Consider the following 114,552-nt stretch of genomic DNA (forward strand, 5'->3'; position numbering starts at 1 on the left):
TGCTCACGGTGCTGATGGCAGTAGAATTTCTCGCGGGCGTCTCCCTGAGTCTCCGGAACCGGCATCGTCCGGCGCCTGCTATAGCGCCCGTGGCTCCGCCTGTGGACGTCACAGACGATGCGGTGTCGGCCCCGGCCAGCCGCGCGCCGTCCGAGCCATCCTTCGATCCGGTGCCTCAGGCCCCCAAGCCGGTTGAGCCAGCGTTCGGGCCAACGGAGCATGCAGCCGAGCCTCGGCTTGAGCCGCAGCCAGAGGCAGCACCGAAGCCGGTGCCGTCACTGGCGGTGATCCGGAATTCCGAAAGCCCTGCGCCTGCTCCGGTTGTGCCCCCTGCACCGGAGCGCAAGATCGCGGACTGGAGCGTTGCCGATCTGGTGTCCGATCACGAGCCAGAGCGCGGACCGCACCCTCAGCCCAAGGCGTGATCGTTTCAAGCGATCTGCGATAACACCCTGCCGTAACCGCGTGCGCCCTTCACCGTTGTGCGGTCATACAGCGCATGGGCGGTGGCCGGGGTCTCTCGGCGCATTGCTCGTGTCTGGGGCGCATGTTCAGCCATCGCGATCAGGTGGGCCACGAACGATGCATCTGGCCGCGCGGCGCGCGATCCCGGAATCCGTTCCGTGCGCCCGACCGGAATCAACGCCCGGGAGGGAACGGCCTCTTGTGCAGGGACGCCATCGGCGGCTTCCACTTTGGTCGTATTCGGCCCGATCGCCAACGTGATCCTTGAAACGGTCATTGCCTGCCATCGCCTGTTTCATTTCGAGACGCAATGCGTCTTCCACATGCAACATCGCAAGGGACGTGCCGGTTGTGGTTGGCAGCCGGTTACCCGTTTCCGGACATTCGGAAACAAGCCGTTTGTCGGATTATTCAGGAAGTTGACCTAGGCTCGCGCCCGCCGGACACTTCATTTCAGCAATCGAATCACCCTCCGCACGTCCCGGAACGAGGCACCTTTGACAATCAGCCGGATTCAAACCTCGATTCCTTCCGAGCCAATGCCTGCGTCCGCGGATAACCATACTCTCCGCCGCGCGACGCCGGCCGGCGGGGACCTTCTCGCGACCCTCGGTCAGGCCAGCCTGACCTGGACCATCGCGAACGATACCTTGCAGTGGAGCGACAATGTCGCAGCGGTTCTGACCGACATTCCGCAGGCGGCATTGTCGAAAGCGACCGAATTTTCAAAACTGATCGAGCCGAGGCGCGGCATCCGCAACGACGCCGTGCTGAATTCCACGGCGGTCGATACCGGGAACGGCGTGCCCTATCAGGTTGAATATGGTTTGCGTGTCGGCATATCGGCGCCGGTGCTGTGGATCGATGAGTGCGGCCGCTGGTTCGCCGGCCCCGATGGCAAGCCATCCCGTGCCCACGCCGTTATTCGCATCAACAACGAGCGTCACGCCCGCGATGAGCAGCTTCTGAAATTGTCGCAGGACGATCCGCTGACCGGCGAATTCAATCGCACGCGTTTGACGGCAGCGCTGGCCGAAGCGATCGAAGAGGCCGGTCGATTCCGCACCTCCTTCGCCTTCATGCTGGTGGGCATCGATCATCTGGCCGCGATCAACGATGCCTTCGGCTACGAGGTTGCAGACGAGGTCATCCGTGAGGTGGCGAAGCGTATCCGCGCGCGGCTACGCGGCGGCGATGTGCTCGGGCGTTTTTCCGGTAACAAGTTCGGGCTGATCCTGAAGAACTGCTCCGTCGATGATATGAATATCGCCGCGGAGCGTTTCCTGTCCGGAATTCGCGATGAAGTGGTGCCGACGCGGTCAGGCCCCGTGGCTGTGACGGCATCGATCGGCGCCATCAACGCGCTCCGGCATGCGCGCACGCTTGAGGAGGCGATGAGCCGGACCCAGGAAGCGCTCGATCTCACCAAGGCGCGCCGCCGTGGGTCGCTGATGGTGTGGCAGCCGAACGTCGAGCGTGATGCGCAGCGCCGCGTCAACATCCGCGTCACCGATGAGATCGTCACGGCATTGAACGAACGCCGCATCGTGATGGCCTATGAGCCGGTGGTCACGGCGGACATGCGAGAACCTGCGTTTCATGAATGTCTGGTGCGGATGCGCCAGGAGGACGGCGAGTATTCGCTGTCGCCGGACATCGTTCCGGTCGCCGAGAAACTTGGACTGATCCGGCTGGTCGATCACCGTGTACTGGAGCTGGTGGTGGCGGAACTGGCGGCGGCGCCCGACGTGCAGCTCAGCCTGAATATCTCGCCCGGCACGACAATGGATCCCGACTGGTGGACCAGCATCGAATCGCTAATGCAGACCCATCCGGGCGCCGCCGAACGGCTGATCGTGGAGATCACCGAAACGGTGGCGATCCAGAATCTGGACGATGTCCGTGGCTTCGTCACGCGGCTGAAAAAACTCGGCAGCCGTATTGCGATCGACGATTTCGGCGCCGGCTACACATCATTCCGCAATCTGCGAAAACTTGGCGTCGACATCGTGAAAATCGACGGCGCTTTCGTGCAGAACATCGCGCGGTCGGCCGATGACCGGGCATTCGTACAAACCCTGATCGATCTTGCGCATCGTCTCGGCATCAAGACGGTTGCCGAATGGGTGCAGGATGAAGAATCCGCCCAACTGCTGCGCGGCTGGGGCTGTGACTACATTCAGGGCCGGCTTACCGGACTGGCGTCGCTGACGAAGCCGTGGGCTTCAGATGCCATGATGCAGCAACCCGAGGTCGCACGCGCATCCAGCTGACGCTGTCTTCTATGGGAAACGGCGTCGTCGCGCAGGCGCGGCGACGCCGATAACTCAGCTCTTGTTTTCGGATTCTTTCGACATCCGCTCGAGACGCTCCTGCATCTCCTTCATCTGACGCTTGAGATCGTCGATGCCTCCCTCGGCAGGTTCGCTGGCTGTCGGCGGCGATTCCGCCGATGGAGTTTCCTTCCGCAAGGGCGCGCCGAATGGCTTGAACATCGCAAATGTACGCTCGAACATTTCCATGTTGCGGCGAACATGCTCTTCAAGCGGCGCGAATGGCGTGTTGCTGAACGTGTTCGTCATCTGCTTGCGGAACTTTTCCTGCTCGCGCGTCAGCGTGTCGATCGACTGCTCCAGATACTTCGGCACCACCATCTGCATGCTGTCGCCGTAGAAGCGGATCAACTGACGCAGGAACGTGGTCGGCAGCAGGTTCTGGCCGGCCTTGTTTTCCTGTTCGAAGATGATCTGCGCCAGCACCGAGCGGGTGATGTCATCGCCGGTCTTCGCGTCGTAGACGAGGAAATCCTCGCCTTCCTTCACCATGGCCGCGAGGTCTTCGAGCGTCACATAGGTGCTGGTGCCCGTGTTGTAGAGGCGCCGATTGGCGTACTTTTTAATGGTAATTGGCTGATCGGATTTTGCCATGGACTCACACATACCTACCTAGCGAGGAATGGAACCGGCGAACGTTGCCGAGGGCAGTGCAAACAATGCATCGCAATAAACTAAGCACTTTCAGAATGGTACGGCTACCGTTTTGTGCAGGACGGTTAATGTCGCGGCATGCTAAGAACGCAATTGCAGCAAACGACCAGAATGCCTTTGGCCGATTGACGCAAAACGGATAGGTTAATGGGAATTCAGGCCAGCCAAGCTACTGGCGGGCCCCCCTCGCGATCTCAAGTCATTTCGGCTTCAAAATCAGGAGATGTCCATGTCCGACGATGTCGTCATCGTCAGCGCTGCCCGTACCCCGGTCGGCACATTCAACGGCGCATTCGCCAATACCCCGGCCCACGAGCTGGGAGCGGTTGCAATCAAGGCCGCGCTGGAGCGGGCTGGCGTCGAACCTGCCCGCGTTTCCGAAGTCATCATGGGCCAGATCCTGACCGCGGCGCAGGGCCAGAACCCGGCGCGACAAGCGGCCATGAAAGCCGGCATTCCTGTGGAAAGCCCGGCCTGGGGCGTCAACATGCTGTGCGGCTCCGGATTGCGCACCGTGGCGCTGGGCTATCAGGCGCTCATGAATGGCGATTCCGAAATCGTCGTCGCCGGCGGTCAGGAATCCATGAGCATGTCACCGCATGCCCAGCATTTGCGCGCTGGCGTGAAAATGGGCGGGCTTGAATTCGTCGATACCATGATCAAGGACGGCCTGTGGGATGCCTTCAACGGCTATCACATGGGTAACACCGCCGAGAATGTCGCACGGCAATTCCAGATCACGCGTCAGCAGCAGGATGAGTTCGCGGTCGGTTCGCAAAACAAGGCCGAGGCGGCGCAGAAGGCCGGCAAGTTCAAGGACGAGATCGTTCCCTTTATCGTGAAGACCCGCAAGGGCGACATCGTGGTCGAGGCCGACGAAGGCCCGCGCCACGGTGCGTCGATGGATGGCATGACCAAGCTCAAACCTGCCTTCGAGAAAGACGGCACCGTGACTGCGGGCAATGCGTCGGGCATCAATGACGGCGCCGCGGCGCTGGTGCTGATGACCGCCAAGCAGGCCGCCAAGGAAGGCAAGACGCCACTGGCGCGGATTGTGTCGTGGGCGCAAGCGGGCGTTGATCCCTCGATCATGGGCACGGGACCGATCCCGGCCTCGCGTGCGGCCCTCAAGAAGGCCGGCTGGAAGCCCGGCGATCTCGATCTGATCGAGGCCAACGAAGCCTTCGCGGCGCAAGCTTCCGCCGTGAACAAGGAAATCGGCTGGGACCCCGCAAAGGTCAACGTCAACGGCGGCGCGATCGCCATCGGTCATCCGATCGGCGCATCGGGTGCGCGCGTACTGGTGACCTTGCTGCACGAAATGCAGAAGCGGGATGCCAAGAAAGGCCTCGCCACGCTGTGCATCGGCGGCGGCATGGGCATCGCCTTGTGCGTCGAGCGATAAAAATCTTTCGAGCGCACTGCACAATATAAAATCCAAATGCCCGGCACATTGCCGGGCATTTTTTCTTGCTGTTATCGCAATTGGCCTGAATAGTTATCCTCCAAAAACACTTCAGTGGACTGCGGAGGGGATACTCAATATGGCACGCGTGGCATTGGTAACAGGCGGTACGCGCGGCATCGGCGCGGCGATCAGCAAGGCGTTGAAAGCTGCGGGCTACAAGGTTGCGGCAAGTTATGCCGGCAACGACGATGCTGCCGCGAAATTCAAGGCCGAGACGGGAATCCCGGTTTACAAGTGGGATGTCGGCGCGTTCGATGCCTGCACGGACGGCGTAAAGAAGGTCGAGGCCGATCTTGGGCCGATCGATGTGCTGGTCAACAATGCCGGCATCACCCGCGACGTGCCGTTCCACAAGATGACACTCGATCAGTGGAACGCCGTGATGAACACCAATCTCGGGTCGCTGTTCAATATGACACGGCAGGTCATTGAAGGGATGCGCGCGCGCAAGTTCGGACGCATCATCAACATATCTTCCATCAACGGCCAGAAAGGCCAGTTCGGACAGGTCAACTATTCGGCGGCGAAAGCCGGCGACATCGGGTTTACCAAGGCCCTCGCGCTCGAGAACGCGCGCGGCGGAGTGACCGTGAATGCCATCTGCCCCGGCTACATCAACACCGAAATGGTTCAGGCGGTGCCGAAAGACGTGCTGGAGAAGAACGTGATCCCGCAGATTCCGGTGAACCGGCTCGGTGAGCCCGAGGAAATCGCGCGTGGCGTCGTCTTCCTCGCCTCCGACGAGTCCGGCTTCATCACCGGTTCGACGATGACCATCAACGGCGGGCAGTATCTGGTGTGATGTATGGCGTCCCCGCGGATTGAGTGCCATTGATCCGCGATGACCACATCGTCCGCCACCCTTATCGGCCTGACCGCCATCATCATGTGGTCGCTGCTTGCAGCGCTCACGGTGGCAACGGGCCGTGTGCCGCCATTTCAGCTGCTGGCGATGACATTCACCGTCGGCGCCTGCATGGGGCCGGTCACGTGGCCGTGGCGGCCGGGGGCGATCCGCGCCTTGCGCCAGCCGCTCGCGGTCTGGCTGGTCGGCATCGGTGGGCTGTTCGGTTATCACGCGCTTTATTTTCTGGCGTTGCGGCTTGCGCCGCCGGCTGAAGCCGGCCTGTTGAATTATCTGTGGCCGCTGCTGATCGTGCTGCTCTCTTCGCTGCTGCCGGGCGAGCGCCTTGCGCCACACCACATCATCGGTGCAGTTCTCGGCTTTGCCGGAACGGTCATGCTGTTCGCAGGCAACGGCGGATCGCAGTTCAATCCGGCCCACATTCCCGGCTTTGTCGCGGCCTTCGTCGCCGCGTTCGTCTGGGCCGGTTACTCGGTCATGTCGCGTAGGTTCGCCGCAGTACCCACCGACGCGGTCGCCGGGTTCTGTCTGGCCACGGCGGTTCTGGCCGCGATGTGTCACTTCGCACTCGAGGTCACGATCTGGCCCGAGACGATGACGCAATGGCTGGCCATTGTGGCGCTCGGCATCGGCCCGGTCGGCATCGCGTTCTTTGCGTGGGACATCGGCATGAAGCGCGGTGATATTCGCGTCCTCGGTGCGGCCTCCTATGCCACGCCGCTGTTGTCGACGGCGTTTCTGATTCTCGCAGGATTCGCCAAGCCGACTGCGGCGCTCGCCGTTGCGGCGGCGCTGATCGCGGTTGGCGGATTGATCGCTGCGAAGAACATGGTGTTCGGCAAGGCGTGATCCCGAAAAGCATACCCTCGGGCTTGGCCCGTGGGATGAAACCGGGGTTCGGATCAGATCATGCCCGAGTAACTAAGCTCAGGCCGGACTCCAGCCCGGCGGAGCCAGTTCGAATTTTGCAAAGTCGAAACCAGGCGCGACGGTGCAGCCGACCAGCGTCCAGTCGCCGTTACTCTCCGCGGCCTGCCAGGCGTGGGCGGGGACAATGGCTTGCGGTTGCTCACCACTCGTCACATTGGGGCCGAGTGCAATGGCATGTTCGCCATTATCATCGGCGATTCTGAGCGTTAATGCGCTGCCGGCATGATAGTGCCAGATTTCCACCGCGTCGACGCGGTGCCAGTGCGACCTCTCGCCCCGCGCCAGCAGGAAATAGATTGCGGTCGACGCCGCGCGCGCGCCATCGACAGTGCGATCGTCGCGAAATGTCTCGCGATAGTGGCCGCCCTCGGGATGCGGCTTCAACGCGAGACGCGCGATGATCTCTTCGGCGGTCAGTCCAGCCGTTGCTCGATCCGTCATGCCTTGTTCTTGCGTTCGCGTATCTCGCCGAACACCTCGGCCGGGCTCTTGCCGGGGAGTCCGACGGCGGCCGCCACGGCAGGAACGTCGGCACGCAGGAAAGTGTTGGCTTCTTTCTCATCGCGGATCAGCGTCGGAATCGTTGGCTGGTTCGCGGCGCGCAGCTTCGCCACTTCCTCGGCGCGGGCCTTCAGCGCGGGATTATTGGGCTCGATGCCGAGCGCGAACTTGACGTTGGACGCGGTATATTCGTGGCCGCAGTAAACCCGCATGTCGTTGGGCAGCGCGCGCAGCTTCAACAGCGAGTCCCACATCATCGGATAAGTGCCTTCGAACACGCGGCCGCAGCCGATCGAGAACAGTGTATCGGCGCAGAACAGCGCGCGGTCGGCATCGAACACATAGCTGATGTGATCGAGGGTATGGCCCGGGGTTTCCAGCACGCGGGCAGCGAGATTGCCGACCTTGACGGTGTCGCCTTCCTTGACCCGCTCGTCCACTTGCGCGATCGCCGTTCCCTTGTCGAAAGGCGCGACAACGCGGCAGTTATATTTTGTTTTGAGTTCGGCAATGCCGCCGACATGGTCGGCATGATGGTGCGTGACGAGAATGTCGGTCAGGGTCCAGCCCTCGCGCTGCAGCGCCTTGATGATCGGTCCGGCCTCCGGGGCGTCGATCGAGGCGGTGGCTTTGGTGACCGGATCATGAATCAGATAGCCGAAATTGTCGGACAGGCAGGGAAACAGGCGAATCTCGGCAGTCATGACGTCTCCATTCGTCGGGGCGCGGCTAAGTTAACACGGCCGTCTTGTCGAGTGAAAGACGTTAACGCCGTTCCATGGATCGCTGGCGGTGCGCTGCATTCAGGAGCGTGCCATGTTACATTGGCGCCATGACAATCGACGTGATCGATCTGCGTAATTTCTATTCGCAACGCCTCGGCACCGTGGCCCGGCGGCTGATCAATCGTGGTATCCAGCGGCACTGGCCGCATGCGGACGGCCTGCGCGTCGCGGGGCTCGGTTATCCGACGCCCTATCTCGGTCTGTTCCGCGAGGACGCCGAGCGCTGTATCGCATTGATGCCTGCGGCGCAGGGCGTGCTCAAATGGCCCACCGCGCGTCCGACGCTCTCCACGCTGGTGGATGAATTTGCGTTGCCGCTGGCCGATGCTGCGATCGACCGCATTCTGATCGTTCACGCGCTGGAGATCTGCGACGATCCGGAAGGACTGCTGCGCGAGGTATGGCGCGTGCTGGCGCCATCAGGGCGAATGATGGTGGTCGTTCCCAATCGCGGCGGCGTCTGGACCCGGACCGACAGCACTCCATTCGGCCACGGCCGTCCTTACTCGCGTTCGCAGATCACCCAATTGCTGCGGCAGACATGGTTCACCCCGACGGCGTGGGGCGAAGCGCTGTTCGTGCCCCCGTTCGAAAGCGGTTGGGTTTTGCGGTCTGCGATGGCGTGGGAGCGGATGAGCGCAGCGGTATCGTCGCCGTTTGCGGGCGTCCATATCGTCGAGGCGTCAAAGCAGGTTTATCGCGCGATCCCGGCGCATCGCGAGCGCACGCGCCTCATTCCGTCGATGCCGCCGGTGCTTGTGCCGACGCCGACGCGCTACAACGACGAGTCGTCAGCCGGCTGAAAACAAAACTGCCCGCCGAGTTTTGCTCAGACGGGCAGTTCAATCCGCGCTATCAGACCGGACTTATTCGCCGGCCGAGAAATCTTCCGCCGGAGGCTGTGCACTCTGACCTTCAGGACGCGGACCGGGCGGACGCCGGCGGCGGCGATGACCGAAGCGCTCGCCGTTCTGATTGCCGTTCGGCTCCGCGCTGTTTCCGTTCGGTTGCGGCTGCGCGCCTCCGGTAATGAATGACGGAAGCCGATCGACAGCCGCCTCGCTTTCGGCCGGTTGCACGGAAGGTTGCGGCTGCGGCTGCGAACGATCACGGAAATGCTCGCGCGGCTGTTGCTGTTCGCGCTGGAACGGCTGCTGCTCGCGCGGCTGGAACTGCGGTTGTGGCTGCTGGTGACCTGGCGCAAAGCCTGGCTCCGCGCCGAAGTTGGAATAGCTATCACCATCGTCGCCGTTGTCGTCGAGCGCATCGCTATCGTTGCGCGGCATCATCGGCTGCTGCTGTTGCGGCTGGTTCTGCCGAAACTGTTCCTGCGCCGCCGCGATCAACCGGAAATAATGTTCGGCGTGCTGATAGTAGTTCTCGGCTGCAACCGGATCGCCGGACGAGCGCGCGTCACGTGCGAGTTGAACGTATTTCTCTGCGACGTGAGAGGCGGTGCCGCGAATCTTGATGTCCGGTCCGTTGGACTCGAAAACCCGGGTCATCGGGTTCTGGCCGCGCCGGTTGTTGTTATTGTTATTATTATTGTTGTTGTTCCGGCTGCGCATGCGCTTGTTGTTATTCGGGCCGTTTCTCATGTGGTGCCTTTTACCGATTCTGGATCGTGATGGTTGGTGTGCAGGACACGGCGCAATGCATTCGCGCAAGCGGCGATGCCGTCAGGTTTAGACCGTAGTTGCCGTCGTTCGCGTTCAACAAGGACGCGTTCTCCAAATGCCCGAAGGCAATGAGCCATCTGGGCCGATCAGCCTGAGCCAGCAGGCGTGACGTTTTGCAGATGAGTGTTCAAGCGCAATATCAGGCTTTCGTTCGCTTTGCGGTCCCGAGCAGCGCAGCTCTTTCAGCCTTCGCGCTCGTCATGACCAGCCTTTTAGGAACCTTTCATCCGGCGGGCGTCCCTTGCGAGACATCTGGCTCCGACCCGTCATTCCTTAACGGGGCCACGACCCTGAACCGATGGTGTGATCGGAACGTAGTCGCTCCGGGGCGATATTCCAAGAGGTTTTTTCTGGTCCAAACGCCCTTTAAAACGCCGTCTTTCGTCCCATGACGGCGCGATGAATGCCGCCCAGATCGGCTCTGGGCGGGTGTGGGAGGGTTAGTCCCGCAGCACGCATGATTTCGCCCACGGGAGCGCTCTGGTCGTATCCGACCTCGAAAATCAGGATTCCGTGAGGGGCGAGCAAACTCGCCGCCTGCGGGACGATTGCACGGTAGGCATTGAGCCCATCCGTTCCGCCGTCCAGCGCGAGATGCGGGTCGTGGTCGCGCACGTCGGGATCGAGCGCCGCAAAGTCGGCTGAGCGAATATAGGGTGGGTTCGAAACAATCAGATCGAACGGCCCGGACAGCGCAGCGGCGTAATCACATCGGATGAACGAGGCGCGGCTGGCGAGACCGAGCCGCTGAGCGTTCATCTCCGCCGTCGCCAGCGCACCCGCGCTGATGTCGGTGCCGACACCCGTCGCTGCGGGAAGTTCGGATAACAGCGCGAGCAGAATAGCGCCGGAGCCGGTGCCGATGTCGGCGATGCGGAGCGCATGGCCGACGCGGGACTCGCTGCGCAGAATATCCAGCGCAGCCTCGACCGCTGTCTCGGTATCGGGGCGGGGGACCAGCGTGTCTCTGGAAAGGTGAAGATCGAGACCCCAGAATTCCTTCCGGCCAAGGATGCGGGCAACTGGCTCGTGCGCAATCCGGCGCTGCGCGTAGGTTTCGATGATTGCCGCTTCGTCCTCGGCGATCTTCCGCGCCGCCTGGGTGGCCAGGCCGGTATGATCGAGGTCGAGCGCGGCGCCAATCAGTAGCCGTGCATCGAGGTCGGGGGATTCGATGCTGTTATCCTTGAGATTCGCTGCCAGCGCGCGGCGGGCGGCTTCGACCGTCAATCCTGCGAACGGGATGTTCGCGCTCACGCGGCGTTGCCCTGTTCCGCCAGTTGCGCGGCCTGATGCTCCGTGGTCAGCGCGTCGACCAGTTCGCCGAGCGCGTCGCCCGCGATCACCTGCGGCAGCTTGTAGAGCGTGAGATTAATGCGATGGTCGGTGACGCGGCCTTGCGGAAAGTTGTAGGTCCGGATGCGCTCGGAGCGGTCGCCGGAGCCGACCTGTCCCTTGCGCTCGGCGGAACGTGTTGCGTCGATGCGTTGCCGTTCGGCGTCGTAGATGCGCGAGCGCAGGATGTTCATGGCGCTGGCGCGGTTTTTATGCTGCGAGCGGCTGTCCTGCATCATGACGACGATGCCGGTCGGGATATGCGTGATGCGGATGGCGGATTCGGTCTTGTTGACGTGCTGTCCGCCGGCACCCTGCGCGCGCATGGTTTCGATCCGCAGGTCATCATTCTTAATGACCACATCGACCTCCTCGGGCTCCGGCAGCACGGCCACCGTCGCGGCGGAGGTGTGGATGCGGCCCTGCGTTTCGGTGTCTGGCACGCGCTGCACGCGATGCACGCCGGACTCGAACTTCAGCTTGGCAAATGCCCCGCGGCCCTGCACCTCGGCGATGATTTCCTTGTAGCCGCCCATGGTGCCTTCGGAGGCCGAGATCACTTCGACCTTCCAGCCCTGCAAGGATGCGAAGCGCTCATACATGCGGAACAGGTCGCCTGCAAACAGTGAGGCTTCGTCGCCGCCGGTGCCGGCGCGGATTTCCAGCACCACGTTGCGCTCGTCCATGGCGTCTTTCGGCAACAGCGCGACGCGAATATTCTGGGCCAGTTCGTCGCGTTGTGCCTCAAGCTGCGGCCGTTCGCCTTCCGCCATGGCGCGCATGTCGGGCTCGATGGCGGGATCGGCAATCAACGCATCGATGCCGGCGATTTCGCCGACCGCCGTGCGATAGGCCTTTACGGCGTCGACCACCGGCGCGAGCTCGCTCAGTTCGCGGGTGATGCGGACATAGGTTTCGGAATTCACCTGGCCGAGCAGTTCGGCTTCCAGCGAGGCATGGCGCGCCAGCAATGTATCGAGTTTGGCTTCGGGCAGCGTGGTCATCGGTTTCGATCGATCAGGAGTGAATTCAAAGGCGGGCTTCGCAGGTGTCCGGAAGCGTCGCTACAACGAAAGCCCTTCGGCTTCGGCGAATTCCATCAGCTTGTTGCGGATCGATACGCTTCCGGCCGGGGCATCCAGCAGGGGCGTGACCATCGCTTCGGCTTTTTTGGCGTCGAGATCGAGAATCAGGGCTTTCACCGGGCCGTGCGCGGTGGCCGACAACGACAGCGAGCGATAGCCGAGTGCGATCAGCGCCAGCGCGCCGAGCGGCTGTGAGGCCATTTCGCCGCACAGCGAAACTGACTTGCCGGCGGCTTGGGCTTTCTTCGCGATGTCGCGCAGCGCACGCAGGATCGGCGCCGACAGCGTATCGAAGCGGTCGGTGACGCGCGAGTTGCCGCGATCCACCGCGAACAGGAACTGGAACAGGTCGTTTGATCCCACCGAAATGAAATCGACGCGCTTGAGCAACTCGTCCATCTGGTAGAGCAGCGCTGGGACTTCGACCATGGTGCCGACATCGACACGCTCCGGCAGCGTGTGGCCATGCTGGCGCAGATAGGTCAGTTCGCGCTCGATCACCAGCTTGGCCTGATCGAATTCGTCGACCTGCGAGATCATCGGAAACATCACGCGCAGATAACGTCCCGATGCGGCGCGCAGCAGCGCGCGAATCTGTCCGCGCAACAAGCCCGGTCGGTCGAGACCGAGGCGGATTGCGCGCCAGCCCAGCGCCGGATTTTCCTCGACGATCGTGTCCATGTAAGGCAGCGCCTTGTCGCCGCCAATGTCGAGGGTGCGGAAGGTCACCGGCTTGTCGCCGGCGGCATCGAGCACTGCGCGATAGAGCGCAAGCTGCTCGCTGCTGCGTGGCAGGCTTTGCCCGACCATGAATTGCAATTCGGTGCGGAACAATCCGATGCCGGATGAGCCGGTGTCGTCGATGTGCGGCAGGTCAATCACGAGACCGGCGTTGATCATCAGATCGATCGGCTGACCGTCCCTGGTGACGCAGGGCTTGTCGCGCAGTTCGCGGTATTGCTCCTGCCGCCGCGCCCGGAAGCGCACGCGTTCGGCATAGGCCGACTGGATTTCCTGCGACGGGCGGATGTAGATAGAACCCGAGGTGCCGTCGACAATGATGGCGTCGCCGGGATCGGCGATGCCGGCGGCGTTCGCCACTTCGCCGACCGCAGGAATGCCGAGGGCGCGCGCGACGATCGAGACATGAGAATTGGCGGTGCCTTCTTCCAGCACCAGACCGCGCAGCCGCTTGCGGTCGTAATCGAGCAGCGCCGCCGGACCCATCGAGCGGGCGATCAGGATGGCGTTGTCAGGCAATTGCTCGCGCGACGGCGCGTGATCCTGCCCGACGAGCTGGCGCATCAGACGGTGGCCGAGATCTTCGAGATCGTGCAGGCGGTCGCGCAAGTACGGATCGGTCGAGCGCAGCATGCGGGCGCGGGTGTCGGACTGCACGCGTTCCACTGCCGCTTCCGCCGTGAGGCCGGTGGCAACCGCCTCGTGCAGCTTGTGCTGCCAGCCCTGGTCGTTGGCGAACATGCGATAGGCTTCGAGAACGTCGCGATGCTCGCCGCCGTCCGCTACGTCGCCGCGTTCCAGCATCCGGTCGAGATCGGCGCGCAGCTTCAGGATCGCGCTGTCGAGCCGTTTGACTTCTTTCGGCAGGTCTTCGGCAATATAATTGGTGATGACGACGCGCGGTTCGTGCAGCACCACATGGCCGAGCGCGATGCCGTCCGACAGGATGGCGCCGGTCTTGTGCAGCGAGTGGCGCGCGGCGGGTTCGGCGCCCGGCTTTGCGATGGACGACAGTTCGCCCGACGCGATCATTTCCGCGAGCACCATCGCGGTGGTTTGCAGCGCCTCGACCTCTTCCTCGACATAGGTGCGGTGGGCGCGGTTTTGCACCACCAGCACGCCGAGTGTGTTGCCCGAGCGAAGAATCGGCACGCCGAGGAACGAATGATAGATTTCTTCGCCGGTTTCCGGGCGATACGAGAAGGCCGGATGCGACTGGGCGTTCGACAGGTTCAGCGGCGTGGCCTCGGAGGCCACCAGACCGACGAGACCCTCATGCGCTGTCAGCACCGTCTGGTGGACGGCGTCGCGGTTCAGACCTTCGGTGGCGTAGAGTTCAAGGGTGTTGTCGACGCGCAGCACATAGGTCGAGCAGACCTCCGCCACCATGTTGGCGGCGATCAGCACCACGATCTTGTCGAGCCGTTCCTGAGCGCTGACCTGTTCGGCCATCACTTCGCGGAGCCGTCTCAACAAGACGCGGGGGCCTCCCAGCGCGCTCCGCATCCGTTGACATCCCTAAACCTGCAACTCCAGCGCGGCCAGACAGCCGCGATAGCGTTAACCAGAAGTAAAATAACGACTTTTCAAGGCCGTGCCAGCACCTCCCATTTATCCCGGACGTATCCGACGGTCCGGAATCAGAGGCGCGGGGGCGCGTGCCTTGTCCTGAGGCTATATCGAATTGAGGCGCGTTTTGCCAAGCAAAACACCTGCCAAATATCAGACCCGCTCTAGCAGAACGCCTTCGTCACGATGTCGCAACTGTTCCCCGGGAGTGGCCGCTTATGCCTGATCCAGCCCGTAAAGCGTATGCAGCGTGCGGACGGCCAATTCGGTATAGGCGGCATCGATCAGCAGCGAGAACTTGATCTCGGATGTGGTTATGGCGCGGATGTTGATGTTGCGTTCCGACAGCGCCTTGAAGGCTTGCGCTGCGACGCCGGCGTGGCTGCGCATGCCGATGCCGATCACCGAGACCTTGGCGACATCGGTGGCGGAGTCCATCGCCTTGTAGCCGATCTTGTCCTTGGCCTTGGTGATGGTGTCCTTGGCGCGGGTGTATTCGGAGGCCGGCACGGTGAAGGTAAGGTCGGTGGTCTTGCCGTCCTCGGAGACGTTCTGCACGATCATGTCGACGTTGATGCTGGCATCGGCCAGCGGCACGAAGATCGAGGCTGCGACGCCCGGCTTGTCCTCGATCTGGCGCACGGAGATCTGGGCTTCGTCCCTTGAAAAGGCGATGCCGGTGACGACTTGGCTCTCCATGATTTCCTCCTCGCTGCAAATCAGCGTGCCCGGCGGCGTGCCGTGGGGATCGATATCTTCCGGCTTGTCGAAGCTCGAGCGCACGAATACCGGCACGTTGTGAACCATGCCCAGCTCCACAGAGCGGACCTGTAGCACCTTGGCGCCCTGCGACGCCATCTCCAGCATTTCCTCGAACGCCACCTTCTCGAGTCGCCGTGCCTTAGGCACCACGCGCGGATCGGTGGTGTAGACGCCATCGACGTCGGTGTAGATGTCACAGCGGTCGGCGTGGATGGCAGCCGCGATCGCGACCGCCGATGTGTCCGAGCCGCCGCGGCCGAGCGTGGTAATGCGACCGGTCGGCTGGTGAATGCCCTGGAAGCCGGCGATCACCGCGACCTCCTTGCGCTCCTTGAAGCGCTTCAGGAGTTCGGCGCCGTCGATCCCGGTGATGCGCGCGGAGGCGTGAGCATCGTCGGTCAGGATCGGAATTTGCCAGCCCTGCCAGGACCGCGCCTGGATGCCGAGCGATTGCAGCACGATGGCGAGCAGGCCGGCGGTGATCAGTTCGCCGGAAGCCACGATGGCGTCGTATTCGCGCGCGTCATGCAGCGGCGATGCCTCGGTGGCCCAGCCGACCAGTTCGTTGGTCTTGCCGGACATCGCCGACACCACCACGGCCACGTCATGGCCGGCATCGACCTCGCGCTTCACATGCTGCGCGACGTTGCGGATGCGCTCGATATTGGCGACGGACGTGCCGCCGAATTTCATCACAAGGCGGCCCATAGCGAATGGCGCTGTCCCGGTTAGACTGATTGTTCAGTAAGGAGCCAGTTCCGGTCAAAACGGAAGCACGGCCCCGAAAAGGCGGCTATACATACCCATCGGGTCGGGGGCAAGCAACACGATTGCCTCCTGACAATCACGGCTGGGGACGGAAATGGGCCGCTATATCGACGATATTTTGCAGCCGGGGGAGAAGATTCTGTATTCCACCACGATTCACGGCATCGTCTATGTGCCCGGACTGTTATGCCTTGCCGTCGCGGCCCTCTGCCTGGCCGGTTCGGGCGGTGGAGTTATTTTTCCGCTTCTGGCCGCCAGCGCGCTGTTTACGCTTGTCGGGGGCTTTCTTCTGTTCCGGGCCTGGTTTCAGCGCTGGACCACCGAGACCGATGTGACCACCCTGCGCGTGGTTCACAAGGAAGGGTTTATCAAGCGTCAGACCTTTGAGATGAGTTTGGATAAAATCGAAAGCGTCGACGTCACCCAGAGCATCGCCGGCCGGATTTTTGGGTGGGGAGATGTCAGAGTGAATGGTGTCGGTGAAGGCACGAAGACGATAAAAATGATCGGCGCGCCGATCGAATTCCGCAACCACATCACGGCACGCTAACCGGATATAGTTCTCGGCATGATTCAGACTCCTTCATCAGCGTCCACGGTCGATCCCGGCGAAGTTGCGCGGTTCTCGCAGCTGTCCGAGGAATGGTGGGATCCCAAAGGCAAGATGGCGCCGCTGCACAAGATCAATCCGCTGCGGCTGGCCTATATCCGCGACGCGGCGTGCCGCAAGTTCGACCGCAGTCCGAAGAGTCTGAACTGCCTTTCGGGTCTGCGCATTCTCGACATTGGCTGTGGTGCCGGACTTCTGTGCGAACCGCTGACGCGGCTGGGCGCGCAGGTGATCGGCGTCGATCCCTCGGCGACCAACATTGCAGTGGCCAAGCTGCATGCCGACCGCTCGCATCTGCTGATCGACTATCGCTGCACCACCATCGAGGAGATGGACCCGCGGGAGCGCTTCGACATCGTGCTGGCGATGGAAGTGGTCGAGCATGTCACCAATGTCGGGGTGTTTCTCGACCGCTGCGCGGCGCTGCTCAAGCCGTCGAGCATGATGGTGGCGTCGACCATCAACCGGAACTGGAAGAGCTTCGCGCTCGCCATCGTCGGTGCGGAATATGTGCTGCGTTGGCTGCCGCGCGGTACCCATCAGTGGGACAAGTTCGTCACGCCAGCCGAACTGACGCATCACCTCGAGCGCAACAAGCTCGCCATCAGCGATCAGGCGGGCGTGGTATATAACCCGCTGGCCGACAAGTGGAGTCTCTCGTCCGACATGGACGTGAACTACATGGTGGTCGCGGAAGCGGCGACGTGACCGGCGTGCGGGACTGACATGGGGCTTCGCCGGTTGACCGCGTGCGTCGGATATAGGCCTCTCTGAATCCGGCGCTCCTGCCGTTCTGGCTTTCATTTTTCACCATGTCCCAACTCATCTGGCTCTGGATTCCTTTCACGCTGCTGGCGGCAGCGGGACAGGTCGTGCGCAACGCGATGCAGCGCGGTCTCACGGCGCAGCTCGGCACGCTGGGCGCGACCCATATCCGCTTTCTGTTCGGCTTTCCGTTCTCGCTGATCTTTCTCGGACTGATCCTCATCGCCAACGGCGATCGGCTGTCGTGGCCGGAGGCCGGATTCTGGGCGTGGCTTGTGGTCGGCGGCATGGCGCAGATTCTCGCCACCGCCTTGATGCTGATGGCCATGAACGAGCGGTCGTTCGTGGTGACGACGGCGTATCTCAAGACGGAGGCGATCCAGGCGGCGATTTTCGGCTTCGTGTTCCTGTCGGATCACCTGACCGGGCTGAAGGTCGCGGCCATTCTGATCGCCACCATCGGCGTGGTGATCACGGCTTTGCGCCCCGGCGGCATGAAAGGCTTCGGCAATCTGAAGCCCACGGTGCTCGGCCTCGTGGCGGCGTCGTTCTTCGCGCTGTCGGCGGTCGGCTATCGCGGCGCGATTCTCAATGTCACCGGCGTCAGCTTCGTCACCGCGGCGAGCCTGACGTTGACCGCGACCTTGCTGATGCAGACCATCGTGCTGTCCGGCTGGCTGATCGCGCGCTCGCCGGGAACGATGACGGCAATCTTCCGGCTGTGGAAGCCGTCGATGTTCGCCGGCTTCATGGGATCGTTCGCGTCGCTGTTCTGGTTTCTCGCCTTCGCGCTCACCGCTGCGGCCAATGTGCGGACGCTGGCGCTGGTCGAGGTGCTGTTCGCGCAGGTCGCGGCGTATTATTCAATGAAGCAACCGTTGTCGCTGAGAGAACTCAGTGGGATTGCGCTCATTCTTATCGGGGTCGCGATGCTGGTGGCGGGGTGACCTCATCCTGAGGAGCGGCCTCTTTTGGCCGCGTCTCGAAGGATGAGGGAGAACATATGGTCTCATGGTTCGAGACGCACGCAAAAATGCGCGCTCCTCGCCATGAGGAACTTTATCTAGTTCCGGTCGCCGGGCAGCACCGGCAGCGGCGCCACCTCAACGCCTTCGTCGATCAACTCCTTGGCCTCTTCGGCGGTCGCCTCGCCGTAGATCGCGCGATGTTCGATGTCGCCGTAATGCATCTTGCGGGCTTCGTCGGGAAATTTCTTGCCGACATTATCCGCGTTCTTGAGAACGTGATCGCGCAGCTCCCGCAGCTTGGCGACAAGCTCGCGTTCCTGCGGCGCCATCACCAGCGATGCCGGCGCCGCGTCCTCGGCGGGTGCGGCCACAGGTTCAGGCGCAGATTTTGACTTTGCCTTGCCTGCGATGCGCGGCGCCATGATGGCCTTGTCCACTTTGGTGGACTCGCATACCGGACACGTGATGAGTCCGCGCTTGTGCTGACTGTCGTAGGCGCCTGAACTCTGGAACCAGCTCTCGAACTCGTGGCCGCGCTCACAGCGCAGCGCGTAGCGGATCATGCCGATCCCCGTACGAGATGCAGATGCTCCGGTCCGGCTTTCGGATCGGCGAGGCCGAAGCGGCGTCCATGCTGCAGGGATGGAATGTTCTTGCGGACCGACTGCACTTTGGCGGGATCGACCTTCGCTAAAATGACGCCAGTCTCGGTGCCGCCCTCGGCGAGGATTTCGCCCCACGGATCGATGATCAGCGAATGACCATAGGTCTCGCGTCCGCTCTCGTGCTTTCCAGCCTGCGCGGCGGCAAAGACGAAGCAGCCGTTCTCGATGGCGCGAGCGCGCAGCAGCGTGTGCCAGTGCGCTTCGCCGGTCCTGACCGTGAATGCGGACGGCACCGCGATGAACGATGCGCCGGCTTCCGCCAGCGCGCGGTAAAGCGCGGGAAAGCGCACGTCGTAGCAAATGGTGAGGCCGATACGCCCCCAAGGCAGGTCTGAAATCACGGCGGTCTCGCCGGGCTGGTAGTTGGCGGACTCGCGATAGCTTTCACCACCGTCGAGTTCGATGTCGAACATGTGGATCTTGTCGTAACTGGCGAGAATGCTGCCATCGGGCGCAATCAGGAACGAGCGATTGGCGGCGCGCTCGGGTGTCGCGCGGACCGCGAGCGATCCAATGTGCAGATAGATTTTCAGTTCGCGCGCCAGTTCGCGATAGGCCTTGAGCGAAAGATCGTCTTCCTCGCTGGCAAGGATTTCGAACAGCGCCTTGCGGTTCTGCTGGATGATGTTGCTGACTTCGGGGGTCTGGACGTAGTCCGCGCCCTTGTCCTTCGCTTCGCGGATCAGCCGGATGCCTTCGGCCAGACTGGCTTCCGGATGCATCGCGGTGCGCATCTGCACCATCGCTGCGGTGAAGGGGGTGGCGGGGCCCTCCGTCATGAAGGTACTTTCTGGCCGGCCAGCAGCGTGTCGAGCTTGTGTTCCCGGTCGAGTGCGTAGAGATCGTCGCAGCCGCCGACATGAACCTTGTCGATGAAGATCTGCGGGAAGGTCGCGCCGCCCTTGGAGCGCTCGACCATTTCGGCGCGCCAGTTCGGATCGACCGCGACATCGTATTCTGTGAACGCGGCGCTCTTGCGCGTCAGCAGCGATTTGGCCGCGCTGCAATAGCCGCATCCGGGCCGCGTATAGATCTCGATGAGTGCCGCCATGGCTTGCCTTTACGGAACGGGAAACAACCCAAATTATATGGGGGTCTAGAGCGTGTCCACAACCCGCGCAAACACCAGCACGTCGACGGATGCAGCCCTGGCCCGCAGCAGGGCATGTGCGCAGGCGTTTGCTGTCGCGCCGGAGGTCAAAACATCGTCAATCAGCACGATCCGGCGGCCCTGCACGGCAGATTTCTTCTCCAGCGGCACCTTGAACGCGCCCTGAACGTTCAGCGCGCGATCCGCCCGGGAAAGTCCGACCTGCTGGAGGGTTGGCCGCACCCGGCGCAGGACGTCGCCGATCACGGGGAGACCGGCCGACTGTCCGATTACGCCGGCCAGCGCGCCGGACTGGTTGTAGCGGCGGCTCCATCCGCGCCGCCAGTGCAACGGAACGGGGATCAGCGCATCCGCCCCGGCGAGAAGTTCCTGACCGGCCCGCGCCATCCAGCGGCCCATGGTGGGCGCAAGATCGGTGCGGTCCTGATATTTCAGCGCGTGGACCATGGTGCGCGCCACGTCGTCGTAGCGGACGGCGGCGCGGGCGCGCTGATAGGCCGGCGGATCGGCGATGGCCTGCATCGACAGCAGGCCCGGTCCGGGATCGTAGACAAATGGGATGCCGAGCCGCGCGCAGAATGGCGGCGCGATGAACGAGAGTTTCGACCAGCACATCGCGCAGACGCCTTCGCCGGCGACCGGCTCGCGGCACGAAACACAAAGCGTCGGCAGGGCGATGTCGAGGGCCGCGCGCGGCAGCGAGGTGAGGGCAGTCCGGCACGCCGTCAGCGCGCCGGCAAACCGGCTGCGCAGCCGGTTTGAAGAATACGACGATGCCTGTCCGAAACCCGACATGATCTTCCCCGCAGTCTGAGGCTAGTTCCGGCGTTCGGCCGTGACAAGCGAACCTGCGGGGAATTGCCAGAATAGTCTCCATGGGCGTACCAACGGCTTATGACCTCGCCTCCGAACAATATTCCGCCGCGCCTGTTCGATCGCGCGTTGCTGCGTGTGCGGCAGCATCGCGCGGCGCGTCTCGGACCGGCCGCGTTCCTGCTCGACCGTGTCGCGGAGGATCTGGCGGAACGGCAGCACGCGGTGCTGCGGGAATTCTCCAACGGTGTCGATGTGGGCACGCCCGGCGATCAGGTTCATGCGGCGCTGGGTGAGCGCGTCGGCCGATTGCGCGCCGTGGCGTTGCCGGTCTCTGATGCCGAACCGCTGGCGCTGGAGCCCGGCTCCGTCGATCTCGCGGTGTCGGCGCTGGCCTTGCAAGCCGTGAACGATCTGCCCGGCGCGATGGCGCAAATCCGCCGCGCGCTGAAGCCGGATGGATTGTTTCTGGCCGCGATGATCGGCGGCGAGACGTTGACCGAACTGCGGCAATCTTTCGCCGCTGCCGAATCCGAGATCGAGGGCGGCGTGTCGCCGCGCGTGGCGCCGTTCGCCGATCTGCGCGACATTGGCGCGCTGTTGCAGCGTGCGGGCTTCGCGCTGCCGGTGACGGACGTGGACCGCATCGTGGTGCGCTACGACAACGCGTTCGCGTTGATGCAGGATCTGCGGCGCATGGGCGCGACCAACATTCTTGTCGAGCGCCGCCGCACGCCGTCGCGCCGCGCGACGTTTGTCAGGATGGCGCAGGTTTATGCCGAGCGTTTCTCCGATCCGGACGGACGCATACGCGCCACGTTCGATATCGTCTGGCTGTCAGGCTGGGCGCCGCATCAAAGCCAGCAGAAGCCGCTGAAGCCTGGATCGGCGAAAATGTCGCTGGCGGAGGCGGTGAACAAGGCGCGCGATCCGAAGACGTGATGCGGGTTGGGGCGCAATATGGAGTTGACGCGTCGTGTGATCTCTCTCCCCGGTCGTCCCCGCGCAGGCTTGGCCGGTGAAACCGGACCCGTTGGCGGGGACGACATCGTGCATACAACTCGCCCAACCATAGTTCGTCATGGCCGGGCTTGACCCGGCCATCCATCTTTTTGAGAAATGCTTTTTGCGAAGATGATGGATCACCGGGTCAAGCCCGGTGATGACGATCGCGGGTGTTGAAGCGTCTCGCGTCACCTCTCGTTCCAGATGCGATTTTCAAACAGCTACTCACGCACGCGCATTCGTTCCCGCGCCGCGCGCGAGTTTTGCTTTCAGTCTCGCCCCTCAACAACGAGGGGCATGGAGCGCCGCAAGGCGCAAATGTCTTGTTTCGCTTCCTCTGCGAAAAGGAAGCGCGTCGCCTCACGGCGCTCCACAGACAAGTTTACGCAGTCTGCGCAAGCCTGACTGCTATTTGGCGGCGACTTTTTACCGAGGGACCGTGCTTCCGGGACAGGACGAGCGCGTATCGCGCCTCCGATCCGGCAGGCTTTCGCCCGCCTTCATCCTGTCCTCGTCCAGCCATTGAAGGCAGAGCCACGTAGTTGGCCCGGACGGTGACCCCCGGCCTCCCGGACGTGTGGGTGCGAATCCACATCGCGCAGGCGCCGCATCCTGCTCCGCTTCAAAAGCGCCCTCGAGAAGCGCCCCTCACGAACAGGACGCTTCGAACTTAAGAGAGGTTTGAAGGGCGGGGATTCGTATCCCCATCACAAAATGTTTCGGCGCCTCGTCATTCCGGGGCGCGAGCATCTTTGCGAGCGAACCCGGAATCCATCACGACGGGAAGAGTGGATTCCGGGTCCGCGCCCAAGAGGGCGCGTCCCGGAATGACGCGTATCGCGGGTGTCCCGGGCGCGCCGCGCTGTCTCGCAGAACCGGGACCGTCACGGATCGGAACGCGCAACAGCCCCGGCTCGGCAGCGCACCACTGGCGCGATGCGCTACATCCGGGGCAAGGTCCGTGGCGTTTATCCGGATTGCGCTTCGCTCGCCGCAAGAGCGATGCGCCTACAGCAGCAAATCCGTCAGATGCGCGATGAGCGGAATGTCGGCGGGCGGCATCGGATAGTCGCGCAGCTTGTTGGCGCGCACCCAGGCGAGCTGCTGGCCCTCGCGCGGCGTCACCATGCCTTCCCATTTCCTGCAGATGTAGAGCGGCATCAGCAGATGAAAGCTGTCATAGCCGTGACTGGCGAATGTCAGCGGCGCGAGGCATGGTTCTTCCACCTTGATGCCGAGTTCTTCGGCGAGTTCGCGGATCAGCGCGGGCTCGGGCCGTTCGCCGGGCTCAAGCTTGCCGCCGGGAAATTCCCACAGGCCCGCAAGCGCCTTGCCCTCGGGACGCTGCGCGATCAGGACGCGGTTGTCCGTATCGATCAGCGCGCAGGCGACAACGAGGGTGAGCTTGATCACGAGCGGTAGTCGCCGTTGATCGCGACATATTCCTTGGTGAGATCGCAGGTCAGCACGCGGTCGCGGCCCTTGCCGAGGCCGAGCCCGACCTTGATCTGGATTTTCGGCTGCTTCATCAGCGCGGAGACTTCCGCCTCGTCGTAAGACGGATCGCGCGCGCCCTTGGTGGCGACGCGGATGCCGTTGAAGGAGATCGAGAGCTTGTCGCGGTTGGCCGGTTCGCCGGCCTTGCCGACCGCCATCACCACGCGGCCCCAGTTGGCGTCCTCGCCTGCGATAGCTGTCTTCACCAGCGGCGAATTGGCGATCGACATGGCGATCTTGCGCGCGGACGGCTTAGAGGTCGCGCCTTCGACCACGACCTCGACCAATTTGCGCGCGCCTTCGCCGTCGCGTGCGACCTGTTCGGCGAGATCGGCCAGCACCGCGTGGAATGCCTTGGTGAAGGCCTTCAGGCGCGGATCGGACGCGCGGCTGATTTTCGGTGCACCGTCGGCCGCCGCCGCGCCGGTGGCAAACGCCAGCAGCGTGTCGGACGTGGATGTGTCGCCGTCGATGGTCACCGCGTTGAACGTATCGTCGACGCCGGTCTTGAGCAGCGATTGCAGCACGGCGGCGGACAGCGGCGCGTCGGTAAAGACGAAGGCCAGCATGGTCGCCATGTCGGGTGCGATCATGCCGGCACCCTTGGCCATGCCGTTGATGTTGACCCTGGCCTTGCCGAGTTTCACCGTGGCGGTCGCGACCTTCGGAAACGTGTCCGTGGTCATGATGGCGCGGGCGGCGTTCATCCATCCGTCGGGCCCGGCGGTCTGCGCGAGATCGTCGAGCACGCCGTTGAATTTGGTGGCGTCGAGCGGTTCGCCGATCACGCCGGTGGATGCGAGAAAAATCTTGTTCGCGCTGGTCTCGGCGGCCTTCGCGGCGATCGCCGCCGTCAGCGTCGCCGCCTGCTTGCCCGTTTTGCCGGTGAAAGCGTTGGCGTTGCCGGAATTGACCACCAGCGCGCGCGCTTCGCCGCCCTTCAGTTGGGCGCGGCACCAGTCCACCGCGGCGCTCGGGCACTTCGATTTGGTGAACACGCCCGCCACCGTGGTGCCCTTGTCGAACAGCGCCAGCAGGACGTCGGTGCGGTTCTTGTAGCGGATGCCCGCGGCCGCCGTGGCGAGGCGCACGCCGGCGATGCGCGGCATGTCGGGAACGTCGGTGGGGGCGAGCGGTGAGACGGCGGTGGACATGGAGAGCTCAATTCCTTGATGAGGAGGAGCGCTCTGTATCACCTCTTCCTGCCTGCGGGGAGAGGCCGGTTTTCCAGCGAAGCGAGAAAGTCGGGTGAGGGGCAAGTCGGTAACATCCGGCCCCTCATCCGGCTCGCAAAAGCTCGCCACCTTCTCCCCGCAAGCGGGGAGAAGGAAACGGGTCGATTTACTTCTTCGCGGGAGCCTTGGCGGCCGGCGCAGCCTTCGCATCCGGCGTTGCAGCCGGAGCCGCGGCAGGATCCGCCGGCTTATCCAGACGCTCGATCTTGGCTTCGGCGCGCAGCTTGGTGACGTAATCGGCCTGCGCCTTGCGCACCACGAAGGTTTCGATCTGGCCCTTGACCTGCTCGAAGGCCGGCGGCTTGCGGTCGCGGGCTTCCTCGACCTTGATGACGTGCCAGCCGAACTGCGACTTCACGGGGTCGGAGATTTTTCCGGGTGCGAGCGCGAAGGCGACGGCGGAGAATTCCGGCACCATCTGTTCCTTGGTGAAGAAGCCGAGGTCGCCGCCGTCCGCGGCGCCCGGATCCTTCGACTTCTCCTTGGCGAGCTTGGCGAAGTCCGCGCCCTTGTCGAGCTCGGCCTTGATCGCCTTGGCTTCTTCCTCGGTCGGAACCAGGATGTGCCGGGCGTGGACTTCCTTCTCGCCGGCCACCTGCTTGGTGGCGTCTTCATAAACCTTCTTCATGGCGTCGTCGGTGACGGCGGCCTTGCCTTCGGTGCCGAGCAGGCTGTCCATCAGCAGGCGATCGCGGGCGAAGGCGAGCTTCTGCTTGAAGTCCGCCGCATCGCCGACCTTCTTGGCTTCGGCAGCCTTGGCGACGATCTTCATGTCGATCAGGAACGCGATCAGATTTTCCCGGCGGCTCGCCGGGTCCATCTGTTGCAGGCTCGGTCCGAGCTCTTCTTCGGCCACCGTCAGATCGCTCTGGCGGATCTCCGTGCCGTTAACTTTCGCGATCACGGCATTGGCGTCCTGCGCGTAAGCCGGCTGGCCAGCTCCGAAAGCGACCGTGAGACAAATTGCAGCGGCCGATGCGAGCAGTCCGAGTTTCGATTCAAGTCTCAATCCAGGTCGCGCGGCCAGTCCGCTGTGGGTGGCAGTGCGGTTCGGAGAAACGGTCATGGAAAATCCTTATAGGTCAAACGCGGGGCGCGGTTCGGGGTGCGGGACACTCGCCCAACCCTTGCCCGGAAGCAACGCGAAAAAGCCGCCAAAATCATGAAATCCCTGACAGGTTGGCGCGTTGACAAGGCTTTGGACGGCCCATATCTCTGCCCGCAGGCGCTCCTGCCTGCCGCGGGGCTTTGCCGCGGTCGAGCGGGTGAACCTCGGAATTGGCTTCCCGCACTCATTCTCAAGAATTCGTGCAAGGGTTTGTCCCCGCAAGCAATTCCGGGATACGCCTGACACTGGTACTTAAAAGCTGCGCCGGCCGCGGCCGCAATGCCAAACTGTAGACAGGAATTTTTCATGCTCGGCGCGCTCGCCCGCAAGTTTTTCGGCTCCGCCAACGACCGGCGGATCAAGGGGTATCAAGCCCGCGTCGACGCCATCAACGCGCTGGAGCCTGAAATCGCGGCGCTGTCCGACGAAGCCCTGAAGGCGCGGACGGATGAGTTCCGCAAACAGCTCGCGGAAGGCAAGACCCTCGACGATCTGCTGGTGCCTGCCTTCGCGACCGTGCGCGAGGCCGCCAAGCGAACCCTCGGCCAGCGTCATTTCGACGTGCAGCTGATCGGCGGCATGGTGCTGCACGAGGGCGACATCGCCGAGATGAAAACCGGCGAAGGCAAGACGCTGGTCGCCACGCTCGCGGTCTATCTCAATGCGCTCGCCGGCAAGGGCGTGCATGTCGTCACCGTCAACGACTACCTCGCCAAGCGCGACGCCGGCTGGATGGGCCAGATCTACGGCTTCCTCGGCATGACCACGGGGGTCATCGTCCACGGCCTCGACGATGCCGAGCGTCAGACCGCCTATGCCTGCGACATCACCTATGGCACCAACAACGAGTACGGCTTCGACTATCTGCGCGACAACATGAAGTACCGGCTCGAGGACATGGTCCAGCGCGGCCATGCCTACGCCATCGTCGACGAAGTCGACTCCATCCTGATCGACGAGGCGCGCACGCCGCTGATCATTTCCGGTCCGCTCGACGACCGCTCGGAATTCTACAACACCATCGACACCTATATTCCGAAACTGGAAAAGACGGCCGACTTCGAGGTCGACGAGAAGCAGCGCACCGTGACGCTGACCGAAGCGGGCATGGAGAAGATCGAAAATCTTCTGCAGGAAGCCGGCCAGCTCAAGGGCGACTCGCTTTACGACGTCGAGAACGTATCCGTCGTTCATCACATCAATCAGGCGCTGCGCGCCCATTCGCTGTTCCAGCGCGACAAGGACTACATCGTCCGCGACGGCGAAGTGGTCATCATCGACGAATTCACCGGCCGCATGATGCCGGGCCGCCGCTATTCCGAAGGCCTGCATCAGGCGCTGGAAGCCAAGGAACATCAGCCGGTCCAGCCGGAAAACCAGACGCTGGCCTCGATCACGTTCCAGAACTATTTCCGCATGTACGACAAGCTCGCGGGCATGACCGGCACCGCGCTGACCGAAGCGGACGAACTGTTCGACATCTACAAGCTCGACGTCGTTGAAGTGCCGACCAACGTGCCGATCGCGCGTCTCGACGAGGACGACGAGGTTTACCGCACGGCTGACGAAAAGCACCGCGCGATCCTCGATGAGATCGAGCGCGCCAACAAACGCATGCAGCCGGTGCTGGTGGGCACGGCGTCCATCGAGAAGTCCGAAGTGCTCGGCGAGTATCTCGCCAAGAACGGCTACAAGCAGATCGACTTCGCCAATCCGAAGGCGATGACGAAACTTTACGACGCGGCGCGCGCGGGCAAGCCGGCCAAGCTGTTCGCGGTGCTGAACGCGCGCTTCCACGAACAGGAAGCCTATATCGTCGCCGAGGCCGGCGTGCCGGGCGCGATCACGATTGCGACCAACATGGCGGGCCGCGGCACCGACATCAAACTCGGCGGCTCGCTGGAAATGCGCGCAGCGGCTGCCACCGCCGGCATCGAGGACGAGGCCGAGAAGCAAAAGATCATCGACGGCATCAAGGCCGACATCGAGCGCTTCCGCGAGGTGGTGCTGAAGGCTGAAGAGGTCATCGAGATCGAGCCCGCCAAGGGCAGTAAGCCGGCCAAGACCGTCACCAAGCCGGGCGGCCTCTACATCATCGGTTCGGAACGCCACGAGTCGCGGCGCATCGACAACCAGTTGCGCGGTCGCGCCGGTCGCCAGGGCGACCCCGGCCGCACCAAGTTCTACCTGTCGCTGGAAGACGACCTGATGCGCATCTTCGGGTCGGACCGGCTCGACACCATGCTGACCCGCCTCGGCCTCAAGGAAGGCGAGGCGATCATCCATCCGTGGATCAACAAGGCGCTGGAGAAGGCGCAGCAGAAGGTCGAAGCCCGCAACTTCGATATCCGCAAGAACCTGCTCAAGTTCGACGACGTCCAGAACGACCAGCGCAAGGCGATCTTCGATCAGCGCATCGACCTGATGCGCGACCAGAACGTCGCCGAGACCGTGGCCGACATGCGTCACGCGCTGGTCGATGAACTGGTCGCCAAGCACGTGCCCGCCCATGCCTATGCGGAGCAGTGGGACGTTGCCGGTCTTAAGGAAGAACTCCTGCGCGTTCTCGACATGGATCTGCCGGTCGAGGATTGGGCCAAGGAAGAAGGCATCGCCGACGAGGAAATGCTGGCGCGCATCGAGCAGCGCGTCGACGAGCGAATGGCGGCGAAGTCGGCCCAGTTCGGTCCCGACGTGATGCGCTATGTCGAGAAGTCGATCCTGCTGCAGACGCTGGATCATCTGTGGCGCGAGCATCTGGTGATGCTGGATCACCTGCGTCAGGTGATCGGCCTGCGCGGCTATGGCCAGCGCGATCCTCTGCAGGAATACAAGTCCGAGGCCTACAACCTGTTCGAGGGCCTGATCGCGCACCTGCGCGAGGCAGTGACCGCGCAACTGGTGCGGGTCGAAATCGTGCCGCCGGACGAGCAGCCGCAACTGCCGCAGATGGAAGCGCACAAGCTCGACCCGAATACCGGTGAGGACGAGATGGCCTTCGCGCAGGCTGCCCTCGCTCCTGTGCCGTCGGCGCAACGCGATCCGCAGAATCCGGCAACGTGGGGCAAGGTCGGCCGCAACGAGGATTGCCCGTGCGGGTCCGGCAAGAAATACAAGCACTGCCACGGCAAGTACGCCTGAGCGCATCGCTCGGCGAAGCCGGTTCAAAGAAAAACGCCGCTCGGATGAGCGGCGTTTTTTATGGCGTGATGGAAGTCAGCGGATTGTCGACCAGCGGCTGTCGAAGGAGTTCGCCGGTACGGCCGGCTGGGCTCCGGCCAGCGACTGCTGTGGCGCCGGGGCAGGGGCAGTTGCAGGCGTCTGGCTTTGAGCCTGTTGCGGACGCTCGAGCGGGATCACCCGCGGCGGTGCGCTCTTGGCGGCTTCCCTGGAAGGTCCGGCGGACTTTGCCTTCGGCGCGGCGGTGACGGCGGCTGGCTTCGCTGGAGCGGCAACAGGCTCGGGGTCCGAACCGCGCAGGCCGACGCTGCGCGACAGCTTGGTCAGGAAGCCTTCCGATGGACCGGCGCTGGCATTGGCGTTGGAGGGTGCGCTGCGCGATGCTGCAGCGGGCATGGCGGCAACCATCGGTTCGCTGTTGGACGAGGTGAAGCTGAACGACGGCGCCGTCTCGGGCGCCTTCGGAATGGTTGCATGCGAGGGCACTGTGCCGGGAGCGGGCAGGTACGACGCGACGGCGTAATCGGTGACGTCCTTGTCGATCGCGGCTTCACCTTCGGGCAGCTTGGAGGCGAACACCGGATGCATGCCGCCGTCGATGCCGGCGCGGGATCGCGCGGAAGGCGTGCCGCGTGAAACCAGTTGAGCGGTTTTCAGTTCATCCGTGCGCTGCTTGTCCTGCACGGCTTCGGCAATCTCGGGCGAAACCTGATAGGCGGGGCATGGCGCGGACGCGTTGAATGCCAGCGGGCGCGTCGCGTTTGCCGGCTTCTCGGCATCGAAGACGTATTTCCTTTCACAGAAATCGACCTTCGGCTCCTGCCTGGTGACCTCGAAGTGATCGTTGCCTTCCTTGATCATCTTCCAGAACGGCATGTTCGGATTGTTCCGATGGCGCGCCATGTTCTGCGGCGTCATGCGGAACGGATAGGCCTGGACCTGAAACGCATTCTGGCCGCCGAAGAAGGACTCGCGGCCGAGCGCATAGATTTCCGAAATCTGTTCGTCGGTCATCGCGTAGCAGCCGCGCGACGAGCAGTCGCCGTGGACCATCAGTTGCGAACCGGTGCGTCCCCACGCTTTGTCGTAGGCGTTGGGATAACCCATGTTGAACGAGAGGTAGTACGCCGACGTCGGATTCATCTGCGCGGGCGTAATCGAGTAGAAACCTTCGGGAGCCTGCCGGTCGCCTTCCTTGACCTTCGGTCCGAGATCGCCCGACCAGCGGCAGATCGGATAGGTCTTGAGCAGCGCAAACTTGCCGTTGCGATCCTGCTTCCAGACCTCGAGCTCGGCCTCCTGCTTGAACAGGCGGACCAGCATCGGCGATGCCTTGTCCATGTTCTTGGATTCGATCTCGGCCAGCAGTTTTTCGGGGATCGGGCGGTTGGCCTTGGCGCCGGTCGACAGGCTGTCGCCGTTACAGGCCGACAGCAAAAGGCCGGCCGCGAGCGCAGCCGACGTCACCAGCGCGCGAAGGTGCGTGCGGTCGATCAATGCAAGGCTCCGCGGCAGATCGGCAATCCCCATACTCCGGCTGGACCAGTGACCGGTGGCAGCAGCGTTTCCCGGCAAAGTGGCGCGCAGTGGGCAGCCGGAAAGCTCTGCTCGTCTCAACAGGTCGCACGTGTTTTCGTCGTAAAAGCGGCGTTCGCCTTTTGGCTAAAAACGTGCGTGAGCAATTGAGCGATTATTATCCTTAAATACCCCCCGGTCGCAAGCTGAAGGGCCGTTCGGGGGATCCCCGGCCGGCTTTATGGTCAACGCTAAGTAAATCAAAAGATTGGCGAAAAACCCGTCCCGCCGGAAGCGGCTGTCCCGAAAAAGCCACGATGTGACACCGTCGCCCTGTCGCAGCCAGCGAGGGCTAGCCGAGGCGGCGGCCGATATCGAGGAACTTCTGCCGGCGCTGGTCGCGGACGGCCTTGGAATCCAGGCTCCGCATGTCGTTGAAGGCCTGGGCGATGGCGTCGCCGGTCCGGGCGATCATGGCGTCCGGATCGCGATGCGCGCCGCCGGCCGGCTCCTTCAGGATGGTGTCGATCACACCGAAGCGGGCGAGATCCTGCGCGGTGATCTTGAGATTGGTGGCGGCTTCCTGGGCCTTCGCCGGGTCGCGCCACAGGATCGATGCCGCGCCTTCCGGAGAGATCACGCTGTAGACGGCGTGTTCGAGCATCAGCACCCGGTTCGCGGTGGCGATTGCAATCGCGCCGCCCGAGCCGCCTTCGCCGATGATGACCGCCACATTCGGCACACAGAGGCTGAGGCAGGCGTCGGTGGATCGCGCGATCGCTTCCGCCTGTCCGCGCTCTTCGGCGCCGATGCCCGGATAGGCGCCTGCGGTATCCACCAGCGAGAGGACCGGAATGCCGAAGCGATCCGCCATTTCCATCAGCCGCACGGCTTTGCGATAGCCTTCGGGCTTGGCCATGCCGAAATTATGCTTGAGGCGGGTTTCGGTGGTGGAGCCTTTTTCCTGGCCGATCACGCAGATGCTCTCGCCGCGGAAGCGGCCGAAGCCGCCGATCAGCGCTTCGTCGTCGCCGAACTTGCGGTCGCCCGCCAGCGGCGTGAATTCGGTGATGAGAGTCTTGATATAGTCCACGCAATGCGGACGCATCGGATGGCGCGCGACCTGGGTCTTCTGCCACGGCGTCAGATTGGCATAGAGTTCGTTGAGCGCCTGCGACGCCTTGTCTTCAATGCGCGAGACTTCTTCGCTGATGTCGCTGCCGCTCGCGGCAAGCGCGCGCAACTCGTCCACTTTCGAGTCGAGTTCGGCAACGGGCTTTTCAAAATCGAGATAGCTGCGCATTGGGTCCGGCATGTCGCAAATATAGGGATTGGGGCGCTCAGGCGAAGGGCGTCCAAAACGGATATTTGAGGGTGGGATAGTTTCTGGTGCGTCTTTCAAGTCAAGAAGCGGTCCCAAGTCAAGCGCCGTGGGGAAAAGCGCTGATATTGTTGGGTTTTGGCGAGGCTATTTGTCGGCCAGCGGATGCAGGTCGCGCACCAGGCTCTTCAATCGCTCCTCGACGATGTGGGTGTAGATCTGGGTCGTGGAAATGTCGGTGTGGCCGAGCAGCGTCTGGACGATTCGCAGATCGGCTCCGTTATGCAGCAGGTGAGATGCAAAGGCGTGGCGCAGCACATGCGGGCTGACGAGACGCGGCGCGATGCCGGCGGCCTGCGCAAGTTCCTTGAGGTCGCGCGCGAAATGCTGCCGCGTCAGGTGGCCGCTCTCTCCCGATGACGGAAACAGCCACTTGGATGCTGCCGCGTTTTTCTTCTGGTCCTGATGAACGGCCTCGCGCGCGGCGAGATAATCCGTCATCGCCTGCTTCGAGGTTTCGTTGAGCGGCACCAGCCGCTCCTTGTTGCCCTTGCCGCGCACCACGATCATGCGGGCATCGCGCCGCGCCGCCGACAGCGGCAGTGCCACCAGTTCCGAGACGCGCAGTCCGGTCGCGTAGAGAACCTCCAGCAGGCAGGACAGCCGCAACGCGCGCAGCCTTTGCAGCGGCGATTGCTCCGGCGTGTCCGCCATGCTCTTCGCCTGCGTGAGAAGGCGATCGACATCGGCGATGGACAGCACCTTCGGCAGCGCGCGCCCGCGTTTCGGGCCGGACAGGATCGCGGCGGGATCGTCGCTGCGCACGCGCTCGCTCAGGAGAAAGCGGAACAGATGCCGCGTCGATGACAGCTTGCGCGCCACGCTGGATGATTTGAAGCCGCGGGTGTCGAGGTCGGCGAGATAATCCCGCAGGATCTGGGTGTCGGCGTCGCGCAACGTCGATTTGCGGCGCGCGAGAAATTCCGAAAGGTCTTCGAGATCGCCGCGATAGGCATCGAGCGTGTTGTCGCCTGCGCCCTGTTCGGCCGCGAGCATGTCGAGAAACAGGCTGGTCAACCGGGCATCGGAGGATGTGTCGCGCGGCATGATCCTCCCGCCGTCTATTTCTTGAGGAATTTGTCGGGCGGAACGCTGACCGTGATTTCGCGCGGCTTCGGATTGACGAAATTGGCAAGCGCGAAGATGCCGCCATAGATCAGCCCGCCGATTACCGCGACGACAGTCAGGAAGCGAAACAGGCTGGGCATCGTGAATAGCCTCGACGTTAACCTTTGCGTACGGCCTGGACGCCGCATTAACCGGCGGAACACGGTGGTTCGTCCGCCTGACTACCAACATGTTCGCGCCGTTTCGGCAAGAGTCTCCGCGGTTGCGGACTGCCGCACTAGCGGCGGCCTCGGCAGGAGTAGTATAGGTGGCGTATCAGCCGCATCTGCGGCCAACCGAGCCACGAGATGACCGAGACCGCGGCCAGACATCAGGACGGAATGACCCGTGAGGCCGAAATTGTCGCGGCGCTGGGCCATCGTTCCGTCGTGCTTGTCGGCATGATGGGATCGGGTAAATCGACCATCGGACGCCGGCTCGGCGGGCGGCTGCATATTCCGTTTCTCGACGCCGACCATGAAATCGAAACCGCCCATGCGGGTCTGACGATTTCCGAGATCTTCGCCCAGCATGGCGAACCCTATTTTCGCGATGGCGAGGCGCGGGTGATCGCGCGCCTGCTGGAGGGCGGTCCCAGCGTGATCGCGACCGGCGGCGGCGCGTATATGCGCGAGGAAACACGCAACCGGATTCGCGACAAGGCCGTGTCGGTCTGGCTTCAGGCGGACGGCGACGTGATCCTGAAGCGGGTCAAGCGCCGCGCCGACCGGCCGTTGCTGCAAACCGCCGATCCGGCTGCCACCATCGAGCGCCTGATCGTCGAGCGCAGCCCGTTCTATCAGCTCGCCGATCTCGCGATCGCATCGCGGGACGTGCCGCACGAAAAGATCGTCGATGAATGCATCGACGCGCTCCATGCGCGTCTGGTGTCCGGCACAGCCTCACCTTCTGCAAGCGAAATGAAATGACTGCTCCTCTCAAGACGACCAACCCGGTGACCGTCGGTGTCGCCCTCGGCGACCGCGCCTATGAGATTGTGATCGGCCGCGATGTCCTGCCGTCGCTCGGCCATCGCATCGCCAAGCTGCGTCCCGGCGCGCGTACCGCCATCGTGACCGATCACACCGTGGCCAAGCACTGGCTCGGCAGAACCGAAGCCGCTCTGGCGGATGCGGGGATCGCATCGTCGCGCATCGTGGTGGGCGAGGGCGAGGCGTCCAAGAGCTACGCGGTGTTGCAGGATGTTTGCGAAGCGCTGATCGCCGCGAAGATCGAGCGCAACGATCTGGTCATCGCGCTCGGCGGCGGCGTGATCGGCGATCTTGCCGGGTTCGCAGCATCGATTGTCCGGCGTGGCATCGATTTCGTGCAGGTGCCGACGTCGCTGCTGGCGCAGGTCGATTCGTCGGTGGGCGGCAAGACCGGAATTAATTCGCCGCATGGCAAGAATCTGGTCGGCGCGTTTCATCAGCCGGTGCTGGTGGTGGCCGATACGGCGGTGCTCGATACGCTGTCGCCGCGGCAGTTTCGCGCGGGCTATGCGGAAGTCGCCAAGTATGGCGTGCTGGGGGATGTGAAATTCTTCGACTGGCTGGAAGCCAATCACGGAGACATCTTTTCAGGAGGCGCCGCGCGCGAGCACGCCATCGCGGAGAGTTGCCGCGCCAAGGCGGCGATCGTGGCGCGCGACGAGCGCGAAACCGGCGACCGCGCCCTGCTCAACCTCGGGCACACATTCGGCCATGCGCTCGAGGCTGTGACCGGCTTCTCCGACCGGCTGTTTCATGGCGAAGGCGTGTCCGTCGGCATGGTGCTGGCCGCCGAATTCTCGGCGCATCTCAACATGATCCCGGCGCCTGATGCGGCACGCGTGCAGCAGCATCTTGCGTCGGTTGGCCTGCCCACCCGGTTGCAGGACATTGCGGGCTTCCGGCAGGAAGGCCTCGCGGATGCCGACACGCTGATGGCGCTGATGGCGCAGGACAAGAAAGTGAAGCGGGGACGTCTCACCTTCATTTTGCTGGAAAAGATCGGCAAGGCGGTGATCGCCAATGACGTCGATCCATCGGCGGTCCGCGATTTCCTTCAGGCAAAGTTATCGGGATGAAGCCGATGTTGCCGGGACGTCTCATCGGAAAGGCGCCGCATCAAGACGGTGCGTTCGCGGGAAAGACATGAATTCAGCCGCTGTCAATCTGCTCATCGCCTTTCTGCTGCTCGCCGCCAACGCATTCTATGTGGCGGCCGAATTCGCGCTGGTGAAGAGCCGCGGGTTCCGCGTCAAGGCGATGGCCGAGCAGAACCGCTTCGGCGCGCGCCTGCTGATGAAGATGATGGGCGACATCGAGGCCTATCTGGCCTGCTGTCAGCTCGGCATCACCATGGCCTCGCTTGGCCTCGGCTGGGTCGGCGAACCCACCGTCGCGGCGTTGCTCAAGCCTGTGCTCGAGCCGCTCGGCATGCCGGAGTCCGCGCTGCATTTTACGTCGTTCCTGACCGGCTTTCTGGTGTTCTCCTCGCTGCACATCGTCATCGGCGAGCAGGTGCCGAAAACCCTCGCGATCCGGCAGCCGATGCCGGTCTCGCAATGGATCGCGTACCCGCTCTACGTGTCCTATCTGGTTTTCTATCCGCTCAACTGGCTGCTCAATACCGCATCGCGTGCGATCTTGCGGATGCTCGGCGTGCAGGAATCGTCGCAGAACGAGATCCTCACCGATTCCGAAATCGAAGGGCTGGTGGGTGAATCGGCCGAGCATGGCAAGATGGAAAGCGGCGAAGCCGAGTACATCCAGAATGTTTTCCGGTTCGGCGATCTGTCGGTGTCCGATGTGATGGTCCATCGCACCAAGATGGTCAGCGTCAACGCTGACGGGCCGCGCGACGCGGTGGTCCAGGGCATCCTTGAGGCGGAATACACCCGTATTCCGCTGTGGCGCGAGAAGCCCGAGAACATCATCGGCGTTCTGCACGCGAAGGATCTGCTGCGCGCGATCCGGGCGGCCGACGGCGACATTTCCAAGGTCGATGTCAGCGCGATCGCGTTGCCGCCGTGGTTCGTGCCGGAGATGCGTTCGTTGTCCGAACAGCTCAAGGCATTCCGCCGCCGCAAGACTCACTTCGCTCTCGTGGTCGACGAATATGGCGAAGTCGAAGGCCTGGTGACGCTGGAAGACATTCTGGAGGAAATCGTCGGCGATATTTCCGACGAGCACGACGTGACTGTCGCAGGCGTGCGCGCGCAGCCGGACGGCTCCGTGGTGGTCGACGGTTCAGTGCCGATCCGCGATCTCAATCGCGCAATGGATTGGCATCTGCCGGATGAGGAGGCGACCACGATCGCCGGTCTCGTGATTCATGAAGCACGCTCGATTCCGGATCGCGGCCAGAGTTTCACGTTCCACGGCTTCCGCTTCAGGGTGCTCCGGCGCGAACGGAACCGCATCACGGCCCTGCGGATCGTGCCGCTGCCGCGCGAGAGCGATTCGCCACAGAAGAAGCCAAGGGCGGGAACAGCGTTCTGACGCCAGCTTGCCGTTGTCCGCTAGTGCTTGCAGGCTTTCGCGGGCGCGGGACGGCGAGCGTCTTCGCCGGGCGCGTAGGCATGGATCGCGAGGGCATGAATCGAACCGGCGAGTTCCGCAGCCAGCGACGAATTTATCATGCGATGGCGGTCGACCCGGCTCTTCCCATCGAATGCTTTCGATACAATATAGACCCTGAAATGCGTCTCGCCTTCCGGCCGGTGCCCGCCGTGTCCTTCGTGCAGATGCGATTCATCCATCACGTCGAGGCTTTCCGGAGTGAAAGCATCGCTCAACTTCTTTGTGATACGATCTTTTGCGGTCATGATCTGCGCAATATCGCGTGTTATTCGCCAAGGTCAATGGCCGCGTCAATTGCGGTTCACCCGTGCGGCGGTGTATAGTCCGCGGTCGCGAAAAATTCGTGTCAAGTGTCTCGAATCCGACGTTCGCTTCATTCTGCGCATTCCATCTGCGAACGCCGGATTCGAAAGGACACTTGAAAATATAAATTCTGGTGTGGTTTTGGTTCGCAGGTCCGTATATTGCGCGCGCCGCAGAAGGCGTACGGACCTGCGAACCACCACACTAGACTTGAAGCTTTCAGCAAGGCATCGTCATAGTCAGCCATGGCCATCGACTCATCCAAATTCTTCGACAGCATCCGTGTCAAACCCAACAAGCTGAGCGCGAAGCAGCAGGCTGCGGCGCGCGAGGAAGCGTTGATGTGCGAGGCGCCCGGCTGCAAAAATCGCGGCGCGCATCGCGCGCCCAAGGGCCGTGGTCAGGAGCGGGAATACTGGCACTTCTGCCTCAACCACGTCCGCGAGTACAATCAGGGTTACAACTTCTTTCAGGGCATGGCGCCTGATGCGGTCGCGAGCTACCAGAAAGATGCGCTGACCGGCCATCGTCCGACATGGAAGATGGGTGCGAATGGCGGCCCCAAAGGCAAGAAGGGCAAAGCCGATCTCGACATGGACAGTGCGTCCGATCCGTTCAAGATGTTCGACGAGATGAACGGGCGCGCGAAATGGCGTCCGGGTCCTGGTTCAGGCGCGGACTCCGAGCCGAAAGTGGAAACGCGGAAGATTTTCAACGCCGAGAAGAAGGCGTTGCTGGTGATGGGCCTCGGTCCCGACGCCACGCTTGAAACCGTGAAGGCAAAATACAAGCTGCTGGTGAAGCAGCATCATCCGGATGCCAATGGCGGCGATCGCTCCACCGAGGATCGCCTGATCGAGATCATCAAGGCCTACAACTATCTCAAGACGGTCGTGCGCGGCGCGCCCTGACCACGGCGGCCCGGTTCACGCGAGGCTGCGATTGCGCCAGTGATAAACGGCCCAGCCGATGCACCCGACGGCGATAATGCCTCCGGCCAGCGGCAGTCCGTAGTGCTCGATCTTCATTCCCCATTGTTCGGCGGCGGACCCTGCCAGTACACCCGGCAGCACATGCGCCGGCGCCCAGAACAGGATGGCGATGACGTTCAGGGGAAAGAAACGCCACGGCGGCATTCCAAGCACGCCGGCGATCATGGGAACGATCGCGCGGACCGGGGCGATGAATCGCGCAAAGATCACGGCGAAAGCGCCATAGCGATCGAACAGCGCTTCGCTCTGGGCGATCAGGACGGGATATCCGGACATCGGCCAGGCCGATAATACCGCGCGCTGCTTTGTATGGCCGATCCAGTAACCCAGCCCGTCCCCGAGAATGGCGCCGATCACGGCGGCGGCGAGCACCGGTGTGAGCTGGAGCCCGCCGCCGGGCACCAGTGCGGCAAGGGCTACAATGATGGTCGATCCCGGGATCAGCGAGCCGAGCAGGGGGATGGCTTCGAGAAACGCCGCCAGGAAAACCGCGGCGTAGGCCCATTCGGCGTGACGCAAGACGAGGCCGATCAATTCATGAAGCTGGGAATTCACCCGATGTCCGATGCTGACGCTATTACAAGGGTGGTCAACATATACCGCGAAACAGCGCCGCAAAGCGCGAGAAGGCACTGCCGGCGGACGTTTTGCGGATGGCCAAATTGCGCCCGTTCCCCAACAATCGCAGGGCAGACCTACCAAACCCGCGGAAATTGACTATCTTGATGATAAGACAGCAGAACTTTCATCATGCGGCGGGCTTCTTCCCTTCGCATCTGTCTGCTAGGTTGCGAAACGCACCCCACCCGCAGCAAGTACGTCTGGTTTCGGGAGCATCCGGGACCACGGAGGATTGATGAGCGCCGCCACGACTCTATCGCAGGAACCCGCGAACCTCCCAGACATGAAAGTGTCAGTTCGCCAGGTCTTCGGCATCGACAGCGATCTCGAAGTTCCTGCTTATTCCAACAGCGATCCGCATGTGCCGGATGTCGATTCGGATTACCGTTTCGACCGCGCCACCACGCTCGCCATCCTCGCCGGTTTTTCCAGAAATCGCCGCGTGATGGTCACCGGCTATCACGGCACTGGCAAATCGACTCATATCGAACAGGTGGCCGCGCGGCTGAACTGGCCCTGCGTGCGTGTCAACCTCGACAGCCACATCAGCCGTATCGATCTGGTCGGCAAGGATTCGATTGTGGTCCGCGATGGCAAGCAGGTCACGGAATTCCGTGACGGTATCCTGCCATGGGCGCTTCAGCATAATGTCGCGCTGGTGTTCGACGAATACGACGCCGGCCGACCGGACGTGATGTTCGTGATCCAGCGCGTGCTCGAAGTCTCGGGTCGGCTGACGCTGCTCGACCAGAACAAGGTGATCAAGCCGCATCCGGCGTTCCGCCTGTTCGCCACCGCCAATACGATCGGCTTGGGCGATACCTCGGGCCTCTATCACGGCACCCAGCAGATCAATCAGGGCCAGATGGATCGCTGGTCGATCGTGACCACGCTGAACTATCTGCCGCATGACGAGGAAGTCGAAATCGTGCTGGCGAAAGCCAAGCATTATCGCACCGACGCCGGGCGCGACATCGTCAACAAGATGGTCCGCCTCGCCGATCTGACGCGCAACGCCTTCGCCAACGGCGATCTCTCCACGGTGATGAGCCCGCGCACGGTTATCACCTGGGCGGAAAACGCCGACATCTTCGGCGACATCGGCTTTGCCTTCCGCGTCACCTTCCTGAACAAGTGCGACGAGCTCGAGCGTCCGCTGGTGGCGGAGTTCTATCAGCGTTGCTTCAATGCGGAGTTGCCGGAGAGCGCCGTCAACGTGGCGTTGAGCTAGGATCTGCCCTCTCCCCGCCGTGCGGGGAGGAAAGGTGTCATGAGCACGTCGAACATCAAGTTCAAGACCGGGTCCAAGGAATCTCCGACGGAGCCCTTCAAGCGCGCGGTGACGTCCGCGTTGCGCGCGATCGCCAAGCAGCCTGAACTTGAGGTGACATTCGCAGCCGAGCGTCCGGGCCTGTCGCCCGGCAAGGCGCGGTTGCCGGAGCCGGCGCGCAAGCTGACCCGCAAGGATGCCGCGATTGTGCGCGGCCACGCGGATTCCATTGCGCTCCGGATTGCCTGTCACGATCCGAAAATCCATCGCAAGCTGGCCCCCGGCAATCCGCAGGCGCGCGGTGTGTTCGACGCGGTCGAGCAGGCCCGCGTCGAGGCTATTGGCTCAAAGCGCATGAGCGGCGTCGCCAGGAATCTCACCGCGATGCTCGACGATCATTTTCATCGCGGCAAGTTCGACGAGATCACCGATCGCGCCGACGCGCCGCTGGCCGACGCGCTGGCGATGATGGTGCGCGAGCGCCTGACTGGCCTCGCGCCGCCCACCGCCGCGCGCAAGATGGTCGATCTCTGGCGGCCGGTGCTCGAGGACAAGATCGGTTCGCGTCTCGATCTGTTGAAGAATTTCACCGAGGATCAGTCCCGCTTCGGGGACGCGATCCACGATCTGCTGCAGGCACTCGAACTCAGCGACGACAGAAACGCCGATCAGGACGAGGACGACAATCAGGACGACAACCGCGACGGGGAAAAAGACCAGTCCGGCGCGGATGGATCTCCCGATACCGAGTCCGCCGAGGAGATGAGCGCCGACCAGTCGCAATCCTCCACCGAGGAAATGTCGGAAAACTCCATGGAGAGCGCGCAGGCGTCCGCCAGCGATGCGTTCGACGACAGCGACATGGGCGAGGACGAGACGCCCGGCGAAGCGCAGCGGCCGCCCAATCGCGGCGGCAACGAGCCGCGCGGGCCGGAATATCACGCCTTCGCGCCGAAGTTCGACGAGGTGGTGTCTGCGGAAGATCTCTGCGAGCACGACGAACTGGAGCGGCTGCGCAGCTATCTCGACAAGCAGCTGGCGCATTTGCAGCACATCGTGGCGCGGCTGGCCAACCGGCTGCAACGCAAATTGATGGCGCAGCAGAACCGCGCCTGGGAATTCGATCTCGAGGAAGGGATTCTCGATCCGGCGCGGCTGTCGCGCGTGGTCACCGATCCGTATCATCCGCTGTCCTTCATGCACGAGAAGGAAGCCACCTTTCGCGATACGGTGGTGACGCTGCTGCTCGATAATTCCGGCTCGATGCGCGGTCGCCCCATCACGGTTGCCGCGACCTGCGCCGACATTCTGGCGCGGACGCTGGAGCGTTGCGGCGTCAAGGTCGAGATTCTCGGCTTCACCACGCGGGCATGGAAGGGCGGGCAGTCGCGCGAGGCATGGCTGGCGGCCGGCAAACCCGCCAATCCGGGACGCCTCAACGATCTGCGGCACATCATCTACAAGTCGGCTGATGCGCCGTGGCGGCGCGCGCGCAAGAATCTCGGCCTGATGATGCGCGAAGGCCTGCTCAAGGAAAACATCGATGGCGAGGCGCTCGACTGGGCGCACAAGCGCCTGCTTGGCCGCTCCGAGCAGCGCAAGATTCTGATGATGATCTCTGACGGCGCGCCGGTGGACGACTCCACACTATCCGTCAATCCCGGCAACTATCTTGAGCGGCATCTGCGCCATATCATCGAAGAGATCGAGACCCGCTCGCCGGTCGAGCTGATCGCGATCGGCATCGGCCATGACGTCACGCGCTACTATCGCCGCGCCGTGACCATCGTGGATGCGGAGGAACTCGGCGGCGCGATTACCGAGAAGCTGGCCGAACTGTTCAGCGAGACCCATGTCGAGACGCCATCGCCGTCGCGTCGGCGCAGACTCCACTCCTGACATATGACGATTGACCTGAGCCGGCGGCGATTTCTGCAGAACGCCGCGGCGGCGCTTTCGGCGAGTTCGATCGCTTACAGACCGGAGCGTGGCTTCGCGCAGGCGGCACCCGCGTCGCTTGAGGTCAATGCGCGTCAGATCGAGTCTTTCGACCCGCGCGATCCGACCCATCTTCGTTACGGCTCGCTGGAATTTCGCAGCGGCCTCGTTCTGACCTCCTCGTTTCGCGGCTTTGGCGGGTTGTCGGGATTGCGGCTCGACAAGAAGGGCGAGCAGTTCGTCGCCATCAGCGACAAGGGCAACTGGTTCACCGGCCGGATCGTCTACAAGGGCAGACGTCTTGCCGGTCTTGCAGATGTGAAGTCCGCGCCGATGCTGGACTCTGGCGGCAGGAAGATCACGTCACGCGGATGGTTCGACAGCGAGTCGCTCGCCTTCGACGGCACGACCGCCTATGTGGGGCTTGAACGCGTCAACCAGATCCTGCGCTTCGATTTCAGCAAGGGCGGTGTTTTCTCGCGTGGCCAGGTTGTGCCCGTGCCGCCCGGCATCGGCGATCTGCCTTTCAACAGGGGACTCGAGGCGCTGGTGTTCGTGCCGAAAGGCCAGCCGCTCGGCGGAACGCTGATCGCGCTCTCCGAGGCGGGGCTTGACGCGGCGGGCAACATTCAGGCCTTCCTGATCGGCGGACCGTCGCCGGGGCAGTTCACGGTGGCGCGGACAAAAAAATACGACATCAGCGATGCTGTCTTGCTGCCGTCGGGCGATCTCCTGCTGCTGGAGCGAAAGTTCTCGCTGCTGGAGGGCGTCGGCATCCGCATCCGCCGCGTGCCGGTCAAATCCGTTGTGCCGGATGCCATCGTCGACGGGCCGGCCATCTTCGAAGCCGACCTCGGATACGAGATCGACAACATGGAAGGCATCGACACCCACGTCACGGACGGCGGCGAGACCGTCGTGACCATGGTGTCCGACGATAATTTCTCGATGATCCAGCGCACGTTGCTGCTTCAGTTCACGCTGGTGGGGGATTGAACGCCGTCATCCTGAGGTGCGAACTCTTGTGAGCCTCGAAGGATGAGGGCGGCTAGCAGATGATTTTTGCTGCGCATCCTTCGAAGCTCGCCGCAAGCGCGGCTCGCACCTCAGGATGACGCCGACGAAGGCGCAACAAAAAAGCCGGGCAAAGCCCGGCTTTTTAAAATCTGATTACAGGATCGAACGATCAGCTCGCGGCGGCGAGCTTCTTCTTTTCGATCTGGCGCTTCAGCTCAACCGCCTTCGGCGACAGGTCGTCGGCATTGGCCTTGAGCAGGAATGCGTCGAGGCCGCCGCGATGATCGACCGACTTCAGCGCGTTGGTCGAGACGCGCAGGCGCACCGAGCGGCCGAGCGCGTCAGAGATCAGCGTGACGTTGCACAGGTTCGGCAGGAACCGGCGCTTGGTCTTGTGGTTCGAGTGGCTGACCTTGTGGCCAACCTGAGGGCCCTTGGCCGTCAATTCGCAGCGCCGAGACATGGCGAAATCCTTGTATCTCCCCGGGACCACCTCATCGAAAGGGGCTCCGCGCGGGGCGGGTTGAGACCGTCCATTTCAGGAACGCCGGACCTATAAGGGGCCAGCCGCCCAGCGTCAAGGTTGAGAGGCGATTTCAGAGGCTTAACGTCCCTGTGCCGCGGGCGGCCGCCATCGGGCAGAAACGGGGATTTTCCCCGTTAAACCAGTGGTTTCCTAACATATAATCGACGTAATCGGCCACCAGACAGAGTGATGACAGGCTTTCCATAGGGCATTTTTCCGCCCATCAGGATTTCGTCGTTGGACATGTTCCGGTTTCCAAAGATCGTACGGACTGGGGGACCGGGGCTCCGTCTGCTGGGCATGATGGCGGCCTGCGCCTCCCTTCTCGCGATGTCGGCCGTCACTATGGCGGTGCCTGCGAATGCCCAGGGACGGCTCGACGCCAAATACGAAGCCTCGCTCGCCGGACTTCCCATCGGGAAGGGCGCCTGGATTGTGGACATTGCCGAAGACCAATATTCGGCCGCCGTCAGCGGCGCTACCACGGGACTGATGAAATCCATCGGCGGCGGCAACGGCACGGGCACATCGCAGGGGCGCATCGTTGCCGGACAGTTCGCGCCACTGAACTACATCTCGACCGTTCACTATGGCAAGAAAGCCGAGACCATTCGCATCGCGCTCGCGGGCGGCAATGTGAAGGATTCGGCCATCGAGCCGTCGCCGCCGGAGAATCCCGACCGGATTCCGGTGACCGATGCGCACCGCCGCAGCGTGCTCGATCCGATGACGGGCTCATTGCTGCGCGCGGCGGGGACCGGCGACCTGCTCAGCCCGGAGTCCTGCCGCAAGACCATGCCGGTCTTCGACGGCAGAATGCGCTACGACTTGCGCTTCGAGTTCAAGCGCATGGATACGGTGAAGGCGGAGAAGGGCTATCGGGGCCCCGCGCTCGTTTGTGCTGTTTATTTCACGCCGATCGCGGGCTACGTACCTGATCGCGTCTCGATCAAGTACGTCGCCGCGCAGCGCGATATGGAAATCTGGTTTGCGCCGATCGCCGGAACGCGGGTGCTGGCTCCCTTCAGGATCACGATTCCGACCCCGCTCGGCACCGGCATGATCGAGGCGACGGAATTCATCTCGGTGCAGAAGACCGCCAAGACGAACTGAATCCGCTGAAGGTTTGGCGATGACCGGCCAGGACAGTTTGGCGGCAGAATCTCACCCTGAATCGTGTTGACTCTTCGGCCAATCCGATTCGACTCCGGTCTTAACGAATTCAACGCAATCCCGGCGGGTAAGGAGCGCGCCTGAACCTCATCTAGTATCGCCAGCGGAGTGTTTGTGCGACATGTTGCGGTGAACATTGCAGCCGCACCGCGAGTCAGCGATTCGGGCTTCTTTCGTTCCGTGCCCGTTCCAAACCTTAAGCCATGACGCGAAAAGCGTCGCATTGTGAGACACTTCTCTAGAATCCTGCTGCGGCGTCCGCGTCGTGTGCGTCATGCGGACCCTTTGAAAATGCCCCTGTCGTCTTCCGCGCCGCTGTTCTCGAACGACCGTGCCCCTGGTGCCGGCGTCACCGCGGTGCTCGGTCCCACCAACACCGGCAAGACCCATCTCGCCATTGAGCGGATGCTCGCGCACTCGTCGGGAATCATCGGCCTGCCGCTGCGCTTGCTGGCGCGCGAGGTTTACAACAAGATTGCCGCGCGGGCCGGTGCGGACGCCGTCGCGCTGATTACCGGCGAAGAGAAGATCAAGCCGCCGCGGGCGCGATATTGGGTCTCCACCGTGGAGGCGATGCCGCGCGATCTCGATGTCTCGTTTCTGGCGGTGGACGAAATCCAGATCGCGGCCGATCTCGAGCGCGGTCACGTGTTCACCGATAAGATCCTGAACCGGCGCGGGCGCGACGAGACGCTGCTGTTGGGCGCCGCGACCATGCGGCCGATCATCGAACGGCTGCTGCCCGGCGCCAATATCGTGACCCGGCCGAGGCTGTCGCAGCTCGAATTCGCCGGTGACCGCAAGATTACGCGGCAGCCGAGGCGTACCGCGATCGTCGCGTTTTCCGCCGACGAGGTCTACGCCATCGCCGAACTGATCCGGCGTCAGCATGGCGGTGCTGCGGTCGTGCTTGGATCGCTTTCGCCGCGCACCCGCAACGCGCAGGTGGAAATGTTCCAGTCCGGCGACGTCGATTATCTCGTCGCCACTGACGCCGTCGGCATGGGGCTCAATCTCGATGTCGATCATGTGGCCTTCGCCTCCGATCGAAAATACGACGGCTATCAGTTCCGCCGGCTGACGCCTTCGGAGTTTGCACAAATCGCAGGCCGTGCCGGCCGCGCCACGCGAGACGGCACCTTCGGCACCACGGGACGCTGTGCGCCGTTCGAGCCGGAACTGGTCAATGCGTTGCAAAACCACACCTTCGACAGCGTGAAGGTGCTGCAATGGCGCAATACGCGGCTGGATTTCTCGTCGCTGGCGGCACTTCAGGTCTCGCTGGCGTTGACGCCGAACCACGAGGCCCTGACCCGTGCACCGGTCGCCGAGGACATCCGTGTGCTCGACCACGCGGCACGCGACGAGGAGGTCCGCGACATGGCCAAAGGCTCCGGCGCCGTGGAGCGGCTCTGGGAGGCCTGCCAGATCCCCGATTATCGCAAGCTGTCACCCGCCGCCCATGCCGAACTCGTCACCACGCTGTTCGGCTTCCTGATGCGAAAGGGGCGGATTCCGGATGACTGGTTCGCCGCGCAGATCGCGCAAACCGAGCGCACCGACGGCGATATCGACACATTATCGGCCCGGATTGCCCAGATTCGGACCTGGACATTTGCGGCAAATCGCCCCGATTGGCTCACGAATCCCGAGCACTGGCAGGGAATTGCCCGTGGCGTCGAGGATAAATTGTCGGATGCCCTGCATGAAAGGCTAACTGAGCGTTTCGTTGATCGCCGGACCAGTGTATTGATGCGCCGCTTACGGGAAAACACGATGCTGAATACCGAGATTGGGAAGACGGGCGAAGTGATCGTAGAGGGCCATATGATTGGCCGTCTCGACGGATTCATGTTCGCGCCGGAATCTGCGGAAGCGGGCTCCGATGCGAAGGCCCTGCAGGCTGCTGCTCTGAAAGCGCTGGCCGGCGAGATCGATGCGCGCGCGGAAAAGCTGTCGAATGCACCGGACGATCAGTTCGTGCTGGCGTCCGACGGCACGCTGCGCTGGACCGGTGATGCGGTCGCTAAACTCGTCGCAGCCGACAGCGTCCTGCATCCGCGTATCCGCATCATCGCCGACGAACGACTGACCGGCGCGCCGCGCGATGCGGTGCAGACGCGGCTCGACCTGTGGCTGAAGACGCATATCGAAAAGGTTCTCGGGCCGCTGTTCGATCTGTCGAAGGCCGAGGACGTCACCGGCATCGCGCGCGGCATCGCCTTCCAGTTGATCGAGGCCATGGGCGTGCTGGAGCGCGCGAAGATCGCAGCCGAGATGAAGGATCTCGATCAGCCGTCGCGTGCATCGCTGCGCAAATACGGCGTGCGCTTCGGCGCCTATCATATTTTCCTGCCCGCGCTGCTGAAGCCGGCCGCGCGCGGCCTCGCGTCGCTGCTGATGGCGTTGAAGAACGACAATACCGACTGGGCGGCGTTGACAGGCGCGCAGCATCTGGCGGCGAGCGGACGCACCTCGTTTCCCGCGGACAAGGCGCTCAATCAGGATACCTACCGCACCCTCGGCTACAAACTCGCGGGCGACCGCGCAGTGCGCGTCGATATTCTCGAACGTCTTGCGGATCTGATCCGTCCGGCGCTGTCGTGGCGTCCCGGCTCGACGGGAACGAAGCCCGCAGGTGCGTTCGACGGACGCTCGTTCACCGCGACGCAGGCCATGACCTCGCTGACCGGATCGGCCGGCGAGGACTTTGCCTCGATCCTGAAGGCGCTCGGCTATCGCATGGAGAAGCGGCCGCCGCTGCCGGTTGAGGTGGCGCCGTCCGCGGTGGCTGCAGAGATTCCTGCCGCGGATGCTGCGACTGAAGCGGTGACCGAATCCGATCCGGCTGCAACCGGGGCGGCGGTATCGTCTGAAGTCGCTGTTGAACCCGAGGCCGCGGCGGCAACGGACGACATTGCCGACATCACCAACGAGACAGCAGTCCCCGCCGAGACGGTATCTGCCGAATCTTCTGCTGCGCGTTTGCCGGAAGTGAATTTTGCGCCGGCCATCGAAGCTGGTGAGCCAGCGTCTGAGGCTGCTGCCGTCGATGCATCTGCCGAACCGGTCGCTGTTGCCGAGTCCGCTGAAATTGCAACCGACGAAGCTGCGTCTGCGGATCAGGTTGCTGCCGACGCTCCGGTCGCGGCGGTGCCCGAACTGGTCGAAGTCTGGCGGCCGGGCGGCCGTTCCGACGAGCGCCGGCCGCGTCATGACCGCAGCCGCTACAAAGGGCCTGACAAATCCGCAGCCCCAGCAGCGGAAGGCGAAACGCCTGCAACCGAAGGCGACAAGCGCGAGCGCCACGGCCGCAACCGGCGTGATCGCAACAACGACCATCGCCGGCCGCGCAGCGACACGCCTGCGGCCGCGGCAGAAGGCGCCGAGGCTGCGCAGCAGGCACGTCCGCCGCGTCCTGATCGCGATGCCCGCAACGACAAGGGCGGTCGCCCGCCGCGCGACAACAACTTCAAGGGCAAGGACCGAAATCAGGAGCGGGGCAAGTTCGACAAGCGCGGCCGCGATGGACGCAAGGACGATCGCGGCGGTGCCGCACTGCGCACCTATGCCTCCACCGCCGCGCCGCGCGAGCGCGATCGTCCGGCCGATCCGAATTCGCCTTTTGCGAAACTGGCCGCGCTCAAGGAGCAGCTCGCGGGCAATCGCAAGGAATAATCTGGTGCGGCGTTCGCAAGCGCGCCGCAAGTTCTAACGAATTTCGGATTCGGGACACCGGGTTTGGATCGTCAGCGCCTCGACAAGTGGTTGTGGCACGCGCGGGTCGTGAGGACCCGGACCGATGCGGCTGCTCTGGTCGCCAAGGGCCGCGTTCGCATCAATGGGATGCGGCAAGCATCTCCGGGGCATTCCGTGAAGGAAGACGATGTGCTCACCATCGCGCTCGATGCCCGGGTGCGTATCCTGAAGGTGGCGGGATTTTGCGACCGGCGGGGCGATGCCAGCGCCGCGCAGGCGACCTATCTCGATTTGCAATCGCCCCCGGAATGATTATTTGCCAGCAATCCCAAGCACAACTTCCCTTGCGGCGCTCCACATCCTGCGCTACGCCACACTTGAAATTTAGACCCTTCCGGAGCCTTGGATGACCTACGTCGTCACTGAAAACTGCATCAAGTGCAAGTACATGGACTGCGTGGAAGTATGCCCCGTGGATTGCTTCTACGAGGGCGAGAACATGCTGGTGATCCATCCGGACGAGTGCATCGACTGCGGCGTGTGCGAGCCGGAGTGCCCTGCGGACGCGATCAAGCCCGACACCGAACCCAGCCTCGAGAAATGGCTGGAGGTGAATGCTGAATACGCCAAGTCCTGGCCCAACATTACCCAGAAAAAGGATGCGCCCGACGACGCCAAGGAATTCGACGGCGTCGAAGGCAAGTTCGACAAATATTTTTCCGCCAATCCCGGTTCCGGCGACTGATTTTGTCTCCGGCGCGCCGCGCTGTAAATTTCTCTGCGGATAACTTTTAACCCTACCGGCGATGAATGCCCCGGTTGAGGCGGGCGAAGCCTCGCCTTGGGCCATAAATCATTGATTTTTGCGGGAAATGTGCTATTTTGGGCACATTACGCGAGCTGAACCCCTTTTGCCCTCGCTTAGGGCCCTAACGGGTTCCCGACAAACCATTAAACAGGGGCGTGGCGGTTCCCACGCATAGGCGCTGTGTCAGACAAATCGCGTCATAAAAAGAACTCCAAAATAAAAGACAAGGGTTCCAAGGATAAGGGCACCACGAAGGCGTCTGCGGCTGGCCGTAGCGCGCCGAAAAAGGATGCTCGCGCATCCGCCCCAACCTCAAAAAACAAAAGAAGCACAATGCCCAACAAAAAGCCTGCCAAGCCGTCTGCCAAGGCGCCGGCGAAATCCGCCGCGAAGCCTGCGAAGACGGTGTCCAAGACTGCCGCCAAGCCCCCTGTCGCAAAAGCTGCTGTGAAAACCGTTGCCGGCAAGCCTGCCGCGAAGCCGGTGGCTGCCGCCCCGCGCGTGGAGGAGCCTAAGAAGGTTCTGACCCAGCGTCAGGGATTCAAGACCAATGAATTCGTGGTGTATCCGGCGCATGGCGTCGGCCAGATCCTTGCGATCGAAGAGCAGGAAATCGCGGGCGCTCGGCTTGAGCTGTTCGTCATCACCTTCGTCAAGGACAAGATGACGCTGCGGGTGCCGACCGCGAAGGTCGCCAATGTGGGCATGCGCAAGCTGTCGGATCCGTCGCTGGTGAAGCGCGCGCTGGAAACTCTCAAGGGCCGCGCGCGCATCAAGCGCACGATGTGGTCGCGCCGCGCGCAGGAATACGAAGCAAAGATCAATTCCGGCGACATCGTCGCCATCGCGGAAGTGGTGCGCGATCTGTTCCGTTCGGAATCGCAGCCCGAGCAGTCCTACAGCGAGCGTCAGCTTTATGAAGCGGCCCTCGACCGCCTGTCGCGCGAGATCGCCGTGGTTCAGCACGTCACCGAGACCGAAGCGGTCAAGGAAATCGAGTCGAACCTTGCCAAGAGCCCGCGCCGCGGCGCCAAGGCGGAAGTCGAAGCCGGCGCCGATGCGGCGGCTGACGATGCCGACGACAGCGACGATGGCGATGACTCGGTGTCCGCTGACGAGGCCGCGTAATCGGCTTTCGGTATCACCTGATTGAAAAAGCCCGGCTTTGCAGCCGGGCTTTTTGTTTCAGGGTCATCAAACGGGCGAAAGCCGGATCAGTCGACGACGATCTTCACCCGCTCGCGCGGCTTCAGGGTCGAGCGGGAGTCCAGCCCGTTGAGCACGCGGAAGCGGTCCACCGGACGATCGACGCCTTGCATCCGCGACGCCACTGACTCCACCGTATCGCCGGGTTGCACCGTGACGACCTTGATGCGCAGCGGCCGCGCCGCCTGAATCTCGGCCAGCGTCAGGCGACGGAAGGAATTCACCGTATCGCGGAAGCTGCGGTCGGTTTCCGCAGTTTTCGCTTTGGTTGCAAAAATGAAACGGTAGACGTCGCTGCCGAAACGCAGCGCATAGATTCTGAACTGCCATTGATCGCCGCTGGCCGTGGCGGTCGCGGACGGGAAGCCGTTGATGCTCAGATCCTGCGTCGATGTCTTGTCGACGTTCTCCATCCAGCCGGAATTGAGATAATCCCCAAGCGTCTGTTCCGACGGAACGCGCACGACGTCGAAGCGCATGGCCTGCGTGCCGCCTTCGCGAACGCCGACCACGGCCTGCGCGGTGTTTTCAAGCACGAAGCTTTCGGGCACCTGGAACGTGAAGCCCAGCTTCGGATGCAGGAAGCGGCGGCCGCGCACGAACCCTTCGCTCGGGTCTTCGCCGTAGACCAGATTGTCGATCGCCGAGAGGTAGCTGTCGCGGTCGCGTTCGACGGATTCCGGCGATGCATACTGGCGCGCATTGGCTTGCGCATTCTGCACGCGCTCCGGGGTCGCGGGATGCGACGACAGGAAGTCCAGCGAGCGCGGATCGGCCGGGGCGCGGTTGGCTTTCAGGGCGGCGTTGCGTTCCATCGCCGTGAGGAAGCGGGATGCGCCGAACGGATCGAATTTGGCACGCGATGCAATGCCGACGCCGATGCCGTCCGCCTCGAATTCCTGCGCGCGCGAGAAGCTCGCCATCGTCAGCTTGGTTTTGGCCAGCGCCAGCGCCGTCATGTCGGCATCATTGCTCATGTCGGCGACGACGCGGGTGACGACCGCAGCCTGCTTGGCCTGATCCTCGCGGATCGCGGCATGCTTGGCGAGCACATGCGCCATTTCGTGCGCGAGCACCGACGACAGTTCCGAGGTGTCGCTGGCCAGCGCGACCAAACCGCGCGTGACGTAGAGTTGCCCGGTGGGCAGCGCGAAAGCATTCACCGCTCCGGAATTGAGGATTGTCACCTTGTAGGACAGGTCAGGCCGCTCGGATGCCGCGACAAGGCGATCAACCGTCTTGGTGATCAGCGCCTCCAGCCGCGGGTCATCATAGGCTCCGCCATACGATGACAGGATGCGCTCGTGCTCGCGTTCGGTCGCCGGGGTCTGCGCGGCGGGCCTGTTCGGTTTGACCGGCGCCAGACCTGGGTTCGACGCCGTCTGGAAACGGCCGAGGTCGCCGCAGCCGCCGAGCGCCAGCGAAGCGCACAGTGCCGCCGCCGCAAAAATGCGGCTGGAGATCCTGTCTCGCTGGCTTGCGGGTGCTGCCACGTCCTTATCTGCCTTCCGCCTTTGGCCCCATGTCTCTGGCGGCCGCATCGCCCGTCACAACGGGAACGGCCGCCGCAATCAACTCGATCTGCCCCGGATGCGATGCTTCAATCCGCGGACCGCCCCTTTGCTCGACCCAACCCCGAGCCCGAACTCGCTTATCCTTCAGGGACTTAAGGTCGATCCCGGCGGCTTCGAAGGACGGCATCATGCGCTTTGAAATAGTCACGGCAAAGCCCCGTGTCCATCGCCGGCCGAAATTGACGTAAAATGTCGCGCCCGCCAGCTGCGCCGACGAAATCGTCCCCTCCACCACGGCAAACCGTCCCTTTCCGGCCAAAATATCGTCGGGTCTTTCCGCGTTTTTTAAGGCAGCGGAACTGACCCAGATGCCGCGCCTTGCCGAGCGTGCGGCGGCTTCGGCGGCGAGCAGCGCGGCGAAGCAGGGCGCGTCAGTCATGACCGGCGACGCCACGGCCTCGCCGCGGCCGAGCAATTCCGACTGGATCGAAGTCCCGGAGTCTTTTGCAAAGACGAATGCCGGCTGGCGGCCGTAGCGGTCTGGCCTGTCATCCGGACCGCGCAGCGTGACCTCGCGATTGCCGATCAGTGCAGCCAAGATTTCGCTGCCTCGCGTCGCGGTCTCCTGCATCGGCTCGATGCCGGCGAGGCGCACCTCGCGTCCGTCGTCGAGGCGAAACGTTCGCGCATCAAGAACGGTGGCGACGCGGCCTTCACCTTGATGCGCAAACTCGCACGCCGCGTGAAGAGCGCCGCTGGTGCAAGCCGTCAACAGGACAGCGCAGCCAAACGTCATCGAGATGCGGCGATCAATCGTCACGTGGCCGGACCTTGCGAAAGTCAAAAACGGATACGGCGAAATCAATTCCGATCTGCGAAATGTGTTGCCGGTCGATAACATGAGTCAAGTACGCTCACATGGCGAGCGGCGACATTTGCATGACCGCTTGCTTGCTGGTATCGCGCGGTTACGCCATGATGGGCGCAATGAAAGATACCGCCGATCAAGGCGAGCTATCGATTTCGGGAGGCAGTATATAATGAAGACAGTTCTCGCTGGTGTGATTTCATCTGTTCTGGTGCTGGGTTCTGGCGCGGCAACAGCGCAAGGCAATCCACCCCTGAAGCTCGGCGCGATCCTCGACATGTCGGGGCTTTACGCGGATATCACCGGCGTCGGCAGCGAGACCGCGGCGAAAATGGCGGCGGAAGATTTCGGCGGCACGGTGCTGGGCCGAAAGATCGAGATCATCGCAGCGGATCATCTCAACAAGGCGGATCTTGCGTCGAGCATCGCGCGCGACATGTTCGATAATCAGGGCGTCGAGGCGATCATGGACGTCGCGGCTTCCGCCACGGCGCTTGCCGCCAACGAGATCGCCAAGGCGCGCAACAAGATCATCATGTTCAGCGGTCCCGGCTCGGTTCGTCTTACCAATGAGGCGTGCGGGCCTTACAGCGTTCACTATGCCTACGACACGTTCGCGCAGGCGAACTCGACGGGCCTTGCCACGGTGAAGACCGGTCTCGACACCTGGTTCTTCCTTCAGGCCGACTACGCATTCGGTCAGGATCTGGAGAAGGACACCACCAATGTCGTGACCAAGATGGGCGGTAAGGTGCTGGGCACGGTCAAGCATCCGCTCAATACATCGGACTTCTCGTCGTTCCTGTTGCAGGCGCAGAGTTCGAAGGCCAAGGTTGTCGGCCTCGCCAATGCGGGTGGCGACACCATCAATGCGATCAAGCAGGGCGCCGAATTCGGCCTGATGAAGGGCGGTCAGAAAATGTCGCCGCTGCTGGCTTTCATCACCGACATCGACAGCATCGGTCTCGATACCGCGCAGGGAATCGTTCTGGCCGAAGCCTGGTACTGGGATTTGAATGACGATACGCGTGCCTTCACCAAGCGTTTCATGGAGAAGATCAAGCACGCGCCGACGTCCGCGCAGGCCGGCATCTATTCATCCGTTCTGCATTACCTGAAGGCGGTGAAGGCGGCAGGCACGACCGATCCGGCCGCAGTCATGAAGGCGATGAAGTCGGCGCCGATCAACGACATGTTCGCAAAGAACGGGAAGATCCGCGAAGACGGCCGCATGATCCACGACATGTATCTGTTCGAGGTGAAGAAGCCGTCGGAGTCAAAGGGACGGTGGGACGACTACAAGTTGCTGGCGACAATTCCCGGCGATCAGGCGTTCCAGCCGCTGGAGGCTTCGCGCTGCCCGCTGCTCAAGAAGTAGCAGGCGGCGGCTTTTACGCGTCGTCTCGATTTCAGGGAATCGCCATCATGACCGGAACAGTTCTGCAAAGTCTCGACCGCGGCCTTTTGACCATCACCATGAATCGGCCCGATCGGCGCAATGCGATCAACGCCGAGATGTCGGCGGGCCTGATCGAGGCGGCGCGGCGGGCGGCGGAGGACGCCGAGGTGAGGGCCGTCCTGCTGCGCGGCGCCAACGGCACGTTCTGCGTCGGCGGCGACGTCAAGTCGATGGCCGAAAACAAGACCACGCTCTCCTATGAGGCGAAGCGCGAGGCTCTCCGGCGCGGCATGGAAATCTCGAGGCTGCTGCATCTGATGCCGAAGCCGGTAGTGGCGCAGATCGATGGTGCGGCGGCCGGAGCGGGGCTGTCGATTGCGTTGTCCTGTGACCTGCGGGTGGCCGGGGCGTCTGCCAAGATCACCACAGCCTTCGCCAAGGTCGGCTTCTCCGGAGACTACGGCGGGACATACTTTCTGACCCAGATGCTCGGCAGCGCCAAGGCGCGCGAGCTTTATCTGATGTCGCCAGTGCTCACCGCTCAGGACGCGCTGGCGCTCGGCATGGTGACGAAAGTCGTTCCGGATGCGGATGTCGCAAACGTCGCGACCGAACTTGCGATGTCGCTGGCGCAGGGGCCGACGGTGACGCTCGGCTACATCAAGCGCAACATCAACAATGCCGAGACACTGTCGCTCGAAGCCTGCTTCGATGCCGAGGCGGCGCATCACTCCCGATGTTCGGAAACCGACGATCACCGCGAGGCCGCGAAAGCCTTCATGGAAAAGCGCAAGGCCGTGTTCAAGGGGCACTGAAGGAATTGGCGACCCGGAGCGCGCGGCAATGATAGAACCCCCGAGGCTGCGGCAGATCTGTCTTGTCGCGCCGCGCATTGAGCCGGTGGCCAGCGACATCGCCGCCATCATGGGGCTGAACATCTGTTACCGCGATTCCAATGTCGCGCAGTATGGCCTCGAAAATGCACTGCTGCCGGTCGACAGCATGTTGCTGGAGGTGGTGGCGCCGTTCCGCGACGGCACCGCCGCCGGGCGCTTCATCGACAAGACCAAAGGCCGCGGCGGCTACATGGCGATCTTTTCCTGCGCCGATCCGCGCGAGCGGCAGAAAAACGCTGACAGCATCGGTGTGCGCACCACTCATGTGATCGACCGCCCGCCCTATCTCGGCGTCCAGCTTCATCCACGGGATTGCCGGGCGGCTTTCATCGAATTCAATCACACGGCGGGCAGCGACAACATTCGCGGGCCTTATCCGCCGGCGGGCCCCGACTGGCACAAGGCCATCCGCGACGACGTCACCTCCGCCTTGACCGAAGTGGTGCTGACGAGCCCCGATCCGCAAGGGCTGGCGGATCACTGGGGCCGCATCGTCGGCATCCCGCCTGTGAGCATGGGTGCCGGACCGGAGATCGTACTGGTCAATTGCAGAATCCGCTTTGACAAGGGCGAGACCGAGACCATGAGCGCGCTCACATTCAGGGTTCGCGATCGGCCGGCGATTCTCAAGGCTGCGGACTCCCGGGGCTATCCGGTCACCGGTCATTCGTTCTTCCTCGGCGGCGTGGATTTTCATCTGACGTTGTGAGCGATCCTATTCCGCGCAGTCGCGATGCATCGCACATCTGCCATTCGCTCGCGGTCTCCGGCGTAAAAGCGCTGTTCCGGGCCGCGATTGACCATTAGATTTCGCCGCAACAACAATCTCGCAACAGGGACGACAGATGGCCAAGGATGGATTGACAGTTATCGTGACGGGTTCGGCGTCGGGTCTGGGGGCCGCATCCGCCGCCATGCTGGCGAAAGAGGGCGCGCGCCTCGTGATCAATTATTCATCCAGCCAGAAAGAAGCTGAAGCGACTGCGGATGTCTGCCGGAAAGCGGGCGCGGAGGTTGTTGTCGTTCAGGGTGATGTCTCGCGCGACGAGGATTGCAGGAAGATCGTGGCCGCCGCTGCGCCATGGGGCAGGCTCGATGCCTTGATCAACAATGCCGGCACCACCAAACACATGGATCACGGCAATCTTGACGGTCTCTCAGCCGATGACTTCCAGCGCATCTTCGCCGTCAACGCCATCGGGCCCTATCAGATGATCCGCGCCGCGCGCGCGTTGCTCGAAGCCGGCGCAGAAAAGTCCGGGCGCTCTTCTTCCGTGGTGAACGTCTCGTCGGTGGCGGGCGTCGCCGGAATCGGATCGTCGCACGCCTATGTCGCGAGCAAGGGCGCGCTGAACAGCATGACATTTTCATTGGCCCGCGCGCTGGCGCCCGCCATCCGCGTGAATGCGGTTTGTCCGGGCTATATCGATACGCCGTGGTTTACGAAGGGGCGCGGCGCGGAGGCGGCCAAGATGGTCCGCGACATGGTGACGGAGAAATCGCCGCTCAAGATCGCGGCGTCAGCCGACGATATTGCGGAGCTTGTCTGCTTCCTCGCAAGCCCGGCATCGCGCACCCTCACTGGCGAGGTCATGCGTATCGATGCCGGCGCGCATCTTATCTGGTAAAGGCCGGTCCGATTTGATTGAACCGGCTCTGTCGCCGGTTCAGATCTTGTTGCCCGGATCGGACACGACGCCGCGCGCCACCAGCCGGTTCCAGATGAACAGGACGACCAGGGCACCGATGGTTGCGGTGATGAAGCCCGCACCCTGGTTCGCATCATAGTGACCGATGGCCTGGCCGATGAAGGTCGCGAGAAAAGCACCGGCAATTCCGAGGACGATGGTCAGGATGAAACCTGTCGGATTATTCGGGCCGGGGGACAGCAGCCGGGCAACGAAGCCCGCGATCAGTCCGACAAAGAGCACGTAAAGCATTGCCGATATCCTCTATGAATGAAATCTCGAATGGCCGTACGTGGTGCGGAAAATCTAGCCCCCACGTTCGCCCGTCGCGTCGATCAAAGCCAGCGTGAGGCTTCGCGTTCGGTCGGCAGCCGCCCGTCGGGCGTGAGTTGATTGACCACATCGGGCAACTGTTTGGCGAGAGCCGAAAGCAACTCATCGCGCGACAGGCCCGTTTGCGACGTCAGCGCATTGATATCCTCCGCGCCGAGTGCGCCGGCGAGATCGTTCGGTGAAATCGGCTTATTGGGGCCAGTGCCGACCCACGAATTCGCCGTCTCGGTGTGACCGCTTTCCTGAAACTGCTTGAGCAGATCGTTGAGTCCGCCGCTGAGCGCGCCGCCGGCCGCGCCGCCTGCAAGCAATCCGCCGAGCGCGCCACCCAGCGGGCCCTTCATCAGGTCGCCAAGTCCGCCGCCGAGCAAACCACCGAGGCCGCCGCCGTCCGTGCTTGCTGTTGTCGTGCCGGGCAATTGCTGCGGGGGCGGAGCGGAGGGTGAATTACCGGCCGGGCTCGTCTTGCCGCCGCCGAGATGCTTGACCGCCTTGTAGGCAAGAAGGGCGAGGATGGCCATGGTCATCGGCGACATGCCGCCGCTGTCCTTGCTTGGCTCGCTCGGTCCGCGCGGGCCGTTCTGCATACCGTTGAGAATGTCGAGCAAACCCATGGTCGTCTCCTGTCGTCGCTTCAGCCCCGGACGAAGACTAGTTGCTGGCCATGACGGTTACAAGGCAGGATGGGTTCAAGCGGAGCCGCTTGTCCCGCGAGAGCGGGCGGGAACCGCAACAGCGTGCTGCGCTACGCGTATGATGAGATTTCGATCAGGCTTCCGTCCGGATCGCGGCAATAGACAGAGAGAATCGTTCCTCTCGCGCCCTGCCGTTCACAGGGACCTTCTTCTATTGCGACGCCGCAACTCTTGAGGTGATCGACAACCTCTTGCGGTGACGCCTTGGTTAGAAAGCAAAGATCGTCGCTGCCCGCGGCCTCGTGGTCCGCCGTGAACCATTTGTCCTTGCTGGTCGAGACCGGACGCAGGTTGATTTTCTGATCGCCGAACAGCATGGCAATGCGCTTCGGCTCGCCCTGGCCGGGGTCGAAGTCGCTCCGCTTCATGCCGAGTACGCTTGCGTACCAGACGGCGGATTTCTCGGCATCGGTGACGTTCACCACGAGATGATCGAGGGCATTGATTTCAACGGGCATGGGATGTCCTGCGCAACTTTAGAAAATTGAGAACAATCATCCGGTGAATGAAAAAGGAGGGCGATTGCCCTCCCTTGCTATCCTACCAGTGCCGGCCGCGCCAGCCGCCGCCATAGCCCCAGCCGCGTCCGTAGTAACGCGGTCCACCATAGAAACGCGGCCCTCCATAGTAACCATATGCTCTATAATAATTCGGACGCCACCAGCACCGTCCCCAGGGATTGCAGACCCAGCGGGACGTGTTCCACATTCTTCATGGTATCCGCGGTCGCAGGCAAGCCATTCGGCATCGCCGATGCGCCGCCGGCAGAAAGTGCGGCGCTTCCGAACGCAGCCAGACCGATGACCGCAAGTTTGAGTTTCATGTTCTCCTCCCTATGCATGTTCTCCTCCCTATGATTGAATCACGAAACGCAATTGAGAGTAAAAAGTTGCTCTTAAATGTGGCCTCGCGAAATCGGCCGTAGTTTTAATGTCGATGAATGGGTGTTCATCGAACTCTGCGTGCTGTCGATCTTTAACGAAGGTTCAAAGATGAAAATCCTTTCCCTCATCGCTGTCTTCGCCTGGGGTCTGCTGACGCCTGCCATCGCAGCGGACTATGCAAGTCAGATCAGCGCGTATCGGCGCGCCCACGGGCTTTCATCGGTTCAGATCGACAGCCGCCTGAACGCCGTCGCTCTCCGGCAGGCGCAAGCCATGGCATCCAGCGGAACGGTCAGTCATACGGCGGGCGGCAGCTTTACCTCGCGTGTGGCGGGGCTGCGCAAGTCGAAGGCGGCTGAGAATATCGCAGCCGGCTTTACGAGCTTTAAGGAAACTCTCAAGCAATGGGAAAACAGCGCGGGCCATCGCGAAAATCTTTTGATGCCCGGCGCGCGCAAGGTCGGCGTTGCATCCGTCGCCAATCCAGCGTCGCCCTATCGCATGTTCTGGGCGATGGTGATCACGGATTAGCTGCGCGCGCCTGCGCGAGGGCCGCGATCTCACGGAGCCGTAACTCGGGATGCTGCATTAGCGCGGCTGCGATGTCGCCGCACATCTCGACGGGCGTCGTCGCAACTGCAAGACGAAGCAACGGAACAGCTTCGTCCACCAGGCCGCGATCGAGCAGCAATTGGCCGTAACGGTATTGGCCGCGAAAGTCACCTTCGTCGGCGGAACGGCGATACAACCGGACCGCTTCCGCCATATCCTGCTTGCATCCCCAACCGTGTTCGTAGCAACGCCCGAGCATGTTGAGCGATTTCATGTGGCCCTGGGCCACGGCCCTGGTGAAAAGCTCGAACGCTGTATCCGGATCGCGCCCGACGTCTTTGCCGTCGAGCAGCCGGCATCCGAGATTGTACTGAGCCCAGTCGTAGGATTTCTCCGCAGCGGCGCGATAACACTCCACGGCCTTCGCGTAATCGACCGGCGTGCCCCATCCGAGATCATGACAGCGGCCGAGCATGTTGACCGCATCGGGACGCTTGCTCAGCGCGGCGATGCCGAACCACCGGAACGCCGCTTCGGGATCGCGTTTGGTGCCGTAGCCGTCGAGTTGCATCTGCGCCCAGTGAAGCTGAGCGTCGGTGTTGCCGTAAGTGGCCGCCGCTTGCACCCAGCGCGCCGCCTCGGCAGGGCTTTTGGTGAGCGCGGCTTTCCACCCCTCGTCGCTAAGATTCTGAAGCTGACTGAGATAAACCGGTTCGCGGGCTGCTTGCTTCTGCCGTCGTTTGCCGAAAAGACGGAAAGGAATGAAACGCCGCAACGAGAGCCTGGACACAATATAATACCTGCTGGGGACGTCGATTTCGACGATTGTCATAGCAGTATAGCGCGGGCGCCCGCGCTGCGGCAATGAACTGGCACGGGTGGCGCGATTACCGGACTTTATCATAATCTGCTAGGTGACTGGGCAACGACGTGACGAAAGAACCGGCCGATGAATGCGCCTCTCGCCAAATTGCAGCAGATCCCTGCATCCATTGCATCGGTTGCCGATTACGAATCCCTCGCGCGCGACCGTGTGAGCGAGCAGGCCTGGGCCTATGTGGCGGGCGGCGCTGCGGATGAATGGACGCTGCATGAGAACTGCGCGGCGTTTCAACGCCTCTCGCTGCGCGCCAGTGTGTTGTGCGATCTGAGCGGCGGCAACACCCGGCTGTCGCTGTTCGGCCAGACGTTTGCCTCGCCGATCTTTCTCGCACCCATCGCCTACCAGAAACTGGTTCATCCCGATGGTGAACTGGCAACAGCTCTTGCTTCGGCTGCGGCGCAGGCCTGCATGATCGTAAGCACGCTCGCGAGCACGTCGCTTGAGGAGATCGCGCAGCGGGCTGCGGCACCGCTCTGGTTTCAGCTCTACTTCCAGCCCGACCGTGAATTCACCCGCGACCTTGTGCAGCGCGCGGAAGCCGCCGGTTATCGCGCGCTCGTAGTGACGGTGGATGCGCCGGTCAACGGCATCCGCAATCGCGAGCAGCGCGCCGGATTTAGCCTGCCGGCCGGAGTAAAGGCGGTCAATCTGCGCGGCATGCGCCTGCCCTCTCAACACGCTGGCAGGGCCGGCGAAGGAATATTGCTCGGCGGGCCGCTGCTGGCGTCGGCGCCAACTTGGAAAGACATCGCGTGGCTGAGGTCGCTGACCAGCCTTCCGATCCTGATCAAGGGCATCATGACCGCAGAGGATGCACGGCGTGCGGTTGCGGAGATGATGGACGGCATCGTCGTGTCCAACCATGGGGGCCGCACCCTCGATACACAGCCGTCCACAATCGATGTTCTGCCAGAAATCGTCGACGCGGTCGCGGGACATGCCCCCGTCCTGCTGGACAGCGGCATTCGCCGTGGCAGCGATATCTTCAAGGCCCTTGCTTCGGGCGCGGCGGCCGTGCTGGTTGGCAGACCTTATATCCACGGCCTTGCGGCCGCTGGCGCCGTGGGGGTTGCGCACGTTCTGCATATCCTGCGCGCCGAACTCGAAGTCACCATGGCGCTGACAGGATGCCGGGATCTGGCGGCCATCAACTCATCATGCATCCGCCCGACGTTACGCCCTTCCTGATGTGTTTCTTTATTTGTGAGGGCCGCTTACTACGCGGCGGGGTAGCGGCGGCATGCGCTCTCTGGTATGGAAGTGCGGAATCTCTCATCGCCTCGCCGATATTCGCGGCAAGGCATGCGACCGGTCCCGTAGCTCAGCCGGATAGAGCGGCGGTTTCCTAAACCGTAGGTCGGAAGTTCGAGTCTTCCCGGGATCGCCAGCCTTTCAACTCTAGAAACCCCTGCGAATTGGGCGTTTATCGACTTTCTCCATTTGTTCGCGCACCGATTTTGGTGCCAGTTCGTCGATTCCGCCTGGTTCGAGCAGTACGTGTGATTACAAGCAGTTACACAGGGTACCGTCTGCTCCATGCAACACGGATGCAACACGAGGAGGTCGGCTGCCGCCTGACGCGGACGACCGCCGCGAAGTAAAATAACGCGCCTGTAGACGAGGCTTGGTGGCGCTCGGTGAGACTCAAAACTTGCGCATCCGATGGTCCTGAGCGAGCATCTCGCGGGGATATGTCTGGGGGAGTGGAGTGACCGCAAACGCTGGCGACGACGCTGTTGCGTTCCGAGTTGAGTTCGATGCGCGCGTCCACTCGGAGCAGGCCCTGTTGCGGGCTTGTTACTCTCTCGACCATCTCTGTGTTTTCAAAATCGAAAACCAAAATGACCGTCGCTTCGTCTATTGTTCGCCTCGACGCGGGGTCGAAGGCATTGAGCCTTTACTTCGTTCGGCCGTGATCGATTTTTCAGTGCGTGAGAGCGTGGAAGCCAGAACGGGAGATCTACGTAATCTGATTTGGCGAACTGCGTTCGCCGAAGCCCGCGGGAGCGATACGAAATGAGCGAGCTTGCCAATTCGCTCGAGGCTTACCAACTAATGCCTTTTCGATTCCGGCGCCTCGAACGGACTCCGGATACCGTTCTAGTGACATCAGAAGCTGGTGAGCACGCCTTCCTCGAAGAAAGCTCTTTCAATCAGCTTGTGAATTTGAAGCCGTTAAACCTTGGGATAGCCGACGACCTCGACGCCCGACAAATTCTCTGTAGGGATGACCGCTCGCTTGCGGTGAGGCTCCTTGCCACAAAGCTAAGGACGCGCAAATCTTTCTTGCGGCACGGGCCATCCTTGCACATTTTTGTCGTCACACTGTCTTGCGATCATTCGTGCGCTTATTGCCAGGTTTCGCGCCGCATTGGCAGCGCCGAGATGCCTGAAGGTGTCGCAGTTGCCGCTGTGGAGCGGATGTTCGAATCCCCGTCACCTGATCTCACTGTTGAATTTCAGGGCGGTGAGCCGCTGCTTGCATTTGATCGAATATCCCAGATCGTCAGACTCATCGAAGCCCGCAACGTTGATGGAAGGAGGCGTATTCGGTACACACTTACTTCCACGCTACATCACCTCGACGAGCGCGCGCTTCAGTTTCTGCAGCACTACAATTTTCACGTATCGACATCGCTCGACGGCCCGGCCAATCTGCACAATGGAAACCGGCCGTTGCCAACGCGAGATTCGCACACAAGAACTCTCGAAGGTATCGCAAAGGCGAGGGCCGCTCTTGGCATCGATGGCGTTGCGGCGCTGACGACTTTAACGAAGGCATCCCTGGAACAACCTGAAGCGATTGTTGACGAGTATGTTCGTCTAGGATTTCGCTCTGTCTTTCTGCGGCCGCTCAGTCCATTCGGTTTCGTAGCGCGCGCCGCGCGACGAATGGAGTACGGTACATCAGCCTTTCTCACATTCTACGAGCGCGCCTTGGGCCATATTCTCGATCTAAATGCGAGGGGCGTTGAAATCGAGGAGGTATACACGGCCATTCTGCTAAAGAGCATCTTCACCTCATATTCAACTGGCTATGTCGATCTGCGTTCTCCGGTCGGCGCAGGTTTCGGTACGCTTGTCTATAATTATGATGGTGATGTTTACGCCTCCGACGAGGGGCGGATGCTGGCGGAGATGGGTGATAAATCCCTGCGGATGGGTAGCGTTCAAGATTTCTATCGCGACCTGATAGATTCCGATGCGATGCATCTTCTCGCAGCCAGCGGCCTTGCAGAGTCGCTTCCCGGTTGCGCGGATTGTGCTTTCGTCCACTACTGCGGCCCCGATCCGGCAAGGTCGCTTTCGTCGGCGGGAGAGCCTGCGGGACACCGTGCCTGGAGCGATCATTGCGGACGTCACACCGGCATTTTTGAGCTCCTCTTTGGCATTGTGCGCAAAGCAAATCCCGCCACCATGCGAACCTTCGACCGTTGGGTGCACGGAAGTCCGGGTGTGGACCGCGCGGAGTGCGCCTAATGTCGCTGGCGCTACATCTACGGGGCAAAATTTGTGGTCCGTTGCAACCAGGCCTCTACAAAGTGCTTAATGCCCGCGAGGCGATCGAATTGCGGGTGCCGTTGGAACGCGTCCTTATCGATTTTCGCTCAGGCTGCGATGTTGAAGCTGAGGCACTGAGGTCCATAGGCGTCGGCGGCGCGCTTCGCGAGTCGGAAGTTACGGGATTTCCGCTACCGTTTCTTCAATCACTTTCTATCGCCGCCGCAGTGAATGTCGGTGACGTAATCAGGCTTCAGCCGAGTGGGAAGATCAATGTCCTCTTCCGCAGGGGCGCAAACGCCAATACTCTTTTCCTAACGGAGAACTGCAATAGCCTCTGTGTGATGTGCAGCCAGCCGCCTCGTGAAGTCGATGACTCCTGGCGAGTGGATGAGATCCTCGATCTTCTCCCGTTAATTGACCATGATCTCGATACCCTCGGTCTGACAGGAGGCGAACCAACATTGCTCGGCGGGCGCCTTGTCGAATTGCTTGAGGCAGGAATGAGATCGCTCCCCACGACTACTTTCCATATTCTTACGAACGGGAGGCGTTTTCTGGATCGGGAATTCGCCGCAGCGTTCGATAAGCTCAGGGGCAGGGTCACTTGGGCCGTGCCGCTCTATGCAGATAATGCTCGTCTACACGACGAGGTGGTTGGTTCAAAAGGAGCATTCTCTGAGACAATGCATGGCCTGCATAATCTCGCGGAATATGGCCACAGCATTGAACTACGGACAGTCCTGCACGGGATGACGCTCCCGCGAATAACGCAGCTTTGTGAGTTCATCAGTCGCAATCTTCCGTTTGTACAACATGTGGCGTTGATGGGCATGGAGCCAATGGGTCTAGCCCGCACAAATGCACCTAGGCTTCGGTACGATCCAGAGCGATTGGGCCCCACGATCCTTGCAGGAACAAGTCGGCTGCACCAAGCGGGACTGCGGGTGTCCCTTTATAACATCCCGCTTTGTATGTTGGATCCTGTCCTTCGGCCGTTCGCTAAGAAGAGCATTTCTGACTGGAAAAACGAATTTGCGGCCGCTTGTGAAGATTGTGCACTCAAGGACGATTGTTGCGGATTTTTTCGATCGGCAGATCAAGAATGGCGGCGCCGCGTCGCGCATCCGCAACTGGCTACGGCGGCGGCATGAAGAGGGATTGGAAAAAGTTTCTTCGGGACGTTCTGGCATGGACCGTGCCCGTTGCGGGAACGGTTACGGTTTGGTCTCAAGCCAATGCACTTGTGTCACGAGACCACAGCGGGACTGATCTGCGCTCCGGTGGTAGCGGCTCGCCATTGACCTTCGAGCGACCTAACTACATCGATGGACCTGATATTTACGCAGCGCACCGAAGTCACTCGAGCCATCGCAGCCACTCGAGCCACAGGAGCCACTCTAGTCATTACTCCGGAAGCGGAGGTTCATATTCTGCTCCATTCTATGTGCCTCCGCCCGTCTACACGCCGCCTCCCGCAGACAGCGCGAAGCAGACTCCCAAAGCAGCAGCGCCCTCTGCACCTGGCGCGTCGCCGTCCACCTCGACGGAGCCTTCAACCATGGCGCCGGCGACATCTTCCCGCCCGCCGACCGTAACGTCGGCTCCGCTTCCACCGGTGAGTGGGGTCGCCCCCTTGCCATCTCCTGCACCACCGGCGCCGTCGCTGGCGCCACCCATGCAATTGGTACCGCAGCAGAGACTGGTTTCGCCGCCTACGACACCGCGGCCACCGCCGGCGGTCAGACCGCAGAACCCGGAGATCATGGTTATGCGTGTTCAACTCGAGCTGAGGGCACGTGGGCTATACAGCGGCCCAGTCGACGGAAAGTTGAGCCAGGAAACGCAAAATTCCCTCAGAGCATTTCAAATCATCAATAAGCTTGGTGAGACCGGCACGATGGACAATGGGACGTTGGCTAAACTCGGAATTGTCTATTAGAGGCGCAATCTGCGCGGCAGCCTACGTTGCGAAACTTCTGAGCAACTCCTGCAGTTCTCAGCGCACTAAGGCTGTTTCTTGAGTTTTCAGAGTAACTTAAGGTTATCACGCAAAGGTTGTGCGCGAGATAAATATCTACTAACTTGAAGCCTTCGAATTTCCGGCAGGCGTTCAAAAATGAGATTTTCGACTTTTATTGCAGTGCTGGCGTTAGCCAGCTTAGCGATGCTGCATTCTGCGACCTACGCCAAGGATTATACTTGCGGCGCGCTCGGATTGACCGAAGACGTTCTTCAGGACGGCGCTATTTTTGCTCAAACGGACGCAGGCTGGACGCGGTTTACGTCGGTCTCCGCGTTGAACCTTGCGGCGCCCAAGAAGCAAATGTTCGCTTACGTCGTTCGTCCCTTTTTCGGGAACGACAGGCGCGGAATTCTTGTCATTAAATCGAACCGCACAGCATTGGCCGGCGACAATGAAGAGCTGACAAAAAAAGTTCTGTTGGTTCGAAAAGACGTCAAGAGCGATGAGGGGTGCGACAGCGTGCCAGACTTCCCTCGGGAAGGATTACGAATTCCAACCCAAGCCTACGAAGACTACCATGATTATCCAGCGCGAGATCCGGCGTCTGTCCGCGCAGTCGAAAAGGTCATAAAGAGTTTCCACTTTGCTTATCGCTCCGATGCAAAACGCCGCTGCGTGCGCACGGACGACGATAGCTATGATAGTTGGCCTTGGAACCAAAACAGCAATCGAGCCCAATTCTCTTTCAATGAGCATGTGGTCGCGAGCGGAGTACTAGGGGAATGGCGATTGGTTTTTCCCGTGGCGTCTCCTTTTGAAAGAACGGCTGACAATCGGACGCGGGTGGTCAAATACCAGACATCGAACGGAAACGCCTGTGTGACTTTTGCAATCCCATTGGTTCCTCAGGAGTATATTATACGAATCAATGACTTGGAAGGTCGCGAAGCCCCGCCCTCAAATCGCCGCTTGCGAGAGAAACGTTGGCCAGGTCTTAACTGAGTATTATTGGAGTAGCGTAATGATAGGCGCGATCCGGGAGGCTTCGCTTTGAGTATTCTCGCCAACCAGAATCCTGCGGACGGAGGAAGCTACCGCCACGCTGCAGCGGAGATCGTGGCCGTTGCAGCCGGCTGCCTGCTGTTCGCCGCAAGTAGGAAATTGGTTTGGGGCCGTGAAGAGTCACTCGCCGAAGTGGGACTGTGGGCACTCGCGATTCTGCCTTACGCAGGCTATTTCTTCGTTATGAAGTTCGCGCCGTCTTCGCGCGCGGCCGTCGAGAGCGCTGACTTTCTTGCGATTTGGACTTCTTCGCTTTTAGCTTTCGTACTTCTACGCATTACTTCTTTGTCGAAGTTCTACGAGAATTCGATTTACGACACGTTCGGGCCGGGTACGCTTCGGTATTTAGTACTCTCGGCGATCTACATCGGATTGGGGTTTGTCGCCGTTGTTGCGTGGCGATTTCTTAGAACTCGTTTTGATAGCTTGGGTGGCGTTCTCATACAGAGACTCGTCAGCTTCTTTCTAGGCGTCGCGCTCTTTCTCAGCGGCATTTTCCTAATTGCGCTCTAGAGCCCGCAGCTAGGTAGATTTGGTTGCTCTGACTTTCGAGTAGAGCGTAAGTCTGTCCCACCTCACCAAAATTTTCGCAGGCTCGAACTCGATGCCAAGTCCGAGAGTATCAATAGCGTTCTTCATGTTTATGTAGCCGACATCCCGATAGGCCTCGATTTGTTGAGGAACGAAAAACTGATTGGTGGTGGATTGGTGTGGGAAATCGGGATACTGCGCGCGATATCCTTTCGCAGCAAAACTGGCGTCTGATGCCAGCGATAGTTTCACATATACAAGAACCCCGACTTTTCCATCAGGATACTCAATCGGAGCGGCGAAGAAGGGCTTCCGAACAAAGCGGACGCCATCCGGGTACCCCGGATGCGGTTGAGAAATGAGCTCGTCCAGCCGTCCCTCGAGGTTTATCCGCACATTAAAGTCTTCAGCAACACGCTGAACAACAGAATAGAGGGCGGGCATCGAGCTCGGGGCATCTTGCTCCCCATCCAACGTAACGATGATCGACACCTTCCGCCGTATGAGTTCATAAATTCCCAGATTGTCGAAGTGTCCACCGTCCGAGAGCTCGATGAACGAGGAATCACTCCGAAATCCAGATAGAGTCATGCCGTATCGAAAGCCAGGATTGAAATGATTTGGCATTTGGATTCGGCCTTTCGCTTCCCTCTTGTTGGGACGCCCGACCCATAATCCCAACCGCAAATTCAGAAGCATAAGAACAATCGAAAGGAGTCGGTCGCGTGTTACGCCGGCCCCGACGTAGGCCGCATTTGCGTTGAGCGCAGCGCCGGAGGCCGCCATCCCAGACGCTAAGCTTATCGGCCCGTGTTTGGAAATATGACGTGTTGTGACCTCCCAGCCAGTCGCCGGGGAGCCCACGTGTAGCGGAGTCAGAACGAAGCTATCTCCCCCGCGCGACATGATCGTTCGATCAGGATCGTTTACGAGTACTGCATTCGTATTCAGGATGGGGAAGGGGATAGGTCGCTTCGAACCATCCGGGTCAAGCCGGGGTGGCCAGAGTTCGGAGAGCGATAATCGGTCGGCGTCGGGGGAAGCGCCGACCAAGTTGTTTTGAACGCTCTCCGTAGATGGCATGAAAGCTTCCATCAGCCGATCGCGGTAGAAACGATGCAGGCCCACGTAGTTTACATTCGTGCGAAACGTCAAAAATATCGCGACGCCGCTTAGACCGAGAACGGCTCCCCGCAAAAGATTTTGCTTAGTCGAGTCGGATCCGACAACACACTCCGGGCAAAGAATAAGCTGTGCAATTAAGTATGCCCCGATGCCTAGTGCGTAGATAAACACCCCCGACGCGGCCATAAGGATCCAGCGAACGGCATTGCTCGGCGGCTTGTTTTGCGCTTGCGCCCCATGACCCGCGAAAGCGGACACAAGACCACTTACAGCCGCGGTGGCGGCGGCGGCCAATTTTAAAAGTGGGTCGGGATTGTTCGCTAACAGATACGGCACAACAGGAATCGTCGAGATAGCGAAGGCAATCAAAATCCGCGGAAGCCAACTACCAGCAACCACCTCCATAGCCCGTCGCCATTCGTAATTCATCGACATGTCTGCTCCCCGCACCTGGAGAACCCTGACGACGACAAAAAGAAGTGCAACTACGGTGGTGGTTATCGCAAGACCCTGAAGAATCGGACCGGCTTTTACGGCGATCTCCAAAGTAACCAAGCTTACGGCGACGGAGAGCGCGAGTGCAGCCTGAACGATCAAATACAGTCGACGTTTGGATATAGAGACGTGGTCGCGGTCTTTAGCGGGCGAGATCATCGTATCCAATGCAAATCCGAGCGCCCAAACCGTGAAAAATATAACCCCAAGGAAACCGGCTAAGGCTGAGAGTCCGAAAAACGTCTCCACAGGCCATGTCTTTGCGCACGACTCTCCGCACTGCCATCGTACTAAAATAGGAGAATAGAAGTTCGGCATATCCCTCAAAATCGTGTCGAACAATCTACAGATCACGACGCAGACCCACATCGCGAGGGCCGCGACTGGCAGCCAGGTTATGAGATTCAGAAAAAGAGTTCTGATCGTGACCGCGGTCATGGACCAAATACTCAATCCGTTCCCTGGTGTAAGGTATTTCCCGTGATTTCTGAGATAAGAAAGCCGCTTATCTTTTAGTTCATCGTGAGACTTGAGCGACCGATCGACTCCAAACGGAAAGTCGGATTTCTGGGTACCGCTCGAAGCATCCGTGCGCCAGAGCCACTGGAGTGCGGACGCAATGTAGCCGCCGCCCGAAACACTCGACATATAGTCAAAGTTTTTTAGGACGCCGTTGGCGCCAAGCGCCTGAAGAGCTCCTAAGCAAAAGATAGCCGACCGAATTCCTCCCCCCGATAGCGCAACGCCTGTCCACTCGTTGGCGTCGTATCGCTCTCGACCTCGTGCAATCTCTTCCTTCTCCCGCTCAAGCAGCTTCTCAATATCGTCTCTGCCGTAATAAAATTGGTCCGAAGACATAACTTCGTTCCTTCAAAATAAACGTGGGTGTAGGAGAGTAGACAACCAGGCAAGCCCACAAAGGAGCAAGCGGGTGGTGTAAGTAGCGCTTAGCGATGCATAGAAATAATTCTGGTCGTTCAGGGAGTGTAAATTAATTCTCCTCGGGTTGGCCAGCACGTCGGTAAGTCTGACGGAGCTTTTAGGCATTTGGCAAGGTCAATATTCGGATGGCACGACCGCGACAGAGCCAGTATCGGTGTAATCGTCGTATCTTCTAACCGGCGACAGTTGCAGTTGGCGATCCACGCGTCCCCTGCTTTTTGAAGGCGATCGTATCGCGGGCGGGGACAAGGGTGCGGACGAACGCGGGGTTGCGAATGGCTCGTCTGCACCAAGGATGATCCTCTGCCGGAAGTCTGTAGTGCCGAAGCACGAAGGCCACCCGTTCCGGCCGCTTAGCCGGCGACTGGTGTTTTGCGGGAAGAGACGATCAGGTGGCCTTCCTCAACTTGTCGCGAGAGTTCTTGGCTTTGGGACAGATCGCATACGGCGCTTGGCATTGGAGTCTCGTGATCTATTGCTAACTGATGCACACGCCGGAATCTGTTTGGCGTTGCCCAGTTGACTGACTCTCGTCCGCCAGCCAGCGTGCTCAAACCGCCGCATACCGGCTTCGATGTTTGGACGGCCCCAAAAAAAGCGGCGATGATAACTTCAGCCATGCATTTTCTTGTGTTTAAACGCAACTGTCGTCGATAGCATCAACTGGCCAGCACGATAGATTGGGTGCGTTGCGTCGCCTTCTCGACATCCATGCGGGCCTCGAACAGATAGCCGTAGGTGTCGAAGGTGAGGTCGATCGACGCGTGGCCCATCATCGTCTGGATCCTCTTTGGTGAGAAGTCGGCTTCGATCCAAACCGAGGCGCAAAAATGCCTCAGCGCGTGCATGCCGTACTTAGCGACGAGCTTGACCGTCTTTGTTCCGTCTTTGTCGACGATAACCTTCCTGTTGCAGACTCCGGCCTCGATTTGGACGAGGCGTAACCAGCGGTTCATGATGTTCGAATGGTTCTGCACCGTGCCGGTCGAAGTCGGAAAGACTAGGCCATAGTCGCTCTTCGGGCAGCGCAGCTTCCACTCTTTGAGCGCCTTGGCGACGATCTTTGGAAACACGATATCGCGCGTCCCGGCATCCGACTTGGGCGAGCCGATGTTGCCCCAGCGGTCGGCGCGCCTTGTCACGGACATTCTGTTATTCTTGAGGTCGACGTCGCTCCAACAAAGCGCGCGGAGCTCGGAACCGCGCAGGCCACAGAAAACGAGGACGAACAACATGGCGAGCCAGTCAGTCCAGTTCTCTGTCGTCGTGTCGATCATCGACCGGACTTCCTCGAGCCGCGGCATCGGCGGACGCTTCTTGTTCCTTTTGCCGTGCTTGTAGGGCGCGAGCGAGATGACGTTCTTGACCACCCATCCCTTCCGCTGGGCATAGCGGAGCACGGCACCCACTTCGATGCGGACGCGCCGGACAGTCTCCCTGGACAGCGATTTTTCCAGCACGTCCTCATAGAGAGTATTGGCATCGGCAACGGTGAGTTCGCCGATCTTGCGATCGCCGATGAGCGGTACCGAGTAGTCGCGCATCCGCTGCTCGTAGACGTCGATCGTCGTCTTTTCTAGTCCGTTTCGCTTGCAGTCCTTAATCCATGCATCCGCAGCTTCCTTGAACGTAGGGGATTCGCCGGCGGGCACGTGGGTGCCCTCCGCGATCTCCGAGCGCGCCGTGACGAGCCATGCGTCGGCCTCTCGGCGCGTCGCAAATTGTCGGTGCCTGCGCTTCTTTTTCAGGTCCCGATAGTCGACCTGCCAAGAGACGGTCCTCTTCTTTGTTTTCGGGTTGGTTACAAAACGCTTCCGGATACTTGCCACTTGACACCGCCTCTTACTGGGAATATCCCATTTACTTAATGGGTATATCACAGTTAGCAATGTCGCCGGTCAACCCTTTAAACTCGCTTGGTTAATGGCAAACTCTCGTGAATTGGTGGAGTGCATAGCGACGGTCACGGGCCGACCCGTGCCCAAGATTGTTGGCCATATGAGAAACTTGCGCGAGGCCAAGCCGAGTTTGGTGACGACCGGTGGAAGAGGGATCACTGCTCCGCGCATGACGGCCGCCGACGCAGCCTCTCTTGTTTGCGCCGTCTTTGGCTCGGAATCGGTGCAGGAGAGTGTCTCGACTCTCGTCGCGTTGAAGAGCCTTCCTGCATCGCCACACGGCGTCCGTGTACGACGGCCGATACCTCACGAAGACAGAGCACGGATGGGACCCCTCTTCACACTCGGACTGGAGCCGTCACATACGATCGTCGACGGACTGGCAGCAGCAATCGAGCTCTTCGACAGGGAGGAAGAACTTCGTCAACATTTCGGTCCGCATGCACGGAGGGGCGAGGAGACCGGAATCTATGCGAGATTCACGGTCCATTATCCAGAATACTTCGCTTCGCTTACGGTCGGCGTGCATGGTCAGTTTTCGGAGGGATGGATCTACGGCCAGAAGCGCCAGCGGAAGTTCAGGCAGATTCGTGAGTGCGATGAGGGCGCGTTGCGCGACATCGCGACGTGCTTGAGGACGCCATGATCATGCGCGACCCTGGGGATGAGGAGCGCGGGAGTGGTGATCTATTGGCCGGAGGGGATCAGATCACGGAGTTCCTATTTGGAGCAGTGGATGATCGCCTGCGGAGGCGAGTCTACCATCTCGCCAAAGACCACGAACTCCCCGCCTTCAAAGTCGGCAGCACTCTCTACGCGCGAAAGTCCAAGCTTCTGGAGTGGATCCAGCTTCATGAGAAGCGTCCGCTATTTCCCAAGTGAATGCCACCTGGAGCGGGCCACGTGCCCACAGGAGGGGCGCAGGAGTCGGATGAGCCAATATTCGGTTTCCGCAACCAAACCCCCGAATACACCCCGTAAAAAAGTGGGTTGCCTGATGCCGTGGCATTCTTCGCCCATTCCCTGTGACCTGAGTATTCGTAACCAAGCTCCGTGCTGGAACGCAGCGGGTCGTCTACTAAACCGACTCGGGGTATCGCAGGCTCGCCTGCCGCGGCGCTCCGTACGGGTGCACCGCAGGGCCAAAGATGCATCCGGCAACTGCTTGAATCTTTGTAGGTTTTGGGGTGATACAGAATCTAGTTGCATTTGGGGCGCAAAACCCCCTATATGTATCTCACTAATCGCAGTGAGATAAATGAAGAATCTTTCCCTTCCCATGCTTCGACCCGGCAACGAGCCCATCTTGGCGGGACGGCTCACGGGCAAACGCGCCTTCGTCACAGCCCTTGAGGCGCTGCCAGAAATGGTCGAGCCCACACTAGTCCTGCTTGATTTCCGTAATGTGGACTTCGCCACTTCGAGCTTTCTCAGCGAGGTGGTGCTGCCGCTGCGCGATCACCTGCGTTTTCGCCATCCGCCGGGCTACGCCGTTGCCGCGAATCTTTCCGACATCGTGCGCGAGGAGATCGAGGAGATGTTGCGCCGCTCGGGCGATGCATTGCTCACTTGTAGGACCGATACCGAGGGGCATATCCGCGACGTACAGCTTTGCGGAAATCTCGAGGACAAGCTTCAAGAAACGCTCACCCTCGTCAGCCGCAAACGCGAAACGACCGCTGCCCAGCTACATGCTGAATCGCGGACCGTCGATGCTGTAGGTCCGACCGCATGGAACAACCGGCTCACGGCTCTAGCCGCGAAAAGTCTGGTCGTAGAAGTCCTGCAAGGCCGGACCAAGAAGTACCGGCCTGTTCTAGAGGTGAATTAATGGGACTCGATTTCATCCGGCTGACGGCCCCAGTCTTCACGCGCGCACTTGATCGCCGCGCCATCGAGATGCGCACGCCGAAGCTCTTCGGACGCGACATGGCGATTGTCTCGCGTACTGCGATCGCGGACATCTGCGGCGGTGCCGAGGTGATGGTGGGAGAACGGATACTGCTCCGCATGATGAAGGACAAGATCGTGGCGCAACGCGGCAATCTCGTGATCGCCGAATGTGTTAGCCCACCCGCTGAATTTGTAGCGCACCTGAACTCAGGGGCGGGTGTGGCACGGGGCGAGATTAAGTCCCTGCAACCCATCAGTCAGACCGTGGAGATTGGCATTTGCGACTGACGCCCCCGACACAGGAGGAGGTTGCCCGGAGCCTACGTCGCGAGCGGCGCCGGTGGGATGAAGGCGATGCACTGCCGATGGCGCTCGGATGCGCCGCCTGTATCGACCGTGAACTATGCGGCGGCGTGCGCAAAAAACAGGACTCATATTGGTGCTTCGACGATTGCTGTGGCGATCCAACCACCTGCGACGGCATGTGCCCGCGCAACGAAGCGGGCTTCATCGAGCGTATGCGCGAAATCAACGGGCTTGAGCTGGACAATCTACCACGCACGCAGCCCTGCCCCGCAACCGGCATTCCATCCTATGTTCCCTACATCTATCACGGCAACCGCCGCGCCTTGCCGCTCGACATACCGGCAGTCGCCCTGCCGCTGCGCCGATTCTACCGGTCCGACGGCAGCGTTGCGTTCACCAGCCGAGCGCACATCGAGGCTACCTTCGGCATCGCGCCGGGCACGCGCATCGTGCTGATCGGCAGCGGACGCGACAAGCCGATCGAAGCGTGGTGGGGGCTCAGCGACCAACGTCGCACGGTCATCGCAGCGTTGCGTGCGCTCGGCATCTCCCTAATCACCGGGCCGAACTACTCGATCTTCACCGACGAGGTTCGCTACAATGACATGTACAACATGAAGCGCATCGGCACCGCGTGGCAGGAGATCGTCGCCGGCGGCGTGCCCGGCGCCTATCACCTGAACGCGCGCACGCCACAGGACTATCGCCGCCTCGCGAGATTCATCGGTGAGCGCGAGGAAGTGAGCGAAGTGGCGTTTGAATTCAAGACCGGCGCATCTTGGAGGAAACGACGCTTGTTCCATCTCGCCGAACTGGCCCAATTGGCGGGTCGCGTGGGCCGTCCGCTCAACCTAATCATGGTTGGCGGCATCACCGCCCTGCCGATGCTTGCCGCCGCCTATGCAAAGATCACTTACATCGACACTTCGGCGTTCATGGGTGCTGTCCACCGCCAACGGATCTACGTTGCCAATGACGGCAAGATGCGGAAGGTCTCCGAGCTCACATTGACCGGACAACCGGTGGACGGGTTGGTGGCCGACAACATCGCGACGATGCGGGCGCGCGTCGATGGTTTTCTTAATGGCGCGTAGAAGAACCCGGCATCATCGGTCGGCAGCGCACCGCCGCCAGAAATCCTTGAAACGGGGTCTTCTGCGCCAGCCGCGCGGTTTTTAGCTCGGGCTGAGGTCCGCTGATCAGCAGGGCGTGGTCCCCCGAACGGAAACGCAAATCCGCATTCAAATGCGCAAGCCCGAGAAAGAGATCGCGGAAACCTAGGCCGTGACCCGACCCACGGCCGTGGCGCGAGACGTTTTCCTGCAAAGCTGCGTGCATTGCTAGGCCGTGGTCGGCGAGATCACCGAATTCTTCAGCCTCGCGGAGCGTCGCGAGCACTCCCACTCCGCCGTCCGCCGCGACGAACTCGAACAATGTCGGCTGCGATTGAAATGCGAGTATGCCGGACGCCGCGCGGCCCGAATGCTCGTGAATATTGGATTCTAGCTCGCGAAGTGCGGCCGCCAGACATTGCGCCGTCCGCTTGTCCAGACCCGCCGCCTCCGCCGCGGCCCGCGCCGCCATCAGGAAACGGTTGCGTTGGACATCGTCGTCTTCATTTAAGGGATCGAAGATCGTACGCAGGAAGCCGCGACGGCCCGCCTGATCCAACCACGAGTTTTGCCGACCCGAGAGCGCCATCCGCAAATCTATCTGCGTTTCGTCATCGAGCCACGCACTGCGCAACAACGGGCCACTGCGGCCATTCGTTTTCTCAAACATCAGCTCGATGAGAGGGCAGACCTCCGCCGCGGCGTAACGGGTCCTCGCTTGTTCCGTAAGACGACCGCGCGCATGGGCGCCGACGAGGTCGTCCACTACCTCAAAGGTCAGGTTCGCATGAGGCTCAACTCGGTCGGGAAAGTTCACAATTTGCTCTGCGATGCTTTCGGGCGAGGACTTCCGGATCATAAGATGCAGACATCTTAAGCGAGTCGCCAAAGGCGTACTATCCGGAGCCCGGCCGTACTTAAGTGGATTTCCCCGGAAAAGCACGCGATGCTGTTTGTGTTCTGCGCGCGCCGGCATCCTTTGCAAATCCTCGCGACACCATCGCCGAGTTGGGAATCACCTAGCACCGTGGAAATTTCTGTGTCCAGTGTCCGACGCATCGCAACACCGCACATTCGATCTCGGTTAACCATGCTGCCGCTTCGATGCGGATCTGCGTCCATTTCAGCTTGTGACCAGCAGCATCGTAGGTTACTTATTGTCACCGATAAAGTTCGTAACCCACAAGCGCGAGTGCACCGAATGCCAAGGCTGCGAAAGAGCAGGGACGACCCGATAGCGAGGCGCTGCGGTAGCGGCTCTCGGATCGCAATGTCGAGATTTCAAGGCGAGGACCAACAAAAATGACAGGCGAGCATTCCATGGGCGGGCTACAATCGAACGCAAAGATGCCCGAGCGCGTCAGACGACGGCCAACTCCTGAGGACTGGTCGGACGACGAATTAATGACGCTTGCTGAAGCGAGCGCATTGTTTTGGCCAGATGGGCCGCTCACCACAACGAGCCTGCGCACCGCCGTCCGCGATCAGGTATTGGAGGTCGCGGAAATCGCGGGGAAGCTCTTGACCAACAAGCGAGCCATCGGCCGCATGTCGGAGTGCCGGCCCCGTCGCGAGAATGAGCCCGTCAGCCCAGGACAACAGAATAGTGTGCCAAGGTCGGTCGCAGAAGTTCGCGCCAAACGCGCACTGGAGTTGGAAAGAACCAGGATGGCAGGCTCCGGCCAAACGCGTTCGAAATGAACATAAGCATCGACGAGCAGTGCGGCCGCTTCTAGCGTCACGCGGCCAATGCGCAACCCGTAAACTGTGCAGTATCGCGGTGCATTGCTTTTAGAGCCGATCTGACCGTGCCCAGAGAGAGTGGCAATCGCCGCTCCTTCCTCAACGTTCGCCAGAACTCGGTGACGTTGTCGACCCTGCCGCCGCGTTTCGCAATCTGACCCACCAGAAAGGCATGCCACTTGGCGAACTCGTCGCGTGACAGCGGCTCGGCGATGGCAAGGTCGAACGTTCCGTTCCGATATTCGGAATAGAGCCGCTGCAACCGCTGTGGGCTGAGCCGGAATAGTTTACCGGCTTGTTCCGAATTCAGCTTCCAGTCGCGCAGCATGCCCGCGATGACCGGAAAATGCGCCCGCAACAGATCCCGTCGAAATGCAGGGACATCGTCCGCTTTTGACCATTTCGCCTTGGTGATGGCGGCAAGACATGCCTTGTCAGCGATCGATAGCGCCGGCTTCACCCGGCCTGCCTTGACGGTGAAGAGCGATGGGTCCGCAGGGTAAATTTTCCGCTGCCCTGCGAGGAAGCCATTGATAGAAGCGAAAGGTAGCGGAAAGCCAAACCGTTTGCGCAACGCGCGACAGAATTCATTGGGCGTCTGCGCATCCGGTCGTTTGGGCCACTCGCGTCGGATGAGCGCGAGCCATTCGGCGTGCTCGCTTGCTGAGACCGGAGGCGCGATGGCCCAGTCGAATACACCGGCCCGATAATCGGAACGCAGTTCGGTCATCAGGCCAATCGGACATCGGAAGAGCTGTGCAGCTTCCGGCATGGTCAGCTTGCGTGCGTCGATCATCTCGAACACGAATGGAAAGTGTTCCTTCAGAATCTCTCGCCGTTGCTCCGACCGGTTGTTCTTCGTCCACAGCACCGACGCAATCAGCGAGATCCGCTGTTCCTCTTCCGGAGTGCGATCCACCCGTGTCGGAGGAACATGTCTCGCGGGTGCCGGCTTCCTCCCGATCGAGCGGACAACGGTCCGGACGAAACCGAATGGAAGACGAAGGCCGAACTTCTTGCGCAGTTCGATACAGAAGGCCCGATCGCCCTGGCCCTCTGGCCGGTTCGGCATCTCCCTGATCACGATCTCGCGCCAGTAATAGCGATCCTGTTCACGGTCGGCGCCAATGGCCAGCTCAAAGGTGCCAGCCTTGAATTCCCCGCGAAGCTCCGAGAGCTTCGTCGGCGAAACCGCAAAAAGCGATGCGGCGTCAGATACGCGGAGCTTGCGGGCCTCAATCAGTGCGAAGACGAACCCCGCGTTTTTGCGCAACAGGGCGCGGCGAAACGCGATGCGACGTTCCGTCTCGGGCCACTTCGTGAGAGCGATTTTGTCAAGACGAGTCCGCTCGTCGGACGAGCAATCGCGGAGCGCGCGGGACGCTCGGTGGTCGGGACGTCCGCGATGTTCTTCTCGATCGGAGCGCGCGAGGCGATTTCTGAAACCGTTCTTCGCGAAGCCGAACAGCGCATCGGCCTCCTTCATGAGAAGGCGACCCTGCGCAACCAGCGCTTCGATGTCGCGGCCGTACGTCGCGAATAACGGCCCGCGTTTGGCAAGACGTTCCTCCCGGTTCTTCGACCAGGTGACGCGCGACAACGCCGCGACCGAGGGAAAAAGCGCACAGGTTGGATCGGCAAACCGGTGCGCGGGAGGAGCATCTTCCCCGATCCTTGCGGATCGATTCCGCAGGTACCGGCGTAACCTGGTAAAGCTTTCCCGCCTCATGCCGAACAGACGCGCGAGCTGGCGGACGGGAAGTTTGCCCGAATCCACGAGTTCGTTGATCTCCGCTTGGTGCTTCCTATAGGCCGCCTCTCTCGCAGCCGCCCGTTCGCGGCGGTTCTTGGGCCAGGTCATGGACGAAAGTTCCGCGATCAACGGGTGCGCCGCCGTCAGATCGCGCTTCGGCTTTCCCAGGAATGACCCTGCCGAGAGGCACGCGTCGTAGGTCGGCGGCAGGGTCGAAGCCGCGAACAATGCATCCCGCTTCTCCAAGGCGATATCGCCGAATGGCCGGAGGCTGTCGCGAAAGGGATCGGTACATTCGATCAGCCGCCGGAGCGCTGGGAAGTTGACCGCCGACGTTTGGCCGCCGGCCATTCGACGCCGAAGGTAGGCTTCCACCGCGTCTTCGCTGCCGGTCGGAGCGCCTTCTCCGGTAAGATTTTTCTCGAAAAAACCGCAGAGCATTTCCGATAGATTGTGGCCCACCCCGAACGTCTCGCCAGCGGCCCACAGGCTTGCGTCGAGAGTCTGTCTCTCGATCGGGCCGTCTGCGGTGGTGAGGAGCCGTGTCGATGCTCCAGCCGGACGCTTGCTCATCCAGTCGCTCAAGATGAGCGCAAGCGCGGGCGTGATCGGTACGTCGAGTAGCTCGTCGCGGAAGGCCACCTTGATCAACCGCCGCTCGGGAAAGCAATTCTCGAAGGTGATCGTGCTAATCGTTGGGGATTTGAAACCGGCGAGGGCATGAAAGCCCATCACCAGTCGTTGACGCGCGGCGTATACCGGGTTGAAGGAGAGGTGGCGTCGCAGCCAGAAGCCATCCTGCAAGAGAACGAAGATGTCGGCGACCGAAATATCGCGCCTGGCGAGCGGAAGAGGGCGGCGTTCGGGGACGTCAGGCGGCATCTGCGACCGCCATGAGGGGGCACTCCGAGAATTTGCGGAGGTTGCAGAAAAGCAGATCGCGATCCTCGAACACCCGCGGCGTGCTCCACTCCTCGTTCAGATGGGTGTAGTAACGCTCGAGCGTATCGGGATGGGTCGAATAGGCGTAGGAAATGCTCATGCGATCCATGCCCGCATGGGTACAGATCGTCACACCGGCATGCTTGAGCATGTGGGGCGTCACGTTCTTCAGCCCGGCCAACTCGCGGACCTCGCGAAAGAGCGCCGCGATGCGATTTTTGGCCAGCTTCCTGCCGTCCGCGTCGTGAAGAACGTTGCGGTAGAGCACGTTCGACTTGCCGCGCGCGTTCCGGTCTTTCGCCTCCCATCCCGGAATAAGGAGGTCGAGGGAACCGAGGAATTTCGATTGGCCGCGACGCTTGTTGGTCACTGTCGCCCACTGCCCTTGGCGAACGATGCGTCCGAGCGAAAGGCTGATATGCCCGATCTTTTCGTCCCAGTGCCACAGCAACTCGGGGAGATTGGCGTTCCGCGTGCCGGAGTAGAAATAGAGCCAGATGAACCGTTCGACGCATTCGTATCGCTCGGCCAATTCATGTCGTCCGATAAGTCTTCCGTCCTTATCGAAAACCCGCCCCCGGCAGGCCCGCAGCAACCGCAGGACGTATGCGAACGGAATATACTTGTAGGCGGTGCCGCGCACCTTGGGCCGATCGATCAGGATCGGTGGGAGTGAGTATTTGCGGCAGAACCAGTTGACGACGCCGATCATGACATCGACGTGGATGCGGGCGGTCATCGACGAAAGATAGTTGACCTCCTCCGCGTCGGTGTCCTGCGTCTTGCTCTGAACGGTGGTGCAGTGGGCGCTGTACTGCCTGCCCGTGTTGATGCCAATCCTGTCCAGCGCGGCATCACCATTGAAGTCTTCGAAGGATTCAAGGATCGCGGCGGCGCGATTCCACGCATCGCGGTCGAGGGCATCCGGATTGTTGCCCGGGAAATGCTCGTCGAGATATTCGGCATAGACGCGCTTCATCGTTACGTCGCGGACCAGTACAGTCCCGAGGATCTCTCGGACCTTCGTCTCGACGAAGTCGCCGAGAGCGTAAAGCGCGCCAAGGTGGCTCTCCACATCCTGGTCGTCGGCGATTTCGATCTCGGTCGATACGCGCTGCGACCGATACTTGATGTAGACGAAACGCGGGCCCTTTCCGCCGCGCCGCCGGACCCACAGACGGGCGCCGGACGGGCGGCGCCCGCGCTTGCGCTTTCCACCCTTCCTGCCGCGTGCCTTTTCTTGGGCGTCGGCGACGTCCGCGAGCCTGCGCGCCCGATCGATCGGCACCCCGTCCATCACGAGGCGGCGGACCATCACTTCGAGCATGTCGACGGACGGTCCGGTGACCTTGCTCCAGCCGGAATACTCGGCCTCGTAGGGAAGCTTCATTTCCTCGCCGAAGGTGGCGATCATCCGCTCGCGCGCGAGCCGCCGAACCAGCGCGAGATCCTTCTCGGCAAGGCGCTTTTGACGTCCATCCCGTCGGGCCCCAGCGATGAGGTTGTCGGCAGCGCCGATCCAGGCAGGGCCTGCAAAAGGAGACAACCTTGAACTTTGAACGATGGCGCCGCTCACGTCGCTTGACCTCCGGACTAGGAAGTGATTCCGTCAGATTTGCACTAGTTTAATATGTTACTACCAGTCTAGTGATTATTCACTAGATTGCCAAGGAGACTCTTCGAATGACCGGTCGCGATCCGGATATCCGGTTAACGGAAAGTTTAAGGGCTGCGCGGCAGGACGGGCTGCCTTGGCATCATCTCGGTCGATTGCTGCAGGAGCGGTTCGAGGGCAGCCAGAATTGGGGCCGCCGGACTGAAGCCTGGGACACCGCAGGCGAAGCTGCCGGTTTGGCGCCCGTCGTGCTGAAGCGATTTTTGGTGCTGATGAACCGCCTGGACAAGGTTTCCCACGACGCTGGTGTGCCTGTCGCGGACCTGGTGTCGTCGTCGTACGGTGCGGTCGAACTGGCGCTACGGCTCTACGACCGCGACCCAAGGTCAGGCCTCGATGCGCTCGCTGACCTGCGCGAACGCCGAACGACCATAGAGGCGCTGCAGAAGAAATTGTCTCAGACCCCGGCGGGAGCGGCCGATCCGAGCGCCGTGTCCCGGTCGGTGTCGCTGCGGGAGCGCGGCATCTTGGTGCAGCGCTGCGAGGACGCGCTGGCGCAGTACGCTGGAAGGTTCTTTGGGGCGGGAAGCACAATCGTTCGCCGGCCGGTGCTTAGGCATTTTCGCCGCATCGGCTTCGAGATCCATTCCCGGGGTCGAATCCTCGGCGGTGCCGACCTCTATCTGGCAGAAGCGTCCGATGGTTCGAAGGATTCGTCGGAGGGACTCGCGCAGTCACTGCTGCTGGCCGGCTACCTGCCATCCTACTATCTCGTCTTCGCGCCTGGCGTGTCGGCGGCAACGGTCGCAGCCAGTGAACAGGCGCTAGACCTGCTCGACATGCCCAGAGTTGGAATCATCACGATCGATGAAACCGGCCATACGAAGAAGCTGCGGCCAGCGAAACCAAACGCGTCCTCTCGGCTGGCGTCCTATGAGGATATCAGGACGGCGTTCGCGATTCCGCACCGCTCCAGCCGAAGATAACGACACACTGCGAAGTGCCCCCATGCCACCGCCTGCGGCGGCGGGCGGCGTTCGTCTATGGTCATCCAGATGCGAACAGGAGATCCAGATGACTGCCGTATCAGCTGAATTGTGGCGAAATTGGACGAATCTGGCGAAGTTTGGGCAGCGGCTTTTGACTACCTAAATACCTCCAATAGACGGAAAGCTGGTGCCCGAATTGGTATCGGAAATTGCCAGAATGAGAATGAATCGGACTGCGAAAGGAGGCTCAAATGGCCGCAAAAGGGGTCATTTTGGACGAAATTGAACGAGTTTTATGCATGTATAAGAGTACAGCGAAAACGTCCGACTGGACCTGCATCTTCGCAGAAAGTACTGCATTTTCAATATGATATCTTGTTTTTTTGTGCCCCGGTGCCAGGTTTTGGTGCCTGAATTGGTCCCGAATTGTTCGCGCTCAGACGGAATGAATTGATGGTGGATTTCACCGAACCCCGCCTTTTGTTGGAAGCGGTCGTGAAGGAGGCCGCGCCCGACAGAGGGCAACTCTGCGGACCACCCCTCGTTGTTCGGTGACTAAAGGATTGAGCGCGCTGGCCTCTGCGTTGGCGTCTCGCGTTGCATGAGTGCCAGTAACACATCTGATGAGCCTGTTGAAAAGCAGCAACGCATCCGATCACCACTGGATCTCTCTTTTGTGAGGCTACGCCAAGCGGCCGCGTTGGCAAATTCCACTTCGATTCACGTTCGCAACAGCCAACTCGCACAGGCGGGATCACACCATGCGTCACTTCGCATCGATTCCGTCTAGCTTCTCGTCGGGCATCGCATTGGAGGTTCCCAGAACTTCTAGGAGATGCTCCAGCTTGTGACCGAGTTCATCAAACGTAATAATGGTGACCGACTTCAGAGCGTTGCGAAAGAGTTCGAAGGATTTGAGCAGTGCAGCACCTTCGGGAATTCGCCCCGCAATCACGAGGCCTTGAATCGCGTAGCTTTGGACGTCCCATGCGCCGGAGTTATCCTTGAGCGCGGGGATCGATTTTTGCAGATGATGGCGCTGGTCAAGTATCTGATTGACTGCGCCCGTGAGTTCGCGACTGGGTGCATGAAGATCGCCGCGATATGGCGTCTTCTCGATCAAGAGGGTATCGGGCGTCTTGATCTCGATTAGACCGAGGTTTCCGCTCGCCGCGGCTTTGATCACGAAGTCACTGATCTTATCGCCGGCTCCGCTGAATTTCCGTCCGCCGACCGAAATCTGTCCGCCGATCATCATAATCGGATGACCGAAAGCGAGACGCAACACGAACGGATTGTCGGTGAAAAAGGACTGCCATGCGCCTTCGCTGAGTTTCCTCGCAAGCATTTTTCTCAACCGCTCCGCGAGCTCTTCCAAGGTGACTATTTCGATCTCGCGGCTTAGCTTCAGAAGGGATTCGGGCTGGGTTCGTTGTATTGTGCGGGCGGCGGATACTGTTGCCTCAAACACGATCTTCTGATCAGATTTCGACAACGCGGTCCCTCGGACAACGCTTGCTCCAACGGCTTCCCGGATCGCATCTCTGCGGTAGGTCCGGTTTTTCACAGGAAACTTCGTTGAATCGATCGTCGAGAGCAGAGAGTTGTGTGCGACCATCCACTTCTCGTCGGTAGCCACGTTCAATGCTTTGTTGTGGATGCGGTTTATAGCCTTCCTCAGATCGTCGAATTGTCGCGCCGATACGACATAACTTCCGCCTTTGACGGTCGGCAAGTTGGTGCTGCGGCCCCGCCGAAGGCAAAGATCGACTACGCCCGAAATCTCTTCCACAGTCTTCGCGATGTGACGGATATCGAAATTAAGGCCGAGTCCGAAAAACGGGTCTTTTACGAAGCCAGATGGAAGTCTCTGAAAGAGCTCGCGGAGTTCATCTTCTTCCAGCGCAGCGCCGGCCAAGCCGAATTGGTCGAAGGTGATGGTGCGCAGGGTGTCGTATTTTGGCTCTAGGAACGATGGACTCGTAGCCGTCGTATTCAGTGGATACGTCACTACGACATCGGTTCGTTCGTCGGCTTCGACAAGGAGCCGCGATTTGACGGGGATGACGGACGGTCTGCCGCGGCTGGCGATCTCGATCGCCTGACGCGCTGGGCGATAGTGGAGCGTCCAACGTCCGGGTTTCGGGCGGCCGAGCTTTAACTCGGCCCCGTCTTCGGCCGTGGCCACAAATCCGGTACGGAAACGGTTAGGAGGCAGGCTAGTAGTCCTCTGTTAGAGAGCAGGAAGGGACCGATGCGCCTGCGCCGTAGATGGTCGTGAGATTTCATTTTCATCCGACCGACATGCTTTTCGGTTTGTCTGCAGGATGTGGCAACATGTTTGTGGACCCAGCCGCCGCCTATTTGCCCCTTGATTTAAGAAGCCGCACTCCCTCGCCGCGTCCCGCAACTGGTTTCGTGAATTCGACTCCGAATTTTTTCTCGAGCGCTATCGCTAATTTCTTCAGCACCGCCACCCGCCGGTAGTCCATCTGCTCGGAACTGTCGTTTTCCACGGTGATGACGGCTTTGCGGCTGACCGTCGCACTTTTCGCGAGCGTCGCCTGGTCGATGCCGACCAAACCGCGGGCGGCGCGTATCAATGCCGGTGTCGGCCATATCTGATTGGCCGGAATCTCGGTGATCATTCTTTATCCCAGTCCCGGGAACGACCATTAGATGCCGCAGCCGATATGGCCGACGACTCACTGTCGTGAGATTACAGCAGCCGCCGCTGCCGATGAAGGTGTTCGTTGTGCGACAACAGAGGCGATCCGCAAGACCGGCGACCGAATTGAGCATGACGCTGCGGCTAAATCCAAAGATGTTTTGGCCATGCAGTAGACAGAATATCAGTGACGACTTGCGATCGCCGCTTGGTGTGTGCGCCGTCGGTTAGTCGCACCGGACAGGTCGAACGAGTCCTTCTGATCCAGAAATCACCCGCGCGAAGCCGAACCGCGAGCGGAAATTGTCCGTCTGTGCGCACCGCATGGGTAAGGACCGCTGCCCGAAGTCCAATTCAGGCTGCCGGCCTCAACCGTTCTCAGCCGTAGCGGCAGTTCCTCCTATATGGTGTTCTCTCGCTTTTCGTATGCGGCTTCGCGAGTGAGAGCTTCGCCCGCGGCGAGACGGTCTCTTTACGAACTTGACGAACTTATCGAGTTTTGCCATATTGCCTTCTGGTAGGAGATAGTGACATGGCATCTTCAAAATCGAAGGCTGGCACGCGGAGCAGTTCGGGTCGGCAGGGACGAGCCGCATCGAAATCCACCCTGAAAACGGCCTTTTTCCTTGCCGAAGGCACAAGCCTGCCGAAGGGGGCCCCCGACCTCAAGCTCCGGGTCCCGCGCAAGGCCTATCAGGTGCTCGTGAGCAAACCGGATCGCGTGAGGGCCGTGCTACAGCAATATGGCAACGCGGTCACAAGAAGCCGGGCCGCCGGGTACACCGTTAGCTTTCGCATCGATGTGGATCCCGCGGGTGCCACGACTATGACCCCTGTTGAGGAAGTTAGGCCTGCACCGAAACATCTGCCCGAGGAAATTGTAGCGCCGAATGCGGACCTGCAGGTTGCGCTCGCGGCGGCCCGCGAGCGCGGCCGGCTGCGAGCCGCTGAGATCCTCAGTAGTGATGATATGCTGAGCGCCGAAGACTTCGCTAAACTGCTTGGGATGACGCGTGTGACGGTGAATACCAAGCGGCAGAGCGGTCAGATTCTAGGGTTGGATGGGGCGAAGCGAGGGTTTCGTTTCCCGACGTGGCAGCTCAATACCGAGGGGAAGCCCTTCGCTGAACTTGCAGTCTTGCACGATCTTCTCGGCGGAGCCTGGGCGGTCTATCGCTTTCTGGTCCAGCCGCACGGTGAGCTCGATGGATTGACGGGACGGCAAGCATTAGAGCAGGGAAAGCCAAAGATGGTTTTGGCGGCTGCCGAAAGTGTCGGCCGAGATTTCCACTAGATGGTGAAGGTTCTCCCTCCGAAAGATTTTGCACGTGCAAAGCTTCAGATTCACCGCGTAGCGGCCGGACTTCGGTTCGGCCGTATCTATATGGACCGCTATCCCGACCCTCTCGGTTTTGGCAAAACGCCAAGCCGGTTCAGCGATTCTCGACGGCGCGCTACAGCACACCGTTTTGGTTTGCTATATCTCGGTGAAACCCTAAAGGTCTGCTTTTTGGAAGCGGTGCTTCGCGATCAGCGCGATGGCGTCATCGGTGATCTACCGATCGAGGAGAAGGAATTATTCGTTCGGCGCTTTGCGGTGATCGAAACGACAGCGACGCTCAAGATGGTCGATCTTCGCGATGATCGGGCCGTCGTCATGGGCGTTCCGACCGATGTGGCAAAGGCGAGCAACCAAAGCCTCGCGCGGAAGTGGTCCGTAGCGTTCCACGATCATCCGGAGAAGCCGGACGGCATTGTCTACCCGTCCCGGCTTAACGGACACACCAATCTCGCTGTATTCGACCATGCCATCGTAAAGCTGAGGGCGGGACGCGTGACGACACTTATAGGAACGCCAGGATTGGCCACCGTATTAAACGATCTGCAAGTTAGCATTATTGATTCGGATCCATGACGGCGATGTGGTCGCGATCGGCGATCGTAGACAATTGCACAATTAAGCAGCCGTCTGCTTTCAATTAGGAGGCCGGCCTTTGCCGGAGCGGGCGATGTATCTTAAGAGCTTGACGCTGAGTAATTTCCGGTCGTTTGCGGAATCTGAAATTCCGCTGAGCAAAGATCTCACAATCCTTGTTGGCGAGAACAACGGCGGTAAGAGCAACGCTATCGATGCCATACGGCTGTTGACCACGCCGCTCGGCGGCCGACGTGAACTGTATTGTGAGACGACCGATATTCGTTTCGGTAGTACGAAGCGCATGTTCGAACTCATCGGTTGCTTTGAGGAGCTTAGCCCAGCACAGCAGGGACGCATGATCTCGGCGGCCACGGATCACGCCATCACAGGCTGCGTTTTCGGCCTGCGATATGACGAGAGCACAGGACGTTTCCCGGTTCGCCCGCTGCTATGGAGTGGCCTTCAGCAAGGCACACCGGAGGCCGGTTGCCACGAGATGGTGCGGCATGTCTATCTGCCACCGCTGCGTGATGCGAAAAGGGCGCTCGCGTCGGGCAATCCGACGCGCATCTATGCGCTATTGAATCATTTTCTCGACGGCGGTGACCCCGAGGTTCTGGCGAAAGCCCTTAGGCGCGGTGTTGACGCGGAAATCCTCGGGAAGGTTGGCGGGGCGGTGGAGGTTGGTCTCAGCGCGCTCACCTCCGGCGTCCGTCGACAATCGGCGGCACTGGGCTTTGCGAATGATGAGAAGCTGATCGATATTGCCCGCGATCTGCGGTTCAAGCTTGCCGACCATGGCATTGAGCCCGAGGATCTTCGGTATTCCGGCCATGGCTACGCCAATCTGCTCTACATGGCGACGATCGCAGTCGAACTGGAGAAAGTAAACGATGCCGACCTGACGTTGTTCTTGGTGGAGGAGCCGGAAGCGCATCTGCATCCTCAGCTTCAGGCGGCGGTACTCAGCTTTCTCGATGAGCAGGCTGAAAAATCGCGGAAACCAAAGCTCGGTCATCACGGGCCGGCCGGCGAATTGCAGATTATTGTGGCGACTCATTCTCCAAATCTCTCGGCATGGGTAGAGAGCAGAAAGTTGGTATTCTTTCGTTCATTTCTCCCGAAGCCGCCTGAGCCGGCTGACGACCCGGTGGTTGATCAGGAGACACTCACGTCGGAGCCCCGGCTGCGCCGGGAAACCCGCTGCATTCCACTGGCCGAACTGGCACTTGATCCCGTTGAACGTCGCAAGGTGGACCGCTACCTTGACGTGACGAAATCAGCCTTCTTGTTTGGTGGGCGCATCCTCCTGGTCGAGGGTATTGCCGAGGCGCTGTTGCTGCCCGTGATTGCCAAGAAGATCGTGCTAAAGGACGATCCAGAAAAGTTGCGGCTGTTTCGCTCGGCGGTTTTTGTGCCGATCGATGGCGTTGACTTTGAACCCTATGCGAAGCTTCTGATGACTCCGCTTGATGAAGTTCGCATTGCAGACCGGCTTGTCGTAGTTACCGATGGCGACGGCGGCGATCTGGAAGTCGGGCAGGAGCCGCCTGGGGTGCTGCGGAAACGAAATCTCGATGCCATCGCCACTCGACTGGGCGCGGATGGATTGCTTGAGGTAATCATCAACGATTATTCGCTCGAAACTGAACTTGTAAGAGCAGGTAATGCGGCGCTTCTGAAAAACGTCTATCTCAAGCTTCATTCCCGCTCCGGCGACAAGTGGGATACCGCGATTGCCCTAAGCGGTGATGCCCAAGCGCTCGCCGTTCAGAAGCTGTTCGAGACAACGCGCAAGGGGGATTTTGCCCAGCTTCTGGCTGAAGAGATCAACAAGGGCGAAGCATTCGCTGTTCCCGGATATCTCAAGCGTGCGATCGATGTGCTGGTTGCATGACACCGAAGCTGTTCAGACCTACGGATGAGCAGACGCGGATCATTCACCACGATGGCTCTGCATTTATCTCCGCATGTCCAGGGGCGGGCAAGACGCGTGTTTTGGTCGAGCGAGCGCGTTTTCTCTCGGCTGACCAAGCGGCGGGACGCGGCGTCGCGTTTCTTTCGTTCACGATCGCAGCGGTCTCCGAACTTGAGGATCGGCTACGCCATGAAGGACTTCTTGAAACTCCGGTTTTTCCTCATTTCATCGGGACATTTGACGCTTTTCTCTGGCAATTCCTGATCTCGCCTTTCGGTGTGCCTGGTTGCGTGGTACGGCCTCGGTTGATCCCAGACAAAGATCAGCGGTCCATCCAGCCTTTTGCTGCCGCGCGGGCGTTGCCGCTGGAATGCTTCGACAGATCGACCGGCAACGCCATACCGGAGTTGCTCGCGCGTCACGGATTCAAGGGTCAGATCAAGGCGCACGAGACGGCAGCCCGCAATACCCGCACCCGTTTCCTGGAGCGAGGTGAGATCGATTTCACCGACGCTCGCGATATCGCACTGGCGCGGCTGCGCGACCCAGCTTCATCTGCCGTTCTTGCTCGTGCCTTGGGAGCGCGATTTCGAGAACTGGTCGTGGACGAGGCTCAAGACTGCAATCCGCTCGATCTTGGAATTATCTCCTGGTTCAAGGACGCAAAAATTCCGGTGAAAGTCATCTGCGATCCTCATCAGGCGATATACGGTTTTCGTGGTGGCGTAACGAGTGAACTCGAGGTCTTTGCCCAGACTTTTCAGGACGATGAACGACTGCCGATGACCGGAAACTTTCGATCAAGCCGCCACATTGCCAAGGCAATCGTCGCACTTCGGGCGCCCAATGCACGGTCCGTTGTCGACCATGCTCTCGGCAAACATCGCGATGATCCAACGCCGGTCTATGTCCTGTCCTATCGGGGTAACAGTGTGCCAGCGAGCGTCGGGATCAAATTCCGAGAACTGACGGAAGCGCTACAACTCGATCCAGGCCAGTGCCCGGTCTTAGCGGCGACGAGGCGAAGCGGGGCAAATGCGCTCGGCCATCCGGTTGATAACGGTGTCAAGGATCTCAGTTACCGATTGGCTGTTGCGATTAGCGACTACCATTTCTCATTTGAATTGGGCGGCAGAAAAGAAGGGCTCGAGGCGGTACACAGGATTATGCTGGAGCTTGAGGGCCATACCGCTGACAAGACCTATCATCAGCATATTGCTGACGCCGAACTTGAGCCTGGTGACTGGCGTGCTCGCGTTCTCGAACTTGTTGAGGAGCTTCGCTTCGACCCTGCACGCTTTGCCACTGTTGATGCATGGCATGATCACGCGCGTGTCTTGCTCGCTCCCTTGCTGCCGGTTGGTGGACAGTCGATCAATCAGCGGCTTCGCCGTAATGTGGATTTGCCAAAGGCGCTATCCACCGCCCCACCAAACGGGCATAGCGCGCGCACGATACACAGCGTGAAAGGCATGGAGTTTCCTGCGGTGTGCGTGGTGATGTCATCGCGGACAGCCAAGGGGATTCTTGACTTTCTAAGCGCCAGTAACCCCACCACCGATAACGAGGAAGCGCGGAAGATCTATGTGGGCGCCTCGCGCGCACAGCGCCTGTTGACGATTGCGGTTCCAAGATCGCAGGCGTCGCGGCTGGTGAGGCTGCTGCAGTCGATGAAAGGCGACGTATCTCTGATAGAACTGTGATGATCCGTCTTGAAGGTAGTCAAAGATTGGCTCGGAAGACGACACTTCATCGCACGTGTATTGGACCAAAAAGGAAGGGCCTGCGATCGCAATGGGACAGCTTGACGAAATCGTAATCGCGGCAATGACGCGCGCCATGCAAAAGGCTGAGCCTTTGCTTGCGGAAGCGCTCTCGCAGTATGGCGTCACATCTCCGGATCAACTGCTTCCCGGCGTCGCAGGAAAAGTCTTTCAGGACGTAATGCTTCGAGTCGCGGCGGAGAACTTCCCAAATGCTCAACTGGACGCTTTGAAGCATGGTTTGGCAGCATTTCAGCATCCTCTGTTTGAGACGGCTCTTCTACGGCTGAAAGCGCAATCGCTGTCGACCTCTGACGCATTCGCAATGGCCACAGGACGCGATGCTGCGATCGTGCTGGCGGGGCTAGGCCTTCGAGTTGCTCCGTTCGACCGCAAGACGCCGCGCATTCTTGCTGAACCAGATAACGATATCGATAAGGTGGGCGAGACCTTTGCTAAGTGGAAGACCGCTTATGTCGGATATTCGCCCTGTGACACTCCATTCTACATGCTGTTGACGGATTGCGTGCGGACCATGCGCACGCAAATTGCAGATCGGCCAGAACTGAGAGAATTAAAAGATCTCGTGACGCGCACTGGCCTCGCATTGCCGTCAGGCCCATTCCCGGCCTTCAAGCATGGAATCATTTTAATTCCCCGCGAGTTGGGCGACAGCGTCTCCACGATCTTTTTGAATAATCCAAATCCAAATGATGGATCTGTGGGATTGTACGCCGGCTGGTCAATCAACGGTAGCCGTGAAGGTGCTCCGAATAGCGGCTTTTTGCCAGTGCCCCTACAATTTCTTGATGCAGCGATCAAGGAGCCGGAAATTGCCCTGTGGATCTGGAGGCCAACCGGCCCGCGCGTAGTGCTTAATTAACTTGGCAATATCGATTGTACTTTGTGCAGGAGTGGGAGGGGTATTTGGTCGACGTAATTTATGCTTTGCTAGGGGCGGTTGGACCAACTGAGCGTCACGTCGTCGTCATTGCTCATCGTATGGGACCGCCAAGCCTTGAGAAGGGTTATTTTTACGATTCCGCTGACCGCGATCATGGCGGTAGCGGTCCATTCGACTGGCGGCTAGACGACGCGGTCGCCCGTGCCAAACGGTTCGCTGCGGATATTGGGCTTACCCAAGTCGTGGTGCGTGCGAAGGGAGGTTGATCGGTCCTCATCGGAGGCGTTCCTTGAAGAGTGGTGAGTATCGGTCCGCCGCAATGGTCCTGAGCGGTTGCGCAGAAGTTATTCCGCAATGGTCTTGGCCTCGATCATCAGCACATCCAGACTTTCGATCTCCTGCATGGCGCGGCCGGCGATGCCCTGGAGGTCGCCGTAGAGGCCTGCGGTGGAATCCAGTACGCCCTTGAGCTGTTCCTCGCGCTTGGCCCACATCCGCATCATGGTCTTGCGTTCGCGGTCTAGATCGTCGCGCATGTCGGTAAATCTCTCGACGATGGCATCGATGCGGTGCCGGAACTGCGGACCGGTCAGGTACTTGTAGACCAGCTCCATCTTGGTCTGCTGACCTTCCTGGGCCTGACGGCTGCCGGCAAGATTGATCAGGGATTCCCGCAGCGCGATGGCCAGCGGGATTGCAAAGCGCGGCTCCGCCACCCAGACGTTGTCAACAAAGTCGAAGGTCTCGACGCCTTTCGGCAAGGCGCTTGAAACGATCAGTGCGATTTCAGCCTTGGCGGTACGCTGGTCGTCGCGCAACTTGGCGAGCCAGCCGTCGCTCCAGTTCTTGGTGCGCTTGGATTCCCAGAGAATGGCGCCGCAGGTCTGGCCCGCGGGGCCAAGCACGCGATGCAGGACATCGCCGCCGAACTCGCCCTTCGGCACCGGCTCGATCAGGTCGCGCGGGAAGCGGCCGCGCAGCAGGGATTCGAGTTCAAGTTCGAGCGCCTCGCCCTGTAGCTGTTGCGATCCCTGGCTGGCCTTACGTTGCAACTCCTCGATCTGGCGCTGCATGCCGGCGATCTGGGTCTCCTTTTCGGTGACCTTGGCCTTGAGCGCGTCTTCAGCCTCTAACTTCGCCTTGTCTCGAACGGCGACAAGGTTCTCCTGCACCTTCTTCTCGACGGTCAGCTCGAGCTCCCGTTTGGCGTCTTCCAGTTCACGCTCCTTGCGCAGCATCCCGGCCTGGGCGGCCTGGGCCTCGGCCAGTTTGGCATTGTTGGCGGTCAGGTTCTGCTGCAATTCGGCGAGTTGCCTGTCGCGTTGTTCAAGATCGTTGGCCAATGCCACGCGGGCCTTCTTTGCCTCGGTCTCGACGATGGAAGCGCGCTCTGCCTTCAATTTGGCGGCGACCTGCTCGTCGATCGCTTCGCGGGCCTTGGCGAGGTCGTCCTGGGTTTTCTTGAGCGCCGCCTCGCGTTTGCCGAAGTCGGCTTCCTTGGCTGCAAGCTGCTGCTCGAACTGCCGGCGGGTCTCGGCGATGAGCGGTGCGGCGAGGGATTCCGTTAGCTTGATCTCGGTGCGGCAGTTCGGGCAGACGATCTGGGGTTCGGTCACGGTGTCGGTCCTGAGAATGTTGGTGTCGAGTGTAGCGGGATTCCGGGAGTTACCTAAGCCCGGCACGGCGGATGAAGCCGGTGCCGGAGGCCGCGGCAAGCGCGACGGCAGCCGTTTGCGAAGAGGGGTCAGTTTGTCATTCATGGTCGTTTCCTCTTTCAATTCCTGGCCGCGCGGAGATCGCGTTCGCGCAGGATGGCCTCGACCAGCCTTCGCAGGCGGCGGACCGATCCGCCACGCCAGTGGGTCGTGACGGCACTACGCTCGGCGCCATCGAGCGGGATGACCCAGCGATGGTCGAGGCCGCGCTCGCGGGCGAGGTCGGCGATGACGGCCGGCAAGAGAGCATCGAGATCGCTGGCCGCCGGCTTCGGGAAGGTGATGACCCGAAAGCGATCGCGGATTGGTGACGGCAGGGGATCGAGGCTGTTGGCGGTGGCGACATAGCTGACCTGGCTGAGATCGAGCGTGACCTGCAGTGCGGGATCCGGGTAGCGGCAGCTGGTCTCCGGTTCGAGAAATCCAAGCAGGCAATCCCACAGCCGGCCATAGTCGGCACGGGTACTGGCCTTCTCGATCTCGTCGAGCAGCACCATCGGATTGGCGATCTTGCCCTGGGATACGGCGAGAAAGGGGTGGCACGGCTCGGCCGAATACCAGCGCTGGTCGGTCCCGCCGAACACCGCGCCGTCTGCGCGGGAGGCATCCTCGCGCCAGACATTGAGGCCCAGCACTTCGCCGAGACGCCGCGCGAACCGCGACTTGCCGCCGCCGGGATCGCCGACGAGCAACAGTGGCCGCAAATGTACTGTCGCGCGGCCGACCAGATCGGCGAGCACGAAGTCGATCACCTCAGTGGCGTAGGGGAACTCGAACATCAGGGCATTGCGCGCCTGATGCAGCGGCGGCGCCATCACCAGAGGCAGGGCGGTGTTGATGACCGCCGTCATGGGACGCATGATCTCCTTGAGCTTGGCGTTCTTCATCTGCTCGTCGGAGAGACGGGCGACGACAAGGTGATGCTCCGGTATGGCCGGAGCAGCGGATGCATCGGCGCGTGTAATGTCTTTCGCTTCGTCAGCGTTTTGCTGGGCTTGTCCCGGCTTCTTTTCTTCTCGTTTCTCAATCTGTCGCCAGACCGCGCTCTCGGCTTCAGCTATACGGCGTTGAGCCATGAGGGCGCCCAGAATGCCCGCGGCATAGGCGGCTGACCCGGTTTCATCCAGCATGTGGCTGCAGCACGGCAACGCGGCCCAGCCAAAACAGAACTGCTCGAGTTCACGGCAAAGACGCCCGTCGTGATTGTTGCGCACGAACCCGTAAAACGTCATCAACAGGCTCTTGGCCACCCGACGGTGTTCGCCAAAAAACAGGCGGATATCATGCTGTACCGGCAGCGACAGCAGCCGGACACTGTCGGCCAGCGACCGCAGCTCCGGGCGGTCCTCGCTGACGGCTCGCTGATCCAGCTCGGCTGCGAGCAGCAGACCAAGATCGGTGCCGAGGTCTCTGTTGAAATCCCCCTCCCGGTTGATCAGCCATCCGGCATTGAGTCCGAGATTCGGGCAGAGCTGATCGATCTCCGCCGCCAGCCGCCGATCGACATGGTGGGAGGCGTTTGAGACCAGCATGGCGTAGCGCAAGAGCCGTGGCAGATTCCTGAACCGCTCATCAGCCTCCGAGGAATCCGCCGCGGCCCCTGTCGCGATGGCATCCCCGTCGATCACGGGCAGATCAAGATTGTTGATCTCGTCATCGGTAGTGTTGGCGCTCATGCCCGGTCCTCCGAGGTCTCATCATCGGGGGTGTCAGGCATTGTGATCTTCAGGGACGTCATGAGGCCGGCTTCAGTTTGGTTCGCGGGCGGACCGAGCCGGTAGTAGCGCGACAGAGTCCTGACCCACCGGCCCTTGGGATCCGCGAACCACAGCGGCGACGTCATGATCATGGGGCCCTTGATCAGGGGATGGCCGCTAACCTGGCCGATCAGCCGCAGGCCTTCCGGGCGGCGCAGCGGTGTCCAGTATTTAAGAAGAGGAGCGGTTCGCAGCCGCGCCGGCGAGACCGACCGGACCTGCTGAAGACGCGCGGCGTCATCGGCCAGCGCGCGCAGCCGCATCGTCAGGTCCGGGGTGGCGTGGATAGGATCAAGAAACGGGAACTGTTGTGTCAGCATGAAGGCACCAAAGGAAAAGAGGTCGGATGATAGGGTGAAGACGGCGCGATGATCGGGACGAGGCGGCCTCACGGGCCGATCTCGATCACAAGCTCACCGTTGAAGTCCGGGTTCTCGAACCCATACCCATGCGGGTTGGCCAGCACACGGGTCTGTCCAATCCGGTAGTCGCTGGAATTGTGGACGTGGCCGTGCACCCACAGATCAGGCCGATACGTCTCGATCAGAGCAGAGAGGTCCGACACATATGCACCGGTCACGGGATCGCTCTGGAAGCGCGGATGCACCGAGTCCCAGTGGGGCGCATGGTGGGTCACCACCACGGTCGGTCCATTGGACGGCGTCGCCAGCGTCTCGGTGAGAAACGCCTTCGACTGATGATGCAGGAGGGCGGCCTCCTGCGGCCGGAAGCGTAGCCACGGCTGCTTCTGCCAGCCGATCAGGCGATGGTCGTTCATGCCGTTGGCGCAGGCATTCATCACCCCCGCGACATTGGCCGCGCCGAAGATGGCGTAGTCCGTCCACAGCGTTGCGCCAGCGACGCGAATGCCGTCGGTTGCAACACCATTGCCGATGACGATGCTGTCGTTCTCCAGCAGATGGATGTTGAACGACGGCGCGTGCTCCTTCGCCAGCGCGAGTTCGATCGGCACAAAGCGCCGATAGTACTCGTGGTTGCCCATCACCATGACAATGGGAATCGCCATCGGCACAATCCGGCGCAGATGGTCGAACGACTTGCGCGCACCCTCGCAGGTGTCGCCGGCTACGATGACCAGGTCGATATCGTCCTTAATCTTGATCGGCTTGATCCGGGCGACGTCGAGATGAAGGTCGGAGAAAATCTGGAGCTTCATGAGACGTCTCCATCGTAGAACGCGGCGCGATGGTCGTCCGTGTCGCGGTTTGCGGGCGCGTGGCGCGTCTTGAGTGCCTGGCCTTCTTTGGTCGCCTTCGCCTCCAGAGCGCGGCGCAGGTTGAGCTCAAGCCACGACACCGACAGCTTCTTGGCAAAGCCACGATTGATCGGCACGCGGCGCAGGATATGCGACAGGACCAGTGCGGAGCCGGCATTGCCGCCAAGCGCGCTCGCCATCAAGAAGCTCATCGCCAGATCGACCTCCAGGGCGATCTCGGTGATGGGGCGGGCGCCGAGGGCGCGGAGGGCAATCTTGATGCAGGCCGCGGCATCCTCGTGCAAGCAGGCAAGCCACTGGCGTCCCGTAAAGGTGGCGATATTCTGCAGCGTCGTCCGCAACAGCAGATGCTGCGCGTCACCAAGTTGGTCGGCCGGCATGGTGCGCCACCACTGCAGCGGCAAGACATCGTCCGGACTGAACGGCCAGGAAGAGTGTTGCCAACTGTAGTCACCTGCAATCTGGTTCTGCTCATTATCCTCTCTCGCACCGCGATTGGTGGACACATTTGACGTGGCTGCGGTCGTCTTGCTGGTGGAGTTACTCATGACAAAGCTTTCCTGTTCGCGCGGACGAGCCAGCGCGTTGATGGATGGGGATGAATTGAAAGTTTAGGGAGGAGCAGCTCCTGTTACGGAGCTCTCGCCTTGCCGAGCGGGGGCACGCGATGCCTCATCGGGCCACACCCCGCCACGCCTACGGCGCGCCGGAACTACTCAAGCTGGGTGACGGAGAACTTGCCGAACTTTGGTCGCCAGTCGCCGAGCCCCTCGCGCATGCCAGCGATCTCGAAAATCTCGATCACCTCGTTGGGATTGAGCAGGCTCGGCAGGAACTCGACGTCGGCCACAACATGCCAGTCCGGAAAACGCGGCCGCGTGCGCATGACCTTTGAGTCATTGACGTTGACGGCAAACCGCAAACGAAACGCCTTGTCCTCCCACAGTGAGGGCAGATCATTCGGGCCGGCATACTGCAGCAACGGCGAGGCTGGGCAGGCGAAGCCGGCCTTGGCGTGCTTGCCCTTGCGGCGGGTCTTCGAGGCCGCGATGAACGCGGACTCGATGGCCTCGGACGGAATGCAAGGCTTGCCGTCGAAGAGCCACAAACCGCCGTGCCACTCGACCTTGGCAATCTGCTCGTGATCAGCCAGCGTCTTGTCGCGCTTCCTGGTGAGCCGATCGAGATCAATCTTGATCGGATCCAGCGGATCGGCGAGCCGCGAACTGTGCATCAGAAGAGGGCGCTCGCCGCTGAGGCGGACGCGAAGGCGTTCGATAGACATTATCAAGTCTCCTTGAACGTGGGATCGAAAAGCGGGGAAGGGTTGTCCAATGCCGAGCGCACATTCGCGAATGCAGGCATGCGCTGTGCATACCGAAGACGACGGAAATGATCCGTCACCACGCGATGGCAGTTGCGGCAAAGGGTTGTCAGATCACCCGGCTGTTCGTTGCCGAGATTCTCATATGTCCGGTGATGGACTTCGAGTGGGCTGTCCGTGCCATCGTCATTGCAAAGGCGGCAACGAAAGCCGGAAGCCTCCAGTTCAGCCAGCCGCGCCGGGTTTTGACGCCACGCGTCGCTCCCGATGTAAAGCCTGTAGTCCATTCAAGTATGCCCTTGCTTGTTTTCTAACTGTCCCTTTAAGGGACCGTAATAAGTATTGCAAGCGAAGAGTCCCTCTGGGTGACACTCCTCAATTTTATAGTTAACCTTCCATAACGATTCGAACATCGGGGGAAGCGAGTTGGCTACTTATAAGATTCCGACATCGCGCATGATACGCGCCGCGCGTGGCCTGCTTGGACTCGATCAGACAGAGTTTGCAGAAGCTCTTGGAGTCGCGCGCAAAACGATCATTCGCATTGAGGCCGATGATGCCGAGCCCACAAACCCGCGTAGACTTGCCATGCACAAAGCTATTCGTGAAAAGCTGGAGGATGAATTCAATATCCGCTTCGTCTTCGCGAGTAAGGTGAGCGGCGAGGGAGTGGTGATGAAGCGCGGCTCTTGATCAAGCCGAGCTTTCCTCGAACGCCACAGAGCGAAAGAGCGAGACCGACGTGTGTTTCGCCGTTCAGTGCCGAAACGACTGGTCTTCTTGGTTGAACAGGAGCGTGGACTCGGAGCCCCGCGATTAGTGGAGAAAGAGCAAGCATGCGTCGCAATTTGTTCGCGGCGGCAGATGAGAAATCTCCGATCGTAAGTGACAAATCAGTCCGAGGAAGTGGTCGATCCGAAATCAGTATCGTGGCTACTTCTTACGTGTCTTTGTTTTTGGCCTTTGCAGCCTTCGCGGAGTAGCATTTCTTTATTGGTGACGTTTTCACGATGATGGCCACCGATATTAGGAATCAGATTGCGGCTTCGGGTGATTACGTCGCTAAGAATGGTCAAGAGCAATCGAACGCGAAGTAACCCTTTTTTAGGTTCAGTGGGTCCGATTCGAAGTGATTGATCGCTCTTTCGCTGTCTAAACCAGCTATGACATCATCTTCGACAGTTGCCATTCTGGCTTCGTCGCTGAAGTTTTCCAGTTGGGTTCCCAAGGTCAGGTTTTCGTCATACGCACCGGTGTCACGATGCTTACAATCTTTCCCTGCGAAGGCTAGGTCTATGAGGGGAGTCGGGGCGGGCTGTTTACGGGGCTTTTGGTAGAAGGTCTTGCCAGCCGTGCAGCGGACCTCAGCGGCCATGTGACGATGGCGGCTCTCTATTCACTGATAATGGGAGAGGGGGAGCAATGGCAGATCTACAAAACAAATGTGCACGCTTTCAAGATGCTGCGCCAATTTCCGTTGGCCACCTTTGTAATGCAGCGACTGGCGTCGCTGCCTTGAAGATACTGGCGAAATGAACTGCGGGAACTCGATAGAAGCCGGATTTCCCGACTTGGCGAAGATTGTTTTTGCGGTTAAGGTTCCAGAACGCTAGATTTGCGGCGGGAAATAAGTGCTCAATGTTACTATGCTTGACCAAGGCAAAGCGATTGAAGGCGGGCTGGCTGTTAGCCGTCGCTTATATGCTCTGCATTCTGGCTCCCGGCATTTCCTTTGCGTTCAGCAACGGTGGGCGGGCTGCGCCTTGTCTGATTGAGGAAGGCCATGTCGTCGGCATTGTCCATGTCCACGATGTCAGTGTTGGTCAGCATATCGACACGGACGGATACACGGATGCCCATTCGGCGATGTATGGGAAATCCGCGTTTCAGGGCGACCATGACGATGTACAGGCTGCGGCAGATGTGCAAAAGCCATCTCCGGGCCATGGAGAGCACAACGCTCCGAACGTTCAATGCTGCGGGATGGTGTGTCTGAGTGCATTGCCTGCAACCATCGTCGATCTCGTAGAGCCTTCTGTCCCGGGCTCCATCTGCGCCTCCGAGAATTATCGGAGCATCGCGGACAATACTCCTCCCACGCTCTACCGTCCCCCCATTTCCTGACATCACTTAAAATGATGTGATGCAACGTCCTTTAAGGGCGCTTGTATCTATGGCTCATCAGCAGTTCAGGAAAATGTCATGCCTTCGCAGTTTGGGGCGAAGACCGCTGCCGTTCATTCGGTAGTGATCGGATTCGTTCAAAGAAAATTTAACATTCTTACGGGAATGGCGGTCGTCGCTATTACGCTTGGAGGATGTATGCCGCCGGATGTTCCGTTGGTGCGAGCCGACCCGGTAGATCCAAGCGCCAAGGTTTCAGGCGTTGTCTATCGATCTCGGTTCAGTTCCTACACGAGCATGCGCCCGGTCTCGCCGGGACCTTGGGTCGAACAAAACCAGCGCTCCGCGCCTAAGTCGAGCCAGTAGGAGCGGCAACATGGATATTTTCAGAGTTTCCCAAGCAACGTTCGCTCCGCTGACCATCCCACTTCTGAGTGTTCGGATCCGATTGCTTCTGATCGTCGGGCTGGCCGCTCTCACATCCGGCTGCGCACAGTTCTCCACCGACGGTGGGATGAGCTTCGTATCGGACGTCGCACGTCAGGAGATGAACAGGGACGTCGTCGCACTGAAGACGGCAGACGATGTGGCGTCATCGCGCGCCGTTGTTGACAAGCTTTTGGCGAGCAGTCTGACGGCCGATGCGGCGGTCCAGATTGCGCTGCTGAACAATCGCGGATTGCAGGCGGCGTTCAACGATCTGGCTTTTGCGGAAGCGGTCATGGTGGGCGAGAGCCTGCCGCCAAACCCGTCCATTTCGCTATCGCGCATCGCGGGTTCAGCGGAAGTGGAGATAGATCGCCAGATCATCGTTAGCGTGCTGGCACTAGCGACCCTGCCGGCAAGATCTGAGATCGCAGCGGAAAAATTCAGGCAAGCGCAATTGCGCGCGGTCTGGGAGACGTTGCGTATAGCAGCCGACACACGCCGCGCATACTATCAAGCGGTTGCCGCGCGCGAGCTCAGTGAGTTCTTGACCCAAGCGGTAGGTGCGGCCGAAACGTCCGCCAAGCTTGCGACGAGGCTCGGCGAAACTGGCGCCATGAACAAACTCGATCAGGCACGTGAGCAGGCGTTCTACGCCGAACTGGCCGTACAGCGTGCTACTGCAAAATCGGGCGAGGCGGCCACTCGCGAAGCTCTGATCCGCGCGATGGGTGTGTGGGGAAGCGATCTCGAGTTTAGGCTTCCGAACACACTTCCGCCGCTGCCGAAGCGCGTGCAGGCGCTGGCCAACATTGAGGCCGAAGCCGTTCGGCGCCGCGTCGATTTGCAAATTTCACGGATGGAGGTTGACGCGCTCGCCAAGGCATATGGTCTCACCCAGGCGACACGATTCATCAATGTCCTGGATGCCGGCTACGCCGATAAAATCACCAGGGACAAGGCAACAGGCCAGCGTACCAAGGATCGCGGCTTTGATGTCGCGTTTGAAATTCCAATCTTCGATTTCGGCGAAGTGCGCGTGCGCGAAGCCGAGGCGACTTACATGGGGTCCGTCAATCGGTTGCTGCAACGGGCTGTCAACGTCCGTTCGGAAGCACGCGCCGCCTATCAAAGCTACCGGTCGACATATGACGTCGCGAACCACTACACGCGGGAGGTTCTGCCGCTGCGGAAGATCATCTCCGAAGAGGCCCAGCTTCGTTACAACGGCATGCTCATCGATGTTTTCGATTTGCTGCTTGAAGCACGACAGCGCATCACCGTGAATTTGGCGGCGATCGCGATGCGGCGAGAATTCTGGCTTGCCAGCACCAACCTCACAACAGCCGTCGTCGGCGGCGGTTTATCCGGTCCAGCCGAGGTCGCGTTTGCAACCACCAGCACATCCGGTGCGGCAGGCGATTGAAAGGAGCACTGACATGATTTCAAGGAGAGGTTTACTCGGAAGTGCTGCGGTCCTTGCCAGTGCAACTGCAATTAGCGGACGTGTGCAAGCGGCAAGCATTCCGGAAGCGGCGGTCACCACCACCAATACGATGCAACCGCCTTTACACCCGACAACGGGGCCGGATTATCAGCCGGTCGTGACGCTAAACGGTTGGACCTTGCCTTGGCGTATGAACGGTGACTGGAAGGAGTTCCATCTTGTCGCTGAACCGGTGGTCCGTGAGATGGCGCCTGGAATGAAAGCACACCTATGGGGCTATAATGGCCAGTCGCCGGGACCTACGATTGAAGCGGTCGAAGGCGATAAGGTCCGCATTTTCGTCACCAACAAATTGCCTGAACACACGACAGTTCACTGGCACGGAATGCTGCTCCCGAACGGGATGGACGGCGTCGGTGGCCTGACCCAACCGCATATCAAGCCCGGTAAGACCTTCGTCTACGAGTTCGTTCTGAAGAAGAGCGGCACTTTTATGTACCACCCACATGCTGATGAAATGGTGCAAATGGCAATGGGCATGATGGGGTTCTTTGTCGTTCACCCCAAGGATCCGACATTCATGCGGGTAGATCGCGACTTTGTCTTCCTGCTTAGCGCGTACGACATCGATCCCGGGACATATTTGCCAAAGGTCGCGGAGATGCTGAATTTCAACATGTGGACCTTCAACACACGGATCTTCCCGGGCATCGATCCGCTGGTTGTGCGCAAGGACGATCGCGTGCGGGTTCGCGTTGGTAATCTCACCATGACCAATCATCCGATACATATGCATGGTTACGATTTTGAGGTGACGTGTACGGATGGCGGATGGGTTCGGCCAGAAGCGCGTTGGCCGGAAGTCACCATCGATATTCCGGTCGGCGCCATGCGCGCTTACGAGTTTGTAGCCGATGCGGAAGGCGACTGGGCGCTGCATTGCCACAAGTCACATCACACGATGAACGCCATGGGGCACAATATTCGGAATTTTATTGGTGCCCGAAGCCGCGATCTAGTCAAACCCATCCGCAAGCTCGCACCCGATTACATGGCAATGGGTAGTGCCGGCATGGCGGACATGGGTGAGATGGAAATGCCGTTGCCAGACAATACTATTCCCATGATGACCGGCTTCGGCCAGTTCGGGCCCCTTGAGATGGGCGGTATGTTCACGACGGTGAAGGTGCGCGATGGGATCGCCCCCGGCGATTACAAGGATCCAGGTCCTTACAAGAATCCGGCCGGAACGGTGGCCTACGAAGTCGAAAATCCGTCCGCTGCTCCGGCGCGAAAGACAGAAGCACCTTCATCAAACAAACCAAATGTCGAAATCAATGTGGTCAAGCCAGGCACAAAGGGCAGCCACATGAGCAACCATTAACGGGAGAACCAAATGAGAAAACCTGAAGTTTACGCGGCAGCATTGGCGTTGATAGGTGCTGCAACGATTTCAGCCAACGCAGGTGTAGGTGAACCAGGTCATAGCCACGGCGCGGGCTACTCGGCGGGCGAACCTGGAGACTCCAAAAAGCCCGCCCGGATCGTGCAGGTCGTCATGCGAGAGTCGGACGGCAAAATGCAGTTCATCCCAGATCGTATCGAGGTTCGTGCTGACGAGCAGATTAAGTTCGTCCTTAAGAATAACGGCGACCTTGAACATGAGTTCGTGCTGGCAAGCACTGCGGACAATCTTAAACATGCCGAGGTGATGAAGAAGAATCCGGATATGGAGCACGATGACCCAAACGCCAAGCGGATTGATCCGAAGAAGAGCAGCGAGATCGTTTGGAAGTTTAGCAAGCTAGGTCAGTTCGAATTTGCGTGCCTGATTCCCGGACATCGCGAGTCCGGCATGGTCGGCACGGTTGTCGTAAAGTGAAGTGGACAACTCTGTCATGAAGGCGCGCTATCGAATGGAAGGTATTCTCGACAGTGTGCCTGATGACGTCTGGCACACTGAAATGAGCATGTTTTCTGACACGCATTATGAGCAGACCGCAATCTATAGTGCCGGGCAACGAGGAGAACGTTCGAGCCATATTCTATTAAAACGTGACGGTGTATCGGTTGGAGGCGCTCGGGTCGGCCTCTATCTTGTTCCTGGTCTCAAGCGTGGCTTGGCATTAGTTCGGTTCGGGCCTTTCTGGCGTAGGCTAGATTCCGAAATAAGTGACACTTACAAAGACGTTATTCGCGCTCTAATTGAAGAGTACGGCGGCAAGCGAAAGCTATATCTCATTGTGCGGCCTCGTCCGCATCCCGATTTTTATCCGCAAGAGGCGAAGGAGCTGCAAGAACTGGGCCTAACCGGCAATTCAACGACCATGCTCGACCGCTATTTCGTAGACGTGTCCATCGATGAATCCGAACAACGAAAGAGCTTGGGAAAGACATGGCGCTATAACCTACAAAAGGGATTGGGAAACGATCTTGATATTCGCATCGCCACTGATCCGAACACTATTAAGACATTCCAGGCCATCTACGGCGAGATGGTTCTTCGCAAAAATCTGAACTACCCCGGAGTCGATCTCCCTGCATTCATCCCTGATCTCGTGGGGCTTCCGGAGCGAATGAACATGCAGGTCGCCTTAGCTTACCATGAAGGGAAGGCCATCGGCGGTGTTGCATTCAGTATCGTGGGTGATCTTGCCTATTATGTCTTCGGCGCGAGCAGCAATAAGGCCGTCGAGCTGAATGCCGGCTACGTATTGCAGTGGCACGTCATTCGCTGGTTACACGAGCATTCCGCGGTGCGCTGGTACGAACTTGGCGGTCCCGGCGATCCGGGAATCAGGCAGTTCAAAAAGGGCCTCGCTGGCAAGCGCGGCAGTCTGCTTGCCGTCCAAGAATTTCACTTCTGTCCTGATTTTGTCGCGCGTTTGGTCGTTGGAGGGCTGTTTTCCCTGCGCGATGTGCGCAACAGGATGCAGCGCTGGCAGCGTGAAAGAAAACCTTCCCTATAACGGTCAACCAACTGAAAGGAAAAACACATGCGTAAAGAACTTCTGGCTATCGCCGCCGGACTTTCGATCGGATTTATGAGCTTCGTTGCGGAGGCTCAAACAGCTCCCGTTGAAGGCTCGGTCGTGAAGATCGATGAGGCTGCCGGAAAAATCACGTTGAAGCACGGTCCCATCAAGAAGCTAGATATGGATGAAGGGATGACGATGGTGTTCCGGGTTCAGGATCCTGCGATGCTGAAGACCGTCAAGGTGGGGGACAAGGTCAAGTTCGATGCTGACCGGGTCAATGGACAGATCACCGTCATCACCCTTCAAAAATCCAAGTAAAGGAGAGATCGGAACGATTCCGATCGACGCACAAATAATCGAATGCGATCGTATCGGTAATGATTAAGTCTCTTTGACAATAGCAGACAGGATTACGCATGAATAACTTGGGAGAATATCAACGCCTTTTCACGCGGCGAGGTACCCTGAGATTGACTGCTGCACTGGTGGCGTTTCCGCTAGGTGCTGCTGCTGCCGATAGAGCCGTGGTTTCGGTGTTTAAGGATCCAAATTGTGATTGCTGCACGGGTTGGGTTCGCCATCTCAAGGAAGCCGGTTTCGCGGTTAAAGTTGATGAAACGACAAGCCCCAACATTGTTCGGAAGCGTCTGGGGGTGCCGCCTGAACTGACCGCTTGTCATACCGCTGAGGTGGGCGGATACGTTCTGGAGGGGCATGTCCCCGTCGCTGCTGTACTGCAATTATTAGCGAAGCGACCCAAAGCTGTCGGGTTGGCAGTTCCCGGAATGCCCATCGGATCACCTGGAATGGAGGGCGGCGCGCCTCAGAAGTACGAAGTGGTCATTTTCGGAGCGACCGGGCAGCAACCATTCATGCAGTTTGTTGGTACGAAGGCCGCTAGTTGAGGTGCCTGAGGGCGACACTTAAGGAGCAGATGGTGCCGGCGCGGGTGTCCGAGGAGCAGACAGGCTGACGACAAACGTTTTGCGATTCATTCAAATCAACTCGCAGGAACATTTGCCGTCTTCCCAGCGCCGCGCGTTGCTATTTTTTGTCACCCATGTGGTGAGGCACCTCCGTTTTGGGACCGCCTTCATAGTGATGACCCCCAGTCCCGGTGTTCACACCAGTCTTTTTAGACGGGGACTTTGGATGCGTCGTCGAGTGAGGCACTCCCGTTTTTGATCCTCCTTGATAGTGATGCGCATTTCCTGTGTCAGATGCGGTCTGCGCCATGGCGGGAACCGCCATGAACTGAACTGCAACTGCGATAGCAACCATCTTCCGCGTGATCATCGAACTTCTCCGTGTATGCATCGAATGTCGATATGAAAGCTGAAAATCTCGAGCGATATATTGATCGAAGTTAATGTTTGGTCGGACGTAAGCGACCAAATTTGTGCCTAGTATTTAAGCAAGAAATTTTAACAACATAGCGTAGACGCGTAGTAGGCCGACATTTGTGGAGATACGAGTCAGTAAATCGCGGGTTCACTTGCTTTCAGACAAGCCAATTACTTTGAATTTTTTCCCGATGTTGCACCTAGGAGTCAGAGATTGTCTGCGCCTATATTAGGATGAAGAAGTACTTACCGCAGCCTGTTTGGTGATTGCATAGATCGGATTCGTGGTGCGTTAAAAATACACGCTATTTGGACAATCGAGTCGGCCGGCGTGACGACGAAGCGGAGCCATCCTGTGTAATTTCTTCTGATCTTCGGCGTAAATCCGGCCGAGATCCGTAAAGCAGCCCTGACGGAGCTGATTGTCCTCAGCTAACACGATAACCGCGCTACATAGTGAAGTCGCTTGAGGAGTATGCCAAGCTGAAGCCACTAGGCTCGTCGCGACGCCAGAGTCATTTCCGGAGAGTGTCTCACGAGAATCGTTAGATCGCCGACACCATCTGAAGATTGAACCTAAGGTCAGCGGCAGTCTAGCCGCATTGTTCGACCAGCCGGAGGGCTCCGGTGGGTTCAGACCTCGTTAAGTAGCTGAACCAACATCGTGGCTCTCATCCGGCATAAACAACATTCTAGGTAAACTAGGACAGCGCTTTACCAACGGCCTATGTTGGAGCCGATGATGACTCAGTGGGTGAATTTTTCTGAGGCGGTGCGCGCTCAATTGGGTAAAGTCCCTGCGACAGCTACCGAATAGCATCTGTCAGGGAATTTTGTCGATGTGGGTGATCATCACAGCGCCACGGTGTCGACCTACGATGAAATGAATATGATCGCCAGGTTTCAATCCGTTGAGCAGTTTACGAGAGGTAACATGGAAGACCATATACATGGCCGGCATCCATATGCTGCCATCGGGGCTTCGCATCTCGGGATGAAAAATATTGACCGTCCCCGGACCAGCGTCAAGCGCCTCCACTGTTCCCTGCGTTCGAACGTGGCGCGACGGTGGAAGTCCGTTTGTTGCTTGCATCTGCTCCATGCGCGTAAGCCATTCAACGCCGGTCATCGATGCGAAAGCCGGAAGAGTAGCGGTCATAAACAGGCCCGCCAATAATGCGCAAACCAATACCTTAAGCATCGCATCTCCCCGCAGACTTAGGGATGCACTGTTCTACCCTAGGTCTCTTTTCGACATCAGTATCCTCTTTACATTTTCGAAATTTTCCCAAAATTGATTTGGGTTAATATTGCGCATTATTATTTTGGCATGTTCTATGCTCGAAAAGTGAGTCATGCGCCGTGACCGTCCCTTAGCGTCACTACTGAGGTTGTGAGTTGGGTCGATCCTAGTGCGACATCATCACCCAGCACGGCGGTTGCCCGAGTATCGTGTATGTTGCGCCACCCCAAATAAACTCCTTTAGCCGAGAGCGACCATAAGCTCCCATTACTAGGAGATCGACATTGTTAGTCTTCACGTAGGCATCCATCACCGTTCCAACGGAGCTATCACCGCTTTTTATCGTTTCAAACGTCGCTTTGATGCCATGCTCAGCAAGATGTCTTGTTAAGGCCGCGCCGGACTCCAACTCTGCGGCGGTTCTATTGTCTGTCACAGCAAAGACGCGAATGATCTTGGCATTTTGAAGCAAAGGGAGCGCATCAGCTACAGCTCTCGCGGCATGCTGACTGTGGTCCCAAGCAATCGCAACATGATCAAACGAACTAGGCAATGAGTCCGCCAACTCCTCCGAGAAAATCAAAATCGGTCGTCCGGATTCGAATATTAGCGCTTCGATAAATTTCTCCTGAGGGCCATCATATGCCCTGATTGCAACTAGCGTCAGATCCCTGAGACGCGCGCTTTCGATCAGAACAGAGGTCACATCCTCTGTAGTGCAACGCACCAATCTTTGCTCATGCGCTATCTGCGAGGAACGAACGGCTTTTTCAAATGCTTGCAACATTTCTTCCGCAAGATGGAGGAGTTTTTGGGATTCCGTCGCCTCTACCGTGGAGAGATCATTCAGAATAAACGTCCCCGCATATGGAGTTGCGGGCTTGACAATCATTTCGATGGCGGAGATGCGAGCTCCAATGTATTTGCCGATTGCGACACTTTTTTCGATCGCGGCGCTCCCCGTTGGCTTCGGATAAGTTACGAGTGGTAACAGAATGTCCTTAATCGCCATGGTGCCTCTCCATATCTAAAATATTTAAGACGGCAATCGGATATAAATGTTGATCTTCCTCAAGGCTATGACTTGATCTTCCAGCACTCGTTATGGAAACAGTCCACGCATATTTTTCGCGGCACGTACACGTTCCACACCTATCGACATGGCAGCTGTTCGATTGAAGATTCTATCCCGCTTGGCGCGCAACGTCATCTGATCGAAAGCACGATCAAGGATTTGAAATTCGCGCCGCATAACCTCATCTTCTTCCCAGAATAATTGTTGCAGGTCTTGTACCCATTCAAAATAACTCACAATCACTCCGCCCGAATTGCAAAGGATATCAGGTATCAGAAATATTTCTTTTTGACGCCTCTCCAGCACCAGATCAGCTTCCGGTGTAGTCGGTCCATTGGCTCCTTCTGCTACAATCCTGCACCGCAGTTCGTCGGCAGCCTTCGCGTCGATAACGCGCTCTATCGCAGCCGGCACCAAAACGTCGCACGGCAGCGTCAGAATGTTCGCCGGATCGTACGAAAGTTCGTTCGAGTAACCGGCCAGATTCCCATGTGCGGAGACGTGCTTTATCAAATCTGGCACATCGAGACCTGCCGCCCTATACAGGGCACCAGTGTGATCGCTTACGGCGATGATCCTGACGCCCATGTTGCTTAGTTCCAGCGCAGCAATTGAGCCGACGTTACCGAAACCCTGAATAACAGCCGTAGCATCACTCAAGTTGATCGATAGATCGCTCATTACCCGCCTGGCGAGATATGCGACGCCACGGCCCGTCGCTTCCCGACGCCCGAGCGTACCGCCAGCACTAACCGGCTTGCCGGTTACGATCTCCGTCACCGTGCGGCCGTGGTACATGGAATATGTATCCATGAACCACGCCATCACTTGCTCGTTCGTCCCCATATCGGGCGCCATAATGTCGGTGTGAGGTCCGACGAACGGAATCATCTCCTGCATATAGCGGCGCGATAGAGATTCTAGTTCACGCTTTGAAAGGCTGGCCGGATCGACGCCGATCCCACCCTTCGCGCCACCATACGGAAGGCCGACGAGCGCGCATTTCCAACTCATCCAGATCGCAAGCGCAGCGACCTCGCCGAGATCAACACTGCCCGCAAAGCGGGTACCGCCCTTCGTTGGGCCCAACGTTAAGTGATGCTGGACGCGATAACCCTCAAACACCGCGGTGGTCCCGTCGTCACGATGAATCGGGCAAGAGATCGTGATAGCACGCTTGGGCATCAACAGACGATCGCGCTCATTGATAGGGATCGACAGATGATCAGCTATAACGCTGAATTGTTGCGACGCCATATCGAAAACAGGGCCGCTATAGATCGTCATTCGTCTTCATCCCTTACGCGTCGGCTGCTTGTCTTGTGGTCTTTAACTTCCGCAAAATGACTTTAGAAGATTTCCCGGTATCACGATTATTGTGCTTTGTATAATTGGCGCTGTAACCTTGGATCAATGCAGAATTCTATGAATGGCTCTTGCTCCTGTTCGGGATCGCGCTCGATATCCCGGATACCATGACTAAGTCGATGACATTGAGTGCGGCTGGTATCTATCGTGAGCGGATGGCGTGCCATCCAATGCGGGTGTCGAGGTCAAACGTTTTCGGGTCGGCGCGTCCTGTAGAGCGTGCGATTTCCTCGACCAAGTGTACGGTGAGGCGATGATTCGCCAGTAACTATCCCGGACCGACAGATGCAAGTTGACGCCATTTTCCCAACTACACAGCGCGATGTTCGCCTCGATTTATTCCGAGGACTTGCCAATTGGGCGATCTTTTTGGGGCACATATCCGGCACGATTCTCTCATGGTTCACGACGCGGAATTATGGCTTCAGCGATGGAGCCGACCTGTTTGTGTTCATATCGGGTTACACAGCAACATTGGTCTTCGGTCGAATGATGGTGGCGCATGGGTTCGTCATAGGTGCCACAAGATTGATGCGACGCGTTTGGCAGATCTATGTCGCGCACATATTGCTCTTTGTCTTCTACGTGACGTCGATTCACTACGTGGCACATAATTTTGACGTTCCCCATCTGATGGATCAATTCAATGTTGCCCGTCTAATGGAGTATCCGGTTGAAACTCTTAGCCAGGGGCTGATATTGAGGCTCAAGCCACTTAATTTAGATGTGCTGCCTCTTTACATCGTATTGATGGGACTATTTCCACCAGTCCTCTGGCTTATGCTGCGATGGCGAAACTTGGTTATGGTTGGCTCTGTACTGCTTTATGTGGCTGCGCGATATTTTCAGTGGAATCTTCACGCTTACCCTGCGGGCGTTTGGTATTTCAACCCGCTCACGTGGCAGTTGGCCTTCGTCCTGGGCGCCTGGCTTGTATTGGGAGGCGCCCATACGCTTCGATTTGTGATCCAGTCTCGGCTGGCACTACTCCTAAGCGTTGGATTTTTAGTCTTTGCCCTTCTGCTGACTTTGTCAGAGCGGATTCCAGAGTTGCAGAAGATGTTTCCTGCTATGGTGATGGAGGTATTCGTCCCCAATGATAAGACGAACCTCGCCCCTTACAGAATGCTGCACTTGGCTAGTTTAACCTTGCTTGTCGTCCGCTTTATGCCCAGTGACTGGTCAGGTCTCAACTGGCCGGTGTTTCGTCCATTGATCAAGTGCGGCCAACAATCTCTTGCGGTATTTTGTCTCGGGGTTTTTCTCTCCTTCGCGGCCCACTTGGCACTCGACACAATCTCGAATGGAATTCTGGCCCAATTGTTTGTCGGTGTCGCCGGACTGTCGATCATGACAGGCGTAGCCTACTATCGGTCATGGTCGAAACAGGTCGACAAGCTGTTATCGGTGCGTATGGACGGGGCTGCTCGCGAAAGCCGCTTTCCCGGGTTGAGGGGCGCTGATCGAACAAGCTAGATCGGAGGTTATTAGCGGCATCTACGGAAAGCCGAAGGTGCTGGCGGAGCAAACCTGAGTCGGTGCGGAAGTCTAAGTTTTTGCTTATATGACGACTCGTGTCTCATGCAGTATCAGTGGAACAGCGTGAGAATCAGTGCGAAGGGAGAATGGAAGCATGATGACTTCCGAAATGGTTCTCAGCATTGAGGCGCGAGCGGCGGTGCTTCACGTGCTCCACTGGATGGCATTCGGCATCGAGATGCTCGGTGTGACGGTCATTGTTCTCGGCGTGATTGCTGCAAGCGGTTGGTCGGTTATTCAGACCTATCGAGGCGAATGGAATGGAGCGTTCCGCTCGTATCGCGCCAATCTTGGGCGCGGTATCCTGTTGGGCCTTGAGTTCCTCATCGCGGCTGACATCATAGGCATGGTGGCGATCGTGCCAACGTTCGAAAGACTGGGGATTCTTGGGTTGATCATCGTCATTCGAACGTTCTTGAGCTTTTCTTTGCAGATCGAGATCGAAGGCCAATGGCCTTGGCGCCGATATAAGGCAGACGCTCAGAATGGGGAAAAAGATGTCTTGTGAACGCGGTAAGTTCAAACGAATTGAAAACTAATTCTGCCTCTTCTCGGTCGCATAAAGGCAAGGCGTGACACGATCGAGTCGTTCAGAGGAAAGCTGATAGATCAGGTCAAAGTCCGTTCCGGCACGAGTCACGCTGCTTTCGAAATTGTTCAAGTGTCTCGGTCATCCTGTTGATCGATTCGCACTCGCCTTTCGTCATTGGATGATCCAAAGAGGGCGTTCGACAGCTCTGCACGATGGCGGAGGCTTTTCCAAGCAAACCTTGAACGCTCGTCGTAAGTAAAGACGAAATTATATGTTGGTCCATCCGCATCGGATGTAACCACTTCACCACGTTGGCGTTCTACAGATCTGAAATCGCTTGGAGGCAACAGTTGAGGAAGATCCAGTAAATGGCTTCCGTAATCTCCTCCACGCCCCGCAGCGGTATTCCGGATCGCTGGTCTGATTATCGATCATCATTTTATATAATTTCAGCTCGAGGCCCCAATTTCTCGGACATGCTCGAAGTCGCCGGATGCTGAGCGAGTGCTGTATTTATAAAACTTAACCTGGGTCAATTTACGAAGGGAATTTCAGGCTTACAAGGACTCTTGAAGATTACGACGGCCAACTCGGCATTTGTCGAGCGCAGTGATCGAGGAGATTCCGATGAAGAATTCTGTCAAGCTGCTCGCTATCGCAGCCGCAAGCGCAATCATCGCCGCTTTCGGGTATCCACAAAGCGTATCAGTTGCTGGGCAACAGTCACCCAGTCGCTTCATCGTTGCGATGGATGACATGAAATCCATGCAGCCGGACTCTTCGAAAAAGGCCGATCCTGGCATGGGGACGCCGGGCGGTCAGTCTCCGAAGATGGGACGCATGATGGACGACGATAAGATGGAAATGCCGCAAAAGGATCAGGATAAAATGGGTTCAGGTTCAATGAACCAACCCGGTGGCATGATGATGGAACGGATGATGCGACAGATGTGCGGAATGCCAGGCACTGCGGGGACCGCAGCATCAACCGACATTACTGATCGAACAGAAGGGCGGATCGCCTTTTTGAAAGCAGAACTGCAGATTTCGGACAAGCAGGTTGGTGACTGGAATGCGCTGGCGGATGCACTGCGATCCGCGCGCTCGCACCTTGTCCAGGCTCAGCAACTTGTGGCTTCCGATAAGAAAATAACCTCGGCCGAGCGTCTCGAAGCCTACGAAAAACACTTGGCAGAACGGCTTGAGGCGGTCAAATCCTCGCGTGCAGCATACAACCGCCTGTACGCGGCGCTGAACGAGGAGCAGAGGCGTACTTCAGATACGATACTTTTGCCGCTGATCGGGGCATTCTGACTTCTCGGTGCTCACAACGCACATGAGATATGCGACGTTGGAAAATCCGCTGCAACGAACAATCGTAGGAATTGTTGCGCTTGCTGTTTTCGGTCTTATCGAGGGCCGGGCAGCAAACGCTGGTCGTTTGCAAGAAAGCCAGATATCAGTTGGAATCCGTCTGCTGCTCCCGTCTGATACCTTCATCCCCGAAGTGCGCGCGACCGCTCAAAGCCGTTGGGTTATGGCTCAGGCGCAAGATGGTCACTCCGAGCATCATCCCAATGCTGGCGCGAGTCCGATCTCCCCCAATATAGAGCCGCCAACAAATCAAAAGGACGCACCCGCAAACACGCCGAGCGCTGCGCCGGCCGCAGGGGGAATGAGTTCGGGCGGGGGCGGCGCCATGAGCGGAATGATGGCGGGCGGCTGTATGGGCGGCGGCTGCATGGGCGGGGGGCGTAAGGAGTTTTACCCATCCCTGATGGCTCTCCCGTCGCTGACCGACGAGCAGCGTCAAAGCATCGAGGCGCAGGCACGTGGTTGGATCAGTTCAGGTACGGATGAGATCGCGCGTGCGCAGGACGAACTGCGTCACGCTAATGCGGCTGGCGACACGGCTGGCGGCGAGCAAGCCGCATCACGTCTCCGGGACGCATTGAATCAGGTCAAGAGTGGAACGACGACGCTGCGATCACTCGCTGAAGGGGCGCCGCCTCAGCAAATCGCATTGGATTGGTTCAAAAGTCAGATGAGCCTCGTATCTGATCGGCACGATCAAGAAGTGGTCGGGCCGCTCGGTCTCTCCTGGTTTCATTTGATCACAATGGCATTGGTGGCAACCTTCGCGGTTGCCATGGTTGCTGTTTATCTGATGCGCATGCGCCGCGCGAATGCGCTCGTGGATCGTCTGGTCGGTGGCACGCCTGCCGCAGCGCTTGGCCCGGCGGCGGTCACCCCGTCGGCACGGTCATCCCCTGGCGGGACACTTGGTGTTGCAGATCCGATGGTTTCACCCGCGCCGGTGACCGGGCTGCCACCCTCTGTCGTAGCGATTGGTCCGGCTGGTCAAGCTGGCCGTACGGGTCCGGGGCTCTGGAAAGGGAAATTGCGCGTTGTTGCTATCTTCGATGAAACTCCCAACGTCAAGACGTTCAGGCTGAGGGATCCAGGCGGTGGGCCGATTCCCTTCAGTTTCGAACCAGGCCAATTTCTCACCTACTCCGCCGAGATCGACGGCAAGGTGGTGAAACGGTCCTATACGATTGCATCATCGGCCGCGCAGACCGCTTATGTCGAGACCACCATCAAGCGTGAGGACAAAGGGATTTTCTCGGACTACATGCACCAGAAGATCTCCGAGGGCGACTTGGTGGACGTAATGGGACCCTCCGGCGCATTCACGTTTACAGGTAAAGAATCCGAGGGCGTGGTGCTCATCGGCGGGGGTGTCGGTATCACCCCCCTCATGGCGGCCATTCGCTATCTCGACGATACGGCGTGGCCTGGAGAGATCTTCCTCATCTACGGCGCTCAGACGACCGAGCACTTCATCTTTCGCAGCGAGCTGGAATTTCGCCAGCGCCGCATGCGTCATCTGCATGTGGCGGCCACAATGGCGCGGGCCGCTGGTACGTCTTGGATGGGGGCCGAAGGACAGATTAGTCGGGAGTTTCTTACACAGTCCGTTCCCGACTTGGTGAAGCGTCGCATCCATCTGTGCGGCCCGCCGGGTATGATGCAGGCGATGAAGAAGCTCCTTGCCGAGATTGGAGTTCCGGCAGAACAGATCAAGACAGAGGCGTTCGGACCGGCCCTCGGAGCGGTGCCACCACCCGGTTTCACCGTGGTAAGCGAGGTCAGATCCACCGGCGCTGCAATCGCTCCGTCTGAGGCGAATGTACCGGCTATTGGTCCAGCAACGGCCTCGATACGCTTCTCAAAATCGAACAAGGTGGCGCCCCTCCCACCCGACAAGAGCGTACTCGAGGTTGCGGAATCCGTTGGTGTGCCGATCGACTATTCCTGCCGCGCCGGCATTTGCGGGGTATGCAAGACCCAGCTTCTTGAAGGCAAGGTAACGATGGAGGTTGAAGAGGCCTTGACGACCGATGACAAGGCTCGTGGCCTCATCTTGGCGTGCCAAGCGAAGTCGATCGATAACCTAGTCGTCGAGGCCTGACATGAGCGGGGCAGAGCGCGCTATCGTTGGGCTCGTGCTCACCATGTTGCTCTTTTTGGTTCCTGCGTTCGTCCTTCATACATCGCAACGATTTGCCGGAAGCCTGGCGGGATTTGCGCTTGGTACCATCGCCGCAACCTTGATGGTCTCCCTACTCATTTATCCGCTTGCCAAGCGCAGTCTCGGGCTGAGGT

Annotated in this window: 108 protein-coding genes, 1 tRNA gene and 1 pseudogene (2 of these 110 running past the window's edge); 60 read left to right on the forward strand and 50 right to left on the reverse strand. The window is 60.1% G+C overall.

Annotated elements, in window-relative coordinates:
* Positions 1-425, forward strand: the 3' portion of a protein-coding gene (locus LVY71_RS02195) for a hypothetical protein (RefSeq protein ID WP_235097759.1). Its footprint begins 304 nt before the window's first position; the window shows 425 of its 729 coding nt (coding positions 305-729); its start codon lies off the left edge, out of view; its stop codon occupies positions 423-425.
* A gap of 5 nt (positions 426-430) precedes the next feature.
* Here the strand turns inward: LVY71_RS02195 and LVY71_RS02200 are convergent, their stop codons facing one another.
* Positions 431-742 (reverse strand): hypothetical protein, encoded by a 312-nt coding sequence (locus tag LVY71_RS02200; protein WP_235097761.1) that lies wholly within the window; start codon positions 740-742, stop codon positions 431-433.
* Positions 743-1,004: 262 nt separating this feature from the next.
* Here LVY71_RS02200 and LVY71_RS02205 point away from each other — a divergent pair, with 262 nt between their 5' ends.
* The gene (locus tag LVY71_RS02205; RefSeq protein WP_235097763.1) at positions 1,005-2,738 is read left to right on the forward strand and encodes a bifunctional diguanylate cyclase/phosphodiesterase; all 1,734 of its coding nucleotides are present in this window, start codon (positions 1,005-1,007) and stop codon (positions 2,736-2,738) included.
* Between the two features lie 54 nt (positions 2,739-2,792).
* On the opposite strand, the gene phaR is transcribed toward LVY71_RS02205, so the two are convergent.
* Positions 2,793-3,392, reverse strand: coding sequence for a polyhydroxyalkanoate synthesis repressor PhaR (gene phaR / locus LVY71_RS02210; protein WP_235097765.1), 600 nt, complete (start codon positions 3,390-3,392; stop codon positions 2,793-2,795).
* Between the two features lie 289 nt (positions 3,393-3,681).
* Here phaR and LVY71_RS02215 point away from each other — a divergent pair, with 289 nt between their 5' ends.
* The 3 genes from LVY71_RS02215 to yddG all read left to right on the forward strand — a co-directional run bounded on the left by LVY71_RS02215 (position 3,682) and on the right by yddG (position 6,634).
* Positions 3,682-4,857: an acetyl-CoA C-acetyltransferase gene (locus LVY71_RS02215; protein ID WP_235097767.1), complete on the forward strand. Its 1,176-nt coding sequence runs from the start codon at positions 3,682-3,684 to the stop codon at positions 4,855-4,857.
* Between the two features lie 139 nt (positions 4,858-4,996).
* The gene (gene phbB / locus LVY71_RS02220) at positions 4,997-5,722 is read left to right on the forward strand and encodes an acetoacetyl-CoA reductase (RefSeq protein WP_235097770.1); all 726 of its coding nucleotides are present in this window, start codon (positions 4,997-4,999) and stop codon (positions 5,720-5,722) included.
* A 39-nt stretch (positions 5,723-5,761) separates the two neighbouring features.
* Positions 5,762-6,634 (forward strand): aromatic amino acid exporter YddG, encoded by an 873-nt coding sequence (gene yddG / locus LVY71_RS02225; RefSeq protein ID WP_235097772.1) that lies wholly within the window; start codon positions 5,762-5,764, stop codon positions 6,632-6,634.
* Between the two features lie 78 nt (positions 6,635-6,712).
* On the opposite strand, the gene LVY71_RS02230 is transcribed toward yddG, so the two are convergent.
* Together LVY71_RS02230 and gloB are read right to left on the reverse strand one after the other, a co-directional pair.
* A complete protein-coding gene (locus LVY71_RS02230; RefSeq protein WP_235097774.1) occupies positions 6,713-7,156 on the reverse strand; it encodes a cupin domain-containing protein in 444 nt (147 codons plus the stop codon).
* Positions 7,153-7,920 carry a hydroxyacylglutathione hydrolase gene (gene gloB / locus LVY71_RS02235; protein ID WP_235097775.1) on the reverse strand — a complete coding sequence of 256 codons (768 nt, stop codon included), beginning with the start codon at positions 7,918-7,920 and terminating at the stop codon, positions 7,153-7,155. The genes LVY71_RS02230 and gloB overlap by 4 nt, the downstream gene beginning before the upstream one ends.
* A 128-nt stretch (positions 7,921-8,048) precedes the next feature.
* Between gloB and LVY71_RS02240 the strand changes: the two genes are divergently transcribed.
* Positions 8,049-8,804, forward strand: a complete 756-nt coding sequence (locus tag LVY71_RS02240) for a class I SAM-dependent methyltransferase (RefSeq protein WP_235097777.1) — start codon at positions 8,049-8,051, stop codon at positions 8,802-8,804.
* Between the two features lie 63 nt (positions 8,805-8,867).
* On the opposite strand, the gene LVY71_RS02245 is transcribed toward LVY71_RS02240, so the two are convergent.
* The 5 genes from LVY71_RS02245 to LVY71_RS02265 all read right to left on the reverse strand — a co-directional run bounded on the left by LVY71_RS02245 (position 8,868) and on the right by LVY71_RS02265 (position 15,880).
* Entirely contained in the window at positions 8,868-9,599 is a 732-nt protein-coding gene (locus tag LVY71_RS02245; RefSeq protein WP_235097779.1) for a DUF4167 domain-containing protein, read from the reverse strand.
* A gap of 447 nt (positions 9,600-10,046) precedes the next feature.
* Positions 10,047-10,937, reverse strand: a complete 891-nt coding sequence (gene prmC / locus LVY71_RS02250; RefSeq protein ID WP_235097781.1) for a peptide chain release factor N(5)-glutamine methyltransferase — start codon at positions 10,935-10,937, stop codon at positions 10,047-10,049.
* Positions 10,934-12,019, reverse strand: coding sequence for a peptide chain release factor 1 (gene prfA / locus LVY71_RS02255; protein ID WP_235097782.1), 1,086 nt, complete (start codon positions 12,017-12,019; stop codon positions 10,934-10,936). Before prfA ends, prmC begins: the two co-directional genes overlap by 4 nt.
* 60 nt (positions 12,020-12,079) lie before the next feature.
* Positions 12,080-14,347 (reverse strand): phosphoenolpyruvate--protein phosphotransferase, encoded by a 2,268-nt coding sequence (gene ptsP, locus LVY71_RS02260; RefSeq protein ID WP_235097784.1) that lies wholly within the window; start codon positions 14,345-14,347, stop codon positions 12,080-12,082.
* 279 nt (positions 14,348-14,626) lie between these two features.
* Positions 14,627-15,880 carry an aspartate kinase gene (locus LVY71_RS02265; protein ID WP_235097786.1) on the reverse strand — a complete coding sequence of 418 codons (1,254 nt, stop codon included), beginning with the start codon at positions 15,878-15,880 and terminating at the stop codon, positions 14,627-14,629.
* A gap of 154 nt (positions 15,881-16,034) precedes the next feature.
* On the opposite strand from LVY71_RS02265, the gene LVY71_RS02270 reads away from it, so the two are divergent.
* From LVY71_RS02270 to LVY71_RS02280, 3 genes are all read left to right on the forward strand, one after another.
* Positions 16,035-16,490: a PH domain-containing protein gene (locus LVY71_RS02270; RefSeq protein ID WP_235097789.1), complete on the forward strand. Its 456-nt coding sequence runs from the start codon at positions 16,035-16,037 to the stop codon at positions 16,488-16,490.
* Positions 16,491-16,508: 18 nt separating this feature from the next.
* Positions 16,509-17,258, forward strand: coding sequence for a bifunctional 2-polyprenyl-6-hydroxyphenol methylase/3-demethylubiquinol 3-O-methyltransferase UbiG (ubiG, locus tag LVY71_RS02275; RefSeq protein ID WP_235097791.1), 750 nt, complete (start codon positions 16,509-16,511; stop codon positions 17,256-17,258).
* A gap of 104 nt (positions 17,259-17,362) precedes the next feature.
* Positions 17,363-18,262, forward strand: coding sequence for a DMT family transporter (locus LVY71_RS02280; protein WP_235097793.1), 900 nt, complete (start codon positions 17,363-17,365; stop codon positions 18,260-18,262).
* Positions 18,263-18,378: 116 nt separating this feature from the next.
* Here LVY71_RS02280 and LVY71_RS02285 read toward each other — a convergent pair whose 3' ends face one another.
* Genes LVY71_RS02285 through LVY71_RS02300 form a run of 4 tightly spaced genes read right to left on the reverse strand, consistent with a single transcriptional unit; the run spans position 18,379 to position 20,854 of the window.
* Positions 18,379-18,846, reverse strand: coding sequence for a DUF1178 family protein (locus tag LVY71_RS02285; RefSeq protein WP_235097795.1), 468 nt, complete (start codon positions 18,844-18,846; stop codon positions 18,379-18,381).
* Complete coding sequence (locus LVY71_RS02290; RefSeq protein WP_235097797.1) at positions 18,843-19,727, reverse strand: carbon-nitrogen hydrolase family protein; 885 nt, start codon at positions 19,725-19,727, stop codon at positions 18,843-18,845. Before LVY71_RS02290 ends, LVY71_RS02285 begins: the two co-directional genes overlap by 4 nt.
* Positions 19,724-19,999 (reverse strand): glutaredoxin 3, encoded by a 276-nt coding sequence (gene grxC / locus LVY71_RS02295; protein WP_235097799.1) that lies wholly within the window; start codon positions 19,997-19,999, stop codon positions 19,724-19,726. The genes LVY71_RS02290 and grxC overlap by 4 nt, the downstream gene beginning before the upstream one ends.
* 45 nt (positions 20,000-20,044) lie before the next feature.
* Positions 20,045-20,854 (reverse strand): ComF family protein, encoded by an 810-nt coding sequence (locus tag LVY71_RS02300; protein ID WP_235097801.1) that lies wholly within the window; start codon positions 20,852-20,854, stop codon positions 20,045-20,047.
* 99 nt (positions 20,855-20,953) lie between these two features.
* Between LVY71_RS02300 and LVY71_RS02305 the strand changes: the two genes are divergently transcribed.
* Complete coding sequence (locus LVY71_RS02305; RefSeq protein WP_235097803.1) at positions 20,954-21,814, forward strand: methyltransferase domain-containing protein; 861 nt, start codon at positions 20,954-20,956, stop codon at positions 21,812-21,814.
* Between the two features lie 1,071 nt (positions 21,815-22,885).
* On the opposite strand, the gene LVY71_RS02310 is transcribed toward LVY71_RS02305, so the two are convergent.
* The 3 genes from LVY71_RS02310 to LVY71_RS02320 all read right to left on the reverse strand — a co-directional run bounded on the left by LVY71_RS02310 (position 22,886) and on the right by LVY71_RS02320 (position 25,675).
* Positions 22,886-23,290 (reverse strand): (deoxy)nucleoside triphosphate pyrophosphohydrolase, encoded by a 405-nt coding sequence (locus LVY71_RS02310; protein WP_235097804.1) that lies wholly within the window; start codon positions 23,288-23,290, stop codon positions 22,886-22,888.
* Complete coding sequence (argJ, locus tag LVY71_RS02315) at positions 23,287-24,528, reverse strand: bifunctional glutamate N-acetyltransferase/amino-acid acetyltransferase ArgJ (protein WP_235097807.1); 1,242 nt, start codon at positions 24,526-24,528, stop codon at positions 23,287-23,289. Before argJ ends, LVY71_RS02310 begins: the two co-directional genes overlap by 4 nt.
* A 187-nt stretch (positions 24,529-24,715) precedes the next feature.
* Positions 24,716-25,675: a peptidylprolyl isomerase gene (locus LVY71_RS02320; RefSeq protein ID WP_235097809.1), complete on the reverse strand. Its 960-nt coding sequence runs from the start codon at positions 25,673-25,675 to the stop codon at positions 24,716-24,718.
* 348 nt (positions 25,676-26,023) lie between these two features.
* On the opposite strand from LVY71_RS02320, the gene secA reads away from it, so the two are divergent.
* On the forward strand, positions 26,024-28,858 hold the full coding sequence (gene secA, locus LVY71_RS02325) for a preprotein translocase subunit SecA (RefSeq protein WP_235097811.1): 2,835 nt from the start codon (positions 26,024-26,026) through the stop codon (positions 28,856-28,858).
* Between the two features lie 75 nt (positions 28,859-28,933).
* Here the strand turns inward: secA and LVY71_RS02330 are convergent, their stop codons facing one another.
* From LVY71_RS02330 to LVY71_RS02345, 4 genes are all read right to left on the reverse strand, one after another.
* Positions 28,934-30,394: a L,D-transpeptidase family protein gene (locus LVY71_RS02330; RefSeq protein ID WP_235097813.1), complete on the reverse strand. Its 1,461-nt coding sequence runs from the start codon at positions 30,392-30,394 to the stop codon at positions 28,934-28,936.
* A 370-nt stretch (positions 30,395-30,764) separates the two neighbouring features.
* Positions 30,765-31,727 (reverse strand): acetyl-CoA carboxylase carboxyltransferase subunit alpha, encoded by a 963-nt coding sequence (locus tag LVY71_RS02335; protein ID WP_235097815.1) that lies wholly within the window; start codon positions 31,725-31,727, stop codon positions 30,765-30,767.
* A 153-nt stretch (positions 31,728-31,880) separates the two neighbouring features.
* Positions 31,881-32,840, reverse strand: a complete 960-nt coding sequence (gene xerD / locus LVY71_RS02340) for a site-specific tyrosine recombinase XerD (protein WP_235097816.1) — start codon at positions 32,838-32,840, stop codon at positions 31,881-31,883.
* A gap of 14 nt (positions 32,841-32,854) precedes the next feature.
* Complete coding sequence (locus tag LVY71_RS02345; RefSeq protein ID WP_235097818.1) at positions 32,855-33,001, reverse strand: histidine kinase; 147 nt, start codon at positions 32,999-33,001, stop codon at positions 32,855-32,857.
* A gap of 207 nt (positions 33,002-33,208) precedes the next feature.
* On the opposite strand from LVY71_RS02345, the gene LVY71_RS02350 reads away from it, so the two are divergent.
* The 3 genes from LVY71_RS02350 to LVY71_RS02360 all read left to right on the forward strand — a co-directional run bounded on the left by LVY71_RS02350 (position 33,209) and on the right by LVY71_RS02360 (position 36,385).
* Entirely contained in the window at positions 33,209-33,829 is a 621-nt protein-coding gene (locus tag LVY71_RS02350) for a shikimate kinase (RefSeq protein WP_235097820.1), read from the forward strand.
* Positions 33,826-34,968 carry a 3-dehydroquinate synthase gene (aroB, locus tag LVY71_RS02355; protein WP_235097822.1) on the forward strand — a complete coding sequence of 381 codons (1,143 nt, stop codon included), beginning with the start codon at positions 33,826-33,828 and terminating at the stop codon, positions 34,966-34,968. The genes LVY71_RS02350 and aroB overlap by 4 nt, the downstream gene beginning before the upstream one ends.
* A 67-nt stretch (positions 34,969-35,035) precedes the next feature.
* Complete coding sequence (locus LVY71_RS02360; RefSeq protein WP_235097824.1) at positions 35,036-36,385, forward strand: hemolysin family protein; 1,350 nt, start codon at positions 35,036-35,038, stop codon at positions 36,383-36,385.
* 20 nt (positions 36,386-36,405) lie between these two features.
* On the opposite strand, the gene LVY71_RS02365 is transcribed toward LVY71_RS02360, so the two are convergent.
* The gene (locus LVY71_RS02365) at positions 36,406-36,711 is read right to left on the reverse strand and encodes a BolA family protein (protein WP_235097826.1); all 306 of its coding nucleotides are present in this window, start codon (positions 36,709-36,711) and stop codon (positions 36,406-36,408) included.
* Positions 36,712-37,014: 303 nt separating this feature from the next.
* On the opposite strand from LVY71_RS02365, the gene LVY71_RS02370 reads away from it, so the two are divergent.
* Entirely contained in the window at positions 37,015-37,680 is a 666-nt protein-coding gene (locus LVY71_RS02370; protein ID WP_235097828.1) for a J domain-containing protein, read from the forward strand.
* Positions 37,681-37,695: 15 nt separating this feature from the next.
* On the opposite strand, the gene LVY71_RS02375 is transcribed toward LVY71_RS02370, so the two are convergent.
* Positions 37,696-38,316: a DedA family protein gene (locus LVY71_RS02375; protein WP_235097831.1), complete on the reverse strand. Its 621-nt coding sequence runs from the start codon at positions 38,314-38,316 to the stop codon at positions 37,696-37,698.
* A gap of 301 nt (positions 38,317-38,617) precedes the next feature.
* On the opposite strand from LVY71_RS02375, the gene cobS reads away from it, so the two are divergent.
* The 3 genes from cobS to LVY71_RS02390 are packed head-to-tail and all read left to right on the forward strand — an operon-like array spanning position 38,618 to position 42,586.
* A complete protein-coding gene (cobS, locus tag LVY71_RS02380) occupies positions 38,618-39,613 on the forward strand; it encodes a cobaltochelatase subunit CobS (RefSeq protein WP_235097834.1) in 996 nt (331 codons plus the stop codon).
* A 39-nt stretch (positions 39,614-39,652) separates the two neighbouring features.
* Positions 39,653-41,551 carry a cobaltochelatase subunit CobT gene (gene cobT, locus LVY71_RS02385; RefSeq protein ID WP_235097836.1) on the forward strand — a complete coding sequence of 633 codons (1,899 nt, stop codon included), beginning with the start codon at positions 39,653-39,655 and terminating at the stop codon, positions 41,549-41,551.
* 3 nt (positions 41,552-41,554) lie between these two features.
* Positions 41,555-42,586, forward strand: coding sequence for an esterase-like activity of phytase family protein (locus tag LVY71_RS02390; protein WP_235097839.1), 1,032 nt, complete (start codon positions 41,555-41,557; stop codon positions 42,584-42,586).
* A 190-nt stretch (positions 42,587-42,776) separates the two neighbouring features.
* Here the strand turns inward: LVY71_RS02390 and rpmB are convergent, their stop codons facing one another.
* Complete coding sequence (gene rpmB, locus LVY71_RS02395; protein WP_235097841.1) at positions 42,777-43,070, reverse strand: 50S ribosomal protein L28; 294 nt, start codon at positions 43,068-43,070, stop codon at positions 42,777-42,779.
* Positions 43,071-43,376: 306 nt separating this feature from the next.
* Between rpmB and LVY71_RS02400 the strand changes: the two genes are divergently transcribed.
* From LVY71_RS02400 to LVY71_RS02425, 5 genes are all read left to right on the forward strand, one after another.
* A complete protein-coding gene (locus LVY71_RS02400; RefSeq protein ID WP_502797528.1) occupies positions 43,377-44,246 on the forward strand; it encodes a DUF3108 domain-containing protein in 870 nt (289 codons plus the stop codon).
* A gap of 351 nt (positions 44,247-44,597) precedes the next feature.
* A complete protein-coding gene (locus LVY71_RS02405) occupies positions 44,598-47,984 on the forward strand; it encodes a helicase-related protein (RefSeq protein WP_235097843.1) in 3,387 nt (1,128 codons plus the stop codon).
* Between the two features lie 63 nt (positions 47,985-48,047).
* Positions 48,048-48,317, forward strand: coding sequence for an RNA-binding S4 domain-containing protein (locus LVY71_RS02410; RefSeq protein ID WP_235097845.1), 270 nt, complete (start codon positions 48,048-48,050; stop codon positions 48,315-48,317).
* A 94-nt stretch (positions 48,318-48,411) separates the two neighbouring features.
* Positions 48,412-48,750, forward strand: a complete 339-nt coding sequence (fdxA, locus tag LVY71_RS02415) for a ferredoxin FdxA (protein ID WP_006022415.1) — start codon at positions 48,412-48,414, stop codon at positions 48,748-48,750.
* A 396-nt stretch (positions 48,751-49,146) separates the two neighbouring features.
* Entirely contained in the window at positions 49,147-49,941 is a 795-nt protein-coding gene (locus LVY71_RS02425; RefSeq protein ID WP_283842496.1) for a CarD family transcriptional regulator, read from the forward strand.
* An 86-nt stretch (positions 49,942-50,027) separates the two neighbouring features.
* Here the strand turns inward: LVY71_RS02425 and LVY71_RS02430 are convergent, their stop codons facing one another.
* Both LVY71_RS02430 and LVY71_RS02435 read right to left on the reverse strand, forming a co-directional pair.
* Positions 50,028-51,512 (reverse strand): M48 family metalloprotease, encoded by a 1,485-nt coding sequence (locus LVY71_RS02430; protein ID WP_235097846.1) that lies wholly within the window; start codon positions 51,510-51,512, stop codon positions 50,028-50,030.
* A 4-nt stretch (positions 51,513-51,516) separates the two neighbouring features.
* Complete coding sequence (locus LVY71_RS02435; RefSeq protein ID WP_235097848.1) at positions 51,517-52,353, reverse strand: thermonuclease family protein; 837 nt, start codon at positions 52,351-52,353, stop codon at positions 51,517-51,519.
* A gap of 220 nt (positions 52,354-52,573) precedes the next feature.
* On the opposite strand from LVY71_RS02435, the gene LVY71_RS02440 reads away from it, so the two are divergent.
* The 4 genes from LVY71_RS02440 to LVY71_RS02455 all read left to right on the forward strand — a co-directional run bounded on the left by LVY71_RS02440 (position 52,574) and on the right by LVY71_RS02455 (position 56,324).
* Positions 52,574-53,779, forward strand: a complete 1,206-nt coding sequence (locus tag LVY71_RS02440) for an ABC transporter substrate-binding protein (protein ID WP_235097850.1) — start codon at positions 52,574-52,576, stop codon at positions 53,777-53,779.
* Positions 53,780-53,826: 47 nt separating this feature from the next.
* Positions 53,827-54,615, forward strand: a complete 789-nt coding sequence (locus tag LVY71_RS02445) for an enoyl-CoA hydratase (RefSeq protein WP_235097852.1) — start codon at positions 53,827-53,829, stop codon at positions 54,613-54,615.
* Between the two features lie 28 nt (positions 54,616-54,643).
* Positions 54,644-55,405 carry a VOC family protein gene (locus LVY71_RS02450; RefSeq protein WP_235097855.1) on the forward strand — a complete coding sequence of 254 codons (762 nt, stop codon included), beginning with the start codon at positions 54,644-54,646 and terminating at the stop codon, positions 55,403-55,405.
* Between the two features lie 136 nt (positions 55,406-55,541).
* Positions 55,542-56,324: an SDR family NAD(P)-dependent oxidoreductase gene (locus LVY71_RS02455; protein ID WP_235097857.1), complete on the forward strand. Its 783-nt coding sequence runs from the start codon at positions 55,542-55,544 to the stop codon at positions 56,322-56,324.
* A gap of 39 nt (positions 56,325-56,363) precedes the next feature.
* Here the strand turns inward: LVY71_RS02455 and LVY71_RS02460 are convergent, their stop codons facing one another.
* From LVY71_RS02460 to LVY71_RS02475, 4 genes and pseudogenes are all read right to left on the reverse strand, one after another.
* On the reverse strand, positions 56,364-56,636 hold the full coding sequence (locus LVY71_RS02460) for a GlsB/YeaQ/YmgE family stress response membrane protein (protein ID WP_235097859.1): 273 nt from the start codon (positions 56,634-56,636) through the stop codon (positions 56,364-56,366).
* An 83-nt stretch (positions 56,637-56,719) separates the two neighbouring features.
* On the reverse strand, positions 56,720-57,331 hold the full coding sequence (locus LVY71_RS02465; protein ID WP_235097861.1) for a YidB family protein: 612 nt from the start codon (positions 57,329-57,331) through the stop codon (positions 56,720-56,722).
* Between the two features lie 131 nt (positions 57,332-57,462).
* The gene (locus LVY71_RS02470) at positions 57,463-57,870 is read right to left on the reverse strand and encodes a VOC family protein (protein ID WP_235097863.1); all 408 of its coding nucleotides are present in this window, start codon (positions 57,868-57,870) and stop codon (positions 57,463-57,465) included.
* Positions 57,871-57,952: 82 nt separating this feature from the next.
* Positions 57,953-58,235: pseudogene (locus LVY71_RS02475) on the reverse strand (hypothetical protein).
* A 76-nt stretch (positions 58,236-58,311) separates the two neighbouring features.
* Between LVY71_RS02475 and LVY71_RS02480 the strand changes: the two are divergent.
* Positions 58,312-58,827, forward strand: coding sequence for a CAP domain-containing protein (locus LVY71_RS02480; RefSeq protein ID WP_235097864.1), 516 nt, complete (start codon positions 58,312-58,314; stop codon positions 58,825-58,827).
* Here LVY71_RS02480 and LVY71_RS02485 read toward each other — a convergent pair.
* Positions 58,817-59,638, reverse strand: coding sequence for a tetratricopeptide repeat protein (locus LVY71_RS02485; protein ID WP_235097866.1), 822 nt, complete (start codon positions 59,636-59,638; stop codon positions 58,817-58,819). The genes LVY71_RS02480 and LVY71_RS02485 overlap by 11 nt on opposite strands.
* Positions 59,639-59,797: 159 nt before the next feature.
* Between LVY71_RS02485 and LVY71_RS02490 the strand changes: the two genes are divergently transcribed.
* From LVY71_RS02490 to hxsC, 5 genes are all read left to right on the forward strand, one after another.
* Complete coding sequence (locus LVY71_RS02490) at positions 59,798-60,919, forward strand: alpha-hydroxy acid oxidase (RefSeq protein WP_235097869.1); 1,122 nt, start codon at positions 59,798-59,800, stop codon at positions 60,917-60,919.
* Between the two features lie 122 nt (positions 60,920-61,041).
* Positions 61,042-61,118: transfer RNA gene (locus LVY71_RS02495), tRNA-Arg, on the forward strand.
* A 321-nt stretch (positions 61,119-61,439) separates the two neighbouring features.
* Entirely contained in the window at positions 61,440-61,751 is a 312-nt protein-coding gene (locus LVY71_RS23005; RefSeq protein WP_492234366.1) for an HxsD-related protein, read from the forward strand.
* A complete protein-coding gene (gene hxsB / locus LVY71_RS02500; RefSeq protein WP_235097870.1) occupies positions 61,748-63,211 on the forward strand; it encodes a His-Xaa-Ser system radical SAM maturase HxsB in 1,464 nt (487 codons plus the stop codon). The genes LVY71_RS23005 and hxsB overlap by 4 nt, the downstream gene beginning before the upstream one ends.
* Complete coding sequence (gene hxsC, locus LVY71_RS02505; RefSeq protein ID WP_235097872.1) at positions 63,211-64,386, forward strand: His-Xaa-Ser system radical SAM maturase HxsC; 1,176 nt, start codon at positions 63,211-63,213, stop codon at positions 64,384-64,386. The genes hxsB and hxsC overlap by 1 nt, the downstream gene beginning before the upstream one ends.
* Positions 64,387-64,693: 307 nt before the next feature.
* Here hxsC and LVY71_RS02510 read toward each other — a convergent pair whose 3' ends face one another.
* Positions 64,694-64,999: a hypothetical protein gene (locus LVY71_RS02510; protein ID WP_235100098.1), complete on the reverse strand. Its 306-nt coding sequence runs from the start codon at positions 64,997-64,999 to the stop codon at positions 64,694-64,696.
* A gap of 4 nt (positions 65,000-65,003) precedes the next feature.
* Here LVY71_RS02510 and LVY71_RS23010 point away from each other — a divergent pair, with 4 nt between their 5' ends.
* From LVY71_RS23010 to LVY71_RS02520, 3 genes are all read left to right on the forward strand, one after another.
* Complete coding sequence (locus LVY71_RS23010; RefSeq protein ID WP_492234368.1) at positions 65,004-65,174, forward strand: peptidoglycan-binding domain-containing protein; 171 nt, start codon at positions 65,004-65,006, stop codon at positions 65,172-65,174.
* 177 nt (positions 65,175-65,351) lie between these two features.
* The gene (locus LVY71_RS02515; RefSeq protein WP_235097874.1) at positions 65,352-66,200 is read left to right on the forward strand and encodes a hypothetical protein; all 849 of its coding nucleotides are present in this window, start codon (positions 65,352-65,354) and stop codon (positions 66,198-66,200) included.
* A 48-nt stretch (positions 66,201-66,248) separates the two neighbouring features.
* On the forward strand, positions 66,249-66,773 hold the full coding sequence (locus LVY71_RS02520; protein WP_235097876.1) for a hypothetical protein: 525 nt from the start codon (positions 66,249-66,251) through the stop codon (positions 66,771-66,773).
* Between the two features lie 9 nt (positions 66,774-66,782).
* Here the strand turns inward: LVY71_RS02520 and LVY71_RS02525 are convergent, their stop codons facing one another.
* The 3 genes from LVY71_RS02525 to LVY71_RS22925 form a co-directional block, all read right to left on the reverse strand.
* The gene (locus LVY71_RS02525; RefSeq protein ID WP_235097878.1) at positions 66,783-69,269 is read right to left on the reverse strand and encodes a patatin-like phospholipase family protein; all 2,487 of its coding nucleotides are present in this window, start codon (positions 69,267-69,269) and stop codon (positions 66,783-66,785) included.
* A 437-nt stretch (positions 69,270-69,706) separates the two neighbouring features.
* Positions 69,707-69,973, reverse strand: coding sequence for a hypothetical protein (locus LVY71_RS02530; protein WP_235097880.1), 267 nt, complete (start codon positions 69,971-69,973; stop codon positions 69,707-69,709).
* Between the two features lie 39 nt (positions 69,974-70,012).
* A complete protein-coding gene (locus LVY71_RS22925; protein WP_235097882.1) occupies positions 70,013-71,182 on the reverse strand; it encodes a tyrosine-type recombinase/integrase in 1,170 nt (389 codons plus the stop codon).
* Positions 71,183-71,420: 238 nt separating this feature from the next.
* Between LVY71_RS22925 and LVY71_RS02540 the strand changes: the two genes are divergently transcribed.
* The 5 genes from LVY71_RS02540 to LVY71_RS02560 all read left to right on the forward strand — a co-directional run bounded on the left by LVY71_RS02540 (position 71,421) and on the right by LVY71_RS02560 (position 74,544).
* Complete coding sequence (locus LVY71_RS02540; protein ID WP_235097884.1) at positions 71,421-71,897, forward strand: hypothetical protein; 477 nt, start codon at positions 71,421-71,423, stop codon at positions 71,895-71,897.
* Entirely contained in the window at positions 71,894-72,133 is a 240-nt protein-coding gene (locus LVY71_RS02545) for a helix-turn-helix domain-containing protein (RefSeq protein ID WP_235097886.1), read from the forward strand. Before LVY71_RS02540 ends, LVY71_RS02545 begins: the two co-directional genes overlap by 4 nt.
* 376 nt (positions 72,134-72,509) lie before the next feature.
* The gene (locus tag LVY71_RS02550) at positions 72,510-73,082 is read left to right on the forward strand and encodes a hypothetical protein (RefSeq protein ID WP_235097889.1); all 573 of its coding nucleotides are present in this window, start codon (positions 72,510-72,512) and stop codon (positions 73,080-73,082) included.
* Positions 73,082-73,432 (forward strand): hypothetical protein, encoded by a 351-nt coding sequence (locus LVY71_RS02555; protein ID WP_235097891.1) that lies wholly within the window; start codon positions 73,082-73,084, stop codon positions 73,430-73,432. Before LVY71_RS02550 ends, LVY71_RS02555 begins: the two co-directional genes overlap by 1 nt.
* Before the next feature lie 77 nt (positions 73,433-73,509).
* Positions 73,510-74,544, forward strand: coding sequence for a DUF4417 domain-containing protein (locus LVY71_RS02560; RefSeq protein ID WP_235097892.1), 1,035 nt, complete (start codon positions 73,510-73,512; stop codon positions 74,542-74,544).
* On the opposite strand, the gene LVY71_RS02565 is transcribed toward LVY71_RS02560, so the two are convergent.
* The 3 genes from LVY71_RS02565 to LVY71_RS02575 form a co-directional block, all read right to left on the reverse strand.
* The gene (locus LVY71_RS02565; protein ID WP_235097894.1) at positions 74,531-75,421 is read right to left on the reverse strand and encodes a hypothetical protein; all 891 of its coding nucleotides are present in this window, start codon (positions 75,419-75,421) and stop codon (positions 74,531-74,533) included. The genes LVY71_RS02560 and LVY71_RS02565 overlap by 14 nt on opposite strands.
* A gap of 879 nt (positions 75,422-76,300) precedes the next feature.
* Entirely contained in the window at positions 76,301-78,940 is a 2,640-nt protein-coding gene (locus LVY71_RS02570) for a hypothetical protein (protein WP_235097896.1), read from the reverse strand.
* Complete coding sequence (locus LVY71_RS02575) at positions 78,930-80,576, reverse strand: site-specific integrase (protein ID WP_235097898.1); 1,647 nt, start codon at positions 80,574-80,576, stop codon at positions 78,930-78,932. The genes LVY71_RS02570 and LVY71_RS02575 overlap by 11 nt, the downstream gene beginning before the upstream one ends.
* A 107-nt stretch (positions 80,577-80,683) precedes the next feature.
* Between LVY71_RS02575 and LVY71_RS02580 the strand changes: the two genes are divergently transcribed.
* On the forward strand, positions 80,684-81,601 hold the full coding sequence (locus LVY71_RS02580) for a hypothetical protein (RefSeq protein ID WP_235097900.1): 918 nt from the start codon (positions 80,684-80,686) through the stop codon (positions 81,599-81,601).
* A gap of 769 nt (positions 81,602-82,370) precedes the next feature.
* Here the strand turns inward: LVY71_RS02580 and LVY71_RS22930 are convergent.
* Complete coding sequence (locus LVY71_RS22930; RefSeq protein ID WP_235097901.1) at positions 82,371-83,792, reverse strand: Shedu immune nuclease family protein; 1,422 nt, start codon at positions 83,790-83,792, stop codon at positions 82,371-82,373.
* Positions 83,793-83,964: 172 nt separating this feature from the next.
* Positions 83,965-84,252, reverse strand: a complete 288-nt coding sequence (locus LVY71_RS02590; protein ID WP_235097903.1) for a hypothetical protein — start codon at positions 84,250-84,252, stop codon at positions 83,965-83,967.
* Between the two features lie 552 nt (positions 84,253-84,804).
* Between LVY71_RS02590 and LVY71_RS02595 the strand changes: the two genes are divergently transcribed.
* The 5 genes from LVY71_RS02595 (at position 84,805) to LVY71_RS02615 (ending at position 90,754) form a co-directional block, all read left to right on the forward strand.
* Positions 84,805-85,566 (forward strand): XRE family transcriptional regulator, encoded by a 762-nt coding sequence (locus LVY71_RS02595; protein WP_235097905.1) that lies wholly within the window; start codon positions 84,805-84,807, stop codon positions 85,564-85,566.
* Positions 85,567-86,187, forward strand: coding sequence for an RES family NAD+ phosphorylase (locus LVY71_RS02600; protein ID WP_235097907.1), 621 nt, complete (start codon positions 85,567-85,569; stop codon positions 86,185-86,187).
* A gap of 94 nt (positions 86,188-86,281) precedes the next feature.
* The gene (locus LVY71_RS02605; RefSeq protein WP_235097909.1) at positions 86,282-88,087 is read left to right on the forward strand and encodes an ATP-dependent nuclease; all 1,806 of its coding nucleotides are present in this window, start codon (positions 86,282-86,284) and stop codon (positions 88,085-88,087) included.
* Entirely contained in the window at positions 88,084-89,811 is a 1,728-nt protein-coding gene (locus LVY71_RS02610; RefSeq protein ID WP_235097911.1) for a UvrD-helicase domain-containing protein, read from the forward strand. Before LVY71_RS02605 ends, LVY71_RS02610 begins: the two co-directional genes overlap by 4 nt.
* Before the next feature lie 91 nt (positions 89,812-89,902).
* Positions 89,903-90,754: a hypothetical protein gene (locus LVY71_RS02615; RefSeq protein WP_235097913.1), complete on the forward strand. Its 852-nt coding sequence runs from the start codon at positions 89,903-89,905 to the stop codon at positions 90,752-90,754.
* Between the two features lie 365 nt (positions 90,755-91,119).
* On the opposite strand, the gene LVY71_RS02620 is transcribed toward LVY71_RS02615, so the two are convergent.
* The 7 genes from LVY71_RS02620 to LVY71_RS02650 form a co-directional block, all read right to left on the reverse strand.
* The gene (locus LVY71_RS02620) at positions 91,120-92,391 is read right to left on the reverse strand and encodes a DUF2130 domain-containing protein (RefSeq protein ID WP_235099993.1); all 1,272 of its coding nucleotides are present in this window, start codon (positions 92,389-92,391) and stop codon (positions 91,120-91,122) included.
* 158 nt (positions 92,392-92,549) lie between these two features.
* Entirely contained in the window at positions 92,550-94,166 is a 1,617-nt protein-coding gene (locus LVY71_RS02625) for an AAA family ATPase (RefSeq protein WP_235097915.1), read from the reverse strand.
* A complete protein-coding gene (locus LVY71_RS02630) occupies positions 94,163-94,567 on the reverse strand; it encodes a DUF6634 family protein (RefSeq protein ID WP_235097918.1) in 405 nt (134 codons plus the stop codon). The genes LVY71_RS02625 and LVY71_RS02630 overlap by 4 nt, the downstream gene beginning before the upstream one ends.
* 68 nt (positions 94,568-94,635) lie before the next feature.
* Entirely contained in the window at positions 94,636-95,424 is a 789-nt protein-coding gene (locus tag LVY71_RS02635; protein ID WP_235097920.1) for a metallophosphoesterase, read from the reverse strand.
* The gene (locus tag LVY71_RS02640) at positions 95,421-96,032 is read right to left on the reverse strand and encodes a hypothetical protein (protein WP_235097922.1); all 612 of its coding nucleotides are present in this window, start codon (positions 96,030-96,032) and stop codon (positions 95,421-95,423) included. The genes LVY71_RS02635 and LVY71_RS02640 overlap by 4 nt, the downstream gene beginning before the upstream one ends.
* A 164-nt stretch (positions 96,033-96,196) precedes the next feature.
* Complete coding sequence (locus tag LVY71_RS02645) at positions 96,197-96,769, reverse strand: hypothetical protein (RefSeq protein ID WP_235097924.1); 573 nt, start codon at positions 96,767-96,769, stop codon at positions 96,197-96,199.
* 2 nt (positions 96,770-96,771) lie between these two features.
* The gene (locus tag LVY71_RS02650) at positions 96,772-97,095 is read right to left on the reverse strand and encodes an HNH endonuclease (RefSeq protein WP_235097926.1); all 324 of its coding nucleotides are present in this window, start codon (positions 97,093-97,095) and stop codon (positions 96,772-96,774) included.
* 139 nt (positions 97,096-97,234) lie between these two features.
* Here LVY71_RS02650 and LVY71_RS02655 point away from each other — a divergent pair, with 139 nt between their 5' ends.
* The gene (locus LVY71_RS02655; RefSeq protein ID WP_235097928.1) at positions 97,235-97,501 is read left to right on the forward strand and encodes a helix-turn-helix transcriptional regulator; all 267 of its coding nucleotides are present in this window, start codon (positions 97,235-97,237) and stop codon (positions 97,499-97,501) included.
* Positions 97,502-97,880: 379 nt separating this feature from the next.
* Here LVY71_RS02655 and LVY71_RS02660 read toward each other — a convergent pair whose 3' ends face one another.
* On the reverse strand, positions 97,881-98,183 hold the full coding sequence (locus LVY71_RS02660; RefSeq protein ID WP_235097930.1) for a hypothetical protein: 303 nt from the start codon (positions 98,181-98,183) through the stop codon (positions 97,881-97,883).
* A gap of 275 nt (positions 98,184-98,458) precedes the next feature.
* Between LVY71_RS02660 and LVY71_RS02665 the strand changes: the two genes are divergently transcribed.
* From LVY71_RS02665 to LVY71_RS02700, 7 genes are all read left to right on the forward strand, one after another.
* On the forward strand, positions 98,459-98,932 hold the full coding sequence (locus LVY71_RS02665) for a hypothetical protein (RefSeq protein WP_235097932.1): 474 nt from the start codon (positions 98,459-98,461) through the stop codon (positions 98,930-98,932).
* Between the two features lie 376 nt (positions 98,933-99,308).
* Positions 99,309-100,784 (forward strand): TolC family protein, encoded by a 1,476-nt coding sequence (locus tag LVY71_RS02675; RefSeq protein ID WP_235097936.1) that lies wholly within the window; start codon positions 99,309-99,311, stop codon positions 100,782-100,784.
* Positions 100,785-100,797: 13 nt separating this feature from the next.
* Complete coding sequence (locus LVY71_RS02680; RefSeq protein WP_235097938.1) at positions 100,798-102,189, forward strand: multicopper oxidase family protein; 1,392 nt, start codon at positions 100,798-100,800, stop codon at positions 102,187-102,189.
* A gap of 12 nt (positions 102,190-102,201) precedes the next feature.
* The gene (locus LVY71_RS02685; protein ID WP_235097940.1) at positions 102,202-102,687 is read left to right on the forward strand and encodes a cupredoxin domain-containing protein; all 486 of its coding nucleotides are present in this window, start codon (positions 102,202-102,204) and stop codon (positions 102,685-102,687) included.
* A gap of 16 nt (positions 102,688-102,703) precedes the next feature.
* Positions 102,704-103,774 carry a lipid II:glycine glycyltransferase FemX gene (locus LVY71_RS02690; protein ID WP_235097941.1) on the forward strand — a complete coding sequence of 357 codons (1,071 nt, stop codon included), beginning with the start codon at positions 102,704-102,706 and terminating at the stop codon, positions 103,772-103,774.
* A 27-nt stretch (positions 103,775-103,801) separates the two neighbouring features.
* A complete protein-coding gene (locus LVY71_RS02695) occupies positions 103,802-104,101 on the forward strand; it encodes a copper-binding protein (protein ID WP_235097944.1) in 300 nt (99 codons plus the stop codon).
* A gap of 98 nt (positions 104,102-104,199) precedes the next feature.
* On the forward strand, positions 104,200-104,688 hold the full coding sequence (locus LVY71_RS02700; RefSeq protein ID WP_235097947.1) for a DUF411 domain-containing protein: 489 nt from the start codon (positions 104,200-104,202) through the stop codon (positions 104,686-104,688).
* A 1,261-nt stretch (positions 104,689-105,949) separates the two neighbouring features.
* Here LVY71_RS02700 and LVY71_RS02710 read toward each other — a convergent pair.
* The 3 genes from LVY71_RS02710 to LVY71_RS02720 form a co-directional block, all read right to left on the reverse strand.
* The gene (locus LVY71_RS02710; RefSeq protein ID WP_235097951.1) at positions 105,950-106,327 is read right to left on the reverse strand and encodes a copper-binding protein; all 378 of its coding nucleotides are present in this window, start codon (positions 106,325-106,327) and stop codon (positions 105,950-105,952) included.
* Positions 106,328-106,535: 208 nt separating this feature from the next.
* Positions 106,536-107,381: a universal stress protein gene (locus LVY71_RS02715; protein WP_235097953.1), complete on the reverse strand. Its 846-nt coding sequence runs from the start codon at positions 107,379-107,381 to the stop codon at positions 106,536-106,538.
* A 90-nt stretch (positions 107,382-107,471) separates the two neighbouring features.
* A complete protein-coding gene (locus tag LVY71_RS02720; protein ID WP_235097955.1) occupies positions 107,472-108,731 on the reverse strand; it encodes a Glu/Leu/Phe/Val family dehydrogenase in 1,260 nt (419 codons plus the stop codon).
* Between the two features lie 366 nt (positions 108,732-109,097).
* On the opposite strand from LVY71_RS02720, the gene LVY71_RS02725 reads away from it, so the two are divergent.
* From LVY71_RS02725 to LVY71_RS02745, 5 genes are all read left to right on the forward strand, one after another.
* Positions 109,098-110,288: an OpgC domain-containing protein gene (locus tag LVY71_RS02725; protein ID WP_235097957.1), complete on the forward strand. Its 1,191-nt coding sequence runs from the start codon at positions 109,098-109,100 to the stop codon at positions 110,286-110,288.
* Between the two features lie 157 nt (positions 110,289-110,445).
* A complete protein-coding gene (locus LVY71_RS02730) occupies positions 110,446-110,859 on the forward strand; it encodes a DUF1622 domain-containing protein (RefSeq protein WP_235097960.1) in 414 nt (137 codons plus the stop codon).
* A 651-nt stretch (positions 110,860-111,510) separates the two neighbouring features.
* Positions 111,511-112,197, forward strand: a complete 687-nt coding sequence (locus LVY71_RS02735; protein ID WP_235097961.1) for a Spy/CpxP family protein refolding chaperone — start codon at positions 111,511-111,513, stop codon at positions 112,195-112,197.
* 463 nt (positions 112,198-112,660) lie between these two features.
* On the forward strand, positions 112,661-114,358 hold the full coding sequence (locus LVY71_RS02740) for a 2Fe-2S iron-sulfur cluster-binding protein (protein WP_502797569.1): 1,698 nt from the start codon (positions 112,661-112,663) through the stop codon (positions 114,356-114,358).
* 1 nt (position 114,359) lies between these two features.
* On the forward strand, positions 114,360-114,552 hold the 5' portion of the coding sequence (locus tag LVY71_RS02745; RefSeq protein ID WP_235097962.1) for an iron reductase. The gene runs 509 nt beyond the window's last position; only the first 193 of its 702 coding nucleotides appear in the window; its start codon is at positions 114,360-114,362; the stop codon falls past the right edge of the window.

This window comes from Bradyrhizobium sp. G127, assembly GCF_021502575.1.
GTDB lineage: Bacteria > Pseudomonadota > Alphaproteobacteria > Rhizobiales > Xanthobacteraceae > Afipia.

Coding starts and splice junctions, on each gene's coding strand:
- LVY71_RS02200 (WP_235097761.1), bottom strand. CDS start 742: ATGACCGTTTCAAGGATCACGTTGGCGATCGGGCCGAATACGACCAAA.
- LVY71_RS02205 (WP_235097763.1), top strand. CDS start 1,005: ATGCCTGCGTCCGCGGATAACCATACTCTCCGCCGCGCGACGCCGGCC.
- phaR (WP_235097765.1), bottom strand. CDS start 3,392: ATGGCAAAATCCGATCAGCCAATTACCATTAAAAAGTACGCCAATCGG.
- LVY71_RS02215 (WP_235097767.1), top strand. CDS start 3,682: ATGTCCGACGATGTCGTCATCGTCAGCGCTGCCCGTACCCCGGTCGGC.
- phbB (WP_235097770.1), top strand. CDS start 4,997: ATGGCACGCGTGGCATTGGTAACAGGCGGTACGCGCGGCATCGGCGCG.
- yddG (WP_235097772.1), top strand. CDS start 5,762: ATGACCACATCGTCCGCCACCCTTATCGGCCTGACCGCCATCATCATG.
- LVY71_RS02230 (WP_235097774.1), bottom strand. CDS start 7,156: ATGACGGATCGAGCAACGGCTGGACTGACCGCCGAAGAGATCATCGCG.
- gloB (WP_235097775.1), bottom strand. CDS start 7,920: ATGACTGCCGAGATTCGCCTGTTTCCCTGCCTGTCCGACAATTTCGGC.
- LVY71_RS02240 (WP_235097777.1), top strand. CDS start 8,049: ATGACAATCGACGTGATCGATCTGCGTAATTTCTATTCGCAACGCCTC.
- LVY71_RS02245 (WP_235097779.1), bottom strand. CDS start 9,599: ATGAGAAACGGCCCGAATAACAACAAGCGCATGCGCAGCCGGAACAAC.
- prfA (WP_235097782.1), bottom strand. CDS start 12,019: ATGACCACGCTGCCCGAAGCCAAACTCGATACATTGCTGGCGCGCCAT.
- ptsP (WP_235097784.1), bottom strand. CDS start 14,347: ATGCGGAGCGCGCTGGGAGGCCCCCGCGTCTTGTTGAGACGGCTCCGC.
- LVY71_RS02265 (WP_235097786.1), bottom strand. CDS start 15,880: ATGGGCCGCCTTGTGATGAAATTCGGCGGCACGTCCGTCGCCAATATC.
- LVY71_RS02270 (WP_235097789.1), top strand. CDS start 16,035: ATGGGCCGCTATATCGACGATATTTTGCAGCCGGGGGAGAAGATTCTG.
- ubiG (WP_235097791.1), top strand. CDS start 16,509: ATGATTCAGACTCCTTCATCAGCGTCCACGGTCGATCCCGGCGAAGTT.
- LVY71_RS02280 (WP_235097793.1), top strand. CDS start 17,363: ATGTCCCAACTCATCTGGCTCTGGATTCCTTTCACGCTGCTGGCGGCA.
- LVY71_RS02285 (WP_235097795.1), bottom strand. CDS start 18,846: ATGATCCGCTACGCGCTGCGCTGTGAGCGCGGCCACGAGTTCGAGAGC.
- LVY71_RS02290 (WP_235097797.1), bottom strand. CDS start 19,727: ATGACGGAGGGCCCCGCCACCCCCTTCACCGCAGCGATGGTGCAGATG.
- grxC (WP_235097799.1), bottom strand. CDS start 19,999: ATGGCGGCACTCATCGAGATCTATACGCGGCCCGGATGCGGCTATTGC.
- LVY71_RS02300 (WP_235097801.1), bottom strand. CDS start 20,854: ATGTCGGGTTTCGGACAGGCATCGTCGTATTCTTCAAACCGGCTGCGC.
- LVY71_RS02305 (WP_235097803.1), top strand. CDS start 20,954: ATGACCTCGCCTCCGAACAATATTCCGCCGCGCCTGTTCGATCGCGCG.
- argJ (WP_235097807.1), bottom strand. CDS start 24,528: ATGTCCACCGCCGTCTCACCGCTCGCCCCCACCGACGTTCCCGACATG.
- LVY71_RS02320 (WP_235097809.1), bottom strand. CDS start 25,675: ATGACCGTTTCTCCGAACCGCACTGCCACCCACAGCGGACTGGCCGCG.
- secA (WP_235097811.1), top strand. CDS start 26,024: ATGCTCGGCGCGCTCGCCCGCAAGTTTTTCGGCTCCGCCAACGACCGG.
- LVY71_RS02335 (WP_235097815.1), bottom strand. CDS start 31,727: ATGCCGGACCCAATGCGCAGCTATCTCGATTTTGAAAAGCCCGTTGCC.
- xerD (WP_235097816.1), bottom strand. CDS start 32,840: ATGCCGCGCGACACATCCTCCGATGCCCGGTTGACCAGCCTGTTTCTC.
- LVY71_RS02345 (WP_235097818.1), bottom strand. CDS start 33,001: ATGCCCAGCCTGTTTCGCTTCCTGACTGTCGTCGCGGTAATCGGCGGG.
- LVY71_RS02350 (WP_235097820.1), top strand. CDS start 33,209: ATGACCGAGACCGCGGCCAGACATCAGGACGGAATGACCCGTGAGGCC.
- aroB (WP_235097822.1), top strand. CDS start 33,826: ATGACTGCTCCTCTCAAGACGACCAACCCGGTGACCGTCGGTGTCGCC.
- LVY71_RS02360 (WP_235097824.1), top strand. CDS start 35,036: ATGAATTCAGCCGCTGTCAATCTGCTCATCGCCTTTCTGCTGCTCGCC.
- LVY71_RS02365 (WP_235097826.1), bottom strand. CDS start 36,711: ATGACCGCAAAAGATCGTATCACAAAGAAGTTGAGCGATGCTTTCACT.
- LVY71_RS02370 (WP_235097828.1), top strand. CDS start 37,015: ATGGCCATCGACTCATCCAAATTCTTCGACAGCATCCGTGTCAAACCC.
- cobS (WP_235097834.1), top strand. CDS start 38,618: ATGAGCGCCGCCACGACTCTATCGCAGGAACCCGCGAACCTCCCAGAC.
- cobT (WP_235097836.1), top strand. CDS start 39,653: ATGAGCACGTCGAACATCAAGTTCAAGACCGGGTCCAAGGAATCTCCG.
- LVY71_RS02390 (WP_235097839.1), top strand. CDS start 41,555: ATGACGATTGACCTGAGCCGGCGGCGATTTCTGCAGAACGCCGCGGCG.
- rpmB (WP_235097841.1), bottom strand. CDS start 43,070: ATGTCTCGGCGCTGCGAATTGACGGCCAAGGGCCCTCAGGTTGGCCAC.
- LVY71_RS02400 (WP_502797528.1), top strand. CDS start 43,377: ATGTTCCGGTTTCCAAAGATCGTACGGACTGGGGGACCGGGGCTCCGT.
- LVY71_RS02405 (WP_235097843.1), top strand. CDS start 44,598: ATGCCCCTGTCGTCTTCCGCGCCGCTGTTCTCGAACGACCGTGCCCCT.
- fdxA (WP_006022415.1), top strand. CDS start 48,412: ATGACCTACGTCGTCACTGAAAACTGCATCAAGTGCAAGTACATGGAC.
- LVY71_RS02425 (WP_283842496.1), top strand. CDS start 49,147: ATGCCCAACAAAAAGCCTGCCAAGCCGTCTGCCAAGGCGCCGGCGAAA.
- LVY71_RS02440 (WP_235097850.1), top strand. CDS start 52,574: ATGAAGACAGTTCTCGCTGGTGTGATTTCATCTGTTCTGGTGCTGGGT.
- LVY71_RS02445 (WP_235097852.1), top strand. CDS start 53,827: ATGACCGGAACAGTTCTGCAAAGTCTCGACCGCGGCCTTTTGACCATC.
- LVY71_RS02450 (WP_235097855.1), top strand. CDS start 54,644: ATGATAGAACCCCCGAGGCTGCGGCAGATCTGTCTTGTCGCGCCGCGC.
- LVY71_RS02455 (WP_235097857.1), top strand. CDS start 55,542: ATGGCCAAGGATGGATTGACAGTTATCGTGACGGGTTCGGCGTCGGGT.
- LVY71_RS02460 (WP_235097859.1), bottom strand. CDS start 56,636: ATGCTTTACGTGCTCTTTGTCGGACTGATCGCGGGCTTCGTTGCCCGG.
- LVY71_RS02465 (WP_235097861.1), bottom strand. CDS start 57,331: ATGGGTTTGCTCGACATTCTCAACGGTATGCAGAACGGCCCGCGCGGA.
- LVY71_RS02470 (WP_235097863.1), bottom strand. CDS start 57,870: ATGCCCGTTGAAATCAATGCCCTCGATCATCTCGTGGTGAACGTCACC.
- LVY71_RS02480 (WP_235097864.1), top strand. CDS start 58,312: ATGTGGCCTCGCGAAATCGGCCGTAGTTTTAATGTCGATGAATGGGTG.
- LVY71_RS02490 (WP_235097869.1), top strand. CDS start 59,798: ATGAATGCGCCTCTCGCCAAATTGCAGCAGATCCCTGCATCCATTGCA.
- hxsB (WP_235097870.1), top strand. CDS start 61,748: ATGAGCGAGCTTGCCAATTCGCTCGAGGCTTACCAACTAATGCCTTTT.
- hxsC (WP_235097872.1), top strand. CDS start 63,211: ATGTCGCTGGCGCTACATCTACGGGGCAAAATTTGTGGTCCGTTGCAA.
- LVY71_RS02510 (WP_235100098.1), bottom strand. CDS start 64,999: ATGATCTCCGGGTTCTGCGGTCTGACCGCCGGCGGTGGCCGCGGTGTC.
- LVY71_RS23010 (WP_492234368.1), top strand. CDS start 65,004: ATGCGTGTTCAACTCGAGCTGAGGGCACGTGGGCTATACAGCGGCCCA.
- LVY71_RS02515 (WP_235097874.1), top strand. CDS start 65,352: ATGAGATTTTCGACTTTTATTGCAGTGCTGGCGTTAGCCAGCTTAGCG.
- LVY71_RS02525 (WP_235097878.1), bottom strand. CDS start 69,269: ATGTCTTCGGACCAATTTTATTACGGCAGAGACGATATTGAGAAGCTG.
- LVY71_RS02530 (WP_235097880.1), bottom strand. CDS start 69,973: ATGGCTGAAGTTATCATCGCCGCTTTTTTTGGGGCCGTCCAAACATCG.
- LVY71_RS02540 (WP_235097884.1), top strand. CDS start 71,421: ATGACGGCCGCCGACGCAGCCTCTCTTGTTTGCGCCGTCTTTGGCTCG.
- LVY71_RS02545 (WP_235097886.1), top strand. CDS start 71,894: ATGATCATGCGCGACCCTGGGGATGAGGAGCGCGGGAGTGGTGATCTA.
- LVY71_RS02550 (WP_235097889.1), top strand. CDS start 72,510: ATGAAGAATCTTTCCCTTCCCATGCTTCGACCCGGCAACGAGCCCATC.
- LVY71_RS02555 (WP_235097891.1), top strand. CDS start 73,082: ATGGGACTCGATTTCATCCGGCTGACGGCCCCAGTCTTCACGCGCGCA.
- LVY71_RS02560 (WP_235097892.1), top strand. CDS start 73,510: ATGGCGCTCGGATGCGCCGCCTGTATCGACCGTGAACTATGCGGCGGC.
- LVY71_RS02565 (WP_235097894.1), bottom strand. CDS start 75,421: ATGATCCGGAAGTCCTCGCCCGAAAGCATCGCAGAGCAAATTGTGAAC.
- LVY71_RS02570 (WP_235097896.1), bottom strand. CDS start 78,940: ATGCCGCCTGACGTCCCCGAACGCCGCCCTCTTCCGCTCGCCAGGCGC.
- LVY71_RS02580 (WP_235097900.1), top strand. CDS start 80,684: ATGACCGGTCGCGATCCGGATATCCGGTTAACGGAAAGTTTAAGGGCT.
- LVY71_RS02590 (WP_235097903.1), bottom strand. CDS start 84,252: ATGATCACCGAGATTCCGGCCAATCAGATATGGCCGACACCGGCATTG.
- LVY71_RS02595 (WP_235097905.1), top strand. CDS start 84,805: ATGGCATCTTCAAAATCGAAGGCTGGCACGCGGAGCAGTTCGGGTCGG.
- LVY71_RS02600 (WP_235097907.1), top strand. CDS start 85,567: ATGGTGAAGGTTCTCCCTCCGAAAGATTTTGCACGTGCAAAGCTTCAG.
- LVY71_RS02605 (WP_235097909.1), top strand. CDS start 86,282: ATGTATCTTAAGAGCTTGACGCTGAGTAATTTCCGGTCGTTTGCGGAA.
- LVY71_RS02610 (WP_235097911.1), top strand. CDS start 88,084: ATGACACCGAAGCTGTTCAGACCTACGGATGAGCAGACGCGGATCATT.
- LVY71_RS02615 (WP_235097913.1), top strand. CDS start 89,903: ATGGGACAGCTTGACGAAATCGTAATCGCGGCAATGACGCGCGCCATG.
- LVY71_RS02625 (WP_235097915.1), bottom strand. CDS start 94,166: ATGAGCGCCAACACTACCGATGACGAGATCAACAATCTTGATCTGCCC.
- LVY71_RS02630 (WP_235097918.1), bottom strand. CDS start 94,567: ATGCTGACACAACAGTTCCCGTTTCTTGATCCTATCCACGCCACCCCG.
- LVY71_RS02635 (WP_235097920.1), bottom strand. CDS start 95,424: ATGAAGCTCCAGATTTTCTCCGACCTTCATCTCGACGTCGCCCGGATC.
- LVY71_RS02640 (WP_235097922.1), bottom strand. CDS start 96,032: ATGAGTAACTCCACCAGCAAGACGACCGCAGCCACGTCAAATGTGTCC.
- LVY71_RS02645 (WP_235097924.1), bottom strand. CDS start 96,769: ATGTCTATCGAACGCCTTCGCGTCCGCCTCAGCGGCGAGCGCCCTCTT.
- LVY71_RS02650 (WP_235097926.1), bottom strand. CDS start 97,095: ATGGACTACAGGCTTTACATCGGGAGCGACGCGTGGCGTCAAAACCCG.
- LVY71_RS02660 (WP_235097930.1), bottom strand. CDS start 98,183: ATGGCCGCTGAGGTCCGCTGCACGGCTGGCAAGACCTTCTACCAAAAG.
- LVY71_RS02675 (WP_235097936.1), top strand. CDS start 99,309: ATGGATATTTTCAGAGTTTCCCAAGCAACGTTCGCTCCGCTGACCATC.
- LVY71_RS02680 (WP_235097938.1), top strand. CDS start 100,798: ATGATTTCAAGGAGAGGTTTACTCGGAAGTGCTGCGGTCCTTGCCAGT.
- LVY71_RS02685 (WP_235097940.1), top strand. CDS start 102,202: ATGAGAAAACCTGAAGTTTACGCGGCAGCATTGGCGTTGATAGGTGCT.
- LVY71_RS02690 (WP_235097941.1), top strand. CDS start 102,704: ATGAAGGCGCGCTATCGAATGGAAGGTATTCTCGACAGTGTGCCTGAT.
- LVY71_RS02695 (WP_235097944.1), top strand. CDS start 103,802: ATGCGTAAAGAACTTCTGGCTATCGCCGCCGGACTTTCGATCGGATTT.
- LVY71_RS02700 (WP_235097947.1), top strand. CDS start 104,200: ATGAATAACTTGGGAGAATATCAACGCCTTTTCACGCGGCGAGGTACC.
- LVY71_RS02710 (WP_235097951.1), bottom strand. CDS start 106,327: ATGCTTAAGGTATTGGTTTGCGCATTATTGGCGGGCCTGTTTATGACC.
- LVY71_RS02715 (WP_235097953.1), bottom strand. CDS start 107,381: ATGGCGATTAAGGACATTCTGTTACCACTCGTAACTTATCCGAAGCCA.
- LVY71_RS02720 (WP_235097955.1), bottom strand. CDS start 108,731: ATGACGATCTATAGCGGCCCTGTTTTCGATATGGCGTCGCAACAATTC.
- LVY71_RS02725 (WP_235097957.1), top strand. CDS start 109,098: ATGCAAGTTGACGCCATTTTCCCAACTACACAGCGCGATGTTCGCCTC.
- LVY71_RS02730 (WP_235097960.1), top strand. CDS start 110,446: ATGATGACTTCCGAAATGGTTCTCAGCATTGAGGCGCGAGCGGCGGTG.
- LVY71_RS02735 (WP_235097961.1), top strand. CDS start 111,511: ATGAAGAATTCTGTCAAGCTGCTCGCTATCGCAGCCGCAAGCGCAATC.
- LVY71_RS02740 (WP_502797569.1), top strand. CDS start 112,661: ATGGCTCTCCCGTCGCTGACCGACGAGCAGCGTCAAAGCATCGAGGCG.